This window comes from Saccharopolyspora sp. NPDC002376, assembly GCF_053593195.1.
In genome coordinates this window covers 114,270-221,765 of the sequence record NZ_JBSFBZ010000004.1, presented here as the reverse complement: position 1 = coordinate 221,765, position 107,496 = coordinate 114,270, and the positions used below count along the sequence as shown (strand labels likewise).

105 protein-coding genes and 1 riboswitch (1 of these 106 cut by a window edge) are annotated in these 107,496 nt (G+C 69.2%); of the genes, 31 read left to right on the top strand and 74 right to left on the bottom strand.

Annotated elements, in window-relative coordinates; translation table 11 throughout:
- Positions 1-106 precede the first annotated feature (106 nt).
- From ACWCO2_RS05270 to ACWCO2_RS05240, 7 genes are all read right to left on the bottom strand, one after another.
- The gene (locus ACWCO2_RS05270; protein ID WP_450126444.1) at positions 107-1,381 is read right to left on the bottom strand and encodes a WXG100 family type VII secretion target; all 1,275 of its coding nucleotides are present in this window, start codon (positions 1,379-1,381) and stop codon (positions 107-109) included.
- A 4-nt stretch (positions 1,382-1,385) separates the two neighbouring features.
- A complete protein-coding gene (locus tag ACWCO2_RS05265; protein WP_450126443.1) occupies positions 1,386-1,691 on the bottom strand; it encodes a type VII secretion target in 306 nt (101 codons plus the stop codon).
- 15 nt (positions 1,692-1,706) lie between these two features.
- On the bottom strand, positions 1,707-2,126 hold the full coding sequence (locus tag ACWCO2_RS05260) for a YbaB/EbfC family nucleoid-associated protein (RefSeq protein ID WP_450126442.1): 420 nt from the start codon (positions 2,124-2,126) through the stop codon (positions 1,707-1,709).
- A 14-nt stretch (positions 2,127-2,140) separates the two neighbouring features.
- Complete coding sequence (locus tag ACWCO2_RS05255; RefSeq protein ID WP_450126441.1) at positions 2,141-3,151, bottom strand: DUF6346 domain-containing protein; 1,011 nt, start codon at positions 3,149-3,151, stop codon at positions 2,141-2,143.
- 229 nt (positions 3,152-3,380) lie between these two features.
- Entirely contained in the window at positions 3,381-5,405 is a 2,025-nt protein-coding gene (locus ACWCO2_RS05250) for a putative cobaltochelatase (protein WP_450126440.1), read from the bottom strand.
- Positions 5,406-5,446: 41 nt separating this feature from the next.
- Positions 5,447-5,625, bottom strand: a riboswitch (cobalamin riboswitch).
- Positions 5,626-5,746: 121 nt separating this feature from the next.
- Positions 5,747-6,214 carry a GNAT family N-acetyltransferase gene (locus tag ACWCO2_RS05245; protein WP_450126439.1) on the bottom strand — a complete coding sequence of 156 codons (468 nt, stop codon included), beginning with the start codon at positions 6,212-6,214 and terminating at the stop codon, positions 5,747-5,749.
- Positions 6,215-6,332: 118 nt separating this feature from the next.
- Complete coding sequence (locus ACWCO2_RS05240) at positions 6,333-7,139, bottom strand: S1 family peptidase (RefSeq protein WP_450126438.1); 807 nt, start codon at positions 7,137-7,139, stop codon at positions 6,333-6,335.
- Positions 7,140-7,425: 286 nt separating this feature from the next.
- Here ACWCO2_RS05240 and ACWCO2_RS05235 point away from each other — a divergent pair, with 286 nt between their 5' ends.
- Positions 7,426-8,058, top strand: coding sequence for a LysE family translocator (locus ACWCO2_RS05235; protein WP_450126437.1), 633 nt, complete (start codon positions 7,426-7,428; stop codon positions 8,056-8,058).
- Here ACWCO2_RS05235 and ACWCO2_RS05230 read toward each other — a convergent pair.
- A complete protein-coding gene (locus ACWCO2_RS05230) occupies positions 7,972-9,198 on the bottom strand; it encodes an MFS transporter (RefSeq protein WP_450126436.1) in 1,227 nt (408 codons plus the stop codon). The genes ACWCO2_RS05235 and ACWCO2_RS05230 overlap by 87 nt on opposite strands.
- 130 nt (positions 9,199-9,328) lie before the next feature.
- On the opposite strand from ACWCO2_RS05230, the gene ACWCO2_RS05225 reads away from it, so the two are divergent.
- Positions 9,329-10,228: a LysR substrate-binding domain-containing protein gene (locus tag ACWCO2_RS05225; RefSeq protein WP_450126435.1), complete on the top strand. Its 900-nt coding sequence runs from the start codon at positions 9,329-9,331 to the stop codon at positions 10,226-10,228.
- 144 nt (positions 10,229-10,372) lie between these two features.
- Here ACWCO2_RS05225 and ACWCO2_RS05220 read toward each other — a convergent pair whose 3' ends face one another.
- The 4 genes from ACWCO2_RS05220 to ACWCO2_RS05205 all read right to left on the bottom strand — a co-directional run bounded on the left by ACWCO2_RS05220 (position 10,373) and on the right by ACWCO2_RS05205 (position 14,078).
- Complete coding sequence (locus tag ACWCO2_RS05220; RefSeq protein ID WP_450126434.1) at positions 10,373-11,179, bottom strand: S1 family peptidase; 807 nt, start codon at positions 11,177-11,179, stop codon at positions 10,373-10,375.
- 417 nt (positions 11,180-11,596) lie between these two features.
- Positions 11,597-12,508 (bottom strand): D-isomer specific 2-hydroxyacid dehydrogenase family protein, encoded by a 912-nt coding sequence (locus ACWCO2_RS05215; protein WP_450126433.1) that lies wholly within the window; start codon positions 12,506-12,508, stop codon positions 11,597-11,599.
- Positions 12,505-13,116, bottom strand: coding sequence for a bifunctional 4-hydroxy-2-oxoglutarate aldolase/2-dehydro-3-deoxy-phosphogluconate aldolase (locus tag ACWCO2_RS05210; RefSeq protein ID WP_450126432.1), 612 nt, complete (start codon positions 13,114-13,116; stop codon positions 12,505-12,507). The genes ACWCO2_RS05215 and ACWCO2_RS05210 overlap by 4 nt, the downstream gene beginning before the upstream one ends.
- Entirely contained in the window at positions 13,113-14,078 is a 966-nt protein-coding gene (locus ACWCO2_RS05205; protein WP_450126431.1) for a sugar kinase, read from the bottom strand. The genes ACWCO2_RS05210 and ACWCO2_RS05205 overlap by 4 nt, the downstream gene beginning before the upstream one ends.
- 281 nt (positions 14,079-14,359) lie before the next feature.
- Here ACWCO2_RS05205 and ACWCO2_RS05200 point away from each other — a divergent pair, with 281 nt between their 5' ends.
- From ACWCO2_RS05200 to gdhA, 4 genes are all read left to right on the top strand, one after another.
- On the top strand, positions 14,360-14,905 hold the full coding sequence (locus tag ACWCO2_RS05200; protein WP_450126430.1) for a YbhB/YbcL family Raf kinase inhibitor-like protein: 546 nt from the start codon (positions 14,360-14,362) through the stop codon (positions 14,903-14,905).
- 213 nt (positions 14,906-15,118) lie between these two features.
- On the top strand, positions 15,119-16,132 hold the full coding sequence (locus ACWCO2_RS05195) for a VanZ family protein (RefSeq protein WP_450126429.1): 1,014 nt from the start codon (positions 15,119-15,121) through the stop codon (positions 16,130-16,132).
- Between the two features lie 233 nt (positions 16,133-16,365).
- The gene (locus ACWCO2_RS05190) at positions 16,366-17,763 is read left to right on the top strand and encodes a mycothione reductase (protein ID WP_450126428.1); all 1,398 of its coding nucleotides are present in this window, start codon (positions 16,366-16,368) and stop codon (positions 17,761-17,763) included.
- A 155-nt stretch (positions 17,764-17,918) separates the two neighbouring features.
- The gene (gene gdhA, locus ACWCO2_RS05185; RefSeq protein WP_450126427.1) at positions 17,919-19,259 is read left to right on the top strand and encodes an NADP-specific glutamate dehydrogenase; all 1,341 of its coding nucleotides are present in this window, start codon (positions 17,919-17,921) and stop codon (positions 19,257-19,259) included.
- Between the two features lie 309 nt (positions 19,260-19,568).
- Here the strand turns inward: gdhA and ACWCO2_RS05180 are convergent, their stop codons facing one another.
- A complete protein-coding gene (locus ACWCO2_RS05180; protein ID WP_450126426.1) occupies positions 19,569-20,831 on the bottom strand; it encodes a CynX/NimT family MFS transporter in 1,263 nt (420 codons plus the stop codon).
- An 88-nt stretch (positions 20,832-20,919) separates the two neighbouring features.
- On the opposite strand from ACWCO2_RS05180, the gene ACWCO2_RS05175 reads away from it, so the two are divergent.
- On the top strand, positions 20,920-21,615 hold the full coding sequence (locus ACWCO2_RS05175; protein WP_450126425.1) for a FadR/GntR family transcriptional regulator: 696 nt from the start codon (positions 20,920-20,922) through the stop codon (positions 21,613-21,615).
- Here ACWCO2_RS05175 and ACWCO2_RS05170 read toward each other — a convergent pair.
- The 10 genes from ACWCO2_RS05170 to dxr form a co-directional block, all read right to left on the bottom strand.
- Positions 21,591-21,833: a type II toxin-antitoxin system Phd/YefM family antitoxin gene (locus ACWCO2_RS05170; protein ID WP_450126424.1), complete on the bottom strand. Its 243-nt coding sequence runs from the start codon at positions 21,831-21,833 to the stop codon at positions 21,591-21,593. The genes ACWCO2_RS05175 and ACWCO2_RS05170 overlap by 25 nt on opposite strands.
- Positions 21,834-21,884: 51 nt before the next feature.
- Positions 21,885-23,405 (bottom strand): cobyric acid synthase, encoded by a 1,521-nt coding sequence (locus ACWCO2_RS05165; RefSeq protein WP_450126423.1) that lies wholly within the window; start codon positions 23,403-23,405, stop codon positions 21,885-21,887.
- Positions 23,406-23,563: 158 nt separating this feature from the next.
- Positions 23,564-24,421: a type I methionyl aminopeptidase gene (map, locus tag ACWCO2_RS05160; RefSeq protein ID WP_450126422.1), complete on the bottom strand. Its 858-nt coding sequence runs from the start codon at positions 24,419-24,421 to the stop codon at positions 23,564-23,566.
- An 88-nt stretch (positions 24,422-24,509) separates the two neighbouring features.
- Positions 24,510-24,905, bottom strand: a complete 396-nt coding sequence (locus ACWCO2_RS05155) for a type II toxin-antitoxin system VapC family toxin (RefSeq protein WP_450126421.1) — start codon at positions 24,903-24,905, stop codon at positions 24,510-24,512.
- Positions 24,902-25,174, bottom strand: a complete 273-nt coding sequence (locus ACWCO2_RS05150; RefSeq protein WP_450126420.1) for a type II toxin-antitoxin system Phd/YefM family antitoxin — start codon at positions 25,172-25,174, stop codon at positions 24,902-24,904. The genes ACWCO2_RS05155 and ACWCO2_RS05150 overlap by 4 nt, the downstream gene beginning before the upstream one ends.
- Positions 25,175-25,230: 56 nt before the next feature.
- On the bottom strand, positions 25,231-27,018 hold the full coding sequence (locus tag ACWCO2_RS05145) for a penicillin-binding transpeptidase domain-containing protein (protein WP_450126419.1): 1,788 nt from the start codon (positions 27,016-27,018) through the stop codon (positions 25,231-25,233).
- Between the two features lie 233 nt (positions 27,019-27,251).
- Entirely contained in the window at positions 27,252-28,088 is an 837-nt protein-coding gene (locus ACWCO2_RS05140) for a GNAT family N-acetyltransferase (protein WP_450126456.1), read from the bottom strand.
- A gap of 191 nt (positions 28,089-28,279) precedes the next feature.
- Positions 28,280-29,428 carry a flavodoxin-dependent (E)-4-hydroxy-3-methylbut-2-enyl-diphosphate synthase gene (gene ispG / locus ACWCO2_RS05135; RefSeq protein ID WP_450126418.1) on the bottom strand — a complete coding sequence of 383 codons (1,149 nt, stop codon included), beginning with the start codon at positions 29,426-29,428 and terminating at the stop codon, positions 28,280-28,282.
- A gap of 366 nt (positions 29,429-29,794) precedes the next feature.
- The gene (locus ACWCO2_RS05130) at positions 29,795-31,078 is read right to left on the bottom strand and encodes a M50 family metallopeptidase (RefSeq protein ID WP_450126417.1); all 1,284 of its coding nucleotides are present in this window, start codon (positions 31,076-31,078) and stop codon (positions 29,795-29,797) included.
- Positions 31,079-31,081: 3 nt separating this feature from the next.
- A complete protein-coding gene (gene dxr / locus ACWCO2_RS05125; RefSeq protein ID WP_450126416.1) occupies positions 31,082-32,320 on the bottom strand; it encodes a 1-deoxy-D-xylulose-5-phosphate reductoisomerase in 1,239 nt (412 codons plus the stop codon).
- A 98-nt stretch (positions 32,321-32,418) separates the two neighbouring features.
- Here dxr and ACWCO2_RS05120 point away from each other — a divergent pair, with 98 nt between their 5' ends.
- Together ACWCO2_RS05120 and ACWCO2_RS05115 are read left to right on the top strand one after the other, a co-directional pair.
- Positions 32,419-32,691: a GlsB/YeaQ/YmgE family stress response membrane protein gene (locus ACWCO2_RS05120; protein WP_450126415.1), complete on the top strand. Its 273-nt coding sequence runs from the start codon at positions 32,419-32,421 to the stop codon at positions 32,689-32,691.
- A 186-nt stretch (positions 32,692-32,877) separates the two neighbouring features.
- On the top strand, positions 32,878-33,162 hold the full coding sequence (locus tag ACWCO2_RS05115) for a DUF2631 domain-containing protein (RefSeq protein WP_450126414.1): 285 nt from the start codon (positions 32,878-32,880) through the stop codon (positions 33,160-33,162).
- Positions 33,163-33,537: 375 nt separating this feature from the next.
- On the opposite strand, the gene ACWCO2_RS05110 is transcribed toward ACWCO2_RS05115, so the two are convergent.
- The 6 genes from ACWCO2_RS05110 to ACWCO2_RS05085 form a co-directional block, all read right to left on the bottom strand.
- On the bottom strand, positions 33,538-34,971 hold the full coding sequence (locus ACWCO2_RS05110; RefSeq protein WP_450126413.1) for an aldehyde dehydrogenase family protein: 1,434 nt from the start codon (positions 34,969-34,971) through the stop codon (positions 33,538-33,540).
- Positions 34,972-35,239: 268 nt separating this feature from the next.
- Positions 35,240-36,664 carry an aminobutyraldehyde dehydrogenase gene (locus ACWCO2_RS05105; protein WP_450126412.1) on the bottom strand — a complete coding sequence of 475 codons (1,425 nt, stop codon included), beginning with the start codon at positions 36,662-36,664 and terminating at the stop codon, positions 35,240-35,242.
- Positions 36,664-37,605: an agmatinase gene (speB, locus tag ACWCO2_RS05100; protein ID WP_450126411.1), complete on the bottom strand. Its 942-nt coding sequence runs from the start codon at positions 37,603-37,605 to the stop codon at positions 36,664-36,666. The genes ACWCO2_RS05105 and speB overlap by 1 nt, the downstream gene beginning before the upstream one ends.
- Before the next feature lie 26 nt (positions 37,606-37,631).
- Entirely contained in the window at positions 37,632-37,829 is a 198-nt protein-coding gene (locus ACWCO2_RS05095) for an FAD-dependent oxidoreductase (RefSeq protein ID WP_450126410.1), read from the bottom strand.
- A gap of 275 nt (positions 37,830-38,104) precedes the next feature.
- Positions 38,105-39,517: a PucR family transcriptional regulator ligand-binding domain-containing protein gene (locus ACWCO2_RS05090; RefSeq protein ID WP_450126409.1), complete on the bottom strand. Its 1,413-nt coding sequence runs from the start codon at positions 39,515-39,517 to the stop codon at positions 38,105-38,107.
- Between the two features lie 13 nt (positions 39,518-39,530).
- Complete coding sequence (locus tag ACWCO2_RS05085) at positions 39,531-40,991, bottom strand: PucR family transcriptional regulator (RefSeq protein WP_450126408.1); 1,461 nt, start codon at positions 40,989-40,991, stop codon at positions 39,531-39,533.
- Between the two features lie 118 nt (positions 40,992-41,109).
- On the opposite strand from ACWCO2_RS05085, the gene gabT reads away from it, so the two are divergent.
- From gabT to ACWCO2_RS05070, 3 genes are all read left to right on the top strand, one after another.
- Positions 41,110-42,432, top strand: a complete 1,323-nt coding sequence (gabT, locus tag ACWCO2_RS05080; protein ID WP_450126407.1) for a 4-aminobutyrate--2-oxoglutarate transaminase — start codon at positions 41,110-41,112, stop codon at positions 42,430-42,432.
- A gap of 192 nt (positions 42,433-42,624) precedes the next feature.
- Entirely contained in the window at positions 42,625-42,921 is a 297-nt protein-coding gene (locus ACWCO2_RS05075) for an AbrB/MazE/SpoVT family DNA-binding domain-containing protein (protein ID WP_450126406.1), read from the top strand.
- 5 nt (positions 42,922-42,926) lie between these two features.
- Entirely contained in the window at positions 42,927-43,298 is a 372-nt protein-coding gene (locus tag ACWCO2_RS05070; protein ID WP_450126455.1) for a type II toxin-antitoxin system VapC family toxin, read from the top strand.
- Between the two features lie 216 nt (positions 43,299-43,514).
- On the opposite strand, the gene ACWCO2_RS05065 is transcribed toward ACWCO2_RS05070, so the two are convergent.
- On the bottom strand, positions 43,515-44,435 hold the full coding sequence (locus ACWCO2_RS05065; protein WP_450126405.1) for an alpha/beta hydrolase family esterase: 921 nt from the start codon (positions 44,433-44,435) through the stop codon (positions 43,515-43,517).
- A gap of 353 nt (positions 44,436-44,788) precedes the next feature.
- Positions 44,789-45,901: a 23S rRNA (adenine(2503)-C(2))-methyltransferase RlmN gene (rlmN, locus tag ACWCO2_RS05060; protein WP_450126404.1), complete on the bottom strand. Its 1,113-nt coding sequence runs from the start codon at positions 45,899-45,901 to the stop codon at positions 44,789-44,791.
- Positions 45,902-46,016: 115 nt separating this feature from the next.
- Here rlmN and ACWCO2_RS05055 point away from each other — a divergent pair, with 115 nt between their 5' ends.
- The 4 genes from ACWCO2_RS05055 (at position 46,017) to ACWCO2_RS05040 (ending at position 49,304) form a co-directional block, all read left to right on the top strand.
- Positions 46,017-46,898 carry a metal ABC transporter substrate-binding protein gene (locus ACWCO2_RS05055; protein WP_450126403.1) on the top strand — a complete coding sequence of 294 codons (882 nt, stop codon included), beginning with the start codon at positions 46,017-46,019 and terminating at the stop codon, positions 46,896-46,898.
- Positions 46,895-47,629, top strand: coding sequence for a metal ABC transporter ATP-binding protein (locus ACWCO2_RS05050; protein ID WP_450126402.1), 735 nt, complete (start codon positions 46,895-46,897; stop codon positions 47,627-47,629). The genes ACWCO2_RS05055 and ACWCO2_RS05050 overlap by 4 nt, the downstream gene beginning before the upstream one ends.
- A gap of 97 nt (positions 47,630-47,726) precedes the next feature.
- Entirely contained in the window at positions 47,727-48,587 is an 861-nt protein-coding gene (locus ACWCO2_RS05045; RefSeq protein WP_450126454.1) for a metal ABC transporter permease, read from the top strand.
- 39 nt (positions 48,588-48,626) lie between these two features.
- Complete coding sequence (locus ACWCO2_RS05040; RefSeq protein ID WP_450126453.1) at positions 48,627-49,304, top strand: metal-dependent transcriptional regulator; 678 nt, start codon at positions 48,627-48,629, stop codon at positions 49,302-49,304.
- Here the strand turns inward: ACWCO2_RS05040 and ACWCO2_RS05035 are convergent.
- Positions 49,281-49,751 (bottom strand): hypothetical protein, encoded by a 471-nt coding sequence (locus ACWCO2_RS05035; protein WP_450126401.1) that lies wholly within the window; start codon positions 49,749-49,751, stop codon positions 49,281-49,283. The two genes, ACWCO2_RS05040 and ACWCO2_RS05035, sit on opposite strands and share 24 nt — an antisense overlap.
- Positions 49,752-50,024: 273 nt before the next feature.
- Between ACWCO2_RS05035 and ACWCO2_RS05030 the strand changes: the two genes are divergently transcribed.
- On the top strand, positions 50,025-50,789 hold the full coding sequence (locus ACWCO2_RS05030) for a VOC family protein (RefSeq protein WP_450126400.1): 765 nt from the start codon (positions 50,025-50,027) through the stop codon (positions 50,787-50,789).
- 131 nt (positions 50,790-50,920) lie between these two features.
- Here ACWCO2_RS05030 and ACWCO2_RS05025 read toward each other — a convergent pair whose 3' ends face one another.
- The 6 genes from ACWCO2_RS05025 to rpsB all read right to left on the bottom strand — a co-directional run bounded on the left by ACWCO2_RS05025 (position 50,921) and on the right by rpsB (position 56,108).
- Entirely contained in the window at positions 50,921-51,652 is a 732-nt protein-coding gene (locus ACWCO2_RS05025) for a class I SAM-dependent methyltransferase (protein ID WP_450126399.1), read from the bottom strand.
- On the bottom strand, positions 51,652-52,497 hold the full coding sequence (locus ACWCO2_RS05020) for a phosphatidate cytidylyltransferase (RefSeq protein ID WP_450126398.1): 846 nt from the start codon (positions 52,495-52,497) through the stop codon (positions 51,652-51,654). The genes ACWCO2_RS05025 and ACWCO2_RS05020 overlap by 1 nt, the downstream gene beginning before the upstream one ends.
- A 36-nt stretch (positions 52,498-52,533) precedes the next feature.
- Positions 52,534-53,091 carry a ribosome recycling factor gene (gene frr / locus ACWCO2_RS05015; RefSeq protein WP_450126397.1) on the bottom strand — a complete coding sequence of 186 codons (558 nt, stop codon included), beginning with the start codon at positions 53,089-53,091 and terminating at the stop codon, positions 52,534-52,536.
- A 103-nt stretch (positions 53,092-53,194) separates the two neighbouring features.
- Positions 53,195-53,944, bottom strand: coding sequence for a UMP kinase (gene pyrH / locus ACWCO2_RS05010; protein WP_450126396.1), 750 nt, complete (start codon positions 53,942-53,944; stop codon positions 53,195-53,197).
- A gap of 347 nt (positions 53,945-54,291) precedes the next feature.
- Complete coding sequence (gene tsf, locus ACWCO2_RS05005; RefSeq protein ID WP_450126395.1) at positions 54,292-55,107, bottom strand: translation elongation factor Ts; 816 nt, start codon at positions 55,105-55,107, stop codon at positions 54,292-54,294.
- 182 nt (positions 55,108-55,289) lie between these two features.
- A complete protein-coding gene (gene rpsB / locus ACWCO2_RS05000; protein WP_450126394.1) occupies positions 55,290-56,108 on the bottom strand; it encodes a 30S ribosomal protein S2 in 819 nt (272 codons plus the stop codon).
- A 405-nt stretch (positions 56,109-56,513) separates the two neighbouring features.
- Between rpsB and ACWCO2_RS04995 the strand changes: the two genes are divergently transcribed.
- Positions 56,514-57,056, top strand: coding sequence for a M23 family metallopeptidase (locus tag ACWCO2_RS04995; RefSeq protein ID WP_450126393.1), 543 nt, complete (start codon positions 56,514-56,516; stop codon positions 57,054-57,056).
- A 168-nt stretch (positions 57,057-57,224) separates the two neighbouring features.
- Here ACWCO2_RS04995 and whiG read toward each other — a convergent pair whose 3' ends face one another.
- The 23 genes from whiG to ACWCO2_RS04880 form a co-directional block, all read right to left on the bottom strand.
- Entirely contained in the window at positions 57,225-58,178 is a 954-nt protein-coding gene (whiG, locus tag ACWCO2_RS04990) for an RNA polymerase sigma factor WhiG (protein ID WP_450126392.1), read from the bottom strand.
- Complete coding sequence (locus tag ACWCO2_RS04985) at positions 58,153-59,127, bottom strand: tyrosine recombinase XerC (RefSeq protein ID WP_450126391.1); 975 nt, start codon at positions 59,125-59,127, stop codon at positions 58,153-58,155. Before ACWCO2_RS04985 ends, whiG begins: the two co-directional genes overlap by 26 nt.
- A 107-nt stretch (positions 59,128-59,234) precedes the next feature.
- Complete coding sequence (gene dprA / locus ACWCO2_RS04980) at positions 59,235-60,392, bottom strand: DNA-processing protein DprA (RefSeq protein ID WP_450126390.1); 1,158 nt, start codon at positions 60,390-60,392, stop codon at positions 59,235-59,237.
- Positions 60,392-61,909, bottom strand: coding sequence for a YifB family Mg chelatase-like AAA ATPase (locus ACWCO2_RS04975; protein WP_450126389.1), 1,518 nt, complete (start codon positions 61,907-61,909; stop codon positions 60,392-60,394). Before ACWCO2_RS04975 ends, dprA begins: the two co-directional genes overlap by 1 nt.
- On the bottom strand, positions 61,910-62,311 hold the full coding sequence (locus ACWCO2_RS04970; RefSeq protein ID WP_450126388.1) for a YraN family protein: 402 nt from the start codon (positions 62,309-62,311) through the stop codon (positions 61,910-61,912). It lies immediately after the preceding gene.
- A 474-nt stretch (positions 62,312-62,785) separates the two neighbouring features.
- Positions 62,786-63,109: a DUF2469 domain-containing protein gene (locus tag ACWCO2_RS04965; protein WP_009943624.1), complete on the bottom strand. Its 324-nt coding sequence runs from the start codon at positions 63,107-63,109 to the stop codon at positions 62,786-62,788.
- 33 nt (positions 63,110-63,142) lie between these two features.
- Positions 63,143-63,895 carry a ribonuclease HII gene (locus tag ACWCO2_RS04960; protein WP_450126387.1) on the bottom strand — a complete coding sequence of 251 codons (753 nt, stop codon included), beginning with the start codon at positions 63,893-63,895 and terminating at the stop codon, positions 63,143-63,145.
- Between the two features lie 7 nt (positions 63,896-63,902).
- Complete coding sequence (gene lepB, locus ACWCO2_RS04955; protein ID WP_450126452.1) at positions 63,903-64,805, bottom strand: signal peptidase I; 903 nt, start codon at positions 64,803-64,805, stop codon at positions 63,903-63,905.
- Positions 64,806-65,051: 246 nt separating this feature from the next.
- Entirely contained in the window at positions 65,052-65,408 is a 357-nt protein-coding gene (rplS, locus tag ACWCO2_RS04950) for a 50S ribosomal protein L19 (protein WP_450126386.1), read from the bottom strand.
- Between the two features lie 191 nt (positions 65,409-65,599).
- Positions 65,600-66,391: a tRNA (guanosine(37)-N1)-methyltransferase TrmD gene (gene trmD / locus ACWCO2_RS04945; RefSeq protein ID WP_450126385.1), complete on the bottom strand. Its 792-nt coding sequence runs from the start codon at positions 66,389-66,391 to the stop codon at positions 65,600-65,602.
- A gap of 258 nt (positions 66,392-66,649) precedes the next feature.
- On the bottom strand, positions 66,650-67,186 hold the full coding sequence (rimM, locus tag ACWCO2_RS04940) for a ribosome maturation factor RimM (protein ID WP_450126384.1): 537 nt from the start codon (positions 67,184-67,186) through the stop codon (positions 66,650-66,652).
- Between the two features lie 5 nt (positions 67,187-67,191).
- Entirely contained in the window at positions 67,192-67,431 is a 240-nt protein-coding gene (locus ACWCO2_RS04935; protein ID WP_093146638.1) for an RNA-binding protein, read from the bottom strand.
- Positions 67,428-67,865 carry a 30S ribosomal protein S16 gene (gene rpsP, locus ACWCO2_RS04930; protein ID WP_450126383.1) on the bottom strand — a complete coding sequence of 146 codons (438 nt, stop codon included), beginning with the start codon at positions 67,863-67,865 and terminating at the stop codon, positions 67,428-67,430. The genes ACWCO2_RS04935 and rpsP overlap by 4 nt, the downstream gene beginning before the upstream one ends.
- A 201-nt stretch (positions 67,866-68,066) precedes the next feature.
- Positions 68,067-68,813, bottom strand: a complete 747-nt coding sequence (locus tag ACWCO2_RS04925; RefSeq protein WP_450126382.1) for a CPBP family intramembrane glutamic endopeptidase — start codon at positions 68,811-68,813, stop codon at positions 68,067-68,069.
- A 109-nt stretch (positions 68,814-68,922) separates the two neighbouring features.
- Positions 68,923-69,747, bottom strand: coding sequence for a CPBP family intramembrane glutamic endopeptidase (locus ACWCO2_RS04920; RefSeq protein WP_450126381.1), 825 nt, complete (start codon positions 69,745-69,747; stop codon positions 68,923-68,925).
- A 90-nt stretch (positions 69,748-69,837) separates the two neighbouring features.
- On the bottom strand, positions 69,838-70,914 hold the full coding sequence (locus ACWCO2_RS04915; RefSeq protein WP_450126380.1) for an amidohydrolase family protein: 1,077 nt from the start codon (positions 70,912-70,914) through the stop codon (positions 69,838-69,840).
- A complete protein-coding gene (gene ffh / locus ACWCO2_RS04910; protein WP_450126379.1) occupies positions 70,911-72,464 on the bottom strand; it encodes a signal recognition particle protein in 1,554 nt (517 codons plus the stop codon). Before ffh ends, ACWCO2_RS04915 begins: the two co-directional genes overlap by 4 nt.
- Positions 72,465-72,610: 146 nt before the next feature.
- Positions 72,611-74,335 (bottom strand): DEAD/DEAH box helicase, encoded by a 1,725-nt coding sequence (locus ACWCO2_RS04905; RefSeq protein ID WP_450126378.1) that lies wholly within the window; start codon positions 74,333-74,335, stop codon positions 72,611-72,613.
- Between the two features lie 452 nt (positions 74,336-74,787).
- Positions 74,788-75,324 carry an AAA family ATPase gene (locus ACWCO2_RS04900; protein ID WP_450126377.1) on the bottom strand — a complete coding sequence of 179 codons (537 nt, stop codon included), beginning with the start codon at positions 75,322-75,324 and terminating at the stop codon, positions 74,788-74,790.
- A 494-nt stretch (positions 75,325-75,818) separates the two neighbouring features.
- Positions 75,819-76,157 carry a P-II family nitrogen regulator gene (locus tag ACWCO2_RS04895; protein WP_450126376.1) on the bottom strand — a complete coding sequence of 113 codons (339 nt, stop codon included), beginning with the start codon at positions 76,155-76,157 and terminating at the stop codon, positions 75,819-75,821.
- Positions 76,154-77,482 (bottom strand): ammonium transporter, encoded by a 1,329-nt coding sequence (locus ACWCO2_RS04890; protein ID WP_450126375.1) that lies wholly within the window; start codon positions 77,480-77,482, stop codon positions 76,154-76,156. The genes ACWCO2_RS04895 and ACWCO2_RS04890 overlap by 4 nt, the downstream gene beginning before the upstream one ends.
- Positions 77,483-77,670: 188 nt before the next feature.
- Positions 77,671-78,894 (bottom strand): CynX/NimT family MFS transporter, encoded by a 1,224-nt coding sequence (locus tag ACWCO2_RS04885; protein WP_450126374.1) that lies wholly within the window; start codon positions 78,892-78,894, stop codon positions 77,671-77,673.
- Positions 78,891-79,580, bottom strand: coding sequence for a FadR/GntR family transcriptional regulator (locus tag ACWCO2_RS04880; protein WP_450126373.1), 690 nt, complete (start codon positions 79,578-79,580; stop codon positions 78,891-78,893). The genes ACWCO2_RS04885 and ACWCO2_RS04880 overlap by 4 nt, the downstream gene beginning before the upstream one ends.
- A gap of 362 nt (positions 79,581-79,942) precedes the next feature.
- On the opposite strand from ACWCO2_RS04880, the gene ACWCO2_RS04875 reads away from it, so the two are divergent.
- The 3 genes from ACWCO2_RS04875 (at position 79,943) to ACWCO2_RS04865 (ending at position 82,810) form a co-directional block, all read left to right on the top strand.
- A complete protein-coding gene (locus ACWCO2_RS04875; RefSeq protein WP_450126372.1) occupies positions 79,943-80,599 on the top strand; it encodes a hypothetical protein in 657 nt (218 codons plus the stop codon).
- On the top strand, positions 80,596-81,609 hold the full coding sequence (locus ACWCO2_RS04870) for a hypothetical protein (RefSeq protein ID WP_450126371.1): 1,014 nt from the start codon (positions 80,596-80,598) through the stop codon (positions 81,607-81,609). Before ACWCO2_RS04875 ends, ACWCO2_RS04870 begins: the two co-directional genes overlap by 4 nt.
- A gap of 244 nt (positions 81,610-81,853) precedes the next feature.
- Complete coding sequence (locus ACWCO2_RS04865) at positions 81,854-82,810, top strand: hypothetical protein (RefSeq protein ID WP_450126370.1); 957 nt, start codon at positions 81,854-81,856, stop codon at positions 82,808-82,810.
- 65 nt (positions 82,811-82,875) lie between these two features.
- On the opposite strand, the gene ftsY is transcribed toward ACWCO2_RS04865, so the two are convergent.
- Positions 82,876-84,402, bottom strand: coding sequence for a signal recognition particle-docking protein FtsY (ftsY, locus tag ACWCO2_RS04860; RefSeq protein ID WP_450126369.1), 1,527 nt, complete (start codon positions 84,400-84,402; stop codon positions 82,876-82,878).
- Between the two features lie 133 nt (positions 84,403-84,535).
- Between ftsY and ACWCO2_RS04855 the strand changes: the two genes are divergently transcribed.
- Both ACWCO2_RS04855 and ACWCO2_RS04850 read left to right on the top strand, forming a co-directional pair.
- Positions 84,536-85,714: an anhydro-N-acetylmuramic acid kinase gene (locus ACWCO2_RS04855; protein WP_450126368.1), complete on the top strand. Its 1,179-nt coding sequence runs from the start codon at positions 84,536-84,538 to the stop codon at positions 85,712-85,714.
- A gap of 8 nt (positions 85,715-85,722) precedes the next feature.
- Positions 85,723-87,228, top strand: a complete 1,506-nt coding sequence (locus ACWCO2_RS04850; RefSeq protein ID WP_450126367.1) for a sodium:solute symporter — start codon at positions 85,723-85,725, stop codon at positions 87,226-87,228.
- A gap of 293 nt (positions 87,229-87,521) precedes the next feature.
- Here ACWCO2_RS04850 and ACWCO2_RS04845 read toward each other — a convergent pair whose 3' ends face one another.
- Positions 87,522-88,160 (bottom strand): hypothetical protein, encoded by a 639-nt coding sequence (locus tag ACWCO2_RS04845; RefSeq protein ID WP_450126366.1) that lies wholly within the window; start codon positions 88,158-88,160, stop codon positions 87,522-87,524.
- Positions 88,161-88,327: 167 nt separating this feature from the next.
- Between ACWCO2_RS04845 and ACWCO2_RS04840 the strand changes: the two genes are divergently transcribed.
- Complete coding sequence (locus tag ACWCO2_RS04840; RefSeq protein WP_450126365.1) at positions 88,328-88,618, top strand: hypothetical protein; 291 nt, start codon at positions 88,328-88,330, stop codon at positions 88,616-88,618.
- Between the two features lie 4 nt (positions 88,619-88,622).
- Here the strand turns inward: ACWCO2_RS04840 and smc are convergent, their stop codons facing one another.
- On the bottom strand, positions 88,623-92,261 hold the full coding sequence (gene smc, locus ACWCO2_RS04835) for a chromosome segregation protein SMC (protein ID WP_450126364.1): 3,639 nt from the start codon (positions 92,259-92,261) through the stop codon (positions 88,623-88,625).
- 259 nt (positions 92,262-92,520) lie between these two features.
- Entirely contained in the window at positions 92,521-92,814 is a 294-nt protein-coding gene (locus ACWCO2_RS04830) for an acylphosphatase (RefSeq protein WP_450126363.1), read from the bottom strand.
- Positions 92,815-92,955: 141 nt separating this feature from the next.
- Here ACWCO2_RS04830 and ACWCO2_RS04825 point away from each other — a divergent pair, with 141 nt between their 5' ends.
- Both ACWCO2_RS04825 and ACWCO2_RS04820 read left to right on the top strand, forming a co-directional pair.
- Complete coding sequence (locus ACWCO2_RS04825; RefSeq protein WP_450126362.1) at positions 92,956-93,450, top strand: hypothetical protein; 495 nt, start codon at positions 92,956-92,958, stop codon at positions 93,448-93,450.
- The gene (locus tag ACWCO2_RS04820; protein ID WP_450126361.1) at positions 93,447-93,635 is read left to right on the top strand and encodes a hypothetical protein; all 189 of its coding nucleotides are present in this window, start codon (positions 93,447-93,449) and stop codon (positions 93,633-93,635) included. The genes ACWCO2_RS04825 and ACWCO2_RS04820 overlap by 4 nt, the downstream gene beginning before the upstream one ends.
- 4 nt (positions 93,636-93,639) lie before the next feature.
- Here ACWCO2_RS04820 and ACWCO2_RS04815 read toward each other — a convergent pair whose 3' ends face one another.
- The 5 genes from ACWCO2_RS04815 to ACWCO2_RS04795 all read right to left on the bottom strand — a co-directional run bounded on the left by ACWCO2_RS04815 (position 93,640) and on the right by ACWCO2_RS04795 (position 97,751).
- Entirely contained in the window at positions 93,640-94,260 is a 621-nt protein-coding gene (locus tag ACWCO2_RS04815) for a nucleoside/nucleotide kinase family protein (RefSeq protein WP_450126360.1), read from the bottom strand.
- Positions 94,261-94,535: 275 nt separating this feature from the next.
- Complete coding sequence (locus ACWCO2_RS04810) at positions 94,536-95,336, bottom strand: ESX secretion-associated protein EspG (RefSeq protein ID WP_450126359.1); 801 nt, start codon at positions 95,334-95,336, stop codon at positions 94,536-94,538.
- A 1-nt stretch (position 95,337) separates the two neighbouring features.
- Positions 95,338-96,765 (bottom strand): PPE domain-containing protein, encoded by a 1,428-nt coding sequence (locus ACWCO2_RS04805; protein WP_450126358.1) that lies wholly within the window; start codon positions 96,763-96,765, stop codon positions 95,338-95,340.
- A 9-nt stretch (positions 96,766-96,774) separates the two neighbouring features.
- Positions 96,775-97,386: a DUF3558 domain-containing protein gene (locus ACWCO2_RS04800; RefSeq protein WP_450126357.1), complete on the bottom strand. Its 612-nt coding sequence runs from the start codon at positions 97,384-97,386 to the stop codon at positions 96,775-96,777.
- A complete protein-coding gene (locus ACWCO2_RS04795; RefSeq protein ID WP_450126356.1) occupies positions 97,383-97,751 on the bottom strand; it encodes a hypothetical protein in 369 nt (122 codons plus the stop codon). The genes ACWCO2_RS04800 and ACWCO2_RS04795 overlap by 4 nt, the downstream gene beginning before the upstream one ends.
- 511 nt (positions 97,752-98,262) lie before the next feature.
- Between ACWCO2_RS04795 and ACWCO2_RS04790 the strand changes: the two genes are divergently transcribed.
- The 5 genes from ACWCO2_RS04790 to ACWCO2_RS04770 all read left to right on the top strand — a co-directional run bounded on the left by ACWCO2_RS04790 (position 98,263) and on the right by ACWCO2_RS04770 (position 102,946).
- Positions 98,263-98,751 (top strand): SseB family protein, encoded by a 489-nt coding sequence (locus ACWCO2_RS04790; protein WP_450126355.1) that lies wholly within the window; start codon positions 98,263-98,265, stop codon positions 98,749-98,751.
- Complete coding sequence (locus ACWCO2_RS04785; RefSeq protein ID WP_450126354.1) at positions 98,751-99,095, top strand: hypothetical protein; 345 nt, start codon at positions 98,751-98,753, stop codon at positions 99,093-99,095. Before ACWCO2_RS04790 ends, ACWCO2_RS04785 begins: the two co-directional genes overlap by 1 nt.
- Positions 99,095-100,621 carry a putative T7SS-secreted protein gene (locus ACWCO2_RS04780; protein WP_450126353.1) on the top strand — a complete coding sequence of 509 codons (1,527 nt, stop codon included), beginning with the start codon at positions 99,095-99,097 and terminating at the stop codon, positions 100,619-100,621. The genes ACWCO2_RS04785 and ACWCO2_RS04780 overlap by 1 nt, the downstream gene beginning before the upstream one ends.
- 14 nt (positions 100,622-100,635) lie before the next feature.
- Positions 100,636-101,127, top strand: a complete 492-nt coding sequence (locus tag ACWCO2_RS04775) for a hypothetical protein (protein WP_450126352.1) — start codon at positions 100,636-100,638, stop codon at positions 101,125-101,127.
- Positions 101,128-101,236: 109 nt separating this feature from the next.
- A complete protein-coding gene (locus tag ACWCO2_RS04770; protein ID WP_450126351.1) occupies positions 101,237-102,946 on the top strand; it encodes a PstS family phosphate ABC transporter substrate-binding protein in 1,710 nt (569 codons plus the stop codon).
- A gap of 42 nt (positions 102,947-102,988) precedes the next feature.
- Here ACWCO2_RS04770 and ACWCO2_RS04765 read toward each other — a convergent pair whose 3' ends face one another.
- The 4 genes from ACWCO2_RS04765 to kdpB all read right to left on the bottom strand — a co-directional run.
- Positions 102,989-103,669 (bottom strand): response regulator, encoded by a 681-nt coding sequence (locus tag ACWCO2_RS04765; RefSeq protein WP_450126350.1) that lies wholly within the window; start codon positions 103,667-103,669, stop codon positions 102,989-102,991.
- Complete coding sequence (locus tag ACWCO2_RS04760; protein WP_450126349.1) at positions 103,666-106,206, bottom strand: DUF4118 domain-containing protein; 2,541 nt, start codon at positions 106,204-106,206, stop codon at positions 103,666-103,668. Before ACWCO2_RS04760 ends, ACWCO2_RS04765 begins: the two co-directional genes overlap by 4 nt.
- 202 nt (positions 106,207-106,408) lie before the next feature.
- The gene (locus tag ACWCO2_RS04755) at positions 106,409-107,020 is read right to left on the bottom strand and encodes a potassium-transporting ATPase subunit C (RefSeq protein WP_450126348.1); all 612 of its coding nucleotides are present in this window, start codon (positions 107,018-107,020) and stop codon (positions 106,409-106,411) included.
- 107 nt (positions 107,021-107,127) lie between these two features.
- A protein-coding gene (gene kdpB, locus ACWCO2_RS04750) for a potassium-transporting ATPase subunit KdpB (RefSeq protein WP_450126347.1) crosses the window boundary here: on the bottom strand, positions 107,128-107,496 show its 3' portion. Its footprint extends 1,701 nt past the window's final position; 369 of the gene's 2,070 nt are visible here — the last part of the coding sequence; its start codon lies beyond the right edge, outside the window; it ends in the stop codon at positions 107,128-107,130.

The window sequence follows — 107,496 nt, the reverse complement described above, 5'->3', positions numbered from 1 at the left end:
GGTCACGTCACCTGTGACGACTTCGGCGGTACACGTCCGATCAGCGACGGAACGTTCAATCTGCTCGTGGTCGAACACTGCCACGCACTCACGACCGGTACCGCTGCTACTCGGGACGCGGCGCGTCGCGATAGCCGTCCCGGCCGTGTTCGCCGGTGTACTGACCGCTGCCGTTGTAGCCGTCGTAGTACGAACCGGAGTCCTCGTCGTAGTTCTGCTCGTGGTACTGCTCGGCGCCGAGCTCCCCGCGGATCACCGCGCTCCCCGGCTTCGTCACGTTCGAAACCTGGTCGATGGCGTCCTCGTAAGCTCCCCGGTACCGGCCCTTCTCGATCGCATTGCCGACACCCTCGGTGACCGACCTGCCCGCGTCGTCAGCACCGTTGGCCCAGCGCAGACCGGTACCCGCCAGGTTCTCCGAGCTCCGTCCGAGGCCCGAAGCGGCGTCAGCAGTGCGTCCCGCCGCTGATGTGAGGCCGTCCGAGGCACGCGTCGCGGCCGTGGCCGCCGTTCCCAGGCCGTCCGCTCCCGCCGTCGCGACACGTCCCGCCGCATGGGTGGCCCCACCCAGCGCCGGGGATGCGGGGAACACCTTCGCACCCGAGGTGACCAGGTCCGCACCGATCTTCGAGCCGACCTTGGCCATGTCGTCCAGCGCACGCGCCATCAGCGCACCCGCCTTGCCGAGCTTGGCCAGCAGTGCGCTGATCTTGGCGGTGATCTTGGCGATGGTCATGCCGATCCGCCCGGCCGCGTAGGCCAGGTACCCGGCCACCGTCGCGCCGAAGCTGATCACCGAACCGGCCAGCGCCGCGAGCGCTCCCTTGATCAGCTCTGCGACGATCGCGGCGATGATGTCGCGGATGATGCCGCGGGTCGTGGCCACCATGGTGCCGGCCGTGGCGATCGTCGCCGAGGCGCTGCCCGCGCTGATCGACAGCGCCTGCAGTCCGTCCGTGTACTCCTTGACCTGCCCCGCGTACGCGTCCTTGGCCTGCCCCGACCAGTCGCTGGTCTGCTGCTCGGCCTGCCCGGGCAGCTCGTCGGCGAGCTGCTGAAGGTCCTCCTTGATGGCCAGCCAGGTGTCCGCGCCCTCCTTGATCGCATTCGGGTCACCGGCGACGAAGTCGAGCAGCTCGCGCAGCGGCGCGAGGTGCTCCATCAGCCAGCCGACGCCGGCGGCCAGCGCAGAGCCGACCGGGTCGATCGCCAGCAGCAAGCCATCGAGGGCGAGCACACCGCCGCTGGCGGCGAGGTCGCCCCAGTCGCCGCTCTGCACGGCATTGGCGGTGGCACGGGCGGAGTCCACGATTCCCGCCCCAGCGCTCCAGGTCCCCGATTCCACGGACGGCGTCTCCGTGTCGACGAACATCGACGACATCAGTTCACACCTCGATCTTTCCGATGGAATCGGCGTTTCGCTGGTCGTCGCCTTCGTAGTCGGCCGCGCACTGGTTGACGTTCTGGCCGAGCAGGTCGGTGCGTTCCGAGAAGGTGCTGATCTGCTGCGCGGCCTGCTGCGAGGTCTCCCGCGCCTGGATGGCGAACATCTGGCCGACCAGGCCGAATGAGTCCACACCGAAGCTGACCCCGCCGGCCTTGTCCGCGGCGGCCGAGATCTTCCCCGCGAGTTCCGACAGGTAGTCCGAATGCGACCGCAGCGCGGCGGGTTTCACGGCGAATTGCGACATCGTGCTTGCTCCTGGTCAGCGAAGGTAGGTCTGCGGCGGTTCGTCGTCGTAGTCGTCCGACTCCGAGCGCCGGGTCGCGGCCACTTCAGGTTCCGGCTCGGGCGGAAGTTGCGAGCGCAGGAAGTCCATTCCGGCGGTGCCCGCCACCGGCTCGACCGCGGCGACCGCGCGACCGGCTACCGCGGCCTGCGCCTGCCCGGCGAGCTTCAAGATCGTCGCCTGCAGCTCCGCCGCGCTCCGGCGCATCGCCCGCTGGTCGATCTGGAGGTCCTTGAGCGCACCGTTGGCGCCGACCGTGACCGACACCGCACCGTCGGGATCGCTCGCGGTCTCGGCCATCTCCTGCATCTGCTGCTGAATCTGCTCGGACTGCCGAACCATCTCGTCAGCCCGTTCCTGCATCATCGCCAACCACTGCTCCGGCGACTGCTCCACGTTGTTTCCTCCCGCTACCCCTGCATCGTCCGGTTTGACGTGGTTCCGGCCTGATCGGTTCCACCCGATCGCCGGTTCGCGACCAGCTTCAACCGCACCCCCACCGCGACCACGGTGCAGGGCAGCGCGACCGCGCCGAGGACGCCGAAAAGGTCTGGCAGCTTCGTCACACCCCCCGCCACGACGGCCGCGCCGCCGAGGACGACCAGCCAACTCCCCGTCTTCCCCCACCGCCGCGTCTGCTCCGGCGGCAACACCTTCGGCTCGAGAACGCCGTTCCTCCGGCGGTTCAGCGAGATGCCCCAAGCGGCGACGAGCGCGGCGAAACCGAGCACGATCGCCAGCACCGAAAGTCCCGTCGATTCCGGAGAAGCGGTTCCGAGCCCGCCCGCGATCACCAGGCCCCAGCCGATCGGCACAGCCAGCGGGTTCCACCACTGCAACCGAATCCGCCGACGCCGCTCCGCACGACGATCAGCAGGCATAGGCGGGACACCGGGAATCCACATGCCGTAGACCATCGTGCAGGTCAACGCGATGAGAAGGGTCCACCCCAGCCCGACGAACGGCCGCGGCGCATCGACCGCGATCAGGTCCGCCGCGTTGCGCACCTTCCGGTACACCACCGGAGCAGGTTCGGTCATGTTCTGCGGGGTCAGCTCCGACGACTGGAAGTTCTTCTGCGTCGTCCGGCCGTCGGACCAAGTGATCTCCGCATCGCAGGCCCAGTACCACCCCAGACCGGAGCGGCTGACCGGGCCCACGCGCTCGCAGTTCGTGGCCAACGCGGTACCGCGGTCCGCCACAACACCGTCGGAACCCGACGCACTGGTAAGGGAGAAAGCCGTGTAGCACACCAGCGCGATCACAACGCGCACCAGCACTTGGGACACCAAGAAAGCAGCCCGCCAGAACCGCTCCGCAGCTGGCAGGTCCGCCCACGGTTCCCGCCACGGCGGTGTCCGCGGATTCCGCGCCGACTCCCCCGCCAAGTCCGGAGCGTCGGCGGCTGACTGCGAGCCCATGGTCCTCCTGCATTCAGCAGTGCCGAGCGTTTCGGCGCTGGTCATCGTGGTCGCGCGGGGTATCGCGCTGGGCGAAAAAGAGCCCCCGCACTCGACCGGCCTGGGGGTCGCCGGGAGCGCGGGGGCGCTTCGCAAGTCCACCCCTGGGGGTCAGGTGGACGGCAGTCACCGTACCAATCCAGGCAGTGGGCGGGTACGCACAATCAAGGATCTCGTAACCAAAACGAGATCAAGCGGCATTCGGACGTTCATCGCGAACCGCGCGCACCACTCCGGCGACGTTCTCCGCCGACAGCTCCTCGAGCCGCAAGCACGGACCGCCCAAGGCAGCAGCGATCCGTGCGGGCAGCCCCAGCCGGACCATCCCGTTCTCGCAGTCCACCACGATCGACGCCGCGCCGGCCTCAGCGACCAGCCCCGCCGCGCGCAGCGCATCCTCGACCGCGCGCTGAGCCCGACTGCGCCCGCTCAGCCCGGAATTCACCGCCACCGTGGCCCTCCCGTCGGTCAGCAGCACGACGAGGATCCGGCGCTGCGGGTCACGCATCTGCTCGCGCTGCACCACCCGCTGAACCTTCAGCAGACCGTCCGCGAGCGGCGTGCGACCTCCCGTGCGCAGCCCGCGCATCCGCGCCGCGGCAATGTCCACAGAGGACGTCGGTGGCAACGCGAGTTCCGCCGAGTCGCCCCGGAACGTGACCACGCCGACCTTGTCGCGCCGCTGGTAGGCATCCCTGAGCAGCGACAACACCGCGCCGCTGACCGCGGACATCCGTTCCCGGGCAGCCATCGACCCGGACGCGTCGACCGCGAACAGCACCAGGTTCCCCTCGCGCCCTTCCCGGATACCGCGCCGCAGGTCATCGGACCGCAGCACCAATCCCGGACCGCTGCGGCCGCGAGCAACCTGGTGCGGCGCCGCAGCGGCCAAGGTCGCCGCCACGTGCACACCATGTCCCTCCACAGTAGACGACTGTGTCGTCCGGCCGCTCCGCGACCGCGACCGCGAGCGCCGTCCCGGCGCCCCGTCGCCGAGCCCCGGCACCTCCAGCAGCCGCGCCCGGAACGCCGGCGTCGGCGCCGCTGGCGCCTTGTCCGCCGGCGCCCGCCCGTCGCTCCGCTCCTTGTCGTCGCTGCGCTCCGCGCCGCCTCCGCCTGACGGCTCCGTCGGCTCGTCCGGCGTCTGACCACCGCCTCCGGGGCCGTCCGGCCCCTCCGGCGGCTCGTCGTCCTCGGCGTGCTCCGCCGCCTCGGCAAGTGCTTGTTCCAGCTGGTCTTCGGCCATGCCCGGCTCGTCGAACGGGTCCCGGCGACGCCGGTGCGGCAACGCGAGCCGGGCCGCTGCTTCGACATCAGCCTCAGCAACTTCGTCGGCTCCGCGCCAGGCCGCGTGCGCGATCGCGGTGCGCGCCAGGACGAGGTCAGCGCGCATCCCGTCGACGTCAAAAGAAGCGCACAGCGCGGAGATTCGGCGAAGTTCGGAGTCCGGCAGTGTCACGTGCTCAACCCGGTCCCGCGCAACGCGGATGCGCGAGGCCAGGGATGCGTCGGCATCGGCCCACTTCGCGGCGAACCCGGCCGGATCGGCTTCGAAGGCCAGTCGTCGGCGCACCACCTCGGTGCGGGTCGCGACCTCCCGCGACGCCGCGACCTGCACGGTGAGCCCGAACCGGTCGAGCAGCTGCGGCCGCAGCTCACCCTCCTCCGGATTCATGGTCCCCACCAGCAAGAACGACGCCGCGTGCGAAACCGAGACACCTTCCCGCTCGACGTGCGCGCGCCCCATCGCGGCGGCGTCCAGCAGCAGGTCGACCAGGTGGTCGTGCAGCAGGTTCACTTCGTCGACGTACAGCACGCCGCGGTGCGCGGCGGCGAGCAGACCTGGCTGAAAGGCGCGGACGCCCTCGGTCAGCGCGCGCTCCAGGTCGAGCGAACCGATCAGGCGGTCTTCGGTGGCGCCGACCGGAAGCTCGACGAGCTGCGCCGGGCGCTGCACCGCGGTCGAGTCGTGCGGCCCGTCCGGGCACTGCGGGTCGGGGTCGCTCGGAGCGCACCTGAAGCGGCAGTCGGCGACCACGTCCAGCGACGGCAGCAGCGACGCGAGCGCGCGCACCACGGTGGATTTCGCCGTGCCCTTCTCGCCGCGAACCAGCACTCCGCCGATGCGCGGGTGCACGGCGTTGAGCAGCAACGCCAGCTGGAGATCGTCGTGGCCGACGACGGCCGAGAAGGGGAAGCGCGGAGCAGCGGACATGCCGGTGTTCCTTCCTCGGGGTGCGGACGCCCCGGTGGCGGGAACAAGGGATCGCAGTGTCCTGACTCCCGGATCACCGCGCCCCTCCGGCCTTCCCAGGTCTCCCCGGTGGCTCTCGGGGGAGGGCCGCTCCCCGGTCACAGTGGCGCCGACCGCGCCGGATTCACACCGGCTTCCTGCCGCACCCCTTGCATTCGGATCATGGAGCATCGTCGCAGAACCGCGACGGCGGACCAACCTTCCGCGGCCTCCGCGAGACGTGCGCCACTGCCCGTGGGTCGTGCGCACTTCGCGGTGTCACAGCACCGCAAAACGCTCACGAGCAGAAACGGGTGCGTCCGTCAGGAGCGGCGGCGCGGCTCGCGGCGCATGTCGACGTGCGGAATGCCGTCTTCGAGGTACTCGTCCCCGTCTTCGACGAAGCCGAAGGAGCGGTAGAAGTCCTTCGCGTTGACCTGGGCGGCGAGCACCGCGGGCGCGTTCTGCACCTCGGCGACGGCGGCGCGCATCAGCTTGCGGCCCAACCCCAACCCGCGCGCGGACTTGGCGGTGCACACCCGGCCGATCCGGAAGACACCGTCGGGATCCTCGAGCAGCCGCAGGTAACCCAGCACGTAACCGTCGGCCGAGTCGATCCAGAAGTGCCGGGTGGCGTCCTCCAGGTCGCGACCGTCCAACTCCGGATAGGCGCACTCCTGCTCGACGACGAACACGTCGACGCGCAGGCGCAGCATCCGGTAGAAGTCCTCGGCGTCCAAGTCCGCGGTGTAGGCGCGGTGGACGGCGGTCGCGAGCGGGTGCAGGGTCATCCCTACTTGGATATCACAGCGGGGTCTCAAAACCCGCATTCACCAGCACCGGGAGTAGCCAACAACACTCCGCGAACCACCGCTCGACCCGCAGGAGGTCGAGCGGTGGTTCGGTGGGTCAGAACTGTGCGGCCAGTTCGTTCGCGTAGGTGGACAGGCGGGTGTAGACGCCCGGGGTGTTCGGGCGGCCGCAGCCGGTGCCGTAGGAGACGACCCCGATCAGTCGGTTGTCCGCCACGATCGGGCCACCCGAGTCCCCGGCGCAGGCATCGCGGCCACCTTCGGGCACTCCGGCGCAGAACATGCTGCGCGGGTCGTAGTTCGAGTAGGCGCTGCGGCACGCGTCGTCGGTCGTGACCGGGACGTCCACCGAGCGCAGAGTCGTCGATGGCAAGCCCTGCTCGCTGGTCTTGCCCCAGCCGTAGACGCGGCCGACCGTGCCGGGCCGGTAGTGCTCGGTGTCGCCCTGGTCGACCACCGGCAGCTGCTTCTGCGGCATCGGCTCGCGCAGCGTCAGAACCGCCACGTCGTCACCGGTGGTGTAGCCGCGGAAACCCGGGTGCACCCAGATCCGGTCCACCTCCGCGACCGCGCCGTCCGCGACGGTCAGGTCGGGGCGGCCCGAGATCGCGCGCAGCTGCTTCGGGTCGCGCTGGCCACCGGTGAGCGGTTCGACCGTGCAGTGCGCGGCCGTGACGACCTTGATCGGCGTCACCAGCGCGCCGCCGCAGAACTGGCGGCCGGAGCCGTCGGTCAGGGCCACCACCCACGGGGCTTCCTCCGTGGTGGTCTCGGAGCCGCCGAGCACGCGCGCCTGCGGTTCTTCCGCCGCGCTCGCCGTCACGGGGTTCGTTCCGGCCAGCGCCACCACTGCGCCGGTGATCACGAGCCGCAGCACTGCGGTTCCGGTCCTGCCACGCGCCACGTCGAGCCTCCCACTGTCGCGGATCTTGCCGACGGCACACCGTAGTCAGCCGGATACCAGAACATCGCGAGGCACAACTCACACGTGGCCAGGAAAATATTTCGTTAAGATAGTCGATGCCGGGAAATTTTACTGAGCGCGTCGACGCTGACAGCTGCTCATCCTTCCCCTGTCGACACGGATCCAAAGCGTCTCTGCGCATCGGGTCCGTGAACTGCGCCTGACCAGGTGACAGATCCAACCCGATCAAGTGATCAGTGCTGTGCGCTGTCGCGAAGGAGGAACCGTGCTCGTGGACCTGACCCCGTTGCCCGCCTTCCTGGTGGCGAGCGTGGTGGTCGTGCTCACCCCCGGCGTCGACATCTTCCTGCTGCTGCGGACCTCGCTGAACCGCGGCCGCCGGGCCGGTCTGCTCGCGCTCGCCGGGATCCACACCGCGAGCATCCTGCAGGTGGCCCTGGTGATCTCCGGGCTCGGCGCCCTGATCACCAGCCACCCCGCCGTGCTGTCCACGTTGAAGTGGGTCGGCGCCGCCTACCTGGTCTACCTGGCCGTGATGGTCCTGCGCGGGCTGTGGCTGACCAGGCAGGAGACCGCCGACGGCGCGCTCAACGGGCCGGTCATCGACAACTCCAACCCCTACCTGCGCGGCCTGTTCAGCAACCTCACCAACCCGAAGATGCTGCTGTTCAGCCTGGCGTTCCTGCCGCAGTTCGTGGGTTCGGCCGCGCAGCCCACGCTGCAGCTGGTGATGCTCGGGGTCGTCTTCCTGGTGCTGGCCCTGATCTGGGAGGCGTCGATGGTGCTCGGCGCCGCGAAGATCGCCGACCGGCTAAAGAACCCTCGCGTCGCGAAGTCGCTGGACATGGTCAGCGCGGCGGCGTTCCTCACCATCTCGATCGGGTTGGTCGCCAGCTGACACCACCGCGCAGGTGACCAGCGCGAGACCGACCAGCACCAGCAGCAGCACCTGCGCCGAGGCAACCGGGGCGAGCAGGCTGATCACGAACGGCGTGCAGAAGCCCAAGTAGGCGATGCACCAGAACACCGCGGTGAGCCGGGCCAGCGCGCCTGGTCCGGCGATCCGGCCGACCACGGTCAGGCAGAAGGTCACGCAGAACCCGTAACCGCCGCCCATCAGCAAGCAGGCCAGCAGCGCCAACCACGGCAGCACCCACGTCACGGACACCACTGCCAGCCCGAGCCCGGCCGCCAGCGCCAGAAGGCCGACGACGGCCGGAGTCCGCTCGCCGCGCTGGGCGACCCGGCGCGCGATCGGCTGCACGACGGCCCCGAAGCCCGGCGTGATCAGCGCGGTGATCCCGGCGTAGGCGATCTCGAAACCGTGCAGGTCGCTGGTCACCAAGCCGGGCAACGTCCCGAACGAGACCGTCGGCCCGACGAACACCCACGGCGCGACCGGCAGCACGAGCCATCGGAACCGTCGATCCCGGAGCGCGCTGCCGAGACCCCCGGACTCGGCCCCCTCCAAGCGCGTCTCCGGGCACGACAGCGCGAGCCCCAAACCGGCCGCGGACAGCAGCAGATGCGGCAGGTACGCGATGACCAGTGGATACGGGCCCCACTGCGCGATCAGCGCGGACACCAGACCGCTGATGCTGAAGCCCACCGACAGCATCACCCCGGCCCGGCGAGCGCCAGCGCCATCCTCGACCGCAGTGCCGAACGGCGGATGCGACAGCTCCCGAACCCAGGCGCTGCCCGCGGCCAGGACCGCGCCCGTGCTCAGACCGGTCAGCAGCCGGCCCACCGCCAGCCAGAACGCCCCGCCGACGCCGATCATGAGCGCGACGGTCGCCACGGCGTTGACCACGACCGCGCCGAGCACGACGGGACGCCGACCCCGGCGGTCGCCCAGCGGACCGCCGAACAGCAGGCCCGGCAGCAAGCCGACGACGTAGAGCGCGAGCAGGCCCGTCGTCATCTGAGCGGACAGCCCCAGGTCGTGCTGGTACGCCCCCAGCAGCGGCGAGAACTGGTTCGCTCCCCAACCCGCGGCGGTCAACAGGAACGCGGCGGACAACCACTTCTTCTGCACAGCATGTGGTTCTATGCCGCCAAGAATTGGCACCGCACTGGCCGTTCAGGATTCGTGAACGCAGCAGTGATCTCCGCCTCTCGCGAGCTCGCCGGGCGCCAGAGCTTCCGACGCTTCGTACGCTGCGGGTATGGACCTGCGTCGGTTGACGTCCTTCCTGGCGGTCGCGGAGGAAGGTCACTTCGGCAAGGCCGCCGAGCGGCTGTTCCGGTCGCCCGCGTCCGTCACCGCGCACATCAAGCAGCTGGAGCACGACCTCGGCGTCCAGCTCCTGGACCGCACGCCCGTGCGGCTCACCCCGGCCGGTGAGCGGTTCGTCGGGCACGCGCGATCTCTGCTGGCCGCGCTGGACGCGGCGATCGAGGACGTGGCCGAGGCTCCTTCGGAGCGAACGCTTCGGGTCGGCGTCATGAGCAACGGCTCCGCCGAGCTGACGCCCGCCGTGGTGCAGGCGTTCCAGCGGGCCTGCCCGGAGGTCTCGGTCGAGTTCGTCGCACTGGACTTCACCGAGCACGTCTCGGCGCTGGTGCAGCACCGAGTCGACGTGGCGTTCGTGCGGCCCGTCCCGGTGGACGAGCGGATCGCCGTGGACGTGGTGACCACGGAGCGGCGCATCGTCGTCGTGCCGGCGTCGTGGGAGCTGGCCGACGCCCCGGCCGTGCACCTGGACGACGTGCTCGAACTGCCCTTCGTCAGCCTCCCCGAGCACACCCCGCGCCAGTTCAGCGACTACCTCTACTTCTCCGACGCCCGCGGCGGCCTGTCACCGCACCGCAGCAAGTCCCGCGCGGTGACCCCGCACGAAGTCCTGACCACCGCAGCCGCCGGCCGCGGCGCCGGATCGGCGTTGGAGTCCTTCCAGCGCTACTACCCGTGGCCGGGCACGGTCTGCGTGCCGGTGATCGACGCACCGCCCGACCACAGCGTCCTGGCCACCCGCGCGGACGACCGCAACCCAGCGGTCCGAACCTTCCGCTCGCTGACCACCAGCCTCGCCCGAGACCTAGGCCCCCGCCTACGACTCGTCTGAACACCGCATTTCTTTCGAGACGCCGAAGGCGTTTAGCCCACCCTCGGCACTCGTACCGTCGCGCAAAGTAGAGCTCCTCAGACATTCTCCGAACATGGCTCGGCCGGGGCGCTCCCGCTACGCCCCGGCCGAGTCGGTGCTGGATCAGGAATCCAGCTGCTTCTGGACCTCGTCGTGGTAGGTGGCCACGCGGGTGTAGATGCCCGGTGCGTTGGGCCGTGCGCAGCCGTTGCCGGTGGAGACGATGCCCACCAGCTTGTTCTCCACCACCAGCGGTCCGCCCGAGTCGCCCTGGCAGGCGTCCACGCCGCCCTGCGGGAACCCGGCGCACACCATGGCGTCCGCGTTGTACTGCGAGTACGCCTTCTTGCAGTCGGCATCGCTGCTCAGCGGAACGTCCGCCTTCTGCAGGGTTTGCGATGCCTGGCCGCCTTCGGCGGTGGCCCCCCAGCCGAGCGCCGTGGCCGTCTTGCCCGCCGCGTAGAGCGCCGTGTCGTCCTTGGACGCCACCGCCAGCGGCTGCTGCTGCAGGTCCTGGCCGAGCGTGAGCACCGCGACGTCCGAACCGGTGTTGGCGTCCTGGTAATCGGGGTTGACCCAGATCCCGGTCACCTTGACGACCGTGCCGTCATTGCTCTGCTTGTCCTCCCGGCCGGCGACGACCTGGACCGACTCCGGTTTATCCCCGCTGACGCAGTGCGCCGCGGTGATGATCTTGTTGGCCTTGGCGACCGTGCCACCGCAGAACTGGTTGCCCTGGGTGTCGGTCAGGAACACCACCCACGGGTAATCGGTGATCTTGGCCTGCTGTCCCCCGACGATGGGGGGCGCCGCCGTCGACGCGGTCCCGGACTCCGCCGCGTCAGCCGCTGTTGTCAGCAGTCCCGACGACAAGGTTGCCGCTGCCAGCAGTCCGGCCACCGACCACACCCGGCTCCGTGTGTCCGCCATGTCGTGCCTCCTCCCCCGGAGCCTTCCGACAAGCCGCGTTTTCGACCTGCCGCCTCCGGCTCGATTGAAGTGTCCATTAGAAAGAGGATCACGACCCGCTGTTGGATACAGAAGCAGCAATGAGCACAACCCGTTCGAGTGGAAAACCCTGCCAATTTCCACTCGGACGACTTACGCTCACTGTCCAAAAAGGACTCTAATACCCAAGGTTCTTTCACCGCCGGGGAATGCGTATTCGCACTCATGACACCGGACGCTTGTCAATACTCCGATTAGTTCCCCAATTCCAGGTGAAGAGTCCGGAGTTCGCAATGCAGGCCCGGCAAGGCAGAACCAAGTCCAACATGGACATATCAGACGCGCGGGCGCGGTCGAACATCGCACCCGCATGAGATGACCTGGTGAAACGACTCGCGATCAGTAGCCAGCGGCGCGGTCCACGAGACCGAGCAGCGGCTCACCGGCGAGACGACGGCGGACGTTGTCCTCGACCCGGCGGGCCAGCGCCGGAATCAGCAGCGACTTCGGGTTCGCCGCGTGGGGCGAGATGATCGCCCGCGGGTGCTGGAACAGCGGGTGGCCGTCGGGCAGCGGCTCCGGGTCCGTGACGTCCAGCGCAGCGCCGCCGATGCGCTCCGCGTCCAACGCCTCGACCAGCGCGTCGGTGTCCACCAGCGAGCCGCGAGCCACGTTGACCAGCCACGATCCTGGCTTCATCCGGGACAGCGCATCGGCGTCGATCAGCTTCGAGGTCTCGGCTGTGGCGGGCGCGGCGACGATCACGAAGTCCGACTCGGCGAGCAGTTCGGCAACGCCCTCGGCGTCATCAGAGCGCCAGGTCGCGGCCGCACCGTCGACGGACTTGCCGGACCGGTTCACCGCCAGCACACGCACCCCGAACGGCTGAAGCAGATCGATCAACGCCCGGCCGATGCCACCGGCGCCGATGATGCCGACGGTGGAGCCGAAAACGCTGCGCAGCCCTTCCGGCTTCGACCAGCTGGATTCGCGCGCCATCTGGTGCATCTGGCGCGCCCCGGCCAGCATCAAGCCCAAGGTGTGTTCGGCGACGGTCTGCGCGTAAGTGCCCGCCGCCGAGGTGAACGTCACGCCGTCGCGCAGCACGTCGGCCGACACCCAGGACTCGATCCCGGCCGACGGCAGCTGCACCCACTCCAGCGCCGGGTGCTCGAGTTCGGCGAACTGCTCGGGCGCACCGCCGAACCAGACCAGCGCGCTGGCGTCTGCGGCGGAGCTGAGCTCGGCACCGGCCGCGACGACAGCCGCCTCCAGTTCGGGCGGGGCGACCGGGCCAACGTGGACCTTCACGACTTCTCCATTCGGGAACGTTCGACCAACTCGGCCAGCGCGGGCAGCTGATCGGCATCCTCCAACGCCGATCCGACGGCGACCACGGCCGCCCCCGCCGACAGGAATTCCGCAGCGTTGCGCGCGTTCATCCCGCCGGTGGCGACCATCCGCAGACCGGGGAACGGGCCGCGCATCGCCTTGAACCAGCCGGCACCGAGTTCCGCCGCCGGGAACGCCTTCACCCAGGACAGCCCGAGCCGGAGGGCGTGCTGGATCTCGCTGGGCGTGGCCACTCCGGGCAGGTGCGGCAGCGCCAATTCCTCGCTCAACCGCACCACCTCGGGGTCCAGACCGGGCGCGACGGTGAACGCCGCACCGATCTCCACCGCCGTGCGCAGCTGGTCGGCGCCCACCACCGTCCCCGCGCCGACCGGACGTCCTCGCTCCGCCCCGACCTGCACCGCGGCGCGCAGCGAGGGCACGGCGCGCTCGGTCTCGATCGGCACCTCGACGGCGTCGATGCCCAGGTCCCAGGCGCGCTCGGCCAGTTCAGCGGTCCGCTGCGGGTCGAAGCCGCGCAGGATCGCCATGACCGGGCCGGTGCACAGCTCGTCGAAAGTGGTCATCGTTCACCGCCGAAACTCAAGGCGCGCCAACCTGTTTCGTCGCAGTCGAGCCACCGCTCCAGGTCTGCGCGATCCGGCGAGGCGGTGTGGTCCTCGGTGCTGAGCAGACTGTGCGCGGCCAGGACGTGCCCGAGCCGCAGGCAGCGTGTGACGTCCGCACCGCGCAGCACACCGGAGATGAACCCGGCGGCGAAAGCGTCGCCCGCTCCGACCGGCTCGACGACCTCGACCTTCGGCGCGGGCACGGTCACCGTCTCGGCGCCCAGCGCGTATGCGGCGTTGGGCCCGTCCTTAACCACGACGACGCTCGGCCGGTTCAGCAGTTTCCGCACGTCCTCGGGGGTTTCGACGCCCCAGAGCGCGTTCGCCTCGTCCAGCCCGACGAACACGGTGTCCGCAAGCTGGGCGAGCTCGTGCAGCGTCGGACCGGCCTGCTCGACCGGCCACAGCGCCGGGCGGTAGTTCACGTCGAAGGTGATCTGGATGCTGCGGTCGCGGGTGAGCAGGTGGCGGATCAGCCGGTCACATCTCGCCGAGAGCGCGGGCGTGATTCCGGAGATGTGCAGCAGTTTCGGACCGTCGAGCAGGTCGTCCGGCAGGAAGTTCTCGTCCATCGTGGACGCCGCGGACCCGGCGCGGTAGTAGTGCACCCGCGTGCCTTCCGGCGCGGGGTCCTTGAAGTAGACGCCGGTGGGCGCGTCCGAGCGCACCTCGACCAGGCCGGTGTCCACGCCGGCTCCGGCGATGGTCGCGACGATCCGGCGCCCCAACGGGTCGTCCCCGACCCGGCTCGCCCAGCCGACGTGGTGCCCCAGCGCGGCCAGGTGGATGGCGACGTTGGACTCCGCGCCGCCGGCGGAAAGCGTGAAGACCGGGGCCTTGTCCAGGGGAATGGGAGACGCCGGGGACACCAGCGACATCGTCTCCCCCAAGCACAGCACCTCGGGGCCCGGCTCCGCCACGTCCGCCTCCTCGTTCCACCACGACGTCGCGCCACCTTATCGAGGTTTGTGCGAAATACCCACCAGCGTTGCATGACGCGCAATGAACCTGTTCAGGCTCGTTTTGCGTGGCGGTGCAGGTAGCGGAACCCCAGCGCCCGCCTGGACTTCGGGTGCCCACCCTTATGCATGGCCAGCTCGACCGCGCGAGGCGCTGGGTTCTGGCCGCTCGCCCAGCTTCGGAAGGATTCTTTAGGCTGGCCGATGATCGCCCTCAGTCCCCAGGAATGGAGGTTGCTCGCATGAGTCTGGAGCGCCCGATCGACCCCGATCCGTATTCGCTGCTTCCCACAGTCCCGAGCTTCGACGTCGTCTCCGACGACGTGACCGGCGGGCAGCCGATGCCGCAGGCCCACGCCTTCGACGGGATGGGCACCGGCGGGCAGAACCACTCGCCGCACCTGCGCTGGTCGGGCTTTCCCGAGGCCACGAAGAGCTTCGTGGTGACCTGCTTCGACCCGGACGCGCCGATCCCGGGCGGCTTCTGGCACTGGGTGCTGGCCGACATCCCGGCCGACGTGACCGAGCTGGCCACCGACGCGGGCAACCGCGGCGGTGACGGCATCCCGGCCGGGTCCTTCCACGTGGCCAACGACTTCGGCGAGCAGGCCTTCGGCGGCGCCGCCCCGCCGCCCGGCGACCGGCCGCACCGCTACTACTTCGTGGTGCACGCGGTGGACACCGACAAGCTCGGCCCGGACGCCACCGCCAGCCCCGCGGTGATCAGCTTCAACCTGGCGTTCCACACCCTCGCCCGCGCGGTGATCACTCCCACCTACCAGCACTGACCCGGGTTCCACAGTTTCAATCGAAACTGTGGATCCACCCACGGCCGATCACAGTTTGAATTGAAACTGTGGCCGTGCATGAGCCGTGCCCGTCCTGGATTCCGGGGCGGGCACGGCTTTTTCGCGTTCGACGATCACTCGATCGAGATGTATCTGAAACGGCACCTCGCTCCTCTTTATTACAGGGGGTTCTTCAGACGTCAGGAGATCGGGATGAGCGTGCTACCCGCGTCGTTCGCCGTGCTGGTCGCCACCGGCCTGGCGGCGATGGCGTTCGCGCCGTTCGTCGCCGCCGAGCACCGGCGGCACGGCGAGCTCCGCGCGGGCGTCGCGCTGCTGCGCTTCTCCGTCCTGCTCTACTCCGTCGGCCTGGCCAGCTACGTGCTGCTGCCGTTCCCCGGCGACCAGGCCTGCTTCGAGCCGCAGTGGCAGCCCTTCGCGAGTTTCCGCAGCGTCCTGATGGTGGAGCAGTTCGCCTGCAACATCGCGCTCTTCGTCCCGCTAGGCGCGTTGCTGCGCCGCGGTCCGGCCGCGGCTGCGCTGGTCGGAGCTGCTGCATCGGTGTTCATCGAGCTGACCCAGCTCACCGGGATGTGGTTCCTGCGCCCGTGTCCGTACCGGGTGTTCGACGTCGACGACGTCATCGCCAACACCACCGGTGCGGCGCTCGGCGGGCTGCTCGCACCGCTGCTGCGCCGCGTGCCCACCGCCGCCCACGATCGACCAGCGACACCGCGCCCGGTGACCGCGCCACGTCGGCTGCTGGGCATGACCTGCGACCTGCTCGTGCTCTGGTGGCTGGGCATCGCCTGCGCTCGCGGCGTCGAGCTCGCACTCTGGCTGACCGGCACCTCCCCCGGAATCTGGTGGGAAGCATCGGCGCTGTGGTTCGCGCCCGCCGTCGTGCTGCTGATCGCGATGATGCTCAGCGGCAGCTCGCTCGGCCAGCACGCGGTCTGCCTGCGCGCCCGCGCGCCCACCCGGCCGATGACCGCCGCGCTGCTGCGCTGGGCTCTTGGCGTCGGTGGACTCGCCGCAGCTCAAGGCACGTGCACGGTCGTACTCGGCGAACCGGATGCGGTGCTGGGGATGCTGTGGTGCGCGGTGCACGCCTGCGGTGTGACCGGTACCCGAGATCATCGCGGAATCACCGGCTGGGTGGCCGGGTTGCAAGTGATCGACGCCAGACAAAGCCAGCGCGCCCCGACTGCGGCCCGCTCGACCTGAGAGACTGCCGGCGAAAGCCGTCCGCGCTTGTGGAAGCGGCGTCAGCCGCTTGGACCACCCTCACGCGGCGACCACCCGCGGGTTCTGAGTGCTTTCCTGGCGAGGACGGCCCCTCCGCCGTGTATTGGTCATACATCAGGAGGGGCACCCGCAGTCCAGGGAAGCACTCAGGTTCCGCCAAGCGACCACCCGAGCAACGCAGCCACCGACAGGCCTTAAGGCAGGATGAACCAGTGCGGCATTTCGACCTAGTGATCATCGGTTCCGGCTCCGGCAACTCGATCCTCGACGACCGGTTCGCCGACTGGGACGTCGCCATCGTCGAGAAGGGCATCGGCCCCAACGACGCCTACGGCGGCACCTGCCTGAACGTCGGCTGCATCCCGACGAAGATGTTCGTGCACACCGCGGACATCGCCAGCGCCCCCGGCAGCGGCAGCAAGCTTGGCGTCGACCTGGAGCTGCAGGACGTGCGCTGGCCCGAGATCCGGGACCGGATCTTCGGCCGGATCGACCCGATCTCCGCGGGCGGTCGCCGCTACCGCGCCGAGGAGAACGAGAACGTCACCCTCTACCAGGGCGAGGCCCGGTTCACCGGCGTCAAGCAGCTGACCGTGCAGACCGCGGACGGCCCGGAGACGATCACCGCGGACCGGTTCGTGGTGGCCGCTGGCGGGCGCCCGGCGCTGCCGGAGATCCCCGGCCTCGACCAGGTCGACTTCCACACCAGCGACACCGTGATGCGGCTCGACCGGCTGCCCCGCCGGATGATCATCATGGGCACCGGGTTCATCGGCGCCGAGTTCGCGCACGTGTTCTCCGCGCTCGGCGTCGAGGTCACCATGATCGGCCGCTCCGGCCGGGTGCTGCGCAGCGAGGACACCGACGTCTCGGCCCGGTTCACCGAGATCGCCGACCAGCGCTGGGACCTGCGGCTCAACCGCAAGGAGATCTCCGTCGAGCAGGACGGCGACCTGGTGCGCCTGCACCTGGAGGGTCCGGACGGCGCCGAAGCGGTGGAGGCCGAGGCCCTGCTGATCGCGATCGGCCGGGTGCCCAACGCCGACCTCCTCGACGCCGCCGACGGCGGGCTGGAGCTCACCGACGGAGGCAAGATCAAGGTCGACGCCACCCAGCGGACCTCTGTCGACGGCGTGTGGGCGCTGGGTGACATCAGCTCCGACTACGAGCTCAAGCACGTCGCCAACCACGAGATGCGCGTCGTGCAGCACAACCTGCTGCACCCGGCGGAACCGATCGAATCGGACCACCGGTTCGTCCCGCACGCGGTGTTCTCTTCGCCACAGATCGCCTCCGTCGGCCTGACCGAGCAAGAGGCGCAGCAGCGCGGCGTCGAGTACGTGACCTCCACCCAGGACTACGCGGGCATCGCCTACGGCTGGGCGATGGAGGACACCACCGGCTTCGCCAAGCTGCTCGCCGACCCGAACACCGGGCAGCTGCTGGGCGCGCACATCATCGGCCCTCAGGCGCCGACGCTGATCCAGCCGCTGATCCAGGCGATGGAGTTCGGCCTGGACGCCCGCATCATGGCCCGCGGCCAGTACTGGATCCACCCCGGCATGCCGGAACTGGTGGAGAACGCGCTGCTCAACCTGCCGCTGAACTGATCGTCCGAGCGCATCACGCGGGTACCGCCACCCGCGTGATGTGTCCGGCATCATCTTGATCCGTTCCAGAAGCGGGGGTGTGCTGTAGCGAAAGTTGTCCTCTGGCCCTGGGGGTGCAACTCGATCCTGTGGCGCCGAACGAAGGAGAGCACCCCGTGCTTCACGAACGTCTCGAGCCGGTCTACGACAACGTGGTCCAGCGCAACCGCGGTGAAACCGAGTTCCACCAGGCCGTCCGCGAGGTGCTGGAGAGCATCGGACCGGTCATCGACAAGCACCCCGAGTACGCCGAGCAGAAGATCATCGAGCGCATCTGCGAACCGGAGCGCCAGATCACCTTCCGCGTGCCGTGGGAGGACGACCGCGGCGAGGTGCACATCAACCGCGGCTTCCGGGTCGAGTTCAACAGCGCGCTCGGCCCGTACAAGGGCGGCCTGCGCTTCCACCCGTCGGTGTACCAGGGCATCGTGAAGTTCCTCGGCTTCGAGCAGATCTTCAAGAACGCGCTCACCGGCCTGCCCATCGGCGGCGGCAAGGGCGGCGCCGACTTCGACCCCAAGGGCCGCTCGAACCGCGAGATCATGCGGTTCTGCCAGAGCTTCATGACCGAGCTGCACCGGCACATCGGCGAGTACACCGACGTGCCGGCCGGTGACATCGGCGTCGGCGGCCGCGAGGTCGGCTACCTGTTCGGCCAGTACAAGCGGATCACCAACCGCTACGAGTCCGGCGTGCTCACCGGCAAGCACCTGTCCTTCGGCGGCGCCCGCGTCCGCACCGAGGCGACCGGGTACGGCTGCGCCTTCTTCGTGCAGGAGATGCTGGCGGCGCGCGGCGAGTCCTTCGAGGGCAAGCAGGTCGTGGTCTCCGGCTCGGGCAACGTCGCGATCTACACGATGGAGAAGGTCCACCAGCTCGGCGGCACCGTGGTCGCCTGCTCGGACTCCTCCGGTTACGTGCACGACGAGAACGGCATCGACGTCGAGCTGGTCAAACAGCTCAAGGAGGTCGAGCGGACCCGGATCAGCACCTACGTGGAGCGCCGGCCGGGCGCGAAGTTCGTCGCCGACCGCAGCGTCTGGGAGGTTCCCTGCCAGGTCGCGATGCCCTCGGCCACCCAGAACGAGCTCGGCGCCACCGATGCGGCGACCCTGATCGCCAACGGCTGCGTCGCGGTCGGCGAAGGCGCGAACATGCCGACCACCCCGGACGCCGTGCGCAACTTCCAGGAAGCGGGCGTCGCCTTCGGCCCCGGCAAGGCGGCGAACGCGGGCGGCGTGGCGACCTCGGCGCTGGAGATGCAGCAGAACGCGTCCCGCGCGAGCTGGAGCTTCGAATTCACCGAGCAGCGCCTCGAGCAGATCATGAAGGACGTCCACGCCCGCTGCTACGCCACGGCGGAGGAGTACGGCATGCCCGGCAACTACGTGGCAGGAGCCAACATCAACGGCTTCACCAACGTCGCCGACGCCATGCTCCGCCTCGGCCTCATCTGACCTGCAATTCCTGTCTGACGCACTCATTTTGCGTAGCGGTGCAAGTGGCGGAACCTCAGACGCCGCCTGGACTGCGGGTGCCCAACTTTATGTATGCCAAATACACGGCAGTCGGGCCGTCCTCGCCAGGCGACGTCTGAGAACCCGCGGCGGTGCAAGTTGCGAGGGTGGGCTATGCGCCTTCGGCGCATCAAAACAAAAGATCAAAGGCCGACGCTAAGAGCGTTGGATAGACGCTCAGAGCATTAGAACTGGTAAAGGGCCCCTCCGACCGGAACAACCGGTTGGCGGGGCCCTTCGCGGTCGGGGTCAGACGTGGCGGGGGCGGCCGGCGATGACTCCGAAGACCGACTGGATCGCGACGATCACCACGAGGACCGTCAGCGAGGCCGACCACGCGCCGGTCACGTCGTGCAGGACGCCGAACAGGAACGGCCCGAACGACGCGATCAGGTAGCCGATGCTCTGCGACATCGCCGACAGCGAGCCGGTGTCAGCGGCGGTGGCCGTGCGCAGCGAGATGAGCACCAGAGCCAGCGGGAACGCACTCATGCCGACGCCGATCAGCACTGCCCACACCACCGGCATGGTCAGCGGCGCGAACAGCAACCCGAGCAGGCCGGTGATGGTCAGCGCCGCCAGCCCGATCGCCCAGCCGGACTGGCTGCGCGTCTTGGTCACCAGCGGTGGCAGGATCATGTTGATCGGCACGCCGACCAGCAGCAACAGGCCGAGCAGCATGCCCGCGGTGGTGCTGTCGATCCCGACGCCCTTGAACACCTCGGGCAGCCAGCCCATCACGACGTAGGCGACCAGCGACTGCAGCGCGAAGTACCCGGTGATCACCCACGCCAGCGGGCTGCGCATCAGCGAGCGCCGCGGCCCGGACGAAGCCGTCACCTGGCGCCCCGACGAGCGGCGCGCAGTGGCCGGAACCCAGACGCACAGCGCGGCCAGCGCCACCACAGCCCAGGTGGCCAGCGCGAGCCGCCAGCTGCCGGTGGCCGAGTTCAGGTACGGCGTCAGCGCGGATCCGGTCGAGCCGCCCGCGGCCATCGCCGTCGTGTAGAGAGCGGTCGCCATCCCGACCCGAGTCGGGAACGACTCCTTGACCACCACCGGGATCAGCACGTTGCACATCGCGATCGCCGCGCACACCAGCACGGTTCCGCCGAGCACGGTCCACGTACCGCCGACGGTCCGCAGCAACATCGCGGCGGTCAGCACGGCCAGCGAAACGCCGACGACCTTGTTGATGCCCATCCGCCGCGCCAGCAGCGGAGCACCGATGCCCGCCACGCCGAAGCACAGCGTGGGCACGGACGTCACGACGCTCGCCCAGGTGCTGGACGCACCGAGCGAGTCCCGCACCTCACCGAGCACCGACGCCAGGCTCGTGACCGCGGGGCGCATGTTCGCCGCCGCGAGCGCCACACCGGCGAGCAGCAGGCCACCGCCGGCGACCGCGAGGTGCCGGTTCGGTTCGACCGTTTCCGCAGCACCGTCGTTCTCGCGCGCGAGCGCGTCCGGGTGCACATCGGCGGGGCGTCGGGTGGCATCCTGGTCAGCCACATGGTCAGGGACATGCTGGGTTCGCGACTCGGTGGACATCGCGGACTAGTATGTCAAACGTAGGATGTTTGGATGAAAGGACCTGCCAGTGCCTTTGGTCACTGCCAAGCGGACCGGGCTGGTCGATCAGGTCATCGCCCAGATCCGCGAACTCGTGACGTCCGGGGAATGGCCGCTGGGCGAGAAGATCCCGCCGGAGACCGAGCTGGTGGCGGCCCTCGGCGTCGGGCGCAACACCGTCCGCGAAGCGGTGCGCGCGCTCTCCCACGCGGGGCTGCTCGAGGTCCGGCAGGGCGACGGCACGTTCGTGCGGGCGACCAACGAGATCTCCGGCGCAGTCCGCAAGCTGTGCGGATCCGAGCTGCGACAGGTCCTGGAGGTGCGGCGAGCACTGGAGGTCGAGGGCGCGCGATTGGCCGCCCGGGCGCGCACCGAGGACGACCTGCGGGAGATGTCGGACTGCCTGAACGAGCGGGACGCCGCCGTGCAGAACCGGGACAGCGCAGCGGTCATCACCACCGACGCCGAGTTCCACCGGCGTCTGGTCGCGGCCTCGCACAACCCGGTGCTGGTCTCGCTCTACGACGGGATCCACGAGGCGGTGACCTCCAGCGTGGCGACCACCTTCAACCCGGAGATCCCGCCGGAACAGCACGTCTCGCACACGGCACTGCTCACCGCGGTGCACGATGGCGACCCGCGGCGAGCAGCGGAAGAAGCGGGCGGATTCCTGGAGGAGCTGCTCGCCCAGATGAGCCCTCAGACCGAGGAGTCCGGCCAGTAGTCGGTCCCGACGTCGAAGGCCTCCCCACCGGCGGGCACAACCCAGGAAGCTGCGATCACGCCAGCGGCAAAGCCGCCACCTGATCGACCCTGCGCTGGCACCAGCTGGACCGACGGCGCGCCGAACCGGGTGATCACGATTTCCTCCCCGGACTCGGCGCGGTCTAGGAGCTCAACCAACCGGTCGCGGGCTTCGTCAACGGTGAACTCGGCAGCCATGCCGATGACGTTACCTGCATCACATCGGAAAGGCCCGATTCCGCCGCGGTTTCAGCCCAGGCCGTGGCACACCGTTGGCAGCCCGGCAGGCGCTCCCCCGTCGAGCAGCCGGCGCAGGGCATCGGTGTCCAGGTGTTTTTCCACCAGGTCGCCGAGCAGGTCGAGCTGTCCGGCGCGGATGTCGGCGAACACCGTGTCATCGGCCGGTTCGAAGCCGTCCCGCCCCGCGCGCCGCGCCGACCAGCGCAGGAACGCGCGCCGAAAGGCGTCGTTCTCGAACAGCCCGTGCCAGTGCGTGCCGAGCACGGATTCGGCGATGCCGCCCTCGGGCTGCCCGTCCGACGTGGTGACCAGCGGTTCGAGATCGCCGCGACGACGGGGGGCGCCGTGGTGGATCTCGTAGCCCGAAACCGGCTCTCCGAACGCATTTCCGCTCGGCCGCGCCAGCGTTTTCCGGGCCTCGAACTCGATCTCCACGTCCAGCAGCCCGAGACCGTCGACCGCACCGGAACCCGATTCGACCTCGTCGTGGATGCGCCGGGTCAGCATCTGGAAGCCACCGCAGATCCCGGCCACCGGCAGCCCCGCGCGGGCGTGCGCGAGGATCGCGTCGGCCAGCCCGCTGCTGCGCAGCCAGCCCAGATCGGCGACGGTGGACTTGGAGCCGGGCAGCACCACCAGGTCCGCGTCGGCCAGCCGGGAGGGCTCGGTGACGAACCGGACCGAAACACCCGGCTCGGCGGCCAGCGCTTCGACGTCCGTGGCGTTGGAGATCCGCGGCAATCGCGGTACCGCGACCCGCAACCACTGATCGCCGCGCGGCGGAGCGGGCCGCCCGACCACCCCGTCCGCGGCGTAGGACAGCGAATCCTCGGCGTCCAGCCACAGTTCCTCGGCCCACGGCAGCACACCGTGCATCGGGCGTCCGGTCAACACCCGCAGCTGGTCTAGCCCGGGCTCCAGCAACGCCGGATCCCCCCGGAACTTGTTGATCACGAACCCGCCGACCAGCGCCTGATCCGCCGCGTCCAGCAGCGCGAGAGTGCCGAAGAGCTGCGCGAACACGCCGCCGCGATCGATGTCGCCGACCACCAGCGTCGGCAGCCCGGCGGCCTGCGCCAGCCCCATGTTCGCGATGTCGTTGGCCCGCAGGTTGATCTCGGCGGGCGAGCCGGCGCCCTCGCAGATGACGTGATCGAACTCGGCCCGCAGTCCCTCCAATGTGGACACGACGGTGTCCAGCAGCGCGGCCTTGCGAGCCCGGTAGGACATCGCGGTCACCTCACCGGACACCCGCCCGAGTACGACGACCTGCGAACTGCGATCGCTACCGGGCTTGAGCAGCACGGGGTTGAACCGCACGGAAGGCTCCAGCCCGCACGCCGCGGCCTGCACGGCCTGCGCCCGCCCGATCTCACCTCCATCAGCGGTGACGACGGAATTGTTGGACATGTTCTGCGCCTTGAAAGGAGCAACCCGAGCCCCGCTCCGAGCCAACCACCGGCAAATCCCAGCGCTGACAACGCTCTTCCCCGCATCAGAAGTGGTCCCAGCCACCAACAAAGCACCCACGACAACTTCCTACCCCACCAGACAGAGCTCGCCTGGCGAGGACAGCCCGTTCGCTGTGCATTGGACATGCATGAGAACGGGATCCCGGAGCCAGGCTGCCTCTGAGGTTCCGCTACCCGCACCGCGAAGCACGGTGAGCACAGCGCTTTTCCCCGAAGTCAGGGAAGCGTCAGGATCTCGTTGCCCTCATCCGTGATCAGGATCGTGTGCTCGAACTGGGCTGTCCAGCTCTTGTCCTTGGTGGTGACCGTCCAGCCGTCGTCCCACATGTCGTACTCGTGGGTGCCGAGGGTGATCATCGGCTCGATGGTGAAGGTCATGCCCGGTTCGAGGACGGTCTGCACCGACGGCTCGTCGTAGTGCAGGATGACCAGTCCACTGTGGAAGGAGCGGCCGATGCCGTGGCCGGTGAAGTCGCGGACCACGCCGTAGCCGAAGCGCTTGGCGTAGGCCTCGATGACGCGGCCGATCACGTTGAGCTGGCGACCGGGCTTGGCGGCCTTGATGCCGCGCATCAGGGCTTCGTGGGTGCGCTCGACCAGCAGCCGCACCTCTTCCGAGACCTCGCCGGCCAGGAACGTGCCGTTGGTGTCGCCGTGCACGCCGCCGACGAAGCCGGTCACGTCGACGTTGACGATGTCGCCGTCCTCGATGACCGTGGAGTCCGGGATGCCGTGGCAGATCACCTCGTTGAGCGAGGTGCAGGAGGACTTGGGGAAGCCCCGGTAGCCGAGCGTCGACGGGTACACGCCGTGGTCGCAGAAGAACTCGTGCACGACCGCGTCGACGTGGTCGGTGGTCGCGCCGGGCTGCACCGCCTTGCCGGCTTCGACCAGCGCCTGCGCGGCGAGCTTGCCCGCGACCCGCATCGCTTCGATGACCTCGGGCGGCTGCACGTCGGGGTCGGTGCCGCGCTTGGGGGCCGGCTTGTCGACGTACTCGGGACGCTCGATGTGCGCGGGGACTGGGCGGCGCGGCGTTTGCACGCCTGGCTGCAACGGAGCTCGAACCGGCATGCCCCCACTCTAACCGCGCTGCCGTCGCCGAACTCCGGGCGGTGACCGCCGGATCACCTGCTCCGGCGGTGCGACTGGGGCGGTTCGGTCAGTTCGCGCCTGGTGATGCCGTGGCCAGTCCCGCTTCCTCGGCCGCGGCCAGCAGGGCCGGGTCGTAGGAGAGATAGGCCACCAGGCCGTCCTTGATCTTGCAGGCCGAGGCCAGGTGGATCGCGTCGACCGGACCGACCCCGGCCTGCAGTTCGCTGGCCGCGTCCAGCACGTCCTGCTTGACCGGCAGGTGGTCGATCTTCGAGATGATGATCGAGGCCAGGTCCACGGCGTGCGGGCCGATCTCGCGGAAGGTCCGCAGCACGTCGACCTTGGACAGCGCGCTGGTGACCCTGGGGTGCTCCCAGCGCTCGCGGATCCACTGGCTCAGCGCTTTGCTCTCCGGCTCGGGGGCGATCAGCTTGATCAGCGCGGAGGAATCGAAGTAGATCAAAACCGCTCCTGTTCACGTCTGCGCAGCAGCCGGTCGGAAACGCTCGGGGTAGGTGCCGCGGGCAACGGGTCGGGCAGCTCGCCGCCGTCGCCGGGCACCAGCTCCCCGGCCGCGACGAGCTCGTCGTACAGGGCTTGGTCACGAGTGGGCGGAGCCAGCACCGCGACGATGCGGCCTCGGTCGGTGACCAGGATCGACTCGCCGGCGGCGACTCGTCTCAGGTACCGACTGGCGTTCTGCCGCAGTTCGCGCACGCCGATCCGCTCCATGCGCTACAAGGTAGCACGTCGATCACCACAGGTGATCACCCGAACACGTGAAGCGATCAGCTCGCCGCGAGGAACCGCTTGGCCGCGTCGACCGCCGGGCCGGACGCGCCCGCGTCGGTGACCAGCACCGCGAACGCCAGGTCGCCGCGGTAGCCGACGAACCAGCCGTGCGAGTGGGTGCCGTCGCCGAACTGCGCGGTCCCGGTCTTGCCCCGCACCTCGCCGGAGTTGGCCAGCCCAATCGCGGTGCCCTCGGTGACGACCTCGCGCATCATGCTCCGGAGCTGGTCGAGGGCCTGCGGCGACGGCGGCTGCGGGGTGTCACTGGCCTTGGTCGGCATGCCCCGGATCAGCGTGGGCACCGGCATCCGGCCGTTGGCCACCGACGCGGTCACCAGCGCCATGCCGAACGGGCTGGCCAGCACCGTGCCCTGGCCGATGCCGTTCTCCGCGCGCTGCACCACGCTGTCGGCCGGCGGCACCTTGCCGGTGATGGTCGTAGCGCCCGGCATGTCGAAGTCGACGCCGAGGCCGTACTGGTGCGCGGTGTCGGTCAGCGCCTGGGCGGGCAGGTCGACCGCGAGCTGGGCGAACGTGGTGTTGCAGGACTTGGCGAAGGCCATGTGCAGCGGCACCCGGCCGAGGTCGAACTCCTTGTCGTTGGGCAGCTCCCGGCCATCGAAGACCTTCTTGCCGGGACAGTCCACCGGGGTGTCGCGGTTGACCTTGCCCGCTTCCAGCCCTGCGGTCGCGGTGACCATCTTGAACGTCGAGCCGGGCGGGTACTGCCCGGACAGCGCCACCGGTCCTTCCGCGTCGGCGGCGGCGTTCTGCGCGACCGCGAGCACCTCACCGCTGGAGGGCTGCATGGCCACCAGCATCGACGCCTGCGGGATCTGGTCCACCGCCTGCTCAGCGGCCCGCTGCGTGCGGTCGCCGAGGGTCACGGTCATCGGCTCGACCGGCTTCTCGGCGACGCTGTGCAGCTCAGCGGCCTCGTTGCCCGCCTGGTCGACCGCGACGACCCGCCAACCGGCGTTGGCCTCGACCTGCTCATCGGCCTTGCGAGCCACGCCCGCCAGCACCTGCGAGCCGTAGCCGCGCTCGCTGGCCACCAGCCGCACCTTGGCCGGGAAGCTCACCCCGGGCAGCTCGTAGATCTGCGGCTTGACCTTCTCGTAGTCGCCCTGCCGTAGGGTGACCACCGCGTAGGGCTGGCCCTCGGGCGTCTTGCCGACGCCGTCCATGATGGATTGCTGGGTGATCTCCGGTTCGATGGTGCTCAGCGCGTTCGCCAGCGAGGCGGCCACCTTCGGCACGTCCCCGGCGTCCTTCGCGGTCAGGCTGACCGTGACCAGCTGCTCCGGCCGCATCACCTCGGTGCCGTCGCGGTCGCGCACCGGCGCCGGGTCGGGACGCTGCTCGCGGAACGCCAGGTTCTGGCCCGGGCCGAGCTTCGGGTGCAGCGCGCTCGGCGCCCAGTGGACCTTCCAGCCCTGCTCCCCCTCGACCAGCGCGAGCTCGCCGGGGTAGTCCCAGACCCTGCCCGCGCCGAAGTCCCAGGACATGTCGAACTTCGCGGTCGGCACACCCCGTGGATCGTCGGTGACGCCCTGGACCGTCGCGTGCGCGGCCTCCGGGGACATGTTGTGGTGCAGCGCTTCCAGCGCTGGCTTCGCCTGCCCGGGGTTGTCGGTCTGGTTCGCCGCGCCTGCAGCGTCGCCGGCCGCCACGGCGTTGACGAAGGACGTGGCGACGTCCTTCTCGGACGGCCCGGTGCTGCAGGACGCCAGCGGCACCAGCAGCAGAGCGGCGAGCCCGGCGAAGATCCGCGAGGAAACCATGCCCGCGAGTATGCCGAAACCCCCTGAAAGGTCCACCCTCTTTTCCAGCGGGCTGAACGGTGGAGATCAAGTGCGAATCCAGCACCAACGACGCCGGTCAAAGGCGTCTTGCACCCAGATGTCGATCATGTCTGACCAGGCGCTCAGGATGTCCTTTGAACGGTTGGAGCGGTGAAACATCCCACGATCTTCACCCCATCGTGTCCACCGCTCGACAGTGAACAAATCCCAGGTCAGAGCAGGATTGTGCTGAAAGAACCGATGCGGCGGAAGCCGACCTTCTCGTAGGCCAGCCGCGCGGCGACGTTGTAGTCGTTGACGTACAGGCTCGCCGTCCGACCGAGTCCGCGCACCAAACGGTCGGCGACCGCAGCAGTACCCGCAGTGCCCAACCCGGTGCTGCGCCGGTCCGGATGGACCCAGACGCCCTGGATCTGGCCGACGGTCCGCGACAGCGCGCCGATCTCGGCCTTGAACACGACTTCGCCGTCTTCGAAGCGGGCGAACGCCCTGCCGCTGTTGATCAGGTCCGCCACCCGCGCCCGGTAGCTCGCCGACCCGCCGTCGCTGCACGGGTCCACGCCCACCTCTTCGGTGAACATCGCGATCGCTGCGGGCAGGTAGCGCTCCAGCTCGTTCGGCCGAACCTGGCGCACCAGCGGGTCCGGAGTGACGTGCGGCGCCTCTGCCAGCACCATCAGCGGCTGGTCGGCGCGGACATCCCGCGCCGGTCCCCACTGCGCGGCGACCTCGTCCCACAACGTCAGCACCTGCTCGGACGGACCGACCAGCGACGAGCACATCCGGCGGCGGCGCAGCGCCCGGTCGGCGAAGGCACGCATCGCGTCCGGTCCGCCGCGCAGCGGGATCAGGTTCGCGCCCGAGAAGCACATGCCGGTCAGCTTGCTGCCGTAGCCCCAGAGCTCGCCGCCAAGGCGCAGCGGGTGGACGCCCGCCTCCTCGACGCGTGCGGCGACCATGCAGGCCGCGACCGGCGCGGAGTCCAGCACGGAGCGGACCAGCACCGAGTCCCGTTCCTCCAACAGCCGTGCACCGGCGAGCTTGAGCACCCGCCAAGACTGCCAGAAACGCGGGCTGCGCAACTCCCCTGGCTGCGAGGCACCACACCCGTAAATCTCGCGCTCACCCATTCGGATTAGCCCGGTGGGCGGAACTGCTCGACACCTGATCGTCCAGACGCACGGCACTCATGACGCAGCTGACCGCCGCCCCCGAACCGGGGACGGCCGATCTCGCGAAATCAACCGACCGACACGGTCGGAGCGTCACCGTCGACGGGCTCCATGTCCTCGGCGATGCGCATGGCCTCTTCGATCAGCGTCTCGACGATCTTGTGCTCGGGCACGGTCTTGATGACCTCGCCCTTGACGAAGATCTGGCCCTTGCCGTTGCCCGAAGCGACACCCAGGTCCGCCTCGCGGGCCTCGCCCGGCCCGTTGACGACGCAGCCCATCACCGCGACGCGCAGCGGGACCTCCATGCCCTCCAGGCCGGCGGTCACCTCGTCGGCGAGCTTGTAGACGTCGACCTGGGCGCGACCGCAGGACGGGCAGGAGACGATCTCCAGCTTGCGCGGGCGCAGGTTCAGCGACTGCAGGATCTGCGTGCCGACCTTGATCTCCTCCACCGGCGGCGCGGACAGCGAGACCCGGATGGTGTCGCCGATGCCCTGCCGCAGCAGTGCGCCGAAGGCGACCGCGGACTTGATCGTGCCCTGGAACGCCGGGCCGGCCTCGGTCACGCCGAGGTGCAGCGGGTAGTCGCACTGCTCGGCGAGGATCTCGTAGGCGCGCACCATCACGACCGGGTCGTTGTGCTTCACCGAGATCTTCAGGTCGTGGAAGTCGTGCTCGGCGAACAGGCTCGCCTCCCACAGCGCCGACTCGGCCAGCGCCTCCGGGGTGGCCTTGCCGTGCTTCTGCATCAGCCGCGGGTCCAGCGAACCGGCGTTGACGCCGATCCGGATCGGCGTGCCGTGGTCCTTGGCGGCCTGCGCGATCTCCTTGACCTTGTCGTCGAACTTCTTGATGTTGCCCGGGTTCACCCGCACCGCGGCGCAGCCGGCCTCGATCGCCGCGAAGACGTACTTCGGCTGGAAGTGGATGTCGGCGATGACGGGGATCTTGGACTTCTGCGCGATCGCCGGGAGCGCCTCGGCGTCGTCCGCGCTCGGGCAGGCCACCCGCACGATGTCGCAGCCGGAGGCGGTGAGCTCCGCGATCTGCTGAAGCGTGCTGTTGATGTCCGCGGTGACGGTCGTAGTCATGCTCTGCACGGAGATGGGGGACTCGCTGCCCACTCCGACCGCCCCGACCTGCAACTGCCGGGTCTTGCGCCGCTCCGCTAGCACCGGAGCAGGGGCCGCGGGCATGCCCAGATCGACGGTCATCGAAACCTCTCCACCTCTTCTGGTGTTCTTCCGGCGGCTGCCACCGCCTGCGCACCACGATACCGGCGAGCTTTCATCCGGCTGGACGTCGTGCGGGTAGGACAGATCACGTTGGGTGATCGTTTCGGTCGGGCAAGGCCGCGTTCAACCCAGCGACGCCCATCGCTCGTCACCTGTTAGCGCAAGTCCGGGAGTCGTCGGACGAAACTCGATCACCCCGGCTGACCGACCTTCTGCCCCGCCGCACGCGCTCGCCCACCCCGGCCCAATCGCCCCAGGACACCCACCAACACCAAAAAAAGTCCCGTGAGCGTTCTGGGTCGCCACGACAACCCAAACGCTCACGGGACTTGAACGGCTGGAGCGCTAGAAGAGCTTGACCGGGTTCACCACGTCGGCGACCAGGACCAGCAGCGAGTACGCGATGAACACCAGGCTGATCGCGTAGGCCAGCGGCATCAGCCGCGCCGTGTCGAACGGGCCCGGGTCCGGGCGCCGCACCAGCTTGGCGAAGCCGCGCCGGATCGACTCCCACAGCGCACCCGCGATGTGCCCGCCGTCCAGCGGCAGCAGCGGCAGCATGTTGAACACGAACAGCGAGAGGTTCACCCCGGCCAGCAGGTTGAACATCAGCATGATCCGGGCGTCCACGCCGATCTCGTCCGAGGACAGCACCTCGCCGCCCAACCGGCTGGCACCGACGATGCCGACCGGCGAGTCCGCTTCGCGTTCCCCGCCGAAGATCGCCGACACCAGGTCCGGCACCCGCTGCGGCAGTTCGATGACCTTCTGCGCGGTCAGGCTGACGAACCCGCCGATGGTGTTGACCACACCGCCGATGTCCTGCTTGACCCGCACCTGCGTCGGGGTGAGCCCGAGGAAGCCGACCGTCTCGTACTCGCTGGGCGAGGTCAGCTTCGGCATCTGGTTCTGCATCAGGTCCGGGGTCAGCGTGACCCGGTGTCCCTCGCGCTCGACGACCACCGGGACCGGCCCGGTGGACTTGCGGATGGCCAGCTGCAGGTCTTCCCAGGTCGTGTAGGGCTTGCCGTTGAACTCCAGGATCTTGTCACCGGGCTGGAACCCGGCGGCCGCGGCCGGGGAGGGCTTCGCACCGGCCGGGCAGACGTCCTTGTTCGGCGCGTCGGCGGGCAGCACGCACTCGCTGACAGAGGCGACCGTAGTGGTCGTGGTCGGCAGGCCGTAGCCCATCAGGATCCCGGCGAAGATGCCAGCCGCCAGGATGAGGTTCATCACCGGCCCGGCCATCATCACGATGATCCGCTTCCACGGGCTGCGCTGGTAGAACTGCCGGTGCGCGTCCTCGGGGGTGACCTCCTCCGCCGACATCTGCCGGGCGTCCTCGATCATCGCCCGAATCGGGGTGGAGGAGACGGTGCGCCCGTACGCCTCGTCCTTCTTCGGCGGGAACATGCCGATCATCCGGATGTAACCGCCGAACGGGATCAGCTTGACGCCGTACTCGGTGTCGCCTTTCTTGCGCGACCAGATGGTGCGGCCGAAGCCGACCATGTACTGGGTGACCTTGACCCCGAACAGCTTCGCCGCCGCCAGGTGGCCCAGCTCGTGCCACGCGATGGAGAACAGCAGCCCGAAGAAGAAGATCACGATGCCAACGATGACCAGCATCTGCTACTCCGCCTTCCCTGCGGCCACCAGCTCGTTGGCCCTGGCGCGCGCCCAATCCTCGGCCGCGAAGACCTCGTCCAAGCTCGCCGGCTCGGACCGCCATTGGTCGGCCCCGGCGAGCACATCACCCACAGTCTGCACGATTCCGGTGAACCCGAGTCGGCGTTGTACGAAAGCCGACAGCGCTTCTTCGTTGGCCGCGTTGTAGATCGCGGGCAGGCAACCGCCGCCGGAACCGGCCGCGCGGGCCAGCTCGATCGCCGGGAACGCCTCGTTGTCGACCGGCTCGAAGGTCCACTCCTGCGCCTTCGAGAAGTCCAGCGCCGGGGCGGCTCCGGGCACCCGCCGCGGCCACTCCAGGCTCATCGCGATCGGGATCCGCATGTTCGGCGGGCTGGCCTGGGCGATCGTCGAACCGTCCACGAAGGTGACCATCGAGTGCACGATGGACTGCGGGTGGACGGTCACGTCGATGCGGTCGTAGCCGATGCCGAACAGCAGGTGCGCCTCGATCAGCTCCAGGCCCTTGTTCACCAGGGTCGCCGAGTTGATGGTGACCACGTTGCCCATCGACCAGGTCGGGTGCGCCAGCGCCTGCTGCACCGTGACGTCGACCAGCTCTTCGCGCTTGCGGCCGCGGAAGGGCCCGCCGGAGGCGGTCAGCACCAGCTTCTCGACCGAGTCGGGCTGGGCGCCGAGCAGGCACTGAGCCAGCGCCGAGTGCTCGGAGTCGACCGGCACGATCTGCCCGGGCTTGGCCTTGTCCAGCACCAGCGAACCGCCCGCGATCAGCGATTCCTTGTTCGCCAGCGCCAGCTGGGAGCCGGTGTCCAGCGCAGCCAGGGTGGGCTTGAGGCCACGGGAACCGTCGATGCCGTTGATGATCACGTCGGCGGGGACGGACTCGATGAGGTCGGTCACCGCGTCCGGCCCGGCCCACAGGTCGGGCAGCTGGTCGATCCGGCCCCACGACTCAGCTTCGGCTCGGATGGCGAGGTGGACGTCTTCGACTTCGCTCTCCCTGGCCACCGCGACGTTCGGGACCTGGAACTCCATCGCTTGCACGGCCAGGCCGAGCGGATCGCTGCCGCCCGCGGCCAGGCCCACGACCCGGAACCGGTCCGGGTTCTGCCGGATCACGTCCAGTGCCTGTTTGCCAATGGACCCGGTCGAGCCGAGCACCAGAACGGTGCGGGGGCCGGGAGCGTTCTGTTTCGGGGTGTCGGCGTGCATCACTGACATTGTCCCTGAAGGAGCGAGGGGGAAGTCGCTCGCGGTGCACAAATCACGATCGGGGGTCACGATCAGAGCATCGGTCGTCGCACCGGAGGAGGTCGGCCATGGGAGTCATCGGATGGATCGTTCTCGGTCTCATCGTGGGCGCGCTGGCCAAGGCGATCATGCCCGGCAAGGACGGCGGCGGGATCCTTGTCACCATGCTGCTCGGGGTGGTCGGCGCATTCGTCGGCGGGCTGCTCGGCAACTGGATCTTCGGCGTGGGCATCGACCGGTTCTGGTCGCTGAGCACCTGGATCCTGGCCATCGTGGGATCGCTGATCGTGCTGGGCGTTTACCGGGTGATCATCGGCCGCAAGGCCGTATCGCGAGGCTGATCACATCGGAGGGTGTTGCGGAAGGCGCTTCCGCAACACCCTTTTCGCTGCTCGCACCGGGACGGGCGGGCGCTGACGCATCGATGGCGTGTGCGAAGATGGGGCGTGTGGATCGCCAATCGGCGGTTCGCACTTCGAGCACCATCTTCCGGTCCGGGCGGCCGGGCGTGGCACCAGGAGGGGAACGTGGCGAGCACCGAGCTGGAGAAGAAGCCCAGCCAGGCCGTCGACCCGGCCGAAGAGCCGTCGGCCGAGTGGGGCTGGCACGGCGGGTTCCCGAAGGCGACGCAGTTCGCCGGTTGGTTCTCCGTCTTCGCGTGCCTGATCATGCTGATCGGCAACCACCAGGGCATCCTCAGCGGCGGCGACGAGTTCATGACCGAGGACTACTTCCTGGTCATCACCGCGGTGGTCCTGGTCATCGGCCTGCTGATGGATCTGCGTCGCAGGAAGACCGCCTGGCGCAGCTGACGCCAAGAGCACGAAGAACGCCGCTTCCGGAATTCCGGAGGCGGCGTTCTTCGCTTCGGGGCGGTGAACCTTCTCGCCCCCGCGGTCCGTGCTTGGTGGTGTCGTGAGTGCGCAACCGCGCCCACCCGCACTCACGACACCAAACTTCGAGGCCCCAACGCCGGTCTTGACCTTGGTTTTGGTCTTTGAAGCGGCGCCAGCCGCTTAGCCCACCCCCGCAACCGACACCGCCGCGGGTTCTCAGAGGTCGCCTGGCGAGGACAGCCCGTTCGCCGTGAACTTGGACATACATCAAGAACGGGGTCCCGCAGCCAGGCGGCCTCTGAGGTTCCGCTACCCGCACCGCTTCGCAGAACGAGCCTGGAACACTGTCTTTCAGACGATGATCCCGGTGAGAACGGTGACGTGCTCCTGGGTCAGGTCGACCATGGCGGCGTGCACGCCTTCGCGGCCTACACCGGACTCCTTGACCCCGCCGTAGGGCATTTGGTCGGCGCGGAAGCTCGGCACGTCGCCGATGATCACGCCGCCGACCTCCAGTTCCGCCGCAGCGCGGAACGCCAGCTGCATGTCGCGGGTGAACACGCCGGCCTGGAGGCCGTAGCGGGAGGCGTTGACCTTCTCGAACGCCTCGTCCACCGAGTCCACCGGCGCGAGCACCAGCAGCGGGCCGAAGACCTCCTCGCAGGAGACCTTCGCGTCCTCGGGGACTCCGCTCAGCACGGTCGGCGCGAAGGTGGCGCCCTCGCGGGTTCCGCCGGTGAGCACCTCGGCTCCCGCGTCGACGGCTTCGCCGACCCAGGTCTCGAGCCGCTTCGCGGCCTCCTCGTTGATCATCGGTCCGACCTTGGTCGCCGGGTCCTTCGGGTCGCCGGTGGCCTGCGCCTCGACCGCCTTCACCACGCGGGCGGCGAGGTCGTCGTAGACGTCGCGGTGGACGTAGACGCGCTGCACGGAGATGCAGGACTGCCCGGCCTGGTACATCGCGAAGGTCGCGATCCGGTCCGCGGCGAAGTCCAGGTCCGGCCAGCTCGGGTCGACGACCACCGCGGCGTTGCCGCCGAGCTCGAGGGTCACGTGCTTGCGCGGCGCGGAGTCGAGGATGCCCCAGCCGACCGGGCCGGAGCCGGTGAAGGAGACCACCGGCAGCCGCGGGTCGGCGACCAGCTCGGCGGCCTTGTCGTTGCTGGTGGTCAGCACCGACCAGGAACCGTCGGGCAGCTCGGTCTCGGCCAGGATCTCGCCCAGCACCAGCGCGGACAGCGGCGTCTTCGGCGCGGGCTTGAGCACGATCGGCGTGCCGACCGCCAGCGCCGGGGCAACCTTGTGCGCCACCAGGTTCAGCGGGAAGTTGAACGGCGCGATGCCGAGCACGGGCCCGCGCGGGACGCGGCGGACCAGCGCCATCCGGCCGGTGCCGCCCGGATCGGTGTCCAGCCGCTGCAGGTCGCCGGAGAACCGGCGGGCCTCCTCCGCGCCCCACCGGAAGGTGGAGACGGCGCGGGCCACCTCGCCGCGGGCCCAGCTGATCGGCTTGCCGTTCTCGGCGGTGATCAGCTGCGCGATCTCCTCGGTCCGCTCCTCGAGCCGCCGGGTCACGTGGTCCAGCGCGGCAGCGCGCACGTGCGCGGGCGTGGTGGCGAACTCGCGGCGCACCGCGTCCGCGGCGGCGACGGCGCGCTCCACGTCGGCGTCGCTGGCGTAGCACGTGGTGGCGACCACGGTGCCGTCGTAGGGGTGCCGCACCTCGAACGTCGCGTCGCTGGTGACCCGCTCCCCCGCGACCCAGTTCCCGATGACCGATGACATCGGCTACCTCCAGTCGTTTCCGAAACCTCCCCAGAAGCTACGACCCCACCCGGCCCCCCAGCACTGCCAATCCGTACACCCACCTCACCCTCACTGTCCAAACCGTCCCGGGTACCCCGCAGCGGAAGCACGAAGGGCACCTCCCGCCAACAAGCGAAAGGTGCCCTCCACTCGTTCCGTCACCCGAGGCGGCGCCAATTTCGCGCGAAATTGACCACCCCGACGCCGGACCGCAGGCGCGAGCGGAGCAAGCCCGCACCCCCGGAGATCACGTGTGGCTGTGCATCACGTGCTTGATCCGGGTGTAGTCCTCGAAGCCGTAGCAGGAGAGGTCCTTGCCGTAGCCGGAGTGCTTGAAGCCGCCGTGGGGCATTTCCGCGACCAGGATCATGTGGGTGTTCACCCAGACGCAGCCGAAGTCCAGGTCCGTCACGAAGCGCTGGGCTCGGCCGTGGTCCCGGGTCCAGACGCTGGAGGCCAGGGCGTAGTTCACGCCGTTGGCCAGGTTCAGGGCGTCCGCCTCGTCGGCGAACGTCTGGACCGTGAGCACCGGGCCGAAGATCTCCTCCTGCACGGGTTCGTCGTCCTGCCGGACCCCGGCGAGCACCGTGGGCGCGAAGAAGCAGCCCTCGTCGCCGATCCGCTCGCCACCGGTGAGCACCTGGGCGTGCTCGGGCAGGCGGTCGATGATGCCCTGGACCCGCTCCAGCTGCGCGGCGTTGTTCAGCGGCCCGAGGTCGGCATCCACATCGGACGGTGGACCGCAACGCAGAGCGCGGACCTCCTCCACCAGCAGGCGGGTGAACTCCTCAGCGACGGACTGCTCCACCAGCACTCGGGTCGCAGCCGTGCAATCCTGGCCGGCGTTGAACGTGCCCGCAGAAGCGATGCCCGCCGCTGCCGCCGCCAGGTCCGCGTCCGCGAACACCAGCGCAGGCGCCTTACCACCCAGCTCCAGGTGCACGCGCTTGACGTCCTCTGCCGCCGCCGCAGCAACCTGCCGACCCGCCCGGGTCGACCCGGTGATCGACACCATCGCAGCCGCGGAGTCTGCGACCACGGCCTGACCGGTTTCCCGGTCACCGCAGACCACGTTGAGCACGCCGGGCGGGAAGATCCCGGCTGTCACCTCGCCGAGCAGCACCGCGGACACCGGCGTGGTGTCGGCGGGCTTGAGCACCACGGTGTTGCCCGCGGCGATCGCCGGGGCGATCTTCCACACCGCCATCATCAGCGGGTAGTTCCAGGGCGCGACCTGGCCGATCACGCCGACCGGTTCCCGGCGCACGTAGGAGGTGTGCTCAGGCGCGTACTCCGCTGCGGCAGTGCCTTCCAGCACCCGCGCCGCACCGGCGAAGAACCGGATCTGGTCGATGGAGGCCTTGACCTCCTCGCTGCGGGTGGCCGCCACCGGCTTGCCGGTGTTCTCCACCTCCGCCGCGACGAACTCGTCAGCGCGCCGTTCGAGCTCGTCGGCCAGCTGCAGCAGCAGCCGCTGCCGGGTGGCGGGCGTGGTGCGGCGCCACTCCGCGAAAGCCCGCTGGGCCGCGGCATAAGCCGCTTCGACGTCCTCAGTGGACGAAAGCGGCGCGGCGCCGAAGACCTTCCCGGTGCAGGGGTCGATCAGCTCGGTGGTGCGCCCGCTGCGGGCGTCCACCGCTCGACCGTCGATGATGTTGCGGATCTGGCGCATCAACGTCCTCCGGGCAGGATGCACAGCATGTCGTACAGCACGTGAGCAGCGGCGATGCCGGTGATCTCGGCATGATCGTAGGCGGGGGCGACCTCCACCAGATCGGCGCCGACCACGTTGAGGTCGGCCAACCCTCGCACCACTTCCAGCAGCTCGCGACTGGACAATCCACCGGCCTCTGGGGTTCCGGTGGCCGGCGCGAACGCCGGGTCCAGCACGTCGATGTCGATGGACAGGTACACCGGCCGCGAGCCGAGGCGGGCGCGGATGCGCTCGATGATGGTGTCCAGCGGGGTCCGGGCGAACTCGCGGCTGTGCACCGCGGCGAAGCCCATCCGCTCGCTCTCGTCGAGGTCGAGCTTCGAGTACAGCGGGCCTCGCAGCCCGACGTGCATGGAGTGCTCGAAGTCGATCAGGCCCTCCTCCGCGGCGCGGCGGAACGGAGTCCCGTGCGTGTAAGGCGCGCCGAAGTAGGTGTCCCAGGTGTCCAGGTGGGCGTCGAAGTGCAGCACCGCGATCGGCCCGTGCCGCTCGTGCTGCACGCGCAGCAGCGGCAGCGCGATGGTGTGGTCGCCACCGATGGTCAGCAGCGTGCGGCGGGTGCCGGACAGCTCGCGCGCGCTGGACTCGATGGTGCTGATGGCCTCGTTGATGTCGAACGGGTTCACCCCGACATCGCCGGCATCGGCGACCTGCCGCACGGCGAACGGTTCGGCGTCCATCGCCGGGTTGTACGGCCGCAGCAGCCGGGAGCTCTGCCGCACGTGGTTGGGACCGAACCGGGCGCCGGGCCGGTAGCTGACGCCGGTGTCGAACGGCACGCCCCAGAGCAGCACGTCGGCGTCGGGCACGTCGACGAGCCGGGGCAACCGCGCGAACGTGGTGTCCCCGCCGTAACGCGGCACGCGCGTGGCGTCGACCGGACCGATCGGGTCGTTCATCCTCATTCCTCCACTACCTCGTGAGCTCACGCCTGCTCTGCTGCAAGGACTTCCGCGGCCGTGCGCTTGCCGGATTCGATCGCGCCGTCGATGAAGGCCCGCCAGCGACGCGCGGTGTGCCGGCGATGTCCCGGAGGTCGTCCGGTGCGGTCGGCGTCGGGAATGGTGTCCACGCCGTGCGTTTCGATGCTGACGGGCGCGGCCGATCTCGGTTCTGAGGGCATTCGTCGACCTCCTTGGCGGGGAGCTGGATCCGGTGACCGCGCGGCACCGGCACCCAGCGTGGCCCCGGTCACCGACCAGAGGTAGTCACCGATCCTCTGAAGTCCCCCACCGCCGTTGGACGATCACACAACCCCCCAAGACGATCATCCGAACCCCATCCGCTCCCGCGCCCCCAGCCGGGCGAACCCCGCAATTTCAATCAGACGTCCGATTTCCCTTGAATTTGCGCCCCGACACGCCGGGCGCACGACACACCGGTCAGGCCTGGAGCTGGTCAGGACTGGCGGAGGGCCCGGAGGGCGAGGAAGAGGTCCACTCGGTCCGCTGTGCTGGAGAGGCTTCGGCCGGTCAGCTCCTCCACCCTGTTCATGCGGTGTCGCAGGGTGTTGATGTGCACGTGGAGGCGTTGCGCCGCTTCCTGCCAGCGTCCGCCCGCGTCGAGGAACACCGCCAGGGACGGGATGAGGTCACTGCTGCGCCTCTCGTCGTGGTCGAGCACCGGCCCGAGCAGTGTCCGGGAGGTCGCTGCCAGCAGTTCCGGATCCTGCGCCGACAGCAGCAACGCCGGACTGCTGAGCTGCTCGTGCGTCATCCAGCCGCGCTCGCTGCGCGAGGACACCGCTTCAGCGGCGTGCGCCGCCTGCAGCAGGCTCACCCGCAGTTCCGAGGCGGTGCCGGGTTTGCCAACGCCGACGTGCACCACGCCGCTGTCCAGCGAATCGTGGATCCGCCGCGCCAACTCCACCGCGCTGTCCGGCACCCGCGCGAACGCGACGACCTCGCCGCCGCGCTGCGCCGCCACACCGTCGGTGCCCAGCAGATCCCCGAGCCGCAGCGCCACGGCGTCCGGGACTTCGGTGCGCACGACGACCGCGGCGAGCGGACCGTCCGGCGGCAGGCCGAGCGAGTGCAGCCGGGTGCGGATGGTGTCGATCCCCACCGCTCCACTGTGGACCCATTCGAAGAGTTCCCACGCATAGCGCAGTTCCGTCGCGCGGACCGCTCGGGTGCGCTCGATCTCCAGCGCGATGAACGGCATCGCCTGCACCACGGCCGCCTGCTGCTCGACGTCGAGCTCGTCGGTCGGCCTCGGCAGCAGCAGCTCCGCCTCCGCCAGGCCCTCGCCCACCAGCGGCAACGGGTGGTTCGGCGTCGGCACCTCGCCCGCCACCAGACCGCCCGCGACCCGCACCGCTACGGGCTCGCCGAGCTGCTTGGCCAGCGTCTTGACCACGGTTCCGACGCCGCGGTCGACCCGCAGCGCGGCCACGATCGCGTCGTGCTGCGCGAGGTGCCGGCGCAGCGGGCGCTCCCACTCCGCCCGCTTGGTGTTGACGAAGGCCTCCACGATCTGCAGGAACGCGACCTCGGCGGGCACCACGAAGCAGGTCAGACCGCGGTCGCGCGCGGCGTCCACGAACTCCTCGGGCACCTGCGTCTCCGGCGGCACCAGCCCGAACCCAACGGCCGCGACGTCGGCCGCGACGAGGTCGGCCACGAAGGCCTCCGCGGTGATCCCGGCGGTGCGCCACACGCCTGCGGTGAGCACCACTTCGCCGCCGCGCAGGAAGCGACCCGGCGCCTGGATCTCGATGGTGTGCACCCAGCGGATCGGCCGATCCACCCGGCCGCGCACCCGCACCCGCAGATCGAGTTCCGGCAGGTTCAGCAGATCTTCGACGAGCACTGCGCCGCCTCCGTCACGCCTCGGGCCGGTCAAGCACTTGCAGAGCCAGCCACAGCTCCGCGCGCACACCGGGCTGGTCGAGGCGGCGCCCCAGCGTCTCCTCGACCTTGTGCATCCGGTTGCGCAAGGTGTGCCGATGCACGCCCAACCGGTTCGCCGCCGGATCCCACTGCCCGTGGTGCGCCAACCAGGCCTGCAGCGACTTCAGGAGCACGTCCTGGTCCCGCAGCGGCGCCAGCACGGCCTCGGCGAAGGCCTGCGCATCGCCATCGGAGACCAGGTCGAGCACACCGCGCCCGGCCAAGTCCGCGAAACGCACCACGGCGTCTCCGCGCCTCGCCGCTTGCGCCGCCTGCTCGGCCTGCCGCAGGCCTTCGACGAGCCCGGCCGCGGTGCTCGGTTCCGACACGCCGACGGCGAGTCCGGGCTGATCGGTGAGCCAGTCCAGCGCGTCCTCGGCGACCAGTCCCACCACCTCGTCGCCGTGTTCGGCCAGGTAGACGGGCGCGCTCGGCTGGTCCGCGACCAGCCCGGCCAGCAGGTCGTCCTGGTCCCGAGCGCCCCGCAGCACGACCACCCGGAAGGGCTCCGGCGGGAGTTCGGCGTGCAGATCGCCGAGCACGTCCTGCACCGGTTCGCCGCGCAGCATCAATGCCAGGAAGCCCGACCGGAGCCGTCGTCGCGCCGCCCCCAACGCCTCGACCTGCTCCAAGGCGAGCGTCAGCAGCGAGGCCGCGGAGTTGATCACGTGGTGGTCAGTGGTGGCGAACGGCCCGTCCCGGCCCACGACCAGGAACCCGCGCGCCCGGCCGCCCAGCGCCTGCATGCTCACTTCCTGGTCACCGAGCGCGAAACCGGCCGCTGCCAGACCTCGTTTCGCGCGCATCTTGTCCACTTCGGACACCAGCTCGCCCAGCCGGGCCCCAGCTCCGACCGGCGCGCTGTGTAGCAGCCGACCGCCCGAGTCCAACAGCAGCACCCAAGCGTCGAGCAGCCGCGCGAGCTTGCGCACCAACGCGTTGATGCCGTTGGTGGTGCCCGCTGCCTGCGCGAGGTCGTGCTGCGCGCGGCTCGTGCGCCGAAGTATCGCGTACTCCTCGGCCGCGACGGCGTGCGAAACCGCTTTGCTGATCGCGATGAACGGAGTCGGGCGCGGCACTTCGAGCAACGGCAAGCCGGCGCGCTCAGCCGCGGCCACCAGCTCCGCCGGGATCGTCCGATGGCTCAGCCCGACACCGAAGCCCAGCCCCGCAGCGCCCACCGAAGTCAGCCGCCCGACCAGCCCGGCGCATTCCTCCTCGCGCAGTGTCAAACCGGTGGTGAGCAGCAGTTCGCCGCCCTCCAAGAACGGTGCCGGATCGGTGAGCTCGCTGGTGTGCACCCAGGCGATCGGCCGGTCCAGCGCCCGCTGCCCGGCACGGACGCTGAGGCCCAGTTCGGTGTCCGCGACCAGGTCGCGCAACGTGAACGGCACCCAGCCACCTCCCGACATTGTGTCCAATCCCAGAACCCGAGTTAACCAGATCGTCACCTGTTCGGATCGATGCCTCCCATCCGAGTCTGGTCCCAGTACGAGACCACCAGGAGGCCCCGTGACCACCACCCAGGCGCGCGTCCTGCGCACCGAGATCCCCGGACCGAACTCCCGCGAGCTGCAGCGGCGCCGCGATGCGGCGGTGGCCAGCGGCGTGTCCAGCGTGCTGCCGGTCTACATCACCGAGGCCTCCGGCGGCGTCCTGCAGGACGTCGACGGCAACTCGCTGATCGACCTCGGCTCGGGCATCGCAGTCACCAACGTGGGCAACGCCGCACCGGAGGTCGTGGAGCCGGTGCGGCGTCAGGTCGCCGAGTTCACGCACACCTGCTTCATGGTGACGCCCTACGAGAACTACCTGCAGGTCTGCGAGGAGCTCGCCGCGCTGACCCCGGGCGACCACGACAAGCGCAGCGCGCTGTTCAACTCCGGCGCCGAAGCCGTGGAGAACGCGGTCAAGATCGCCCGCCGGGCCACCGGTCGTCAGGCGATCGTGGCGTTCGACCACGCCTACCACGGCCGCACCAACCTGACCATGGCGCTGACCGCGAAGTCCGTGCCGTACAAGCACGGCTTCGGCCCGTTCGCCCCGGAGATCTACCGGGTTCCGGCGTCCTACCCGGCGCGCGACGACCGCTCCGGCGAGCAGATCGCGCAGGAGGCGATCGAGCGGATCGAGAAGCAGCTCGGCGCCGACCAGGTGGCCGCGGTGCTGATCGAGCCGATCCAGGGCGAGGGCGGATTCATCGAGCCCGCACCGGGTTTCCTGCCCGCGATCGCGCAGTGGTGCACCGACAGCGGCGTGCTGTTCATCGCCGACGAGATCCAGACCGGTTTCTGCCGCACCGGCGCGTGGTTCGCCTGCGACCACGAGAACGTGGTGCCGGACCTGATCACCACGGCCAAGGGCATCGCGGGCGGCCTGCCGCTGGCGGCGGTGACCGGTCGCGCGGACGTGATGGACGCGATGCCGCCGAGCAGCCTGGGCGGCACCTACGGCGGCAACCCGATCGCCTGCGCGGGCGCCCTCGGTGCGATCCGCGCTATGCGCGAGCAGGACCTGTCCGCCGCAGCGCGCGCCATCGGCGACCTGGCGTTCACCCGCCTGCGCATGCTCGCCAAGGACAACGAGGCGATCCTCGACGTGCGCGGCCGCGGCGCGATGATCGGCATCGAGTTCGTCAAGCCGGGCACCACCGAACCGGACCCGGAGCTGACGTCCCGCATCGCCAAGGCCTGCCACGCCCAGGGCGTCGTGATCCTCACCTGCGGCACCTACGGCAACGTGATCCGCCTGCTCCCACCCCTGGTCATCGACCACGCCCTCCTCGAAGAAGGCCTGACGATCCTCGAAGAAGCGATCAACGAACACACCAGCTGACGAACCAGGCCGCGGGCACTCCTGCCGAACAACTCGCGCCCGCGGCCTCACCTGAATGCTTTCCAACCCCGTCGCAGACAACCACGCCTGCGTGTGACACAGATTTTCCGTTCGTGACGATATTCTGCTTTCGTGTCACATCTGAGGACTTCCGGCCTTGCTGCTTCGCCTTTCGTCATTCATGCTGGCGGCATGGCACTGGCTGACGAACGCGGGGCACGCGCCGAGATCACGGCCAACGGACAAGGCCGGGTGACAATTCCTGCTTCGATCAGGCGCGCGGCAGGGATCGAGCCGGGCACACCGCTCGCGATCTACGTCGAAGACGGGCGCGTTGTCATCGAAACTCGCACACAGCTCGCAGACCGCATCCGGCGAGACGTCGCAGCGACTTGGCTCGGCAGCGGATCCGTAGTGGACGAGCTGATCGACGACCGTCGTGCAGCAGCCGCCGCAGAGGCCGACGAGTTCACCGGAGGCCGCTCTTGACCACCGTGCTGGACACGTCGGCAATCCTGGCTTGGCTCCGAAAGGAAACCGGCGCGGACAGGGTGGACGCTGTCATCAACAACGCCACGATGTCGACCGTGAACTGGTCAGAGCTCGCCCAGAAGCTCGCCCAGCATGGTGCGGACGCGGCGCGCACGTGCGACCGCCTCCGCACTTTCGGGATGACAGTCGAGCCGTTCACAGCTGATGACGCAGTGCGTGCCGGCGAGCTGTGGATGCGCACGCGGTCCGCCGGATTATCACTGGGCGATCGTGCCTGCCTGGCATTGGCCATCCGGCTCGACGCCCCGGTGGTCACCGCCGACAAGGCGTGGCAGGACGTCGACGTGCAGGTATCCGTGGAGCTGCTGCGCTGAGCTGATCCACGTCGCAGCGTTCGACTGCCGCCCGTGAGTGCTTTGGGTTGCTGTGGCGACCCAAACCGCTCACGGGCGTTGTGCAGTCGGAAGCGGAATTACTCCTCGGCTGCGAGCTGGCTGCAGGCCGCGGGCGTCGGTCGGTGCGCGCCGCCGGGGGTAGCGACGCGCACCGACCTGGTTCGGACCTCCGTCCACTTCGGACGTCGATCCGGGTCAGCGCAGCTGGTGCCGGGTGAAGAAGTCCATGATGATCGGCGTCGCGTCCAGGACGGTCGGTCCGTCGGAGTCCGGGTTCGGGTGGGTGCTCGGCCAGTAGTGGCCCAGACCTTCGATCCGGTAGTGCACGACCGCGCTGCCCCGGTCGCAGCCCCGCCAGGTGCTGACCTGCACGCCGTTGCCCCGGTCGCGGACCACGGGTTCTGCGGCGCAGTCGTTGCGATCTGCCCAAGACGCGAGCCAGTCCGGGATCGGCGGTAGGCCCTTGCTCCGGTCGCCGTCGTACGGAATCGTGCTGTCCCCGGTGCCGTGGAAGTCCAGGATCGGCGCCGCCCGCTCCGGCTCGCACTCGCCGCCCTGCGGGTAGAACGCGCCAGAAACCGGGGCGAACGCGGCGATCCGGCCGCTCATCCGGCAGGCGAGCACACCGGTGAAACCACCGCCGTTGGACTTGCCTGCCGCGTAGATGCGCTTGGGATCGACGCAGAAGTCCCGCTGCAGCTCGTTCAGCAGGTCGCTGGTGAACAGCACGTCGTTGACGGGCGCCGAGTACGGCGCGCCCTGCCAGGCGGATTCACCGTCGGTGCCGATGAGGCCCTGCGGGTACACCGCGATGGCATCGGTTCGGGAGAACTCGGAGAGCTCCTCCTGGTACTCCGAGGTGCGCTTGTGCCCGTGGAAGGACAGCACCAACCGGGTCGGGTTCGCCGGCCGGTAGTCCTGCGGGACGTGCACCAGGTAGCTGCGGGCGATCCCGCCGGAGGCGATGGTGCGCGTCTGTGACGTACCCGGCAGCACGGGCGACGGGCTACCGCATCCTTCGGATCGCACCGGGTGGTCGATCACCTTCGACGGCAGGGCCTGCGCAGGAAGCCCGCCGAGCACCGGGATCCCGACAGCGGCCAGCACGACCCCCATCCGCCTGATCCGGACAACCCCAGCTGATCTCCGGGCACTCCAAGGCATCGTCGCCTCCCGTTCCTACCGCCAACGGCAGCAGGATCATGGAGCACCGATCGGCCGGAGACAGCCTTTCGTTCATTGAGTTCGCACCATCCCCGGCGAAAACCGCCCAACCGGACCAAGCATGGGCTGGCCGGGGTTCCGTGAGCACTTTGCGGGACCCCGGCCTCAGAAGGTGCTCACGAGCCGTGCCCGGCGAGAACTCCCGCCTCCGAGGAGAAGCGGGGAGCTCTAGAACCGGCCATCGCCGACCGAACGGCATCGAGGCCAGCGGCGTGGCTCGCACCGCCGAGCGATGGGAGCCTGGATCACTCCTCGGCTGCGAGTTGGCCGCAGGCTGCGGCGATCTCCTGGCCTCGGGTGTCTCGGACCGTGCAGGAGACTCCTGCGTCCCGGACTCGGCGGACGAACTCGCGCTCCACCGGCTTCGGGCTGGCGTCCCACTTGCTGCCCGGGGTCGGGTTCAGCGGGATCAGGTTGACGTGCGCGAACTGGCCGAGGTGCTTGCGCAGGAGCTTGCCCAGCAGGTCGGCTCGCCACGGGTGGTCGTTGACGTCGCGGATCAGCGCGTACTCGATCGACACCCGGCGCCCGGTGTGGTCGGCGTAGCCGCGGGCGGCTTCCAGGACCTCGGCGACGTTCCAGCGGTTGTTCACCGGCACCAGGGTGTCGCGCAGCTCGTCGTCCGGCGTGTGCAGCGACACAGCCAGCGTCACGTGCAGGTTCTCGGCGGTCATCTTCTTGATCGCCGGGACCAGGCCCACCGTCGACACGGTCACCGAGCGCTGCGAGAGCCCCAGGCCCTCCGGCGACGGGTCGCAGATGCGGTGCACCGCGTTGATCACCCGGCGGTAGTTCGCCAGCGGCTCGCCCATGCCCATGAACACGACGTTGGACAACCGCCCAGGCCCGCCGGGGACCTCGCCGTCGCGCATCGCGGCAGCCGCCGAGCGCACCTGGTCGACGATCTCCGCGGTCGACAGGTTGCGCTGCAGGCCGCCCTGGCCGGTGGCGCAGAACGGGCAGGCCATGCCGCATCCGGCCTGGCTGGAGATGCAGACGGTCGCGCGGTCCGGGTAGCGCATCAGCACGCTCTCCAGCAGCGTGCCGTCGTGCGCGCGCCAGAGCGACTTGCGGGTCGTGCCGTCGTCGGTGACGAGGTTGCGGACCTCGGTGAGCAGCGTCGGCAGCAGCTTCTCGCCGAGCTTGACGCGGCTGGCCGCCGGGATGTCGGTCATCGACTCGACATCGGCGTTGAGGCGGCCGAAGTAGTGGTGCGCGAGCTGCTTGGCGCGGAACGGCTTCTCCCCGAGCTCGACGACGGCGGCCTTCCGTTCGTCGGCGGAGAGGTCAGCGAGGTGTCGCGGGGGCATACCGCGGCGCGGGGCGTCGAAGACGAGAGGCAGGGAAGTCGCAGACATAGCGCTCCACATCTTCCCATGACCGGAGTCGACCTTGGTGGCGGCCATCGGTCGCGGTACAGTTTTCGCCGTGACGAAACCCGGGTCTTCAGGCGTCCGAAATACGACTCTCGTCATGGCGGCGCTCCTGCTGGTCACCACCGCCTGCGGGACCGGGTCCAGCCAGCCCAAGGACGGACGCAAGCACGTGGTCACCACGTTCACCGTGATCGCCGACATGGCCCGCAACGTCGCCGGGGACGCGATCGTGGTCGAGTCGATCACCAAGCCGGGCACCGAGATCCACGAGTACGAGCCCACCCCCAGCGACATGCTCAAGGCGGCCAAGGCCGACCTGGTCCTGGACAACGGGCTCGGCCTGGAGCGCTGGTTCGACAAGTTCGTGCAGCGCAGCGAAGCCGAGCACGTGACGCTGACGACGAACATCGCCCCGATCCCCATCCAGGGCGGCGAGTACCAGGGCAAGGCCAACCCGCACGCCTGGATGTCGCCGCGCACCGCGATGACCTACGTCGCCAACATCCGCGACGCCTTCATCCGCATCGACCCGGCCCACGCCGAAATCTTCCGCGCCAACGCGGACGCCTACCAGCAGCGCCTGGCCGAGATCGATGAGTACCTGCACGACGAGCTGGCCGCGCTGCCCGCCGAGCACCGCGCGCTGGTCACCTGCGAGGGCGCGTTCTCCTACCTGGCCCGCGATGCTGGTCTGCACGAGACGTACCTGTGGCCGGTCAACAGCGATGCCGAGGGCACACCGCAGCAGATCAAGGCCACCACCGAGTTCGTCCAGGAGAACGGAGTTCCCACCGTGTTCTGCGAATCCACCGTCAGCGACAAGGCCCAGCAGCAGGTCGCGCGGGAGACCGGCGCACGCCTGGGCGACAAGCTCTACGTCGACTCGTTGTCCGGCCCGGACGGCCCGGTGCCGACGTACCTGGACCTGCTGCGCCACGACGCCGAAGCGATCGTCACCGGTCTGCGGGGTACCCGATGAGCCTGGCGATCAGCGCGCACCACGTCACCGTCCACTACGGCGAGACGCTGGCGCTCGACGACGTGTCGGTGGACGTCGAACCGGGCCGGATCTGCGGTCTGCTGGGCATGAACGGCTCGGGCAAGTCGACGCTGTTCAAGTCGCTGATGGGTCTGGTTCGCCCGGATTCCGGGGACATCCGGCTGCTCGGCCGGGACCAGCGCCAGGCTCGGCGGGACGGCGTGATCGCGTACGTTCCGCAGTCCGAAGCCGTCGACTGGACGTTCCCGGTGACCGTGGCGGACGTGGTCATGATGGGCCGCTACGGACACCTCGGCCTCACCCGTCGTCCCAGGCGAGCCGACAAGGCCGCGGTGCACGCGGCGTTGGAGCGGGTGGGGCTCACCGAGCTGGCCGGCAATCCGATCGGCGCGCTCTCCGGCGGGCAGCGCAAGCGCGCGTTCGTCGCGCGCGGCATCGCGCAGGAGGCGCAGCTGCTGTTCCTCGATGAGCCGTTCGCCGGGGTGGACAAGAAGTCCGAGGCGATGATCACCGAGCTGCTGCAGGCGCTGCGCGACGAAGGCCGCACGGTGGTGATCTCTACCCACGACCTGGCCAGCGTCCCGTCGCTGTGCGAGGAAGCGGTGCTGCTCCAGCAGCGGGTGATCGCGCACGGACCGGTCGACGAAGTGCTGTCCCCGGAAACCCTTGCCCGCACCTTCGGCGTGGAAACCGCCGCCGAGCGCTCATGACCGCGCAAGTTCCATTGAAATCGCACTGCACCGAGGCCCGGGAGACCAGGTGAACGTCATCTTCGAGTGGCTCGTCGAACCCCTGCAGTTCGGCTTCATGCAGCGAGCGCTGCTGGTCAGCCTGGTCGCCGGGCTCGTCTGCGCCGTGCTGTCCTGCTGGATCACGCTGATCGGCTGGTCGCTGCTCGGCGACGCGGTCTCGCACGCCGTGCTGCCCGGCGTAGTGCTCGCCTACGTTTTCGCGCTGCCCTTCTCACTCGGCGCGTTCCTGTTCGGCACCCTCGCCGTCGGGTTGATCGCCGGTGTCCGCAGCACCACCAAACTGAAGGGCGACGCCGCGATCGGCGTGGTGTTCACCGGCCTGTTCGCGCTGGGGTTGGTGCTGGTCTCGCGGATCCCGAGCCAGGTGGACCTCAACCACATCCTGTTCGGCAACGTCCTCGGCGTCACCGACTTCGACATCCTGCAGGTGCTGGTGATCGCCGCGATCGTGCTGGCAGTCGCGCTGATCAAGCGCCGCGATCTCACGCTCTACGCCTTCGACCCCACCCACGCGCACGCGATCGGCCTGAACCCGCGGCGGATCGGCGCGCTGCTGCTGACGATGCTGGCGCTGACTGTGGTCGTGGCACTGCAGGCCGTCGGCGTCATCCTCGTCACCGCGATGCTCATCACGCCCGGTGCCACGGCATTCCTGCTGACCAAGCGCTTCCCGCAGATGCTCTCGGTCGCGGCCGCGCTCTCGGTGTTCAGCAGCGTCCTGGGCACCTACCTGAGCTTCCACTTGGACACCTCGACCGGCGGCATGATCGTGGTGTGCCAGGCAGTGGTGTTCGCGCTGGTCTACCTCGGTGCACCGGAACAAGGCTTGATCGCGCGGGCCGTGCGCCGTCGCGGGCTGGCCGCTACCCGCGTGACCACCGGACTCGCGGGTAGCGCTAGCCAACCACCGTCATAAACGCACCCCAGGCGCCCGTATCGTGAAAGTATGACGAGTATGGCCGAGCGTCCGTCGCCGTCCGTCGAGGACTACCTCCGGGCAATATACGGGCTCAGCGAGCGGGGCGTGCCCGTCACCAACGCAACCCTGACGCAGCGCCTCGGGCTCAGCCCGTCCTCGGTGTCCGGGATGATCAACAAGCTCGACCAGCTCGGCCTGGTCACCCACGTCCGCTACCGCAGCGTCGAGCTGACCCCGGAAGGCCGACGCCTGGCCCACGACGTGCTGCGCCGCCACCGGCTGATCGAGCTGTTCCTGGTCGAGGAGCTGAACTACAGCTGGGACGCGGTGCACCGGGAGGCCGACGCCCTGGAGCACGCGGTGTCCGACGAGCTCGTCGCGCACATCGCGGCCAAGCTCGGCAACCCCACCCACGACCCGCACGGCGACCCGATCCCGACCGCGGACGGCCGGATGGAAGAACCGGCGACGAAGCTGCTGGACCAGGTCGAGCCCGGCTCGATCGGCACCATCGCGCGGGTCTGGGACACCGATTCGGAGCTGCTGCGCTACCTCACCGAACACGGCATGACGCTCGGCTCGCGCATCGAGGTCGTGGAGCGCAAACCGTTCGGCGGGCCGCTGGTGGTGCGCGTCGGCGAACCCCCGAACGACGAAACGCACTTCGTGGGCAACGAGATCGCCGCAGCCCTATCGATCAGCGTGCACCGGTGAGCCGTCGGTGAACCGCGCACCCATCGTGCGGGCAGTCACCACGCAAGTGCGCTCCGGCTGCTCGGCCGGCTCCTCGCCGTAGATCTGCTCGGTCACCAACCGGCCGTGCAGCTCGTCGGTCCGGTGCGCGCCCAGCACGGCCAGCAGCAGGTCGAACCGGCTGTCGGTCAGCGCCACCGCGACGTAGCAGAACCCGGCCAAACCGATGAACACCAGGCCGGACACCCACAGCACCGGCGCGTCCTGCACCAGGAACATCACCGCGACGGCCAGCATCAGAGCGGATCCGAAAGCCACCCCGCGGGCGATGGACACCTGCTTCAGCATCGAGCGGAACGCGGGATGCTGCTCGCACAGCTGCCGCAGGATTCGGCTGCGCTCCCGACGGTCCAGCTCCGCGAGCCGGCTCAAGCCCGCGGTGACCGGCTTCGCCGCGCGGTTGGCCATGGCTGCTCCTGTACCCCCGAGTGCTTGCACGATCGGGCACCCGACACGCTGATCCGCACGCTGAGTGACCACTCCTAGTCGATCACGTGGACGGTTCCGGATCAAGGCGTCATTCGGGGGCGTTCGATTTCGCTAGAGGCACCGAAAAGTAACGCCACCGGGTGACAGGGCTCCTCTTGATCGGTCGCAGGTGTTTTCCCGACCGGAACGCCGGTCACCCTCCGAGGTAGCCGGGGTCGATGTGGAACCCCGCGGAGCGCCAGAGGAGGAGCGATGGCCATCGCAATGGGCGCGCCCGCCTGGGTGGACCTGGCCACCCGCGAGGTGTCCGAGGTCCGGGACTTCTACACCGGTCTGTTCGGCTGGCGCTGGATCCAGCGGCCGAACTACAACATCGCGCTGAAGGAGCACAAGCCGGTCGCCGGCGTGCTGCCGCCCGAGGCCGAGGCACCGACCGCCTGGACGCTGTACCTGGAATGCGGATCGGCCCGCCGCGCGGTGGAGCGCGTCCGCGCTCTGGGCGGGAAAGTACTGGTCCCGCCCACGGAAACGCCTGCGAACGAGATGTTCCTGGTCGCCGAGGACCCCACCGGCGCGGTGGTCGGCTTCTGGGAAGCGCCGCCCAACGGCACGTTCGGCCGGGACCACGCAGGGATGCTCTGCTGGGCCGAGCTGCACACCCGCGACGGCTCCGCGGCCGACCCGTTCTACGCGGACCTGCTGGGCTACCGCCAGGAGCAGATCGGCGAGCCGGGCGACGGATTCGACTACACCGTCTGGTACGTCGACGACCAGCCGACCGTGGGCCGCTACGAGACCAGCCTCTCGCTGCCCGAGGACGTGCCCGCGCACTGGCAGCTGTACTTCCAGGTCAACCCGGACCACGACACCGATGAAGCGACCGCGAAGGCGGTGGAGCTCGGAGGCAAGGTACTGCGCGAACCGTCGGACTCCCCGTACGGCCGCCTCGCCCTGCTCCAGGACGTCGTGGGCGCGACCTTCTTCGTCATCGACACCGCCCAACGCACCGGCGAGTGATCCGCAGGGGGTTTCAGTTCAAGGGTGGGCACCCGCAGTGCAGGCAGGCGCTGAGGTTCCGCTGCCCGCACCGCCACGCAAAACGAGGTTGGAAACAGGTTCTTGGGCAAAACTGACGCTCAGCACGGGACTCAGGGCGTCAGGAGGGTGGTCGGCTTTCGGCGGGTACGGACGCGGTAGCCGACCGGGACCGTGCAGCCGACGGTTTCGCGGGCCGCGCGGGCGGCGACCTTCGCGGAGAACTCGATGCCCAGGACCGCTTCGAGGGACTCGCGGTCGTCGAAGCGCCACACGGTGTCCACCGGGGTGCTCTCGAAGTCGTGGAGCTGGAAGAACGACTCGATCGCGGCCGGATCGACCTGCGGCGCGTCAGCCCGCATCCAGTCGCCGTAAGGCGAGCTCGCCGCGTCCAGGTCGACGATCGCGATCACGCCGCCCGGACGCAGCACCCGCTCCGCCTCGGCCAGGCCCGGCTCGCAGCCAGGGCCGAAGAAGTACGCCGTCCGGGCGTGCACCAGGTCCGCGCTGGCATCGGCCAACGGCAACTGCTGAGCAGGCGCCTGCCGCACGTCCACACCAGGGGTTCCGGCCACCCGGCGACGCGCCTGCTCGGCCAGCGGCGGATGCGGCTCAACACCGATCACGGTGCGCGCCTCGGCGGCGAACAGCGGCAGGTGGAAGCCGTCGCCGCAACCGATGTCGACCACGTCCCGATCCGCCCAGTCGCAACGCTCCCGCAGCGCGCTCCACAACGCGCCGGTGGCGTCCTGCGCCCGGTTCTCGATCTCGAACAGCTCCGGCCAGTGCCAGATGTTCGGGCTCGGCGTCACCTGCGGCCGAGCCGGTTTCCGCCAGCCGAGCATCAGGACGGGATGAACCAGAAGAGGATCATCCAGGCGGCTGCTGCGGACGGGAGGAGCGAGTCCATTCGGTCCATCAGGCCGCCGTGGCCGGGCAGCAGGTTGCCCATGTCCTTGATGCCGAGGTCTCGCTTGATCAGCGACTCCATCAGGTCGCCCAGCGTCGCGGTGCACACCAGGGCCGCGCCGAACAGCACGCCCATCCACCACTCGCCGCCCAGCATCAGGGTCACCGACAGCGCACCGGCCACCACACCGACCAGCATCGATCCGGCGAAGCCCTCCCAGGACTTCTTCGGGCTGATGTTCGGCGCCATCGGGTGCTTGCCGAACAGGACGCCGAACGCGTAACCACCTGTGTCGGAAGCGACGACACCGATCATGAAGCACAGCGCGCGGAACGCACCGTCCTCCGGCGGCACGAGCATCGCGGCGAACGCGGCGAACAGCGGGACGTACGCAGCGGTGAACACCGATGACGTCACGTCCCGCACGTAGCCGTCGACACCGTGCCGGAACCGCCAAGCCAGGCAGGCCAGCACGGTGATCGCGAACGCGACCAGCGCGCCGCGCAGCCCGAACGGCCAGGACAGCCACACCATGGCTTGCCCGCCCACCAGCACGGGGACGAGCGAAACCCGGATGTCAGCGCCGCGTTTGAACGCGTTGGCCAGCTCCACGCTGGAAACCGCCACCGCAGCGGCGACGATGCCGATGAACACGAAGCGCACCATCAGCAACGAGAGTATGATCGCGGCGCCGAGCACTACCCCGACGCCGATGGCGGCACGGAGATCGCGTCCGGCCCGGGAAGGGCGCGAAGGCGGGTCCGGGGTGTCAGCGGACATTCCGGACTCACCTTCGCATTGGCCGGCCGTCACCACTCAGACCTCGAGCAGTTCCGCTTCCTTGTGCTTCACAAGGTCGTCGATCTGGGCGGTGTAACGGTGGGTGAGGTTGTCGAGCTCCTTCTCACCCCGGGTGCCCTCGTCCTCGCCGGCCTCGCCGTCCTTGACGATCCGGTCGATCTCTTCCTTCACCTTGCGGCGAACTCCGCGGACGCTGACCTTGCCATCCTCGCCCTTGGTCTTGGCGAGCTTGACCATCTCCTTGCGGCGCTCCTCGGTCATCTGCGGGATCGCCACCCGGATGATCTGACCGTCGTTCGACGGGTTCACACCCAGGTCGGAGTCGCGGATGGCCTTCTCCATCGCCGACAGTTGGCTGGCGTCGTAGGGCTTGATGACCACCAGCCGCGCTTCCGGCACGGAAACGCTGGCCAGCTGGTTCAACGGCGTCGGCGAACCGTAGTACTCGACGACGATGCCGGAGAACATCGCGGGGTTCGCGCGTCCGGTGCGAACGGTGGCCAGTTCGTCCTTGGCCCGCTCCACCGCCTTTTGCATCTTCTCCTCGCCTTCGAGAAGAGCTTCGTCGATCACGGCTGCTCCTTAAGTCTGTGCCGACCGGTGGACATTGCAAGTGTGGCGCGCGGTGCGCCGCCGTCCCACGGCGGGCCCGCGACCAGATCAGGATCCAGCACCGTCAGGACGACGCGGCGGCCGGGGTGCTGACCAGCGTGCCGATCTTCTCCCCGCCGACCGCGCGGGCGATGTTGCCCTCTTCCAGCAGGTTGAAAACCAGCATCGGCATGAGGTTGTCCATGCAGAGGCTGAACGCGGTCGCGTCGGCAACCTTCAGGCCGCGCTCCAGCACCTCGCGGTGCGTGATGCTGTCGAACAGCTTCGCGTTCGGGTCCGTCTTCGGGTCCGCGGTGTAGACGCCGTCGACGGCCTTGGCCATCAGCACGACCTCGCAGCCGATCTCCAGCGCGCGCTGCGCCGCGGTGGTGTCGGTGGAGAAGTAGGGCATCCCGGTGCCCGCACCGAAGATCACCACGCGGCCCTTCTCCATGTGCCGCATGGCGCGACGCGGGATGTAGGGCTCGGCCACCTGTCCCATGTCGATCGCGGTCATCACGCGGGTGTCGATGCCGTGCTCGCGCTCAAGGAAGTCCTGCAGCGCCAGGCAGTTCATCACGGTGCCCAGCATGGCCATGTAGTCGCCGCGAGCCCGCTCCATACCGCGTTGCTGCAGCTCAGCGCCGCGGAAGAAGTTGCCGCCGCCGATCACGATGGCCACCTCGACACCATCGGCGACGATCTCGGCGATCTGCCGGGCCACTGTGCCGACCACGTCCGGGTCGATCCCGACGCTGCCCCCGCCGAACATCTCACCGCCCAGTTTGAGCAGCACTCGTCCATAACCGCGCTGCGTTGGGCCCTCGTCGGTCACTGATTCCTCCTGCGAGGTTCTTAGCGGTCTGTGATCAATTCGCGTTGGTGGCACCTGGCGGAACCTCATTCGCCTTCTCGGCCGGGACGCGCCCGCCGGGGCCTTCCTCGAGAAGACGCATGAGAACCCGCAGGTGGCGAGCCACCTGACGTCCAGTGCAGTCGAGCATGCCGAGCTTCTCAACCGCGCGTCGGCGCGGGGCGCTCTCTTGCGAAAGCGCCCCGCCTTCACGAAGGCGGGGCGCCGAAGCCGCGTCTGGCGGCTGCCGAGTCCACCTGCTCACCAGATCAGGTGAGCAGGTGGCACACCACTGGGTGCGGTCCCGACAGGCCGCCCGCAGCAGCAGGTCAGGCCTGGCCGACCTCGAACCGGGCGAAGCCGGTGACCGTCACGCCGGCCTCGTCCAGCAGCGCCTTGACGCTCTTCTTGTTGTCCTGCACGGACGGCTGGTCCAGCAGGACGTTCTCCTTGAAGAAGCCGTTCAGGCGACCCTCGACGATCTTCGGCAGCGCCTTCTCCGGCTTGCCCTCCGCCTTCGCGGTCTCCTCGGCGATGCGACGCTCGTTGGCGATCAGGTCCTCCGGGACGTCGTCGCGGCTCAGGTACTTCGGCTTGAGCGCGGCGACCTGCATCGCGGCGGCGCGAGCGGCGGCGGCGTCCTCACCGGTGTACTCGACCAGCACGCCGACGGCCGGCGGCAGGTCCGAGGAGCGGCGGTGCAGGTAGGTGGCCACGGCGCCGTCGAACTTGGTGACCCGGCGCAGCTCCAGCTTCTCGCCGATCTTGGCGGACAGCTCCTGAATGACCTCGGAGACGGTCTTGCCGTCGAGGTCCGCGGCCAGCGCGCTCTCCAGGTCACCGGCACCGGCGGCCCGGACCGCACCCGCGATCTTGTTGGCGAGCTGGATGAACTCGTCGTTCTTGGCGACGAAGTCCGTCTCGCTGTTCAGCTCGATCAGCACACCGCCGTCAGCGGCGACCAGGCCCTCGGCGGTGGCGCGCTCGGCGCGCTTGCCGACGTCCTTGGCACCCTTGATGCGGAGGCTCTCGACGGCCTTGTCGAAGTCGCCGTCGTTCTGGTCGAGCGCCTTCTTGCAATCCATCATGCCGGCGCCGGTCAGCTCGCGAAGACGCTTGACGTCGGCCGCACTGAAGTTCGCCATCGTGCGTTATCCGTCCCTCTTGTTACGCAGCTTCGAAGGTCTTGCAGGCGGGCAGCGGCCCCGTGGCGTTCGATCCGCTCAGCGGTGACGCGTGCCCGGCTAGGGCAATCACACCCGCGAGTGTGACTGGCAAACAGCCTGATCGCGCCCCGCGCCCGAAGCCGGACGCGGGGCGCGGTGAATCAGGACTGCGCGGGCTGCTCGCCACCCTCGGCGGCCTGGCCGGAACCGGCCAGCAGCTCCTTCTCCCACTCGGCCAGCGGCTCGCCGCCGGCCGGCTTCTCCTCGCCCTCCGGGGCGCCGTTGGTGCGGCCGCTGCGGGCCATCAGGCCGTGGGCAACACCGTCGGCGACCACTCGGGTCAGCAGGGCGGCGGAGCGGATCGCGTCGTCGTTGCCCGGGATCGGGTAGTCGACCTCGTCCGGGTCGCAGTTGGTGTCGAGGATCGCGACGACCGGGATGCCCAGCTTGCGAGCCTCGCCAACGGCGATGTGCTCCTTCTTGGTGTCCACGATCCACACGGCGCTGGGCACCTTGCTCATGTCGCGGATACCGCCGAGGGTCTTCTCGAGCTTGTCCTTCTCGCGGGTCAGCATCAAGATTTCCTTCTTGGTGCGACCCTCGAAGCCCCCGGTCTGCTCCATGGTCTCAAGCTCCTTGAGACGCTGCAGACGCTTGTGGACGGTCTGGAAGTTGGTGAGCATGCCACCCAGCCAGCGCTGGTTCACGAACGGCATGCCGACCCGCTGGGCCTGCTCGGCGATCGCTTCCTGCGCCTGCTTCTTGGTGCCGACGAACAGGATCGTCCCGCCGTGCGCGACCGTCTGCTTGACGAAGTCGAACGCTCCGTCGATGTAGGTCAGCGTCTGCTGCAGGTCGATGATGTAGATGCCGTTGCGCTCGGTGAAGATGTAGCGCTTCATCTTCGGGTTCCAGCGACGGGTCTGGTGCCCGAAGTGCACGCCGCTGTCGAGCAGCTGCTTCATGGTGACGACGGCCATGGCCAGATTCGCACCTCATGAGTCGGGCGCGCCGGTTGGCGCGCGATTCGGTTGCTGCGACGAGTCGGGTGACCCGCCGCCCTGGCACCCGCCCCCGGCCACCCCACCCGGCTCACGAGGAGCGCGGGACCGCGGGGCGCCGGTACCCTGCCGGGGCAGCAGCCTCCGAGGTGTTGAACTCGGTACTGAGCCACCTGGTGGCCGACCAGAAGGTCCGGCTACCTGCGCAGGCGTGGCGTGCGGGCACGCGAAGTCGGTCCGTGCGGACACGAAACCGCGCTAATAGTGTACTCGACGCGGCGGCTGACCCGATCGTGGAGTGCGAGTTGTCCACACCAGCCCGGCTTGTCCACAGATTTCCACTTCCCCCTGTCGCCGACTCCGGCGCGCGGCCACTGTGGGGGAATGCGCCAGTTGATCACGTCAGTCCTGCTCTGCACCGGTATCGCCACCGCCGCGATCGGCCTGTCCACGACACCCGAACCAGCCGCTTTGTCCGCCCCGACACCGGCCACGAGAACCACCGAGGGCCAGTTCGGCTGGCCACTGGCCCCGCCACCTGCCGTCGCCCGCCCGTTCGAAGCCCCGAAGCACGCCTACGGCCCAGGTCACCGCGGAGTGGACCTGGTCGGCGAGGTCGACCAACAGGTCCTGGCGGCGGGCGACGGCCTGGTCGTCTTCGCCGGCCAGGTGGCCGGCCGAAACCTGGTGTCGATCGAACACGAAACCGGCCTGCGCACCACTTATGAACCGGTCCGCCCAACGGTGACGGTCGGCGACCAGGTCACCAAGGGCCAACCGATCGGCAACCTGGAACCAGACCATCCCGAGTGCACGGCACAACCCCCGAAAACCTGCCTGCACTGGGGAGTCCGCCAACGCCTGACGTACCTGAACCCGCTCCGCCTCCTGGGCATGGGCCACGTCCGACTACTCCCCTGGGACTGACCACCAGAGGTGGCGGTTCCCCGAGAACCGCCACCTCCCAGCCCCACGAGCAGAACGTCGAAGAAGAACAGAACGAACGGGGCATGCACGAAGTGGGGCACCCGGAGTTCAGGCGAGCTCTGAGGTTCCGCTACTCGCACCGCCGCGCAGCCCCGCCGCAGGAAGATCTCAAGCTTCGGTCAACTTGGTGCGGAGGCGTAGCACTGCCCTCGTGTGGAGTTGGCAGACGCGGGACTCCGTCACTCCCAGGACCTTGCCGATCTCGGCGAGGGTGAGGTTTTCGAAGTAGTAGAGCGTGACCACCACTCGGTCGCGTTCGCTCAGGCGTTCCACCGCTTCGGCGAGCTGGCGTCGGCTGTCGCGGTCGACCAGGGCCGCCACCGGGTCTTCGGCCCGGTCGTCGGGCAGCGTTTCGGCCAGCGAGGCCTGCATCGGTCCGGCGCCGATCAGGTCGTCGAGCGCGACCACGCTGGTCATCTGCAGCTGGGCGAACAGTTCGCGGAGCTCGTCGGAGGACAGCTCCAGCTCGGAAGCCAGCTCGGCGTCGGTGGCCGTGCGCTGCAGCTTCGCTTCCAGGCGCTCCAGCGCTCGCTCGACGTCCCTGGCCCGGCTGCGCACCGATCGGGGCACCCAGTCCTGAGCGCGCAGGTCGTCCAGGATCGCGCCGCGGATGCGCTGCATCGCGTAGGTCTCGAACTTCAGGCCGCGTTCGGGCTCGAACTTCTCGATCGCGTCGACCAGGCCGAAGATGCCGGACTGGATCAGGTCGGAGATCTCGACGTGCGAGGGCAACCCGGTGCCCACCCGGCCCGCCACGTACTTGACCAGCGGCGCGTAGTGCAGCACCAAGCGATCGCGCAGCTCCTGGTCGCGTCGTTCGCCGAACGACTGCCAGAGCGCGACGATGCCCGCTTCGACTTCGTCGCCGCTGCGCTGGTCCCGGTCCGCGGCGGCCGCGGCTTCGGCTGCCAGGGCCAGCCCGCGGCGTCGCACGCACTCGTGGGAGTGACCGTTCGTCGAGCTGTCTTGCTCACGGGCGGTCACCGGCGCCGAGTTCGGTCTCGCGGCCACCGTGTCGGCGCCGCCCCCAGCATGGTCAGGAACGGGGGTGGGTTCGGTCATGAATCGCCTTCAGCCGTTCAACGGTCACGTGGGTGTAAAGCTGGGTCGTTGCGAGCGTAGCGTGACCAAGCAACTCCTGAACGCTACGGAGGTCTGCACCGCCTTCCAGCAAATGGGTCGCCGCTGAATGCCGCATGCCGTGCGGTCCGACGTCCGGTGCACCGGAAACGGTCCCGACCGCGTCGTGCACTGCTCTCCGCGCCGTGCGCGGGTCGAGCCGTCCACCTCGGACACCCAGGAACAGCGCAGCACCGGAGGCGGCCTGGACCAGCTTCGGCCGTCCAGCGGTGATCCAGCGGTCAAGCGCATCATCTGCAGGTAGGCCGAACGGCACAACGCGTTCCTTGTCACCTTTGCCGATCACCCGGATCACCCGGCGTTCGCGGTCGACGTCGTCGACGTCCAGTCCGCACAACTCAGCGACGCGAACCCCTGTGGCGTACAGAAGTTCGAGCACCGCGTGATCACGCAGCGCGACCGGATCGCCCTGGTCGGCTCCGGCCGCGGAGGCCTGCATCGCCGCACCCGCCTGGTCGACGCGCAGCACTGCGGGCAACTTCCGCGGTTTGGCCGGCACCGCGAGCCGCGGACCCGGATCGCTCGGCAGCAGCTCGGCGCGCAGCGCCCACGCCGTGAAGGTGCGGGCGGCAGCCGTGCGCCGAGCCATCGTCGAGCGGCTCGCACCCTGCGCATGCTGCGCCGACAACCACTCGCGGAGCACGGAAATGTCCAGCTCCACGAGGGTTTCCCGGCCCGCGGCCCCGGACAGGTGATCGAGCAGCGAAACGACGTCGCCGACGTAGCCCCGGACGGTGTGCACCGACAGCCCGCGTTCGGCGGCGAGGTGCCGCTCGAACCCGTCGACCGCAGCACCGAGCGGCTCGGGCAGTTTCGCCCGAACCGCGCGGAAATCGGGTCTTCGCGGTTCGGTGGAACGGGCACGGGACATGCCTCTGACGCTGGCCCTTGCACCGCCACCGGTCAAGCATCGCCACGCCGAATCATGATCACTCGACCGCGATCAGCTGGTCAGCCGCTGGTGTCGAAAATGTGACCTCATCGTGCGATCGACCACCCCCGATCCGAGCGAACCGCGAACCCGGACAGCTCCAGTTCTGGGAGCAGCGCCCGCACTTCGCCCAGCGGCAGGCCGCAGTCCCGCGCGAGTTCGTCCGCGCTGGCCCCTGCCATGCCGCGCAACGAATCGTGCAGGCGCTGGGCATGCGGTTTCAGACAGTCGGTCCGGCGGTGCGCTCCTACGGCTTCGACCGGCCCCGGCGAACCGATGGGGCTGACCGCCTCGACGACCTCCTCGATGCTGGTGACCAGCACTGCTTGCCCGGAGCGCACCATCCCGTGGCACCCAACCGAGTTCTTCGAGGTGATCGGCCCGGGCACGGCCAGCACGGGGCGTCCCAGCGAATCGGCGGTGTTCGCGGTGTTGCCCGCACCGCTGCGCACCCCGGCCTCCACCACAACCGCAGCTCGACCGGAAGCCGCGATCAGCCGGTTCCGCACAAGAAAGCGGTGCTTTCGCGGCGAAGTACCTGGCGGGTACTCGCTGACCACCGCACCTTGCTCGGCCACCGCGCGCAGCAAACGGCCGTGCCCCGCCGGGTAGTCGACGTCGACTCCGCAGGCCAGGAACGCCACCGTCCGGCCACCAGCGGCGAGAGCACCCCGGTGCGCCGCACCATCGATGCCGTACGCAGCGCCGGAAACCACCGTGAACCCGGCTTTCGCGAGTCCGTGGCCGAACTCGGCGGACACGTGCTCGCCGTAGCCGGAGGCCGCTCGAGCGCCGACAACGGCGACCGCCTGGTCCAGTGCCGTCGCCAGGTCCGCTCGGCCGCGCACCCACAGCGCGATCGGTTCGGCCACGTCCGGGAGCCCGACTTCGCGCGCTCCGGCCAGGTCCTCGAAGGCGCTGTGCGGCCACTCGTCGTCTTCAGGCACCACGAGCCGGACACCGGCTACCTCGGTCGCTTCGAGCAGCTGCTCGGCGGACACGTCCTCATGCCTGGCCTCGACCTCGGCCATCACGTCCGGCGGCGCCTTCCCCCGCTGGATCGCCTCGACCACCCGGTGCGGGCCGTGCCTGGCGACGAAACCGGCCAGCGCCGGCGCCGGTGGTTCGGCGACCGCGGCCAGGAATGCCCTCGCCAGCAGCACTTCCCGCTTGGTCTTCGCACCCAACTTCGCCCAGTCCCCCATCAAGCCGCCCTCCTGTCCCGGAACTCCAACGCCGCCGCCACGTGCTCGGCGTCGGGTCTCTCCTTGCCGTCGAGGTCGGCCAACGTCCACGCGACTCGCAGGCACCGGTCCGCGCCGCGGGCGGTGATCGCGCCGACCTCCAATCCGCGATTGAGCAACCCGGTGACCTCGCCGGGCAGCGCGAACTCGCGCCGCAGCACCGGTCCCGGGACTTCGGTGTTGGTCTGCCAGCCGTGCTCGGACCACCGCTCCCGCGCGGCGGCTCGCGCCTGCGCCACCCGTTCCCGCACCACCGCGGTGCTCTCCGGTTCGGCACCACTGTGGACGGTCATCGCGGTGATCGGGCGCATCCGCACCCGCAGGTCCACCCGGTCCAGCAGCGGCCCCGACAGCTTGCCGAGGTAGCGCCGTCGAACCTGCGGTGGGCACTGGCAATCCAGATCGCGAGCAGGCGCACACGGACATGGATTCGTGGCCAGGACCAGCTGAAACCTCGCGGGATAGCGCAGGGTTCCGTCCCGCCGGGCCAGCCGGATCTCGCCTTCTTCCAACGCCGTGCGCAACGCCTCCAATCGCTTCGGTCCGAGTTCGCACGCTTCGTCCAGGAGAAGGACCCCTCGGTGCGCCCTGCTGACCGCGCCCGGTCTGGCGAGCCCCGTTCCGCCACCGATCAGTGCCGGGACGGACAGCGACGCGTGCGGCGCCACGAACGGCGGGGTCCGCACCAGGGCAGCCGACTCGGTGAGGTCCCCGGCCACGGACCGGATCGCCGTCACCTCCAGCGCCTCCGACCCGCTCAGGTCAGGCAGCAGCCCGCACAACCGCTTGGCCAGCATGGTTTTGCCCGTGCCGGGTGGACCGATCATCAGCAGGTGATGTCCGCCCGCTGCGGCGACCTCGAGCGCCCAGCGCGCCTCGGGTTGGCCGAGCACATCGGCGAGGTCCGGCGCGTCCTCGATCGGAGGCTCGTCCACCGGCGGCGGATATCGGGCCAGTTCGCCTAGTTCGCGCAGCCAGGCCACCACGTCGCGCAGGTGCGTCGCGCCCAGAACCTCGATGCCGTCCACCAAGTGCGCCTCGCCCAAGCATTCAGCGGGCACTATCGCCCGGCGCATGTTCTCCTTCCGCGCGGCCAGCAAGGCGGGCAGCAAGCCGCGCACCGGGCGGATTCGACCGTCCAGCGCCAGTTCTCCGAACAGCACCGTTCCGGCCAGCCGGTGCGGCGGCACCAGCTCCGCCCCGGCCAGCACCGCGCAGGCCAAGGCCAGGTCGTAGGAGGTCCCGGCCTTGGGCAGCGCGGCCGGGGACAGCGCGAGCGTCACACAGCTCGCCGGCCAGTCCTCCCGGCAGTTCTGGATGGCCGCCCGCACGCGGTTCTTGGACTCCTGCAGCGCGGTGTCGGGCAGGCCGAGCAGCTGCAACGACGGCAGGCCGCCTTTGCGCACGTCCGCTTCGATCTCGACGAGCACGCCGTCCACACCGAACAGCGCGACCGCCCAGGTCCGTCGCAACGCCATTCAGAACACCCCCTCGAGGTGCTGGAGGAGCACCGGTTGGCCCGGTGGCCACAGGACCGAGACGAAGTCGAACCGAACCGCACACCCCACCAATTCGCGTTCGGCCAACCACGCCCGCGCGGCATTGCGAATTCGTCTGATCTTCTCCGGGTTGAGCGCGTAGCGCGGACCGCCGTAATCAACTCCGGAACGCGTCTTCACCTCGCAGAACACCACGGCTTCACCATCCGCAGCGACGATGTCGAGTTCTCCGTGCGGACACCGCCAATTCCGGTCCAGCACGGTCATTCCGCGATATTCCAGCAAACCGGCGGCTAACCGCTCCCCTTCCAACCCCAACGCATGCCGGCCATCACCAGCGCTGACATCGCTCAACGGGCCCACGATCTTCTTGCGACGCACGACTTCCTCCTCGGCCTGGCGTTGCGGGACTTCCCGCACTCGGACAGCACCGGCCGGCATTCGCGAGGGGTTTTCTCGCAGCACGACAACGGATCCGGGAACGGGTAGATGTCTCCAATGATCCCGAAAATCCCGCCGACCGCCAGCACATTTCGGCAATCCCCGACCTGATGGCTCACCTGTGGAAAACTCCGCTCACACGAATGAGTGGGGAGCCGCGAAAAACCGCGGAAGAACACGAAAAAGAATCTGCAAATACAGCCGATCGGCCATAGAACAGCGGCAAACGGCAACCGATCAGCTCAGTTCACCGGACATCTGGTCACGAACACGCCGAAAGCACGACACGCCACCGGCGTGTCCGCAACCGCAGGTCCACAGCGTTTGCAAGGCGAGCAAACGCCAAGTGCGCATGAAAAAGCTCGGGCGGCCGTCTTGAAGACGACCGCCCGAGCAGCTGGTTCGACGCTGGGCTCAGGAACCGAACGGACCGCTCTCCGGCAACCGGAGATCCGGCTTGTCCAGCTCCTCCACGTTGACGTCCTTGAACGTGATCACCCGGACGTTCTTGACGAAGCGCGCTGGGCGATACATGTCCCACACCCACGCATCCGACATCGCTACCTCGAAATAGACCTCCGAGTCGGAGTTGCGCACCTGCACGTCCACCGCATTGGCCAGGTAGAAGCGCCGTTCGGTCTCCACGACATAGGTGAACTGCCCGACGATGTCGCGGTACTCCTTGTAGAGCTGCAGCTCCATCTCGGTCTCGTACTTCTCGAGATCCTCGGCGCTCATCGCTGTGCGAGCCCTTCTGCGTTTCCGATCGGACTACAACACCTCATTGTCCACCACTCCCCCCTCAGAAGCATCGAACAACCCGGGCTTGCTGCTCACCGCGCGCGGCGAGCGCAGGCCGTGCCGCTGCGCCGCGGCCACCACGTTCGCATAGGACCAGCGGTGCTCCTGGCAAGGCCCGTGCTCGGTCAGCCGCGCCGAGTGCAGCGGCGTGCTGTACCCCTTGTGCACGTCGAACCCGTAGTCCGGGAACTCCAGGTGCAGCTGCTCGGTCATCAGCCGGTCGCGGGTCACCTTCGCCAGCACCGACGCCGCCGCCACGCAAGCGGCCACCAGATCGCCCTTCACCACGGCCACGCTGGGCGTGGCCAGGCCCTGCACCCGGAACCCGTCGGTGAGCACGTAGCCGGGGTGCTCGGAGAGCTGGGCGACCGCGCGCCGCATGCCCTCCAAGTTGGCCACGTGGATGCCGAGCGCATCGACGTCCTCGGCGGAGATCACGACGGTGGACCAGCTCAACGCGCGCTGGGTGATGCGATCGAACATCCGATCCCGGTCGGACTCCGACAGCACCTTCGAGTCGGTCAGGCCCTCGAAGCGCTGACCGTCGCCCGGCTTCAGGACGCACGCGCCCACCACCAGCGGTCCGGCGCACGCTCCGCGGCCGGCCTCGTCCACGCCTGCCACCGGCCCGAGGCCGCGGCGGTCCAGCGCGCGCTGAAGGGCCCAGTTGCCGCTGCTGCGCCGGATCACCGACCTCGGCGGCCGGAACTCCGCCACCGTCACGTCAACGTCACTCCGAGGCTCGTCCCTTGCTCACCACACCGACGAGCCTACGACCCAGCCACACCGTCGGGAACGCCGCGGCCACCCCGAAGCCGACCGGAATCCCGGTCTGCCAGGCAGGCGCGCCCAGCGCGGTGGTCTGCGGGTCCGGGTCGTCGATGCCCTGCCAGCGGGTCGGCGGCAGCACGATGAACTGCGCCTTGCCGATCACGTTGTCCACCGGCACGGCACCGTTGAGACCGCCACCGCCCTGCACGCGGGAGTCAGCCGAGTCGTTGCGGTTATCACCCATCACCCACAGGTGGCCCGGCGGGACGGTGACCTCCGCGAACTCGTCCTGGCCGACACCGCGGCCCGGCTCCCAGTACAGGTAAGGCTCGTTGAGCGGCTTGCCGTCGACCAGAACGTGGTTCTGCGCGTCGCAGCACTCCACCTTCTGGCCGCCCACGGCGATGACCCGCTTGACGAAGTCCTTCTCGTCCGGGGCGCCGAAGCCCAGCAGCGAGGCCGTGCTCTGGAAGAACCCGGCCACCGGGTTCGAGGGCTCCTCGGTGCGGAACTCGTTCTGCACCCACGGCTGCGGGCCGCGGAACACCACGACGTCGCCCGGCTTCGGGTCGCTGAACCGGTAGGTCATCTTGTCGACCAGCACTCGGTCGTTGTTGCAGCCGGTGCACCCGTGCAGGGTCTGCTCCATCGACTGCGACGGGATCACGTAGACCCGCGCGATGAACGCCTGGATCAGGACCGTCAGCACCAGGGCGGTGACGATCAGGATCGGCAGCTCGCGCCAGAACGAGCCCTTCTTCTTGTTCTTGGGCTTGCGGCTGCGAGAGCCTTCCCGCGAGTCGTCCGGAGCACCGCTGTGATGCTCCGCCTCGTGGGGCTCCTCCGCTGATCCGCTGCGCATGACGTCGGCCACCGGGCCAGGCTACTGGAACAGAAACGGGAGCCGTCGCGCTCCCCCGCTTCGAAGCGCCCGGAGAAGCCGCCATGACGTGCTCTTTTCCGGTAAGTCCGAGTCGGGAACCGCGTCCCCCGCGGCTCGAATTCGTCACTGATCACCCGAACGTGCAACGCCGGGCCGCACCGGGAAAGCACGAAAGGAACAGCCCGGATGCAGTGCATCCGGGCTGTTCGCAGTATGTCCGTCCGATCAGGAAGCGGCGGTCTCCCGCTTCTCCTTGATCTTCGCTGCCTTGCCGCGCAGTTCGCGCAGGTAGTACAGCTTCGCCCGCCGAACGTCACCGCGCGCCACGACCTCGATCTGCGCGATGTTCGGAGTGTGCACCGGGAACGTCCGCTCCACACCGACACCGAAGGAAACCTTGCGCACGGTGAAGGTCTCCCGGACGCCATCGCCCTGCCGGCGGATGACCACGCCCTGGAAGACCTGAGTCCGCTCGCGCGAACCCTCGATGACGCGGACGTGGACCTTCAGCGTGTCACCGGGCCGGAAGGCCGGGATGTCGGAACGCAGCGACTGGGCGTCCAACGCGTCCAGGGTGTTCATCGGTGGTCCGTCCTCATCCGTGTCGAAGGCACCCGTGTTCTCGCATGTCGATGACCCGACCTACGGGGCACCGCCTGACACGGGGTGAACTTGCTTTATGCGCACGCCGAGCGATCTCGCCCGGCTGCGTCAACCGTTCCAGTGTGCCAGATCCGCTTTCCGGGGTCTCAACCGACCCCACCGACGCGGGGTCAGCGAGATGCTTCTCCGGCATTCCGGGACTCGTCGGAGTGTTCCGACTCCCGCAGTTTATCGAGTTGCGCTCGGTCCCTCTTATCCAGGGCCCCCTCCGGCAGCTCTGCCAGCAGTTCCGGGCGCCTGCGGTAGGTGCGCTCGAGCGCCTGATCCCGCCGCCAGCGGTCGATCACGGCATGGTTCCCGGACCGCAGCACGTCCGGCACGGCGTGCCCGCGCCAGACCTCGGGGCGGGTGTAGCAGGGACCTTCCAGCAGACCGTCGGAGAAGGAGTCCTGCTCCGCCGACAGCGGGTTGCCCAGCACCCCCGGCAGCAGGCGCACCACGGCCTCGATCATCACCAGTGCGGCGACCTCACCGCCGACCAGCACGTAGTCGCCGATGGAGACCTCCTCCACCGGCATCCGGGTGGCCGCGTCGTCGATCACCCGCTGATCGATGCCCTCGTACCGGCCGCAGGCGAACACCAGCCGCTGCTCGGAAGACCAGCGGATCGCGGTGGCCTGGTCGAACGGCCGACCGGCCGGCGTCGGCACGATCAGCCGCGGCATCGGCTCCTCGGTCCCGCACACGGCGTCCAGCGCCTCGCCCCAGACCTCGGGCTTCATCACCATGCCGGGACCGCCGCCGTACGGGCTGTCGTCCACCGCGCGGTGCACGTCGTGCGTCCAGTCGCGCAGGTCGTGCACGCCGACCGCGATCCGGTCGCGCTCGATGGCCTTGCCCAGCAAGGCTTCCCGCAGCGGGTTGAGGTAGTCGGGGAAGATCGTGATGACGTCGATGCGCATGGTGCCCTCGAAAATGGAAACGCCCCCGCCGGACGGCGAGGGCGGAATTTCTCAGAGCCTGTTGGTGGTTGCGCTGCTCGGGTGGTCGTTCAGCGGAACCTGAGCGCTTCCCTGGACTGCGGGTGCCCCTCCATGATGCATGCCCAAATACACGGCGGAGGGACCGTCCTCGCCAGGAAACCGCTCAGAACCCGCCAGGGGCCACGCTGCGAGGTGGTCCAAGCGCGGACGGCTACGCCGACAGGCTCTCAGCTGCGGTCATTCGTCGAGCAGACCTTCGGGCGGGTCGATGACCAGCTTTCCGGCTGCCAGGTCGATCTCGGGCACGATCTCGGCCACGAACGGCACCAGGACCTCGCGGTCGTCGGCCGTCCGCAGGACCAGCAGCTCGCCCGCAGGCGTGTGGACGATCTCGCTCACCTCGCCGACCTCGTCCCCGGAGACCTGGACGGCCCGCAGTCCGACCAGCTCGTGGTCGTGGAACTCGTCCGGGTCCTCGATGGGTTCGAGGACGTCCGTGGTGACGGTCAGCGTCACGCCGCGCAGGTCCTCGGCGGCCTCGCGACCGTCGACGCCCTCCGCGCGCAGCAGCAGCCGCCCGGCGTGCGGCCGGGCGGCTGCCACGATGAGGTTCTGCCCGCGGCCCTTGCCACGGCGCTGGGTCCCGAGCACCGAGCCGGGCGCGAACCGCAGCTCAGGGCTGTCGGTGAGCACCTCGACGACGAGCTCTCCCCGCACACCGTGCGGTCGGACGATGCGCCCCACGGCGAGGGTCTCCAGCTCGGGTTCAGCCATGGCGCTCAGCGATCGGTGTCGACCACGTCGACCCGGATGCCGCGACCACCGATGCCGGACATCACGGTCCGCAGGGCGGTCGCGGTGCGACCGCTGCGGCCGATGACCTTGCCCAGGTCGTCGGGGTTCACGTGCACCTCGAGGGTGCGACCGCGCCGGGTCGTGAGCAGCTGAACGCGGACATCGTCGGGGTTGTCGACGATGCCGCGCACCAGGTGTTCAAGCGCGTCCGCGAGGACCGTCACGCCTGACCTTCCTCGGACTTCTGCTCGACCTTGTCCTCGGCCTTCTTGCCACCCTTCTTCTTCGGGGTGGTGGCCTCGACGGTGGGCTCCTCGCCGGCGGCGGCCAGCGCGGCCTCGAACAGCGCCTGCTTGCTCGGCTTCGGCTCGGCGACCTTCAGCCGACCCTCGGCACCCGGCAGGCCCTTGAACTTCTGCCAGTCGCCGGTGATCTCCAGGATGTTCTGCACCGGCTCGGTCGGCTGCGCCCCGACACCCAGCCAGTACTGCACCCGCGCCGAGTCGACGACGATGCCGCTCGGGTTCTCCTTCGGGTGGTACTGGCCGATCGTCTCGATGGCCCGGCCGTTGCGGCGGGTGCGGGCGTCGGCGACGACGATGCGGTAGTGCGGCTCGCGGATCTTACCGATCCGGGCAAGCTTGATCTTCACAGCCACGGGTGCTGGTGCTCCTCAGACTCTCGTTCGTGCTCCGGTGAGCGCGCCGAACCACGTGGGGTAGCGATTCGGAATGCTCGTAGGTCAAATGGCCACAAGCGGTGAGAGGGACCCCTCGCGGCGAACAGCTCACCATTCTGCCAGATCCGCAGCCCGCAGCAGTCCCGGGGTGGTTCCCGGGCTGACGATCTCACCAACCGGTCAGGACGGGAGGAGACCGAGGGAGACGAGGAGCAGGCCGAGGGCGGGGAGGAAGTTGTTCACCTGGTGGGCGACCACGCTGGCGGTCAGGCGGCCGGTGACCATGCGGGCCACGCCGATCGGGATCGCGATCACCAGCAGCAGCGCTGTGCGCTGGGGTTCCAGGTGTCCGATCGCGAAGAGCGCGGTGCTGAGCAGGAACACGTTCAGCTGGCTCCAGCGCATCCGCTCCATGGCGCCCCAGAGCAGGCCGCGGTAGAGCAGTTCCTCGCACAGCGGCGCGATCAGCCAGATGTGCAGGAAGACCACCACCGCGGCGATCGGGGGCAGCTCCACTCCGTCGAGCACGCTGCTCACCGTCGAGTGGGCGTTGTCCTGCCCCACCCACTTCGCCCACAGCATGGTCGCGATGGTCGTGGTGACCAGGCCGATGCCGCCGATGAGCAGGCCGGTGGTGACGTCCGACCAGCGCCACTCCAGACCGAAATCCAGTCTCGGGCCGTTGCCTCGCACCACCGTGATCAGGACCGCCATCGCCCCGGCGATCATCGTGGGCAGCATCAGCATGATCACCAGCGTCAAGGCGTCCGGGCTGCCGAGGGCGGCGGCCAGGATCACCGACACCAGCACGAAGACCGTCTGCGTGAGGAAGAACGCGCCGAGCCCCCACCGGTGGGTGCGGACGAGCGCGTCGGGCGACCGTTCCGGGGCGTCCCCGGCGGGTTCTGGCTGTTGCGTTTCGTTCACGGGCGCCTCCGTGGTGCCGATCGGCGGCGTGGCGAGCCCGTGGCTGAGCGCTCGCGGGCACCGGCGAGCCGTCAGGTTACCGCTATCGGTACCTTGCGCGGCAGCGATTTCACCTGGCTACGGCGAACAGCAGGAGTGCGGGCAGGAAATTGTTCGTGGCGTGGGCGATCATGCTGGTCGCCACCCGGCCGGTGATCATCCGCGCCACGCCGATCGCAAGACCGCCGACGAACAGCACCGGCGTGCGCCACACCTCCTGGTGAATGAGCGCGAAGATCAGCGCGGTCAGGATCAGGATCGCGTAGCGCGGCAGGCGGTAGTGCTCCAGCGCGCCCCACAGCGCGCCGCGCATCAGCAGTTCCTCGGTCAGCGGCGCCCCCAGAAAGGCGAACAGCGCGAACAGGAAGAGCCAGACCGTGCGCTCCCCCTGCATCAGCCGGGTGAGATCGGTTTCCGGCGGCGGGCCGGAGAGGGCGATGATCACCAGGGTCAGCAGCCAGGACCCGATCAGGGCGGCGAACCCGCAGGCCACGCCCACCTTGAAGTCGCGCTTCTTGGGCACGATGCCGAAGTCCGAGCGCAGGCCGCGGCCGCGCCACCAGGAGAACACCGCGGGCACCAGACCGAGCAGGATGTTCGGGGCGAAGGCGAGCAGCAGCAGCGGACCGGTGTTGGGCGGGGTGGTCGGGTCGAACCCGCCGTGCCGCTCCGGCCGGACCGCGGTGAGGATCAGCACGAACAGGTAGTAGCCGCCGTAGCCGAGGAAGAACGCGGCCAGTCCCCACGCCAGCGAGCCGCGGCGCGCGGCCTCCAGCTGGGCTTCCCAGTACGTCGGGTGCAGGTCCTGGTCGACGCCGTTCTCCGCCGGAGGCATCGGCTGTGCGAGCGGATCCTGCCCGTTCTCCGGCGGTTTCCGTTCCGGCTGCTCCCCCACAGCACACTCCCCTCGACGCTCCAACCCTAAGTGCTCAGCGGATTCGACGCCGATCAACTGCCACGGCCTGACCTGGTGGTTCGAAGATCGTCAGACGCCGATGACGTTACCGCGCAGGACGATGCGGCGGGGGTTCCGGAGCTCCGTGAGGTCCTTGCGGGGGTCGGCGGCGTAGCAGACCAAGTCCGCCGGCGCGCCGTGCTCCAGGCCGGACCAGCCCAGCCACTCGCGGGCTTCCCACGACGCCGCGCCGATGGCCTGCTCGGTGGACATGCCGACCCGGTTCAGCGCGATGATCTCGTCGGCCAGCACGCCATGCGCGATGCCGCCGCCCGCGTCGGTTCCCGCGTAGACCGGGATGCCCGCCTCGATCGCCTTGGCCACCGTCCGGTCAGCCCGCTCGTACAGCTCGGTCATGTGCGAGGCGTAGGCCGGGTACTTGGTGGCCGCCGCCGCGAAGGACGGGAAGTTCTCGATGTTGATCAGGGTGGGAACCAGCGCGGTGCCGCGCTGAGCCATCAGCTCGATCGTCTCGTCGGTGAGACCGGTGCCGTGCTCGATGCAGTCGATCCCGGCCTCGATCAGACCCGGCAGCGCGTCCTCGCCGAAGACGTGCGCGGTGACGCGGGCGCCCATCCGGTGCGCGGTCGCGATCGCCTCGCGCAGCACCTCGTCGCTCCACAGCGGAGCCAGGTCGCCCACCGAGCGGTCGATCCAGTCGCCGACCAGCTTGATCCAGCCGTCGCCGTAGGCCACCTGCTCGGCGACCGCGGCGGGCAGCTGCTCCTCGTGGTCGAGCTGGTCGGCCAGGTACGGGATGTAGCGCTTCGGGCGGGCCAGGTGGCGGCCGGCGCGGATGATGCGAGGCAGGTCCTCGCGCTCCTGCAGCGGGCGGGTGTCGATGGGCGAGCCGCAGTCGCGGACCAGCAGGGTGCCCGCGTCGCGGTCGAGCTCGGCCTGCGCGACCGCGTCGTCCAACTCCACCGGTCCTTCCGGACCGATGCCGATGTGGCAGTGCGCGTCGACCAGGCCGGGCAGCACGAAACCGCCGTCGAAGACGGTTTCGGCGCCCGGCACCGGGTCGAGGCTGATGCGCCCGTCGCGAACCCACAGGTCGCGGTACTCCCCGTCGGGGAGCACCACTCCGCGCAGGTGCAGCGCGGTCACTTCTTCTTGCCGTTTCCGAAGTTCAGCTTGGACGGGTCGAAACCGGCCGGCAGCTCGTTCATGCCGCCCTCCAGCTTGGACAGGTCGGGGCCGCCGGGGGGCATGCCGGGCAGACCGCCGGGCGGCATGGCCGGGAAGCCGCCGGGCAGGCCGCGCATGCCCTTCGGCTGCGTCGGGCCCTTGCCCTTCTTGCCCTTCTTCCCCTTCTTGCCCTTGCGGTTCTTGCTGCCCCCGCCACCGCCGAAGCCGAAACCGCCGGCCATCTGCTGCATCATCTTGCGGGCTTCGAAGAACCGGCTGACCAGGTCGTTGATGTCGCTGACCGTCACGCCGGAACCGCGGGCGATGCGCTGGCGCCGGGAGGCGTTGATGATCTTCGGATCGGCCCGCTCGGCGGGCGTCATGCCGCGGATGATCGCCTGGATGCGGTCCAGGTGCTTCTCGTCGAAGTTGGCCAGCTGGTCCTTCATCTGACCGGCGCCCGGCAGCATGCCCAGCAGGTTCTGCAGCGGGCCCATCCGGCGCACCGCCTGCATCTGCTCGAGGAAGTCCTCCAGGGTCAGCTGGCCGGTGCCCAGCTTCTCCGCGGCCTTCTCCGCCTGCTCCTGGTCGAAGGCCTGCTCGGCCTGCTCGATCAGGGTGAGCATGTCACCCATGCCCAGGATCCGGTTGGCCATCCGGTCCGGGTGGAAGAGGTCGAAGTCCTCCAGCTTCTCACCGCTGGAGGCGAACATGATCGGCTGACCGGTGATCTCGCGGACCGACAGCGCGGCACCACCGCGGGCGTCACCGTCGAGCTTGGTCAGCACCACGCCGGTGAAACCGACGCCGTCGCGGAACGCCTCGGCGGTGTTGACCGCGTCCTGACCGATCATCGCGTCGAGGACGAACAGGACCTCGTCCGGGGTGATCGCATCCCGGATGTCGGCGGCCTGCTTCATCATCTCCTCGTCGACGCCCAGCCGGCCGGCGGTGTCGACGATGACGACGTCGTGCTGGGCCCGGTGGGCCTCGTCGATGCTGCGGCGGGAGACCTCGACCGGGTCGCCCACGCCGTTGCCCGGTTCGGGCGCGAACACCGGCACCCCGGCGCGCTCGCCGACCACCTGGAGCTGGTTCACCGCGTTCGGGCGCTGCAGGTCGCAGGCCACCAGCATCGGCGTGTGCCCCTGCCCGGACAGCCACTTGGCGAGCTTGCCCGCCAGCGTCGTCTTACCGGCACCCTGCAGACCCGCCAGCATGATCACCGTCGGCGGGGTCTTGGCGAACTCCAGCCGCCGGGTCTCGCCGCCGAGGACCGTGACCAGTTCCTCGTTGACGATCTTGATGACCTGCTGGGCCGGGTTGAGGGCCTGGGAGACCTCGGAGCCCTTGGCCCGCTCCTTGACACCCTTGATGAAGCTGCGCACCACAGGCAGCGCCACGTCTGCTTCGAGCAGGGCGATGCGGATCTCCCGCGCGGTGGCGTCGATGTCCGCGTCGGACAGCCGCCCCTTGCCGCGCAGGTTCGTCAGGACCGAGGTGAGCCGGTCGGAAAGAGTGTCGAACACGGGTTCACGGGCTCCAGAGTCGATGGATTACCTATGCGAGGGTAACTGCCCCCGCCCGGCGTCCGGTGCGGGCTGGGCAGCGCAATCGCGGAAATGGCGCAACCCCGGGTGGCAGGACGGCCACCCGGGGTTCACCAGACGTCACTTCAGCTGCGCTGGTAGTCATCGCGCCGACCGCGCGACTGCGGCGAGCGCTGCCCCTTGCGGTGCGGGCGCCGGTCGCGGTCCCGATCGCGGTCGCGGTCCCGGGCGGGACGGCGGGGACGGCGGTTGATGGACTCGCCCTCCGCGCGGGTGATGTGCAGACCGCGTCCGGCGACCTGGGTGTTGCGCAGCTTGTTCAGCAGCTCTTCCGGCAGGTCGGCGGGCAGCTCGATCAGGGTGTGCTCGTTGCGGATGTCGATGTGCCCGATGTACTTGCTGGGCACACCGCCCTCGTTGGCCAGCGCCCCGACCAGCGCGCGCGGGGTGACCCGGTTGCGGCGGCCGACCTCGACCCGGTAGGTCTCGGTGTCCGAGCTGTTCGAGTGGAACGACGGGCCTTCGCGGCGCTGCGGCTCCGGCTCGGACTCCAGCAGCAGCGGCCGGTCGCCCTGCGCCATGCTGGCCAGCGCTGCGGCGATCTCCAGCGCCGGCACGTCGTGGGTCTGCTCGTACTCGCGCACCAGCTCCTGGAACACCTCCAGGTCACCCTTGGCCAGGGTGTCGGTGATGGCCTCCGCGAACTTGGCCAGACGGCGGTCGTTGACCGCGTCGATCGTCGGCAGGTCCATCTGCTGGATCTGCTGGCGGGTGGCCCGCTCGATGGCGCGCAGCAGGTGCCGCTCGCGCGGGGAGACGAACAGGATCGCCTCACCGCTGCGCCCGGCCCGGCCGGTGCGACCGACGCGGTGCACGTAGGACTCGGTGTCGTGCGGGATGTCGTAGTTGAGCACGTGCGAGATGCGCTCGACGTCCAGACCGCGGGCGGCGACGTCGGTGGCCACCAGAATGTCGATCTTGCCGTCCCGCAGGTGACCGATGGTGCGCTCGCGCTGCGCCTGCGCGATGTCGCCGTTGATCGCCGCCGCGTTGAAGCCGCGGGCCTGCAGCTTCTCCGCGAGCTCCTCGGTGAGCTGCTTGGTGCGGACGAACACGATCATCGCGTCGAAGGACTCGACCTCGAGGATCCGGGTCATCGCGTCCAGCTTGTTCGAACCGCGCACCGGCACGTACCGCTGGGCGATGTTGTTGGCCGTGCTGGTCTTGGTCTTGACCGAGATCTCAGCGGGCTCGTTGAGGTAGTTCTGGCTGATCTTGCGGATCGCGCCGGGCATGGTGGCGGAGAACAGCGCCACCTGGCGGCTGGACGGCACGGACTGCAGGATCCGCTCGACGTCCTCGATGAAGCCCATCCGCAGCATCTCGTCGGCCTCGTCGAGCACCAGGTTCTTCAGGTTGCTCAGGTCGAGCGAACCCTTCTCCAGGTGGTCGATCAAGCGGCCGGGGGTGCCGACCACGACGTGCGCGCCGCGGCGCAGGCCGGCCAGCTGCGGGCCGTAGCCGGTGCCGCCGTAGATCGGCAGGACGTGGAAGCCGGGCAGGTGCGAGGCGTAGCGCTGGAACGCCTCGGAGACCTGGATGGCCAGCTCGCGGGTCGGCGCGAGCACCATTGCCTGCGGGCCCTTGGCCTTGATGTCCAGCTGGGAAAGGATGGGCAGCGCGAACGCCGCGGTCTTGCCGGTGCCGGTCTGCGCCAGACCCAGCACGTCGCGCCCCTCGAGGAGCAGCGGAATCGTCTGCGCCTGGATCGGGGACGGGGTTTCGTAGCCGATCTCGGTCAGCGCCTGGCGGACGCGCGGGTCGAGGTCGAGCTCGTCAAAGGTCTGCATGCTGAACGCGGGTCTCCTCAGTGGGGTCGACAGGGGGCTGATGGATCGCGGAAACGGCCCGGTGCTGCCCGCCGAGGAGGGAGGGCCAGGGGAGTCGGCGCGGTGGTGCAGCCGACCACGGGACAGTCGCTTGCGCTTGTCGAACCGCGCGTTCCGCTGGACGCACACCCTGTTGCCAGTCACCCGCAGCTCGATGATTCTCAGCCTGGCGCGGCGGCTTCCTAGCCGCAGCACCAGCGATCCAGCCTAGCGATCGAGATCCGAGCGTGCCGCCCCGCCCCGCCTCAACGGGACGCAAGTCACGCCCAAGGACCTGTTTCCAGGCTCGTTCTGCGCCAATGCACGGCGGCCGGGCCGTCCTCGCCAGGCGAACGCTGAGCACCCGCAGCGGTGCGAGTTGCAAGAGTGGGCTAAACGCCTCCGGCGTTTCAAGAACAAAGACTAAAACCAGGTCACGCTTGAACGTCCAGTCTGAGTCCTGAGCTGACGTCATCGCGGGTCAGGAGGTGCGCCCGTTGCCAGCCGCGTGGCGTCGCGCCGTCGCTCAGCCTGCGGTGCATCCGGTCCGCGCGCTGCACGTGTCGGTCGAACGACGTGCTGCGGATCAGGCGGCCGCGCTGGTGCTGCCCGGCCAAGGCGTCGTCCGGGTCTGCGTGCAGCCACACGAGCACTCGCTGACGTCTGCTCATCCAGCCGAACACCAGCAGGACGGCTCGGGTGGTGGCGCGGGTGGCGGGTTCGTGCGCGACGACCGGGCCGGGCGCGGTCAGGCAGAACCAGGCGATGCGAGTTCGGTGCGCCAGGTGCACGACCGGCCGGTAGTAGCGGTAGGGCAGCCAGCTCGGCAGGACCTCGCGCAGGCGCGCGCGGACCTGCTCGGAGTCGAGCGTCGAGATGCCGGCGTCCGAGCTGATCTTGCCCAGCACCGTGCTCTTCCCCGCGCCGGGCAAGCCGGCCAGGACGACGAGGGATCGGCGGCCGACTCGCACGGTCGGCGGAGGGTATGTGGCCACTGGTGAGAAGTCCGGTATGTCCACGGCGAAACCATATTACCGTTTTTCGATCTTGCGCGGCGGGTCAGCTCGCTCACATCCCGCGAAAGGGAAAGGAGGCGGCTCGCGTCCCCCTGCGAGCCGCCTCCAGTGCCACCCCCCTGGCGCACTTCCCAGTCCGCTCGAGCGGCCCTTCCCCTGCCACCCGCGCGGGTTCCCCCCGTTGCGATCGCCAGGCCCGGTTTCACCCGCCCGACCCCCAGTACGGGCGGGTTCCTCCCCGATCACCGCGTCGCACTTAGAAGTGTGCCGGTCCACGGGCTCCGGCGAGACCGTGAAGCCCCCTGAGTCCGACTGCGTATTGCTACTCACTCACTACCCAGCACAGCCGGAAAATCACTCACGACATGCCGGAGGGCACCTCCCGCCGGACGCGGAGGCGCCCTCGAACAGTCGTGAGCGGCGATGCATCGATCGCCGCTCACGAAGGACTAAATCGCGTCGGGACCGGTCTCGCCGGTACGGACGCGGACGACGGTGTCGACGGCGGTCACCCACACCTTGCCGTCCCCCACCTGGCCGGTGCGGGCGGCTCGCACGATGCCGTCCACAACTTCGTCCACAGTGGACTCGTCGACCAGCACCTCGACGCGGAGCTTCTCGATGAAGTCGACCGAGTACTCAGCACCCCGGTAGACCTCGGTGTGCCCCTTCTGGCGGCCGTAGCCCTGCGCCCGGCTGACCGTCATGCCCAGCACCCCGAGCCGACCCAGCGCTTCCTTCAGATCGTCCAACTTGGACGGTTGCACGATCGCGGTCACCAGCTTCATGCGCGGCTGCCCTCCAGCTTCCGTTCCAGCTCGACCCCGGTGCGGCGCGCGGAGCGGCCCTCACCGAAGTGGTAGGCGGCCTCGGCGTGCTCGGTCTCGTCGATGCCCACGGCCTCGTCCTGCTCGCTGGCCCGGAACCCTACGACCGCCTTGACCAGCAGCGCCAGCACCAGGCTGAGCACGAACGAGTAGGCCAGCACCGCGACCGCGCCGACGGCCTGCCGCCACAGCTGGTCCAGCCCGCCGCCGTAGAACAGTCCGTCGACTCCGGCTGGGGCGGCCGAGGACGCGAACAGGCCGATCAGCAGCGTGCCCAGCAGGCCGCCGACCAGGTGCACGCCCACGACGTCCAACGAGTCGTCGTAGCCGAAGCGGTACTTGAGGCTGACCGACAGCGCGCAGGCCGCGCCGGTGATCGCACCGACCGCGATCGCGCCCAGCGGGGTCACAGACGAGCAGGCCGGAGTGATCGCGACCAGACCGGCGACGATGCCCGAGGCCGCGCCCAGCGTGGTGGCGTGGCCGTCGCGGATCCGCTCCACCAGCAGCCAGCCGAGCATCGCGGCGCTGGTGGACACCAGGGTGTTGACCACCACGACCGCGGCGGTGGTGTCGGCGGCCAGCGCCGAACCGGCGTTGAACCCGAACCAGCCGAACCACAGCAGGGCCGCGCCGAGCACCACGAACGGCAGGTTGTGCGGCTTGCCTGGGTCCTTCGGCCAGTCCCGGCGCCGGCCCAGCACCAGCGCCAGCGCGAGCGCCGCGGCACCGGCGTTGATGTGCACCGCGGTGCCACCGGCGAAGTCGATCGCGGCGATCCGGTTGGCGATCCAGCCGCCCACCGCGGTCACGTTGCCCGCGTCATCGGTCGAGTCGAACGCGAACACCCAGTGCGCGACCGGGAAGTACACCAGCACCGCCCACAGCGCGGCGAACAGCAGCCAGGGGCCGAAGCGGGCGCGGTCGGCGATCGCCCCGGAGATCAGCGCCACCGTGATGATCGCGAACATCGCCTGGAAACCGGCGAAGGCCAGGGTCGGGATCGAGCCGGAGAGCTGGTCCTCGCCGAGCAGCGAGCTGAGCCCGAAGAACTCGGCGGGATTGCCGAGCAGACCGACGCCGCCCACGTCGGACCCGAACGCCGTGGAGTAGCCGACGATCACCCACAGCACGCTCACCACGCCGATGCTGCCGAGGCTCATCATCAGCATGTTGAGCACGCCGCGGGAGCGCACCATGCCACCGTAGAAGAACGCCAGACCAGGGGTCATGAGCAGGACCAAGGCCGCGCTCACGAGCACCCACGCGGTGTCGCCTGAATTCACGTCGCCTCCCGTGCGGACCGAGTTGCACCGCATCATGGGAAATCGCTGTTTCAGCCGACCCGTCCTGCTGTTTCACCGCGGTGAAATCAGGCTCACCGAATGTTACGGGCGTGTTGTCAGCCTTGATCTCTCGTTTCGATGCGCCGAAGGCGCAGCCACTCGCACCGCCACGCAAAACGAGCTCGAAATCAGGTTGTCAGGTCACCGCTGTGTTGCACGGAGGGAACCTGGCGGTGGCGTCCGGCGAGCAGACCAGCGCTGAACCAGGCCACGCAGCAGGCCAGCAGCAGCGCCAGCGGAACCGTCCAGTTGCCGGCCAGGTCGTGCAGGAGCCCGATCAGCAGCGGACCGGTCGCGGCGATGAGGTAACCGCCGCCCTGCGCCATCCCGGACAGCGCGGCCGCGGTGTCGCTGTCCGGCGACCGCAGCCCGATCACCGTCAGCGCCAGGCCGAAGGCCGCGCCTTGGGCCAACCCGAGCAGCACGACCGATGGCCACACCCCGGCCTCCGGGCCGACCAGGATCCCGGTAAAGCCGAGCGCGATGCACACCGCCAGCACGGTGGAGATCGGACGCTGGTCGCTGAACCGCCGGCACAGCACCGGAACCGTGATCGAACCGACGGCCTGAACACCCGCCTGGATGCCGAGCGCCAGACCGGCGACCGCAGCGCTCATGCCACGGCTCTGCAGCATGAGCGGCAACCAGCCGAACACGACGTAGGCCATCGCCGACTGCAAGCCCATGAACGCGGTGACCTGCCAGGCCAGCGGGTTGCTCCACAGCGCTCCAGGCCGCGACGGCTGCGGCGGCTTGCCGGAGCTGCGGCGCAGCGCGAAGACGCTGATCACCAGGGCTAACAGCACCGGCACCGCGAGCAGCCCGAGCGGCGCCTGCCAGGCCGAGCCCAGCGCGGCACCGACCGGCACCACGATGCTGGCGGCGAACGCACCACCCAGCGTCAAGCACACCGTGTAGACGGCGGTGATCACCGGGATGTTGTGCGGGAAGTCGCGCTTGATCAGCCCGGGCAGCGCCACGTTCGCCACCGCGATCGCGGCCCCGACCACGACCGTGCCGGTCAGCAGCGTCCAGACCGATCCCAACGCGCGCAGCGAGTTTCCGACCAGCAGCACCACCAGGCAGCCGACCAGGACCTTCTCGTCGCCGAAGAGCTGCCGCAGCTTCGGTGCGACGAAGGCGAACACCCCCAGGCACACCACCGGCAAGGTGGTCAGCACGCCGGCGAAGGTGTTCGACACGCCCAGGTCCCGCTGGATCTCCTCCAGCAGCGGAGCCACCGCGGTGAACGGCGGCCGCAGGGCCAGCGCCACCAGCACGACCAGCACCATGGTGGCCACCGCAGCGGTGCCCGCGGGACGCGCTGGCGCCTGCTGGACTCCGGTACTCACTGCTCGGTTCCCTTCTCTGCGACGACGTCGCTCAGCGACGTCAGGCACGGTTGGATCACAGCCCTGGCGGCCGCGGCGGCGGACTCGGGATCGCGGTCGACGATCGCGTCGAACAGCGCGCGGTGGGCTTCCGGACCGCCTTCGTTCAACGCGCCGTCCGCGCGCAGCTCCACCAAGCTCTCCCGCAGGCGTTCGCTCAGGTAGCGGTACATCTCGGTGAGCAGCGGGTTGCGCGCCACCTCGACCACAGCGGAGTGGAACTCGACGTCAGCGGCGCCGAAATCCTCCGGCGAAGCAGCGCGGTCACGCCGTTCCAAAAGCTCGCGCAACCGCTCGACATCGGCGTCCTCACGACGCAGCGCGGCCAACCGCGCGGCCTGCACGTCGTAGGCGAGCTGCACCTCGAAGACGTCCCGCAGCTCGGCCAGCCTCAGCTGCCGGAGCATCGGCGTCGGATCGGCGGCCGACACCACGAACGTCCCGGCGCCCTGCCGAGCTTCCAAGCACCCCAGCTGCACCAGAGCCCGAACGGCCTCCCGAACGACAGCCCGGCTCACGCCAAGCTCGGCGACCAGCTCCTGCTCGGTGGGTATCCGCTCCCCAGGAGCCCAGGCCCCACCGGACAACTGCTCGTTGAGCGCAGCTATGACCTCGTCGACCGAAGACCGACGCCCGACAACCCGCATCCGAACTACCTCCGGCCAGACCGTAAGCGATACATCAGTCGTCAGACAAATTTCCCGAACGTGAGACCGCCCACTGGCTCACCACTGCGAACAGCCCGACGAACAGTGGATCTTCACGACAAACCGGATATGATCATCAGTCGGTAGCCATCGGCTCCCCTCGCACCGGCCATTGGACGGAGTGACCTTGAGCAGGTTCGGACCACCGCCAGGGCTGACGCCGCTCGTTGCTGTGCGATCGCAGGCGTAGCCGAGTGGACGAACACCGACCGCGAATCGAAGAACAAGCTCCGACGCCCGGAGAGCAGCGAACCGGTTACCCACCGAGCGGCTACAAATTCATCTTCTGGAGTCAACTGGCGGTGGTGCTGCTGATCAGCACCACCGCCATCCTCGAGCAGAACCTGGCGACCGAACCTGGGCCTCCCATGACGAGCTTCTGGCTCATCGCGGTGTACTCGTCGCTGTTGTGCGGGTTGCTCATCGGCGCCCTCCTGCGCCGCCTGGCCTTCACCGACAAGTGGGCCGCCATCACGGCCGCAGCCGGAGCTCTCGTGTTCTTCCCACTCCTGCTGTGGCTGGTGCACTTCATCAGAAATCCGTACGAGTCGTGCGTCGTCGAGTACCCGGACGGGCAAGTCCGACGGGCTTCGTGCGTCGAGGAGGCGCCGGGGACCTACCTCCTCATCCCCGAGGGCGGCAGCTACCTCGGGTGGCCACTGCTGGGCGCCGGTTCGATCGTCCTCGTCTTCGCCGCGTTCGCGTGGGTGGTCGGCTGGGCGAAAGAGCAACGCGTTGTGCCCCTCCGGTGGTACGTGCTCACCGGCGTCCTCTGGTCAGCCGTCCCGGCGTCCCAGTTCGCGGTGAACCTGGCCAACGCCGCCAGATCCGAGCGCCTCTGGGTCGTCCTCACTGCAGCGGCCATCAGCATCCCGAGCGTGATCGGCTGCTTCTGGTGGAAGCGTCGGCGAGAACGCGAGCAACCACCTGCCATGCATGTCGAGCGGAGTGACGTGTGACCAGATTCCAACCGAAGCCGAAACCGAAGCTGACCCCGTTCCAGATCTCCCTCTTCGCCGCAGCCGTGCTGTGCATGGTCGCGCAGGGCGTCGTATTGGCGAGTCAGCCCACCACTCTGGGTTTTTTCTTCCAATTGACGGCGGTGACATTCCTGTCCGTCGCCATGTTCTTTCGCGGGCGGCAAATCGAGGACCACGAACGCGAAGACGGCCATGATGCAGGCGAGAACCCCGGGGGAAAGCAAACTCCAGAGGAGGAACACCTCCCCCGGCGAAGCGATTCGCCCTCTCTCGGCGTCAAGGTCGTCTTCTCTGTGGAGCTGGCATTGGCGCTTTTAGGTGGAGCACTCCACCAGCTCCAGATTGAAGCGGTCATCGGGCTCAAGTCCCTCACCGCGACCACGTTGCTGCTGTCGGGAGCCGCGTCGATCGCATTCGGCCTGCTCGTCCGCGGTTTGCTGCGACGCTTTGGAATGCCGGGCAACCCAACCGACGCACTCGCCGCCCTCGGGTCCCTCGCCGTGCTTCCGCCGCTGTTCTGGCTCGGCTTCGTCACTGGGAAGCAGAACGGGCCCTGCGCCCTTCGGTACCCCGACGGGAGCATCCAGGAATTCGCCTGCATCAAACAGGAATCCGGTGACCATTCGGTGGTCGACAACTTCAGCAGCTACCTCGGCCGGCCGATGGTCGACGACATCAGCAGTTACCTCGGCTGGCCGATGCTCGGCTTCGGGATCATGACCGCCATCGTCATCGGCGCCGCCTTCGCGATCAGCCATCCGGACCGGGGCAACAGCGCCTTCTTGAAGTTGAACCTGGTCTGCGCCGTCCTCATTTCAGCCATCATGGGCACCTCGGTCGCGCTGGGCATCGCCGACCCGTCCAAGCCCGAGAAAGGCTGGACCCTCCTGGCTGTGCTGATCGTGATCCTCCCGCCTGCCATCCACGCGTTTCGCCGCAGAGCCCAACTGGAGCGAGCGCGGAAGGCCGGACTCCGCCTCCGCCGCTGAACCGTGGCACCACTGCCGACCGGCGGATCACTCGGTGATCGCGGAACCGCCGAACGGCGTGGAGTTGCCCGGTTTCGGACCGCCGGTCCGGCCGCACCCCGGAACGGCGCGGTGCGGCCACCGATCCGCCAGAGGAGCGCCGAGTGTCGGCCAGAGACCACCAGCTCGCATCCGAGGAACGAAGCAGCTTCCTGTCGAACAGCGGCGAAGCCGTCATCAATTCCCACCTGCATCGAACGGAGTGATGTTGACCAGCTTCCGCCGGGAACCGAAGCGGACGCCGCTCCAGATCGTCCTCTGGGTCATTGCTCCGCTGGCGCTCAGCGCGCACCTCGCCACTTCGTGGTCGAAGCAAACCACCTGGCTCGTCCCCCTCATCGTGTTGGCCTTCCTTCCGATCGGAGTTGCGAAAACACTCCGCGAGAGACAGCTGGAGGACCACGAACGCCAAGGCCACCACCCCGAAGAGGAAGTTGCGACGCCAACGGACCAGCCCGGCACCCACCGAAGCAGCTCCCTGGCAACCGGCGCGAAGGTCGTTCTCCTGGTCGAGCTGGCGCTTGCACTGGCGGGCGGCGCGCTCCACCACCTCCAGCTCCGAGGAGACATCGAGTTCAGGTCCCTCACCGCGACGACCTTGCTGGTGTCGGGGTCGGGAGCGATCGCGTTCGGCCTGATCTGCCTCGGCCTCCTGCGCCGGTTCGACGGCACCGCGAAGCGGGCCGATGTCCTCGCCATCACAACGTCCGCCGCGCTCTTCCCGGTCCTGCTCTGGTTCTCGTACTTCGTCGGCCGCAGCGGCGGCTACTGCAGCCCGGGATACCCCAGCGGGAGTGCACGGGACTTCACGTGCGTTCCGCACGAGTCCGGTGCTCATCTGCTGGTCCACGACATCAGCAGCCACCTCGGATGGGCAACGCTGGGCGCTGGAGCCATCACCGCGATCTTCATCGGTGCCGCCATCGCGGTCAGCCAGCCGGACCGGGGCAACAGCACCTTTCTTCTACAGAACCTGACCTGCGCAGTTCTCGTCTCAGCCGTCCCCGCAGCGATGTTCGCGTTGGAACTGAGCGACGCCCCGATGACTGAGATGCCTTGGACCACCCTGGCCGCACTGGTCGCGGTCCTCCTCCCTGCCACCCACGCGATCCGACGCAGAGTCCAGCTGGAGCGAACGCGAAAGGCCGGGCTTCGCCGCTGAACCGCGATGCCCCAGTACGCAAACGACCCCCGCGCCGGATGGTGCGGGGGTCGTTCTCGGGTGGTTCAGCCCAGGAGGGCGTCCACGAAGGCTCCTGGTTCGAAGGGGGCCAGGTCGTCCGGGCCTTCGCCGAGGCCGACGAGCTTCACCGGGACTCCCAGTTCTCGCTGGACCTGGAAGACGATGCCGCCCTTGGCCGTGCCGTCGAGCTTCGTCAGGACGATGCCGCTCACGTCCACGACCTCGGAGAACACCCGGGCCTGAGTCAGGCCGTTCTGGCCGGTCGTGGCGTCCAGGACCAGCAGGACCTCGTCGACCTGGGCCTTCTTCTCCACGACGCGCTTGACCTTGCCGAGCTCGTCCATCAGGCCGGTCTTGGTGTGCAGGCGGCCGGCGGTGTCGACGAGGACCGCGTCCACGGCGGTGTCCGAGCCGCGGCTGACCGCCTCGAACGCCACGCTCGCCGGGTCCGCGCCTTCCTTGCCGCGCACGACCTCGGCGCCCACCCGGTGGCCCCAGGTGGCCAGCTGCTCGACCGCTGCGGCGCGGAACGTGTCGGCCGCGCCGAGCAGGACGGTCCGGCCGTCGGCGACCAGGACTCGGGCCAGCTTGCCGGTCGTCGTGGTCTTGCCGGTGCCGTTGACGCCGACCACCAGCACCACGGCGGGCTTGCCGCCGTCGGCCGGGTCGCCGTGCGGCAGCGCCTTGACCGCGCGCTCCATGTCCGGGCCGAGGGCGTCCACGAGCACCTCGCGCAGCAGGGCGCGGGCGTCATCGGGGGTGCGGATGCCGCGCGAAGCGATCTCGGTGCGGAGGCGCTCGGTGATCTCGGTGGTGGTGGCCGCACCCAGGTCGGCCAGCAGCAGGGTGTCCTCGATCTCCTCCCAGGAGTCCTCGTCGAGGTCACCCGCGCCGAGCAGGCCGAGCACGCCCTGGCCGAAGGTCGACCGGGACCGGGACAGGCGGCCGCGCAGCTTCTCCAGGCGACCGGCCGTCGGCTCGATCTCCTCGATCTCCTCGGCGGCTTCCGGCTCCGCCGGGGTCGGCTCGGGCGTCGGCTCGACGCGCTCCTGCACCGGTACCTCGGGCTCGGCCGGGGCGGTCTCCGCAGGCGCAGGCTCAGCCGGGGCGGTCTCGGCCCGAGCGGTCTCGACCCGGGCTTCCGGCTGCGCCGGGGTCTCGGGCTTCTCGGGAGCCGACGGCTCCTCGGTCACCGTCGACTCGGTCGAGATCGAATCGGTCGCGGTCGTGTCGGTCGCGGCGTCCGGGAGCTGGACGTCGACGATGTCGCGGCGCACGGTGTCGCGCGGCACCGCAGCGTCGTCGCCGACTCCGGGCTGGCCCTCCACCTCGGTGCGCTCGCCCGCCGGGTGTTCCGGCGGGGCAGCCGTGGTGGCGCCGCCGCTGGACAGGCTGATGCCGCCGTCCGCGCGGTAGCCGCCGCCCTTGACGGCTTCGGTCGGCCCGGCGCTGTCTTCCCGTTCGCCCAGGCTAATCCGGCGCCGACGGCTCAGCACCACACCGGCGATCACGGCGATCGCCAGCACCAGCACCACGGCGACGATGATCAAAATCACGGTAGAGGTGGTCACCCGTCCATCCTCCCACCTGCTGATTCGGGCGCTGGCACGCGCCCCGCGGCGCTCTTCCGCAGCGGTGAGGAAATAACCAACAATGTGCCGCCAATGCTTGCATTTCCCGGCAGCTGTGCAATAGACCACACATGTGAAGTGGTGGCGGGTGCTCGGGTTGATCTCCGGAACGTCGATGGACGGTGTCGACGTGGCCGCGGCGGAGCTGCGTCTGGACGGCGACGCTCTGGAGCTCAGACCGCTCGGCAGCACCACGGTCACCTATCCCCCGGACCTGCACCGGGACCTGCTGGCCGCGCTCCCGCCCGGGGAGTGCAGCGCCGCAGAGCTGTGCCGCCTGGACACCCTCGTCGGGCAGCACTTCGCCGCCGCGGCGAACGCCGGGCTGGAGCTCGCGGACGGCCGCGCGGACCTGGTCGCATCGCTGGGCCAGACGCTCTACCACTGGATCGAGGACGGCCAGGCGCGCGGCACGCTGCAGATCGGACAGCCCGCGTGGATCGCCGAGGCCACCGGGCTGCCCGTGGTGTCGGACCTGCGCGCTCGTGACGTCGCCGCCGGTGGGCACGGCGCACCGCTGGCCGGTGTCCTGGACGCGCTGTGGCTGGCCGATGAGCCGGGTCCCGGCGTGGCGCTGAACATCGGTGGCATCGCCAACATCACCGTGGTCGGCGGCGCGCGCCCGCTGGCTTACGACACTGGTCCGGGCAACGCGCTGATCGACCTCGCCGCCGCCCGGATCACCGGAAAACCGCAGGACACCGACGGTGCGATCGCCGCGGGCGGCACCGTGCGAACCGACCTGCTGGACGTCCTGCTCGCCGACGAGTACTACCGCTTGGACCCGCCGAAGTCGACCGGCAAGGAGCGGTTCAACGCCGACCACCTCGACCGGGCGCTGGCGCAGGTCGGCACCGAGGTCGACGACGCCGACCTGCTCGCCACGCTCACCGAACTGACCGCGCGCACCGTCGCCGACGCCTGCCGCGCGGAAGGAGCAGTCCGCGTCGTCGCCTCCGGCGGCGGCGTGCACAACCCCGTCCTGCTCGCCGCCCTGCGCCGTCTGCTCGACGTTCCGGTACTGGTCAGCGACGAGCTCGGGCTACCCTCCGACAGCAAGGAAGCACTGCTCACCGCGCTGCTCGGATTCCTCACCTGGCACGGCACTTACGGCAACACGCCGGGCACCACCGGCGCCGCCGGGCCCCGGTTGTTGGGCAGCATCACCCCTGGAGCTGGACCGCTGCGGCTGCCCGCCCCGGCCGTCCACCCGCCGAGCCGGCTGCGCGTGCAGCCCGGCGACACCGCGTAGGAGGCAGCATGCGATGGCTCGACCTGGCCGTGATCGGCGTGTACCTGGTCGCCATGCCGGTGCTCGGGTTGTTGTTGAGTGGTCGACAACGCAGCGCCCAGGACTACTTCGTCGGTAGCCGTGAACTGCCCTGGTGGGCTGTGTGCTTCTCGGTGGTCGCCACCGAGACCTCCACGCTGACGGTGATCAGCGTGCCGACGGTGGCCTACCTCGGCAGCTTCACCTACCTGCAGCTGGCCATCGGCTACCTGATCGGCCGGGTCGTGGTGGCGTTCGTGCTGCTGCCGAAGTACTTCGCCGGGAACCTGGTCAGTGCCTACGAGTTCCTCGGCAAGCGGTTCGGCGCCGGGTTGCAGGGCACCGCCTCGGTGACGTTCCTGATCACCCGGCTGCTGGCCGACGGCCTGCGGCTGTTCGCCACCGCGATCCCGGTGAAGGTGATGCTGGCGGCGTTCGGCGTCGACATGGCGTACTGGCAGATCGTGCTGGTCCTGGCGATCCTGACGGTGATCTACACCTACCTGGGCGGGATCAAGGCCGTGGTGTGGGTCGACGCGATCCAGATGTTCGTCTACGTCGGTGGCGCGGTGGCGGCCGCGGTCGTGCTGGCCGGTCAGCTGCCGTCGGACTGGTTCGCCACGGCGCTGGACGCGGGCAAGTTCCAGCTGCTCGACTTCACCTCGTCGATCGTCACCGACCAGTACGCGTTCCTCACCGCGGTGCTCGGCGGCGCGGTGTTCGCGATGGCCTCGCACGGCGCCGACCAGCTCATGGTGCAGCGGCTGCTGGCCTGCCGGAACGTGCGCGACAGCCAGAAGGCGCTGATCGCCAGCGGTGTCGTGGTGGCCTTGCAGTTCGCGCTGTTCCTGCTGATCGGCACCATGCTGTGGTCGTTCTTCCGCGGCGCGGCGCCGGCCGCGATGGGCATGTCCAGCAAGGACGAGCTGTTCCCGACGTTCATCGTCAACGACCTGCCGCCGGGGCTGTCCGGGCTGCTCATCGCCGGGATCCTGGCCGCCGCGATGAGCACCCTGGCCTCGTCGCTGAACTCGCTGTCCACCTCCACCGTCAGCGACCTGTACCAGCGCTTCTCCAAGCGGAAGCTGGACGACGCGGCGATCCTGCGGATGGGCAAGCTGTGGACGCTGGTGTGGGCCGTGGTGTTCGTGGTGTTCGCGTCGATGTTCAGCAGCACCAACAACCCGGTGGTAGAGGTCGGGCTCAGCATCGCCAGCTACACCTACGGCGCGCTGCTCGGCGCGTTCCTGCTGGGGCTGTGGAACAAGCGGGCCCGGCAGACCGACGCGAAGATCGCGTTCTGGACGACGATCGTGGTGGTGCTGGCCTTCGTGGTCTGGGTGCAGTTCCCGGACGGCGAAGGCGGCGAGGCGTCCCTGGCGTTCCCCTGGTACACGCCGCTGGGCGTGATCGTGACGCTGGTGGTGGGCGGCCTGCTGTCGCTGCGGCACGACCGCCCCGCCCCCGAGTCCCAGGTGGAGCACGCCGAAGCCTGAAAAGCCTGTCTGGCGAACTCGTTTGCGTGGCGGCATGGGGTGTCAGCTTTGCCTAAGTGCCTGTTTTTGATCTTTTGCTTTGATGTGCCGAAGGCGCATAGCCCACCCTCGCAGCTTGCACCGCCGCGGGTTCTCAGCGTTCGCCTGGCGAGGACGGCCAAGCCGCCGTGTATTGGCCATACATAAGGGTTGGCACCCGCAGTCCAGGCGGGCGCTGAGGTTCCGCTACCCGCACCGCCACGCAAAACGAGTTCAAAAACAGGTTCTAGAACTGACACCCCTCGGCCGGGACGTCACATCGACGCCATCGAGATGATGGTGATCAGGAGGATCAGGAAGGACAGGCCGATCGAGCCGAAGAAGATGCCGTAGGCGATGCCCAGGCCGGGCGGATCCTGCGGGGTCGGGCCGATCGCGCCGTTGCCGAACGGGAACGCCGGGGCCTTGTAGTAGACCTCCTGCTGCTGGCCGACGTTCAGCGGGATTACCGCGCTCGCGTGGCCCAGCTTCCACAGGTAGTTGACGTGCACCTGGATCTGGTACTGGCCGGGCGGCAGGTCGATGGGGTTCATGCCCCACTGCAGGACCGGGCCGGGCTGGCCGTTGATGGTGACCTGCGGCTTGAACAGCATCAGCACCCAGACCATCCAGTGGTGCGAGCAGTCGATCAGCACGCGGGCCATGCCCGGCGCGGGCGGCGGCATCGGCGGCTGCATCGGGGCGGGCGGTCCGGCCTGCGGGTAACCCTGCGGCATGCCCTGCTGGGGGTAGCCACCCTGCTGCGGGTAGCCCTGCGGTGCCGCCTGCATCGGACCGGACTGCGGGTAGGGCTGCTGCGCGGGCATCGGACCGGACTGCGGATAGCCCGGCTGCGGATACCCCTGCGGGGAGTACGGCTGCTGGCCTGGCGGCGGGCCGTAGGGGTTGGTCATGGGTCTCCTTCTGGTCTTTGGTGGACCCCGCGTGGATGCCGGTCCCCGAACATCCTCCCGCACCCGGGAACCCGGCTCGAAACCGACCGCTTTCCCGAGTTCACCCCCCTTCAGCAGCGGTTGCACTGGGACGATGATCTACGCGAACGCGCTGCGGACGGGGGTCGATGGTGCACGAGGACGATCACGCGGAATTCCGGGCCAGGCTCAACGCGTACTCAGCCGGGGTGCTGGACGACGTCGAGTGGCTCGTAATGCGCACGCACTTGGCGGAGTGCGATCTCTGCCGAGCTGAATTGGGACGGCCGAAGATCTTGAATCGCGCTGCGCCGCAACGAATCTCGCCCTCTCTGCAACGGGCGAGCCACGGCCCCGGCTGGTCGATCGTGCTCGGCACCGCCGCGGTCGCAGGCCTGGTCGCCTTCGGCCTCGGGTACGCCATCGGCGTCGCCAGTTGACGCTCTAGTCCAGCACCGAGGCGACGTCGCCTTCGACAGGCGCGTCCGGTGCTGCGTTCTTCTCCGGTTCTCCGGTCAGGCGCTGGGAAATCACCTGCGTGATGCCGTCGCCGCGCATGGTCACGCCGTAGAGCGCGTCGGCGATCTCCATGGTCGGCTTCTGGTGCGTGATGATGATCAGCTGCGAGGTGGTGCGCAGCTGGTCGAGCAGGGTGATCAGGCGGCGCAGGTTGGTGTCGTCCAGCGCCGCCTCGACCTCGTCCATCACGTAGAACGGCGAGGGGCGGGCGCGGAAGATCGACACCAGCATGGCCACCGCGGTCAGCGACTTCTCGCCACCGGACAGCAACGACAGCCGCTTGACCTTCTTGCCCGGCGGCCGCGCCTCGACCTCGACGCCGGTGGTCAGCATGTCCTCGGAGTCGGTGAGCGTCAGGCGCCCGTCGCCGCCCGGGAACAGCACCTTGAACACCGTCTCGAACTCGCGCGCCACGTCCTCGAAGGCCGAGGAGAAGACCTCCAGGATCTTCTCGTCGACCTCCTTGACGACGCTGAGCAGGTCGCGGCGGCTGTCCTTGAGGTCTTCCAGCTGCGTGGACAGGAACTTGTAGCGCTCCTCCAGCGCGGCGAACTCCTCCAGTGCGAGCGGATTCACCTTGCCCAGCAAGGAAAGGTCCTTCTCCGCGCGCTTGGCCCGGCGCTCCTGGGTGGCGCGGTCGAACGGCACCGGCGGCGGTGCGCTGACGTCCTCGCCGCGCTCCTTCGCCGCCTCGTACTCGGCGATCTCGGCCGGGCCCGGCTGGATCGGCACGGTGGGCCCGTACTCGTCGACCAGGTCGTCCAGGCCGATCCCGAAGTCCTCGATGATCTTGGTTTCGAGCTGCTCGATCCGCAGCCGCTGCTCGGCGCGCACGACCTCGTCGCGGTGCACCGCGTCAGTCAGCTTCTCCAGCTCGCCGCTGAGCTCGCGCACCCGCGCGCGGATCGCGCCGAGCGCCTGCTCGTGCTCGCTCTGCTTCGCCTGCGCAACATCCCGCTCCTCCGTCGCGGCGCGCAGCGACCGCGCGATGCGCTCAAGCGCGGTCTCGCACCCCGCCACCACGGCCTGCGTCACGCGCGCTGCGCGTTCCCGCGCCTTGCGCGCCGCCTCCGCGCGAGCCCGCGCTTCGCGCTCGTGCCGCGCTGCGCGGCGCAGCTGGTCCGCGCGCCCCTGCACGGCTCGCGCGCGCTCTTCGGCGGTGCGCTGGGTGAGACGGGAGTCCATTTCCTGCTGGCGCACGGTGGTGAGCTCGGCGCTGAGCCGGTCGCGTTCACCGGTGTCGGGCTCGGCCGCCTCGTCCTGCTCGGTCTTGACGATGCGCAGACGCTCTTCGAGCTCGGCGAGCTTGACCAGAGATTGTTCGCGGGACTGCTCGACCTTCACGCGCTGGTCGCGAGCGCGGTCGACGTCAGCCGCCGCGGAACGAGCCGCGCGCTCCAAGCTGGAGAGCCGTTCGGTGCTGCGGGCGCGCTGGACCTTCGCGTCGTTGAGCTGCTCCTGGACCGCGCGGACCTCGGCGCGACGAGCTTCTTCTTCCGCCCGTGCGCCTTCCAGCGCGGCCGAGTGCTGTTCGGCGCGGCGCTGCGCTGCGGCGAGTTCGCGTTCGGCTTCGTCGACCGCGGCCTGCACCTCGATGGCGCTCTGCCGGTTGTCGGAGCCGCCGATCGCCCAGTGCGCGCCGAGCACGTCACCGTCTGCCGTCACCGCGCGGACTTCCGGGTGGCGCTGGACGATGTCGCCCGCTTCGGTCAGCGAATCGACCACGGCGACCTTGTCGAGCGCCCTGGTCACGGCCGCGCGGAGACTGTCCGGGGCGCTGACCAGATCGGCGGCCCAGCGTGCGGAACCGGGCAGCTGCGGCCAACCGGACCGGTCGAGGTCCACCTCGGTGCCGATGAGCAGGCCCGCCTGGCCAGCTTCGTCGCTGCGGAGCAGTTCCAGCGCGGTCACGGCGTCCGTCACGCCGCGCACCGCGACCGAGTCGGCCACCGCGCCGAGCGCCGCCGCCAACGCAGCTTCCGCGCCCGACTCCACGTTCAGCAGCGCGGCAACCGAACCGAGCAGTCCGGGAATGCGGTCACCGGCCGCCATGAGCGCGCCCGCGCCGTCCTTGCGCTGCAAGCCCATCGTCAAGGCCTCGACGCGGGCCTTCCACGAAGCGATCTCCCGCTCCGCAGTCCGCTCGGCCTTGACCAGTTCCTCGACCCGCGCCCGCGCGACATCGCGCGCCTCGGCAGCTGCCTCGCGGCGCTCTTGGAGACCCGCATCGTCGGAGTCGTAGCCGCCGCTCTCTTCTTGAGCGTCGGACAACGCCAGCTCGGCTTCCTCCGCGCGGCCGGTGGCTTCCTCCAGCGCGTCGGTAAGGCGCTCGATCTCGTCGGAGGTGTCGTTGACCTTGGTGCGCAGCGACTCGACCTGGCCAGCCAGCCGCGCCGTGCCCTCCCTGCGGTCGGCGATGGCCCGAACCGCGGCCAAGTGGGCCTGTTCTGCCTGCTTGAGCCCCGATTCCAGCTCCGAGCGGCGCTGGACGACCTCGTGCAGGGCTTCGCGGGCCTCTTCGAGCTGTTCGCGGAGCTCGATCTCCTGCTCGGCAGCTTCTTCGGCCTCGGCGTCGAGCTGATCGGGGTCGCGGCCCGAGCGCTGCTCGTCGGTCTGCGCGGTCAGGTGGCGGTACCGTTCCGCAGCCAGCCGCAGCGTGCCGTTCAACCGCTCTTCCAGCGCGGACAAGCGATACCAGGTCTCCTGGGCGCGGTTGAGCCGCGGCGCGTCGGCAGCGACGTGCTCTTCGAGGGTCTTCTCCTCGGACTGCGCGAACTGCAGCGCCCGCTCCACCTCGGCGCGCTTGACCCGGGCGGTTTCCTGATCGGCCTCGTCGCGGGCCAGGTCAGCGCGCGCGGTGACCAGGTCGTCGGCGATCAGACGCAGCCGGGCGTCGCGCAGATCGGCCTGCACGGTCTGGGCCTTGCGGGCGATCTCGGCCTGCTTGCCCAGCGGTTTGAGCTGACGGCGCAACTCACCGGTGAGGTCGGTCAACCGGGTCAGGTTGGCCTGCATCGCGTCGAGCTTGCGCAGCGCCTTTTCCTTGCGCTTGCGGTGCTTGAGCACGCCCGCGGCCTCTTCGATGAGCCGGCGGTTCTCCTCCGGCTTGGCCTGGAGGATCGACGCCAGCTGCCCCTGCCCGACGATGACGTGCATCTCGCGGCCGATACCGGAGTCCGACAGCAGTTCCTGCACGTCCATCAGCCGGCACGAGTTGCCGTTGATCTCGTACTCGCTGGCCCCGTCGCGGAACATCCGGCGGGTGATGGAGACCTCGGTGTAGTCGATGGGCAGCGCGCCGTCGGAGTTGTCGATGGTCAGCGTGACCTCAGCGCGGCCCAGCGGAGCGCGGCCCGCGGTACCGGCGAAGATGACGTCTTCCATCTTGCCGCCACGCAGGTCCTTGGCGCCCTGCTCGCCCATCACCCAGCGCAGAGCGTCGAGCACGTTCGACTTGCCGGAGCCGTTCGGCCCGACGACGCAGGTGATGCCGGGTTCGAAGCGCAGCGTGGTGGCCGAGGCGAAGGACTTGAACCCCTTCAGCGTCAGGCTCTTCAAATGCACGGCTGCGATCGACCTTCCCGTGAATGGTCCCCCTGGTCACGTCCGGCCGAGCCTACCGCTGCCGCCTCCCCCGACCGCGCAGAACCGCTAGCAACACCCGAACCACCAACGCCCGCAGCTCCCCACCCGGCCCCGAAGAAGATCAGGTTCCCCGCTCCAAGGAAACCCAGAACCCCCGGACTTCCACATCCCGGAACCCAACGCCGTCACCCCGGAGGTGGTCAATATTCTCGCGAAATTGACACCCCACCCCGGCGGGTCAGCGCTCGACGAAGCCCGTCAGACCGCCCTTGGGGTCCGACCACTGCTCGGCGACGAAGTCGACGCGGCCCGGGGTTTCGCCGGAGCGCAGCGCGGCCAGGAGCTTCTCGCAGGATTCGCGGGGGCCTTCGACCACCACCTGAACGCGGCTCGCCGGCAGGTTCGTGGCGCTGCCGACCAGTCCCAGCTCGAGCGCCCGGGCCCGCGTCCACCAGCGAAAACCCACGCCCTGCACATGTCCGTGCACCCATGCGGTCAGTCGCGCAGCTCCGGAATCCGTCACGCCCGGCATGATGCCGCACCACCCCTGCACGCGCCCCAGTGCGTCCACCGCGGCGGGGCAGGCCGGTATGATCCGCCCGATTCGGCGGAGCCCGGGTGTTTCGGGGCATCCGGTTCAGGACCGCGCGAAGAGCCGACGAGTGGGGCACCGATGGACGACCCGTTGCAGGTGGAAGACCCGGACGCCAGACCGAAGCGACTGGTGGTGCTGGCCGCGGCGGGCATCGTGGTGGCGACCGCGTTCGCAACGACGGCCGCGATGGTCGTCGGGACCCAGCAGCAGACCGCGGCCACCCCGGACTTCTCGTTGAAGCCGACCGCCACCTCCCACCCGGCGACGACCACTTTCACCTCGTCGTCGCTGCTGCCTCCCCCGCCAGTCACCAGCGAGGAGACCTCGCAGGAGAGCGCCACCAGCTCCGAGAAGACCAGCACGGGCCCGAGCTCGCCCAGCGACGAAGCACCGCCCCCGGGGCAAACGCCGACCCCACCGCTGACCGGCCCGGGCCCTGACCCCGATCCCGACCCGACGCCGACGTGGGATCCGCCGAGCACCACGCCGCCCACGACGACGCCACCGCCGACGACCACACCGCCGACGACAACGCCGACCACCGACTCGGAAGACCTGGAAGATCCCGAATGACGCTGGCCGTGCACTCCTGCCGGTCCCTGTGCTCCTGGCACCAAACTCCCAAGCAGCTCAACGGTTTTCCACTGCTGGCCTGCCGAGGCTGCGGCTCGCAGTGGATCCGCAGCGAACCGTGGACGCCGATCGATCACACCGGGCAAATCCCGGACGACGTCCGCGCGGAACTCACCGAACGCTGACCGGTCACCGCGGATCGCCGACGACGACCAGGTCAGCGCGAGCCCGGGTGGGCGCGATCAAAGCCGCGTTGGCCTCGTCGCTGCGCTGCACCCATTCCGCGGCTTCCTCCGGAGTTCGCCCGTGCGAGACGTGCCGCGCGACGAGCCGCTGCACGCGAGCCTCGTCATCCGGAGCTAGGAACCAGCACTCGTCCAACAGCTCCCGAACTCCGGCCCAGGGCGGGGTGTCCAACAGCAGGTAGTTGCCTTCAGTGATGACCAGCGGAACATCCGGCTCCACGGCGATCTCCGCGGCGTAGGACTCCTCGATCTCCCGGTGGAACCCCGGCGCGTAAACGGTGTCTGCGGCATCCCTGATCCGCCGCAGCAACGACACGTACCCGGCAGCGTCGAACGTGTCGGGAGCCCCCTTGCGATCCTGCCGCCCCAACCGCCGCAACTGCGAGTTGGCCAGGTGGAACCCATCCATGGGCACAACAACCGCAGAGTCACCGAGCTCCGTCAGAACCCGCTCGGCAACGGTCCCCTTCCCAGCCCCAGGAGCCCCAGCAATCCCCAAAACCCGCCGCTGCCCGCTGCCGGCCAAAGTCCGAGCCCGCTCAACCAGTTCCGAATACCCGACCAAGAAACGACCTCCCCTGAATCAGCCCCAGGCTACGGCCGCAGGAGAACGTGCTGGGCGCCTGCTTTTAGAACCTGTTCTTGAACTCGTTTTGCGTGGCGGTGCGGGTAGCGGAACCTCAGCGCCCGCCTGGACTGCGGGTGCCCAGACTTATGTATGTCCAATACGCGGCGTCAGGGCCGTCCTCGCCAGGCGAACGCTGAGAACCCGCGGCGGTGCAAGCTGCGAAGGTGGGTTATGCGCCTGGCGACGCATCAAAAGAGATCAAAAACAGGCACTTAGTCGTCCCAGACTTCGGTTAGGAGTTCTCGGACGTACTCGGCGATTCGGACGTTGTCCGCTGGGGCGATCGTGCTCCAGCGGCGGCCGTCTCCGCTGGGGCGGACGACGTGCAAGTAGCGACCCTGGTCGGTGTCGTGGAAGGCCACTACTCGGTCTGCTCGTTCTGGGCGGCCTCGGTTCGGGCTGGCTTCTACGCCGAACTGGCCTCGGATGCCCATTCCGTTCGCCATGTGGGCCACGTCCGCTGCGTCGTCCGGGGGGATGCCCAGGGCGCGCAGTTCGTCGGTGAATTCCAGCGGGTTGTTCGGGCCCGCGTAGTCGCTGGCCTTGCGGAGGACGTCGTTGGGGAGGCTCACCGCTCGGCCCGGGCCCGGGGGCATGTCGCCCGCCACCGACACCGCCGCTTCGGCCAGCGAGCCGCCCCGGATCGGGGTCAGCTCCACCACGTCGGCGTCGACGATCGTCAGCAGTCCCACCGCGCCGTTCGCCGAGGCCAGGGCCCGGATCGAGCGGTCAGCCCAGATCCGCACGTCGACACTGCGCTGCGGACGGTCGAGGAGGCCGAGCAGGTCGGCGAAGTCGACGTCCAGCCGGTCCCGGGACGGTTCGGCGAGGCGTTTGCCGCGCAGCGACGCCCACACGTCGGCCACCAGCTCGGCGCGTTCGGCGTAGGTCGCTCCGGGGCTCGGCACGTCCAGCACGATGTGGCGGTGCTCGGTGAGCTTCTCCACCTCGCAGACCACATCGAATTCCAATGTGGACAAGACGATCGGATCGGCTTCGGCTCCAGGGCGCACGTCAGTCCTGCTTCTTCGGCTCGTTCTCGGCGGGCGGGTCCTCGTCGTCGCTGTCGGCCCCGCCCAGCACCGGCGGCGCGACCAGTCGCTCGTCGTCGAAGGGGGTTTCCTCGGCGACGTAACGGTTCTCGTGCTCGGCGTCCTCGCTGCGCTTCTCGCCGCGGGTCGCGGCCGGGCCCATCATCGAGCCCGCGACCGGACGGCTGCCCGGGGTCTTGCCCGCGGCCTTCCCGGCCACGGTGTCACCCGGACCGCCGCCGACGACCGACGCCCCGCCTCGGGCCATGGACTTGCCGTCGCCACCAGCAGGAGCCGGCGTCCCGCGACCGCCGAGCATGCGGCTCGCGCCGTACGCACCGATACCCACTACCGCCGCACCACCGGCCGCGATCCCGAGTATCGTCCCGGCGCCGATGCCGCCGCTGTCGCCGGTCGCCTCCGGGGTCTCGTCCGCTTCGCCGCCCGTGTCGATCTCGCCCTTGTGCCGTTCGCCGCTGCGATCACCGCGCCCGGGCGGAGTCACGCCCGGACGTCCCTCGCCGGTGCGGCCATCACCAACACGACCGTCACCAACACGGCCATCACCAACACGGCCATCACCAACACGGCCATCACCAACACGGCCATCACCAACACGGCCATCACCAACACGGCCATCACCAACACGACCGTCACCGACACGGCCATCACCGACCCGCCCCTGCCCGGGCCGGGCGTCGCCACCGCCGATGCTGCCGACGATCGCACCAGGCACGCCCATGCCGGGCGAACTCACCCCGGGCTGCGGCGAACCGCCGACGGTGCCCGCCGAAACGGACCCGGCGCCGAATCCCGCGCTCGCCATGCCAACGGGCGAGGCCGACTGCGCGGTCACGGTCGCGGGCGGCGCCTCCGGCAGCGGCTGGTAGGTGTCCGCCTGGCTCACCGAAGTGTCGCGATAGGACGCCAACGCGGCCTGCGCGGCCTTCTTGTTGGCGTCGATCTGCTTGGCTTCCTTGTCGTAGTCGCTCTCGTAGCCGAAAGCGCCACCGGCCCACTCGACTACGTTCTCCGACTGCTTGTGCCGCAGCTCGTCGGTGTTCGGCAAGGTGTGGCGGGCCGATTCGTACCCCCGGCCCTGCTCGTCGACGCTCTGCGCGGAAGCCCGCAGCGGGTCCGGGGCATCGGACATGAACACCGCCTGCTGCTGGGTCGCGGCGGCGGCGAGGCTGCCCGCGTTGCCCTCCCAAGCGATCTGCAGCTTGCCGAGCTCGCGGCGCAGGGTGTCGTCCAGCTCGACGACGACCTTCACGCACTCGTCCAGCGCCCGCACCGCGGACTGCATCGACTCCGTGCCGATTCCCTGCTTGACCTTCGTGATCCACTCCTGGAGCTGGGGGATGTCCAGCCCCTCGAACCGGATGTCGCGGATCGGATCGATGCTCGTCACAACGTCCCCCTAGCCCTTGGCCTGCAAGGTCGTCACAGCCGCCCCAGCGGCCTGCTGGGCCTTCTCGCACATCTGCTCGTTGTTGAGCTCGCTGCCCCCGCTGAGCAGGCTCAGCGACGCCCAGAGCGTTTGCCCGTCGGCGGCGTCGACGAACACGTCGCAGCCCAGCCGTTCAGCACCGGCGATCTGGCTGCGCACCGCGCCGAAACCGTTGACGTCGAAGGTCTTCCGGGATCCGTCGGCGCTGTTGACCTTCTCCAGGAAGGGTTCGATGCCCTGCGGCACGACGCGCAGCGAAATGCCCGTGCTCACACCGGTTCCGTCGCTCAGGTAGCCGCAACCGTTGTAGTTGTTGCCGTTCTTCTCCACCGGGCCGGGACGCGCGACCTGCAGCTGCGACATCTGCTGCCCGGTCAGCCAGGTGCAGATCTCCGCGTCCTGCGCACCGGCGATCGGGAGTTCGGCGGGACGCTTCGGCATTCCCGATTCAGCGCTGGCGGGGGTCGATTCACCGGCCGGCTCCGGGTCCGGTCCGTTCACCGTGCAACCGGCCAGCAGCAGCGCAGCAGCGGTCAGACCGAGCAGACCGCTCAGCCGGCGAACGCGCGACGAGCCACTCACATCTGCCCCTGCTGAACGTTGAAGGACGCAACGATCTCGTCGTCGGTGTACCCGTACTGCTTGGCCGCTTCTTCCAGCTGGCGCCCCAGGTCGAAGACGTTGTCCACGTACTGCTGCAGCCGCGCGTAGTGGGAATCCTGGTTGCCCACCAGGTTCGCCGTCCACACCGTCGCCGACGTAGCGCTGACCTCGTCCTCCCCGGGCGCGGAAACGATCAGGCTCGGCATCAGGTCGCGGAGCTTCTGCCGCGCCTCTTCCGCCGCCGCGAGGATGACCTTGCGGACTTCCAGGACGTTGTCCTTGTTGACGGTGAGGGTTTGGCCTCCACCTGGAGACGGCGGTGGTGGCGGGGCTGGCGTCGTCATCGCGGGAAAACCCCCAGTCAACGGCTGCTGATCACCAAGTCGTCCGCCGACCCTAGCAGCGGCGTTCAGCACCCGTCAGCAACTCGGGAGAACTTCACGCGAACCCAACAATCCCATGCGCAATCGCGAATGCGACAACCGCCGAACCCACCTCGCCAATCGCAAAATCCGACAACCCCCCGCCGGACAACTGCGCAGGTCCGGGATGGTGCAACACCCCTTCGAGTGGGCCGATCGCACATTCGTTGGTTGTTGAAAGAAAACAAGTTCCGCGAATCAGATCGATCCGAACGCCATATCCCGGGAATCGGGTCCACAACAGCTGGATCCGGCCGCCCCGAAATGAGATGAACCTCATGCACTTCTCCCGCATTACCGCCGATAGGAGCAATAAGCGCGGTGATTCAACCGACACGGGCAACAAGTTCGAGATCGCCCGCACCGATGAGTCCACTTGGTACAGTCCGTCCCCGTTTCGTCTTCATTGTCCGTGCTGGGGAGGCATGGAGCCATGACGCTTGCACACTTGCGCCCGGGTACGGGGTTTCCCCGGTCCGCTGGGGTTTTACGCATCAGCGGAGTCCTGTTCGACCCGCCAGATCCGGCCGAGGAGCTGATCGACGCGCTGGATTCGTTCCGCGCCGATCGGACGTCGATCGAGCAGCTGGCCGAAGTCATCCGCGGCACCGGGTTCTTCACCCCGGTGTCCGATGAGGACCGTGGGGTGGCGCTGATCATCGCCCGCGCCGGCGAATTGTCCTGGCTCGGGGCGTTCACCTCGCTGCCCCGGATGGCCGAGTTCTACCGCGAGTCTGGACGCGGTTCGGACACCGTGCGTTACGCGGAGCTGACCGGGGCTGAGCTGCTCGAGCAGTGCCTGCCCGCCCTGCCCAGGGGCACCGGGCTGGTGATCGACGCCGGGGCCGAGCACAGCATCGCGCTGGGCCCGGTGGCCGGGCTGGTACCTGACGAGATCGCACTCACCGAAGGCAGCAATTGATGGGGCACAACGGTTTTCGCGTCGACCTCGGCGCGCTGAAGAACGCCGAGGAGGGCATCCGCGAAGCGGTGTCCGAACTCGGCGGAATGGCCGGCTGGGGCAACGAATCCATGGGCAAGCAGGGCATGGGGTTGGAGAAGTACACGCTGGATTCCGCCCCGCTGATCGGCAACGGCGCGCTCGGCGCCGCGCTGATCCAGCTCGGCCAGTCCTGGGAATGGGGCATCCGCTACCTCGTCGAGGACGGGCAGGCCGCGGTGGACGCGCTCGGTGAGGCCCACGGCTCCTACCAGCAGATGGACGGCCAAGCCGTGCAGGAACTGCTCCGAGGGACTGGTGCCTGATGGTCAGCAACCAGAGCACGTTCGACCAGGACGTCGCGTCGGCCGGCAACGAGCTGCACAAGCTCGGCCAGCTGACGGGGATCGGCCCGCAGGACGTGATCCCGGGCGATCTCCCCACCGTCAGCGAGGTCGGCGAGCACCTGACCAAGCTCGGCGGCGCCTTCGAACGCGCTGGTCAGGGCATCAAGTCGATCGATTCCGACGGCTGGACCGGGCAGGCCGGCGACGCCTTCCGGGCCAACTTCCTGGACAAGGCGCCGGGTGAATGGCTCAAGGCCGCCGACGCCATCTCCGACGCCGGCCGGGCCGTCCTGGACTACCAGCAGGTCCTGGCCACCGAGAAACCGCGCGCGCAGCGGGCGAAGGAGGAGCTGGACCGCTCGATCGAGGCCTCGGAAGCGGCAGCCGCCAAGCACAACGCCGCGGTCGACGCTTACAACGCCGGTGGTTCGGGCCAGCAGCCCGGCGCGTTCGTGGATCCCGGCGCGGAAGCACGTGAACGCGCGAAGCAGGAGATCGCCGCAGCCAAGGCGGCGGTGCAGGCGGCCGGCGAACGCGCGGCGAAAGTGGTGATGGCCGCCGCCGAGGGTGCCCCGGCCGCCCCCGGCCCACTGGCGCAGCTCGGCGCGAACATCGTCGACGGCGCCCAGATCATCGGCGACACCGCGTACGAATTCGGCGCTGGCGCTGTCGACGGCGTGGTCGGCATCGCCCAGGGCCTCTACGGCCTGGGCAAGGCCTACGTCTACAGCCAACCCGGCATGCAGGTCATCGATCCGGAAGGCACCGCGGAGTTCAACCGCGCCGCCTCGACGACCCTGCAGTCGGTGGTCGAAAACCCCTGGCAGGCCGCCAAAGCGCTGGTCAACGTGGACGGCTGGAAGGAGAACCCGGCCCGCGCCCTCGGCTCGATGGTCCCCGACGCGGCGGCCAGCATCACCGGTGCCGGCGCGGCAGCCACGGTCGCGACCCGGACCGCCAAAGCCGCTGACCACGTCGCCGACGTGGCCGACGCCGCGGGTGACGTCGCCCGCACGGCCGACCGAGTCGGCGACGTCGGCCGCCACGCTCCGGACGGCACACCGCCCTGGGCCGACATCGACTCCGTTCCGCCGCCGCGCGCACCGGACGCCCCGTCCACCCCGCAACCCTGGGACGGCCACGAATTCGGCCCCAAGGGCTCGGACCCGCTCCCCGCCCCGGAACCCCCGCAAGCCCCGGCACCAGAACCCCGCAGCAGGGAGCTGCCGGAGTGGTTCCACGACGAAACCCCGGACAGCTGGCTGGACGACGGCAAGGGCGCCCCGGAGCCGCTGCCGGAACCCATGCCGGAGCCGGGGCCTGACCTCAGCGGTCCCACCAGCCAGCCCATGCCTGAAGTTCCCGGGCCTCTGACGTCCGCAGAGGACGCCGCACGACGGGGGTCGCTGGAGAGCGAGGTGCGAACCTACGAAGGCTGGGCAGAGCGATCGAGTCCCGGCGATCTCCATGAAATGCGCCGCCAAACGGGTGGGATGCACCGATGACGTCTGGAGAAGGAATGAACGAGGTGCACAGCACCCCGGTACTCGTTTGGACGCCGCACCCCGGGCAGGGTGGCCAGGTCGTGCGTGCCCAGGCTCGTATCGATTGGTGGCGGATCGGCGGCGAAGTGCGCATGCGCGCCACCGGTCTCTGGGAACCCGTTGAAGCCACAGCGCTGGACGTTTTCCGGGCCCTCTGGGGAATCCGGGACAAGCTCCCCGAGGTGAACTTCTTCGTTCAGGGCGCTCGACGGGACGCCTGGCACGGAACCGCCCAGTACCCATGCGACATCGATCAGGCCGTGCTCTGCACGCACTTCGGGCAGCCTCCGCAACCCGCTGCCGTACCGGTGCTGGCCCCGTTGCCGGAAGGCCGCTCCGACCTGATCGCGCCCAGTTGCCTGTTGCACCTGCTCTACCACCGGGAATGGGCCGGCGAAGTCCCACCAGGCGGACTGACCTGGACAGGTTTCCAGGAACACCTGCGTAGCTCCGGTCAGCCGAGCTGAACGGATCCATTCGCTGAACCCGTGGTGAACAGCGCGTGATTCCTGGTGGGGGCACCGCCTTTCGCGCCTAGGCTCCGGTCACCGGTGGTTCGGGTCTGGAGGCGGTGCTGTGGGGGTCACTTGGGGCGATGCCGTGGTGGCCTTGGCTTCGCTGTTCGGCGAGCACGTCGGCAGTTGGGTGTTGGGCGTGCTCGCCGCGGTGACGATTAGCGCTCCGTTCGTCGACCGGTTCTTCGTGCGGCGCAAGCGGATTCACTACCGTGTGCTCTACAACTCCAAGATCGGGTTGAGCCCGGTGCAGCTGCACGACGGCGAGGTGGAGCCCGCGCACGAGGACCTTACGCCGATCGCCAAGCTGGTGGACCGGATGAGCATCGTGGTCATCCGGGTCCGCAACACCGGCAGCTTCGACATCGAGGCCAAGGACTTCGCCGAGGACATCTCGTTCAACTTCGGCGAGCGGATCGTGTGGGACGCGCGGATCTCCGAGGCGCCGACCCAGGCCATCCGCCAGCGGATCCGCAACAACCTGGTGTTCCTCCCCGAGGAGCAGGACGTCGGGCTCCCCGAGGGCAAACCTGCTGGCGAAGCCGGTCTCGGCGTGCTCCGGGCCTGGCTCGGGCGGCGGTTCGAGACCTACGTGCAGGCGCAGCCCACCGGGTCCGCCGAGGTCGGGCCGCAGTGGCACGGGGTTCGGTTGTCGAAGCTGAACATGGAGCGCGGGCAAAAGTTCAAGCTCGTGGTGGTGCTGCGGGAACCGGACGACGAGCCGGCGAACGCGGTCGGGGACGACTTCGCCACCAGCAAGGAGATCTCCTTCGCCGGCAGCATCAGCAACGGTCGCATCACCGACGAGAAGCAGCAGCGGCGCGTCACCTGGCCGCTGATCACCACCGCTGTCGGGCTGCTGCTGGCCGGTGCGCTCGTCACGACGTTGCTCACCGGGGTTTCCGCCACCGCCGGCGGTATCGCCTGCGCGTCCGGAGAGCTGCAGGTCAAGGGGTCCAGCGCGTTCGCGCCGATCGTCGGCACCGTTGCCGCGAAGTACGACGAGACCTGCCAGACCGACATCCGGGTGACCCCGACCGGCAGTCTCGGCGGGTTGCGGGAACTCAAGCAGACGAACGAGCCGGACAAGCTCGCGGTGCTGTCCGACGGCCCGGCGAAGGACGCGAACGACTACGTGGGCCGTCCCGTCGCCGTCGTCGTGTACGCGCTGGTGGTGAACGAGTCTGTGGACGTGCCGGACCTGAGCACCGACGATCTGCGGAAGATCTTCTCCGGCGAGCACACCGACTGGAAGCAGGTGCGGGGCGGCGGCGAATCGCTGCCGATCAACATCGTCGGGCGCGGTGCGGAATCGGGCTCGCGCACCGTTTTCGAGCAGAAGGTGCTCGGCGGGCAGGAACCGCCGCTGTCCTCGGACGGCTGCGCGAAACCCGACCGGCAGGGATCGACCACGCCGACCCGGTGCGAGCGGACCGAAACGCAGGACGCGATCGCCGCCATCGCCGCGACGCCCGGTGCGATCGGTTACGCCGACGCCCCCGCGGTCCGGCGTGCGATCGCCGAGAACCGCCCGCTGCACATCGTCACCCTCGACGGCAAAGCCCCGACCGTCGACGACGCGCTGCGCGGGTACCCGTTCCGGACGGTGGAATACCTCTACACCAAGGGCGAACCGGCCGACGACACCCTGCTCAAGCGCTTCACGACATACCTGAACAGCGACGCGGGCCAGGCCGTGATGCACGACCGCGGCTACACCCCGTGCACCGGCCCGAACGGACCCCATCCCCTCTGCTCACCCCAGCCGTGAGCACTTTGAGTCGCTACAGCAACCCAAAATGCTCACGGGTCTTCAAAGTTCGAAGCGGTAGCCCATTCCTGGTTCTGTGATCAGGTGCTGGGGGTGGCTCGGGTCCTGTTCCAGCTTTCGGCGGAGTTGGGCGAGGTAGACGCGGAGGTAGTGGGTTTCGTTCGCGTACTGGGGGCCCCAGACCTCTTTGAGCAGTTGTTTCTGGCCGACCAGGCGGCCTTGGTTGCGAGCGAGGACTTCGAGCATTCCCCACTCGGTCGGCGTCAGGTGGATCTCCTCGCCGTCGCGCAGGACCCGCTTCGCGGACAGGTCCACGGTGAACGTCGCGGTTTCCACCACTGGTTGGTCTGCCGTGCCGGTGGTGCTGCCGCGGCGGACCGCGGCGCGCAGCCGGGCCAGGAGTTCGTCCATGCCGAAAGGTTTGGTGACGTAGTCGTCCGCGCCCGCGTCCAGCGCCAGCACCTTGTCGGTGGAGTCGGTGCGGGCCGAGAGCACGATGATCGGCACCGTCGTCCAGCCGCGCAGACCTGCGATGACCTCGCCGCCGTCCATGTCGGGCAGGCCGAGGTCGAGCACCACCACGTCGGGTTTTCCGTCTCCCGCGGCGCGCAGCGCGGATGCGCCGTCGGCGGCGGTGAGCACCTGGTAGCCGCGGGCGCTCAGGTTGATCCGCAGTGCGCGCAGCAGCTGCGGTTCGTCGTCGATCACCAGGACCTTCGTCATCGTTTCCCCTGTCCATCCGCCACTGGCAGCGAAAGCACGACCGTCAACCCGCCGCCGGGGGTGTCCTCCGCGTGGATCGTGCCGTCCATCGCCGTCATGAACCCGTGCGCCACGCTCAACCCGAGCCCCACCCCGGCCGGGCCCTGGTCGCCGCGCTCACCATGCTCGCCGAGCCGCTGGAACGGCGCGAACACCGCGTCCGCCGAGCCTTCGGGCAGGCCCGGACCGTGGTCGACGACCCGCAGCTCCACGCGGGCCGCGTGCTCGCTGGCGCGGACGCTGATCCGCCCGCCGTCCGGGCGCCCGTACTTCAGCGCGTTCTGCACCACGTTCGCCACCACTCGTTCCAGCAGCCCCGAATCGGCCAGCACCGGGGGCTGCGACTCGTCGATCTCGACGTCGATGTGCTGCTGCCCGTCCAGCCCGGCCAACGCGCCCGCCACGACCTCGTCGTAGCTGACCGGGCGCAGCCGCGGTGCGATGGCGCCGGTGGCCAGCCGGGAGGAGTCGAGCAGGTTGCCGACCAGGTCGGTCAACCGGTCCGCCGATTCCTCCACCCCGGTCAGCAGCTCGGCGGTGTCCTCCTCCGAGAGCTGGAGATCGGGTGCCCGCAGGCTGCTCACCGAGGCCTTGATCGACGCCAGCGGGGTGCGCAGGTCGTGCCCGACCGCGGACAGCAGCGCAGTGCGCAACTGCGTCGCATCGGCGAGCCGCTGCGCTTCCAGCGCTTCCGCGGCCATCCGCTGCTGGCGCAGCGCGACCAGCGCCTGCCCAGCCGCGCCTTCCAGAACCGTGCGGTCCGCCGCCGGAAGAGGACGTCCGGACCGTTCGAGCACCAGGTGCACGTCCGGGTTGACCTCGATGTCCACATCGGACTTCTCCGGGCTGGTGCAGGGCCGCGCACCGGTGGAAGCCGCCACCTGCCAACCGTCCTGGGTCCGCTCCAGCAGCGCCGCGGAGGTCAGGCCGAAGTTCTCCACCACCTTCTCCAACAGCCGGGCCAGCGGATCCGGGTGGGTGAGCACAGTTCGAGCGTAGGACGTCAGCAGCGCTGCCTCGGTGCGCGCGCTGGTGGCCTGCTCGGCGAGCCGCGCTGCGCGGTCGACGGTGAACGCGACCACCATGCCGACGATCATCATCGCTATCAACGTCACCAGGTTCTGCGGCTCGGCGACGGTCAGCGTGTACAGCGGCGGGGTCAGGAAGAAGTTCAGCAGCCCGCCGGACAGCAGTGCGGCGACGATCGCCGGTGCCATCCCGCCGACCAGCGCGACGATGACGGTGGCCAGGAAGTAGCCGACGACGTCCGTGGACAACGCGCCGAAGCCGAACGCGTAGGCCACCGCCGTCACCGCGCTCGGCAGCAGCACCGCCAGCACCCAACCCCAGACCTGCCGGACCAAGGACAACGGGTTGCGGGCGATCTTCTTCAGCAGCGGCCGCCCGCCGGCTTCGGGGTGGGTGACCATGTGCACGTCGATGGCACCGGACTTCCGCACCGTCAGCGCCCCGATGCCCTCGTCGAACACCCGCGCCCAGCGGGATCGGCGGGAGGTTCCGACCACCAGCTGCGTGGCGTCCGCGGCGCGGGCGAACTCCAGCAGCGCCGCCGGCACGTCGTCGCCGACGACGGTGTGGAAGCTGGCGCCGACCGCATCCGCGAGCTTGCGGGCGCGGGCGACACCCACCGGCGAGACGCCCGCGAGGCCGTCGCTGCGCAGCACGTGCACCACCTGGAGCTCCGCGCCGGCACGAGCGGCGATGCGGCGGGCTCTGCGGATCAGCGTCTCGCTCTCCGGGCCGCCGGTGACGGCGACGACCACGCGCTCGCGGGTCTCCCAGGTGTCGGTGATCTTCTTCTCCGCGCGGTAGCGGCGCAGCGCCACGTCGACCTGGTCGGCCAGCCACAGCAGTGCCAGTTCGCGCAGCGCGGTGAGGTTGCCGGTGCGGAAGTAGTTGCCCAGCGCGGCATCCACCCGGTCGGCGGCGTAGATGTTGCCGTGCGCCATCCGGCGGCGGAGCGCTTCGGGGGTGATGTCGGCGAGCTCGATCTGCTCGGCGCGGCGAACCACCTCGTCCGGCACCGTCTCCTGCTGGCGGATGCCGGTGATCGCCTCCACGACGTCGTTGAGGCTTTCCAGGTGCTGCACGTTCACCGTGGACAGCACGTTGATCCCGGCGTCGAGCAGTTCCTCGATGTCCTGCCAGCGCTTCTCGTTGCGGGAGCCGGGGGCGTTGGTGTGCGCGAGCTCGTCGACGACCGCCACCTCCGGTTTGCGGGTCAGCACGGCGGCGAGGTCCATCTCGGTGAGCCCGACGCCGCGGTGCTGGACCTCCGCCCGCGGCACGACCTCCAGACCGTCGACCAGCGCGGCGGTGTTGGACCGGCCGTGGTCCTCCACGAAGCCGACCACCACGTCGGTGCCGCGCTGGGCCCTGCGGTGCGCCTCGTTGAGCATCGCGTAGGTCTTCCCGACGCCTGGTGCCGCGCCGAGGTAGATCCGCAGTTCCCCGCGCCGCCGTCCGTTCTCCGCCACGCTCCCAGTCTCCTACGACCCGCTGTTATTACTCGTCAAATCCCGCCGTCCCCCGGAGCGGTGTCAGTTTTTAGGCAAAACTGACACCACCCATCCCCCGAGCCGGAGGACACCCCGCCCCTGACCAGCAGCGTCACCCGGGTCTAGATGACAGCGGCGCGAAGCGCCACCGTGGGGGGCGGTGGTCGGGCGAAGGGCTGGCTCAATTTCGCGCGAAATTGACCACCTCCTGGCCGGCGGCCTGGTGGATGGCGACGTTGAGGGTCGTCGTGTTGACCGCTGGCTCGGAGATCACCCCACCTGTGGTGTTCTCCATGATCAGGCGCCGGACCTCGTTCAGCGGGAGCTTGGTGACGCGGGCTACGCGCGGTGCCTGGAGGTCCGCGTAGGCCGGGCTGATGTCCGGGTCCACGCCGCTGCCCGACGCCGTCACGGCGTCCGCCGGCACTTGCTCCCCCGCCACGCCCTCGCGGACGGCGATCGCGGCGCGCCGCTGCTGCACCACCGCCAACAGCCTCTCGTTGGCTCCGCCGTAGTTGGAACCTCCCGTGACCGACGGGTCGCCGGACGCCGACGGGCGGGTGTGGAAGTACGGATCGTGCGCCGGATCGGCCGGGACCGGGTCGATGCCGATCAACGACGACCCGACCACCCGGCCGTCCACCACGATCTGCGATCCCTCGGCGTTGGCCTGCAATCCGGGGATCCGGCTGATCCCCCAGATCGCCAGCGGGTACGCCACACCCAGCACGACCGTCGCCACCAGCAACAGCCGCAAGCCCGCCAACGTCTGCCGCAACAACGTGCTCTTCATCGGGTTACCTCTCCGGTTTCGCACAGTTTCAATGGAAACTGTGATCAGCCGTGGGTGGAAATTACAGTTTCAATTGAAACTGTGGTCCACCTCGGACGGTGGGATGTTCAGCCGATGCCGGGGATGAAGCGGATCAGCAGGTCGATCAGCCAGATGCCCAGGAATGGCGTGACGATGCCGCCCAGGCCGTACACCAGCAGGTTCCGCCGCAGCAGGGCGCTGGCGGAGGTCGGCCGGTAGCGAACTCCGCGCAGCGCCAACGGGATCAGCGCCACGATGATCAGCGCGTTGAAGACGACCGCGGACAGGATCGCCGAGGTCGGCGTGGCCAGCCGCATGATGTTCAGCGCGTCCAGTTGCGGGTAGATCGCCACGAACATCGCGGGCAGGATCGCGAAGTACTTGGCCAGGTCGTTGGCGATGCTGAAGGTCGTCAGCGCGCCGCGGGTGATCAGCAACTGCTTGCCGATCTCGAC

Bases quoted from the DNA above. Each gene is read 5' to 3' on its own strand.
- ACWCO2_RS04785 (WP_450126354.1), top strand. From the start codon at position 98,751: ATGGGGCACAACGGTTTTCGCGTCGACCTCGGCGCGCTGAAGAACGCC.
- ACWCO2_RS05105 (WP_450126412.1), bottom strand. From the start codon at position 36,664: ATGCGCCAGATCCGCAACATCATCGACGGTCGAGCGGTGGACGCCCGC.
- ACWCO2_RS05130 (WP_450126417.1), bottom strand. From the start codon at position 31,078: ATGCTGGTCATCGTTGGCATCGTGATCTTCTTCTTCGGGCTGCTGTTC.
- ACWCO2_RS05220 (WP_450126434.1), bottom strand. From the start codon at position 11,179: ATGGCGGACACACGGAGCCGGGTGTGGTCGGTGGCCGGACTGCTGGCA.
- ACWCO2_RS04975 (WP_450126389.1), bottom strand. From the start codon at position 61,909: ATGGCGTTGCGACGGACCTGGGCGGTCGCGCTGTTCGGTGTGGACGGC.
- ACWCO2_RS05095 (WP_450126410.1), bottom strand. From the start codon at position 37,829: ATGCCCTCAGAACCGAGATCGGCCGCGCCCGTCAGCATCGAAACGCAC.
- ACWCO2_RS04985 (WP_450126391.1), bottom strand. From the start codon at position 59,127: ATGTCCCGTGCCCGTTCCACCGAACCGCGAAGACCCGATTTCCGCGCG.
- whiG (WP_450126392.1), bottom strand. From the start codon at position 58,178: ATGACCGAACCCACCCCCGTTCCTGACCATGCTGGGGGCGGCGCCGAC.
- ACWCO2_RS04895 (WP_450126376.1), bottom strand. From the start codon at position 76,157: ATGAAGCTGGTGACCGCGATCGTGCAACCGTCCAAGTTGGACGATCTG.
- dprA (WP_450126390.1), bottom strand. From the start codon at position 60,392: ATGGGGGACTGGGCGAAGTTGGGTGCGAAGACCAAGCGGGAAGTGCTG.
- ACWCO2_RS05045 (WP_450126454.1), top strand. From the start codon at position 47,727: ATGCAGCGAGCGCTGCTGGTCAGCCTGGTCGCCGGGCTCGTCTGCGCC.
- ACWCO2_RS04825 (WP_450126362.1), top strand. From the start codon at position 92,956: ATGGACGACCCGTTGCAGGTGGAAGACCCGGACGCCAGACCGAAGCGA.
- ACWCO2_RS05270 (WP_450126444.1), bottom strand. From the start codon at position 1,381: ATGTCGTCGATGTTCGTCGACACGGAGACGCCGTCCGTGGAATCGGGG.
- rimM (WP_450126384.1), bottom strand. From the start codon at position 67,186: ATGGCTGAACCCGAGCTGGAGACCCTCGCCGTGGGGCGCATCGTCCGA.
- ACWCO2_RS05075 (WP_450126406.1), top strand. From the start codon at position 42,625: ATGGCACTGGCTGACGAACGCGGGGCACGCGCCGAGATCACGGCCAAC.
- tsf (WP_450126395.1), bottom strand. From the start codon at position 55,107: ATGGCGAACTTCAGTGCGGCCGACGTCAAGCGTCTTCGCGAGCTGACC.
- ACWCO2_RS04830 (WP_450126363.1), bottom strand. From the start codon at position 92,814: ATGCCGGGCGTGACGGATTCCGGAGCTGCGCGACTGACCGCATGGGTG.
- ACWCO2_RS05195 (WP_450126429.1), top strand. From the start codon at position 15,119: ATGAGCGTGCTACCCGCGTCGTTCGCCGTGCTGGTCGCCACCGGCCTG.
- ACWCO2_RS04755 (WP_450126348.1), bottom strand. From the start codon at position 107,020: ATGAAGAGCACGTTGTTGCGGCAGACGTTGGCGGGCTTGCGGCTGTTG.
- ACWCO2_RS04845 (WP_450126366.1), bottom strand. From the start codon at position 88,160: ATGACCAACCCCTACGGCCCGCCGCCAGGCCAGCAGCCGTACTCCCCG.
- ACWCO2_RS05170 (WP_450126424.1), bottom strand. From the start codon at position 21,833: ATGGCTGCCGAGTTCACCGTTGACGAAGCCCGCGACCGGTTGGTTGAG.
- ACWCO2_RS05020 (WP_450126398.1), bottom strand. From the start codon at position 52,497: ATGTCCGCTGACACCCCGGACCCGCCTTCGCGCCCTTCCCGGGCCGGA.
- ACWCO2_RS05055 (WP_450126403.1), top strand. From the start codon at position 46,017: ATGGCGGCGCTCCTGCTGGTCACCACCGCCTGCGGGACCGGGTCCAGC.
- ACWCO2_RS04840 (WP_450126365.1), top strand. From the start codon at position 88,328: ATGGTGCACGAGGACGATCACGCGGAATTCCGGGCCAGGCTCAACGCG.
- ACWCO2_RS04865 (WP_450126370.1), top strand. From the start codon at position 81,854: ATGTTGACCAGCTTCCGCCGGGAACCGAAGCGGACGCCGCTCCAGATC.
- ACWCO2_RS05025 (WP_450126399.1), bottom strand. From the start codon at position 51,652: ATGCTCGGCTGGCGGAAACCGGCTCGGCCGCAGGTGACGCCGAGCCCG.
- ACWCO2_RS05150 (WP_450126420.1), bottom strand. From the start codon at position 25,174: ATGGAGCGGATCGGCGTGCGCGAACTGCGGCAGAACGCCAGTCGGTAC.
- ispG (WP_450126418.1), bottom strand. From the start codon at position 29,428: ATGACCGTCGATCTGGGCATGCCCGCGGCCCCTGCTCCGGTGCTAGCG.
- ACWCO2_RS05225 (WP_450126435.1), top strand. From the start codon at position 9,329: ATGGACCTGCGTCGGTTGACGTCCTTCCTGGCGGTCGCGGAGGAAGGT.
- lepB (WP_450126452.1), bottom strand. From the start codon at position 64,805: ATGCGCAGCGGATCAGCGGAGGAGCCCCACGAGGCGGAGCATCACAGC.
- ACWCO2_RS05255 (WP_450126441.1), bottom strand. From the start codon at position 3,151: ATGGGCTCGCAGTCAGCCGCCGACGCTCCGGACTTGGCGGGGGAGTCG.
- ACWCO2_RS05200 (WP_450126430.1), top strand. From the start codon at position 14,360: ATGAGTCTGGAGCGCCCGATCGACCCCGATCCGTATTCGCTGCTTCCC.
- ACWCO2_RS04905 (WP_450126378.1), bottom strand. From the start codon at position 74,335: ATGCAGACCTTTGACGAGCTCGACCTCGACCCGCGCGTCCGCCAGGCG.
- rpsB (WP_450126394.1), bottom strand. From the start codon at position 56,108: ATGGCCGTCGTCACCATGAAGCAGCTGCTCGACAGCGGCGTGCACTTC.
- ACWCO2_RS05210 (WP_450126432.1), bottom strand. From the start codon at position 13,116: ATGACCACTTTCGACGAGCTGTGCACCGGCCCGGTCATGGCGATCCTG.
- ACWCO2_RS05030 (WP_450126400.1), top strand. From the start codon at position 50,025: ATGGCCATCGCAATGGGCGCGCCCGCCTGGGTGGACCTGGCCACCCGC.
- ACWCO2_RS04965 (WP_009943624.1), bottom strand. From the start codon at position 63,109: ATGAGCGCCGAGGATCTCGAGAAGTACGAGACCGAGATGGAGCTGCAG.
- rlmN (WP_450126404.1), bottom strand. From the start codon at position 45,901: ATGTCTGCGACTTCCCTGCCTCTCGTCTTCGACGCCCCGCGCCGCGGT.
- ACWCO2_RS04790 (WP_450126355.1), top strand. From the start codon at position 98,263: ATGACGCTTGCACACTTGCGCCCGGGTACGGGGTTTCCCCGGTCCGCT.
- ACWCO2_RS04850 (WP_450126367.1), top strand. From the start codon at position 85,723: ATGCGATGGCTCGACCTGGCCGTGATCGGCGTGTACCTGGTCGCCATG.
- speB (WP_450126411.1), bottom strand. From the start codon at position 37,605: ATGAACGACCCGATCGGTCCGGTCGACGCCACGCGCGTGCCGCGTTAC.
- ACWCO2_RS04780 (WP_450126353.1), top strand. From the start codon at position 99,095: ATGGTCAGCAACCAGAGCACGTTCGACCAGGACGTCGCGTCGGCCGGC.
- ACWCO2_RS05065 (WP_450126405.1), bottom strand. From the start codon at position 44,435: ATGGGGGTCGTGCTGGCCGCTGTCGGGATCCCGGTGCTCGGCGGGCTT.
- ACWCO2_RS05245 (WP_450126439.1), bottom strand. From the start codon at position 6,214: ATGACCCTGCACCCGCTCGCGACCGCCGTCCACCGCGCCTACACCGCG.
- ACWCO2_RS05145 (WP_450126419.1), bottom strand. From the start codon at position 27,018: ATGGTTTCCTCGCGGATCTTCGCCGGGCTCGCCGCTCTGCTGCTGGTG.
- ACWCO2_RS04880 (WP_450126373.1), bottom strand. From the start codon at position 79,580: ATGCGGGTTGTCGGGCGTCGGTCTTCGGTCGACGAGGTCATAGCTGCG.
- rplS (WP_450126386.1), bottom strand. From the start codon at position 65,408: ATGAACACCCTGGACGCGTTGGACGCCCAGTCGCTGCGTTCCGACATC.
- ACWCO2_RS04795 (WP_450126356.1), bottom strand. From the start codon at position 97,751: ATGACGACGCCAGCCCCGCCACCACCGCCGTCTCCAGGTGGAGGCCAA.
- ACWCO2_RS05035 (WP_450126401.1), bottom strand. From the start codon at position 49,751: ATGGCCAACCGCGCGGCGAAGCCGGTCACCGCGGGCTTGAGCCGGCTC.
- ACWCO2_RS04820 (WP_450126361.1), top strand. From the start codon at position 93,447: ATGACGCTGGCCGTGCACTCCTGCCGGTCCCTGTGCTCCTGGCACCAA.
- ACWCO2_RS04995 (WP_450126393.1), top strand. From the start codon at position 56,514: ATGCGCCAGTTGATCACGTCAGTCCTGCTCTGCACCGGTATCGCCACC.
- ACWCO2_RS05050 (WP_450126402.1), top strand. From the start codon at position 46,895: ATGAGCCTGGCGATCAGCGCGCACCACGTCACCGTCCACTACGGCGAG.
- ACWCO2_RS05265 (WP_450126443.1), bottom strand. From the start codon at position 1,691: ATGTCGCAATTCGCCGTGAAACCCGCCGCGCTGCGGTCGCATTCGGAC.
- ACWCO2_RS05120 (WP_450126415.1), top strand. From the start codon at position 32,419: ATGGGAGTCATCGGATGGATCGTTCTCGGTCTCATCGTGGGCGCGCTG.
- map (WP_450126422.1), bottom strand. From the start codon at position 24,421: ATGCCGGTTCGAGCTCCGTTGCAGCCAGGCGTGCAAACGCCGCGCCGC.
- ACWCO2_RS04775 (WP_450126352.1), top strand. From the start codon at position 100,636: ATGAACGAGGTGCACAGCACCCCGGTACTCGTTTGGACGCCGCACCCC.
- ACWCO2_RS05040 (WP_450126453.1), top strand. From the start codon at position 48,627: ATGGCCGAGCGTCCGTCGCCGTCCGTCGAGGACTACCTCCGGGCAATA.
- trmD (WP_450126385.1), bottom strand. From the start codon at position 66,391: ATGCGCATCGACGTCATCACGATCTTCCCCGACTACCTCAACCCGCTG.
- ACWCO2_RS04765 (WP_450126350.1), bottom strand. From the start codon at position 103,669: ATGACGAAGGTCCTGGTGATCGACGACGAACCGCAGCTGCTGCGCGCA.
- ACWCO2_RS05250 (WP_450126440.1), bottom strand. From the start codon at position 5,405: ATGTCCGCTGCTCCGCGCTTCCCCTTCTCGGCCGTCGTCGGCCACGAC.
- ACWCO2_RS05110 (WP_450126413.1), bottom strand. From the start codon at position 34,971: ATGTCATCGGTCATCGGGAACTGGGTCGCGGGGGAGCGGGTCACCAGC.
- dxr (WP_450126416.1), bottom strand. From the start codon at position 32,320: ATGTCAGTGATGCACGCCGACACCCCGAAACAGAACGCTCCCGGCCCC.